The organism is Calothrix sp. NIES-2098, assembly GCF_963875125.1.
GTDB lineage: Bacteria > Cyanobacteriota > Cyanobacteriia > Cyanobacteriales > Nostocaceae > Aulosira.
Genome location: NZ_CAWNKJ010000001.1, coordinates 8,326,656 through 8,441,998, shown reverse-complemented (window position 1 = coordinate 8,441,998; position 115,343 = coordinate 8,326,656). Strand labels below are relative to the sequence as shown.

The window sequence follows — 115,343 nt, the reverse complement described above, 5'->3', positions numbered from 1 at the left end:
GTCCCTACCATAGTCTCTGGTAGAATCCCTGCCATAATCTCTATTCGAGTCCCTACCATAGTCTCTGGTAGAATCCCTGCCATAGTCTCGATTCGAGTCTCTGCCATAGTCTCTGGTAGAATCCCTGCCATAGTCTCGATTCGAGTCTCTGCCATAGGAATCTCGATCCCAGTATGAATCTTTGGGATAATCGCGTTCTCGTTCTTTGTCGCCACCGGTGAAGATGTCGCGAATCGTACCAAATAAGTCGTCGTCTTCGTCCTCAGCATAATACTGACGAACTTCCCGGTTTAGCTCATACAAAGCATCTTGCAGGTCGGCGTAAGCTTGGTCAATGCCGCGATCGTCATCATCCTTTAAAGCATCCTTGAGTTCCCGACAGATGTTGTCAATACGCTGACGGCGAGTGCGGGCGAACTGCATCCCAAACTCTAAAGCTACTTCTCTAAGTTGTCGTTCGGCTTGGCCAATCAACCCTTCAGCACGAGTCCGCTTTTCTACTCTTTCTTTGCGTTCGCGATCGATATCAGCATATTTTTGCGCATCCTGAATCATTCGGTTTACTTCTGACTCACTCAAAGTAGAAGCGCCTTGGATGGTGATACTTTGCTCTCTACCAGTGGTTCTATCTAAGGCTGTCACCTGTAAAATGCCGTTAGCATCAATATCAAATGACACCTGAATTTGGGGAATTCCTCGCGGTGCGGGGGGAATACCATACAGCTTGAAACGTCCTAAAGACTTGTTATTAGCTGCCATTTCCCGTTCGCCCTGAACTACGTGAATTTCCACAGTATTCTGGTTATTTTCTGAAGTGGAGAAAATGTCAGAACGGCGTACTGGAATGGTGGTATTGCGGGGAATCAGTTTTTTCATGACGCCGCCGATAGTTTCCAAACCTACAGATAGGGGCGTTACATCCAAAAGCAGCACATCTTTGAGTTCGCCTGCCAGAATTCCAGCTTGAATTGCTGCACCTACTGCTACGACTTCATCGGGGTTAACGTTTTCATTGGGTTCTATACCAATTAAGTCACGCACTAACTGCTTAACCATTGGAATGCGAGTAGAACCGCCTACTAACACCACTTCTTCAATATCTGTGGGCGAGAGGCCAGAATCTTTCAAGGCGCGTTTGACTGGTGTCCGCAAACGTCCTACCAAATCACCACATAAATCCTCAAATTGGGAACGAGTGATGCGAGTTTCCAGATGTTTGGGGCCATCCTCAGTCGCGGTGATGAAGGGCAAGTTAATATCGGTAACGCTGACAGCAGAAAGTTCGATTTTGGCTTTTTCCGCAGCTTCCATCAGACGTTGTAAAGCTTGGCGATCGCGTCTTAAGTCTACACCTTCTGCTTCTAAAAATTGCTCTGCTAACCAATCGACAATTTTTCTGTCAAAATCATTACCACCAAGCTGAGTATCTCCACTAGTAGCTTTAACTTCAAAAACTCCATCACCAACTTCTAGAATCGACACGTCAAAGGTGCCACCACCTAAATCGAATACTAAAATAGTTTCCGTACTACCACGATCCAATCCGTAAGCTAAAGAAGCGGCGGTAGGTTCATTAAGAATCCGCAACACATCTAAACCAGCAATTCTGCCAGCATCACGAGTGGCTTGTCGCTGAGAATCATTAAAATAAGCAGGAACCGTAATCACTGCCCCAGTTACTGTTTCACCCAAGTAAGTGCTGGCGTCATCTGCCAATTTCTTCAGCACCATTGCCGAAATTTCTTCGGCGGCGAATTCCTTATTCAAGCGGGGACAGGCAATCTTTATATTACCGACTTCGTCTTTGCGGATCGTATAAGGTACGCGCTTCGATTCTGGATTTAGCTCGCTATACCTGCGTCCAATAAAGCGTTTCACCGCGAAAAAAGTATTTTGGGGATTCAGCACTGTTTGTCGCCGTGCCATTTGTCCCACTACTCTTTCGCCTTCTTTACTAAAGCCAACAACGGAGGGGGTTGTGCGCATTCCTTCTGCATTGGCAATCACCACCGGCTTGCCACCCTCCATCACGGCGACTACTGAGTTGGTTGTACCCAAGTCGATGCCGACTACCTTGCCCATGCGTTACTCTTCTCCTAAATGTGTCTTACTATTACTATATTTATTATGATTGGGCGAGACTGCCTCTAGCTTTTTGCTCTGGGATGAAAACCCGTCAAAGGTATAATAGTCATTATTAGGGTAGGTTTTAGCTCAAGAAGCTAGTTGCAAGACTAGGATAACATTGACGATGGTTGGTGTGTCCAAACACCCTCAAACCTTGTTATCTAAGCTATTTACTTAAAGCATCTTTGAGTTGGGAAATGCACTTTCATCATACTGGCTCTGTGTTTCCCTTTTTCTGCAAACTTTGATACTGCGACTATAATTTAAATAATTGAATTTAAAAGAACGATTACAAAATTACCTAACAGAAATAGCGCGAGAACGCGATCCCTATATGGCCACAGCTGGACATTTTTTTGTCCAAGAATATATTCGTCAGCAATTCGCCCAATGGGGAAGTGTGGAAATCCACACCTTTGAAGTCGGGAGCAAAATCTGCCAGAATCTCATACTAAATTTACCTGCTCAAGCAAAACAGCAAAAGCGAAATTTACCACCAATTTTAATTGCTGCTCACTATGATGGTGTACCGGGAACAGTAGCAGCTGATGATAATGCTACAGGTGTGGCAGTTTTATTGGAATTAGCTAGGAAGTTTGCAGCCCAACCAGCTAGATATCCTTTAAGGCTGGTGGCGTTTGATATGGAGGAATATGGCTTATTGGGTAGTGCTGACTATGCAGCTTTATTACGCCAGCAACAGCAACCGCTACGCTTGATGTTGTCTTTAGAAATGCTAGGTTATAAAGATTCTACGCCTGGTAGCCAGAGTTATCCACCCCCTCTAGAGCGTTTTTATCCAAATCGCGGAGATTTTATTGGTTTAATCGGGAATCTGCGCACAATACCTGACTTAATTAGTATGAGTCGGAGTATTCGCAAAGTTGGTGTAGCTAGTCAATGGCTACCCGTACCGAATCGGGGTTTAATTATACCGCAAACTCGACTAAGCGATCATGCACCATTTTGGGATGCAGGCTATCCCGCAATCATGGTGACAGATACATCCTTCTTACGCAACCCGCATTATCACAAGCCCAGCGATACTATTGCTAGCTTAGATTTAGATTTTCTCACAGGCGTATGTGAAGGCTTAGAAGTTGCGATTAGGCAATTATGAAAAATCGCTCATTTACTAACATTCAAATCTTCAGCATTAGTTAAATCATCGCGACGCGATGTCTCCGACGGGCTACGCCTACGCACATTTGGAGTTAGGCTAATTAAATCGTCAATATTGCGCTTCATTGTTTGGCAAATATTATCTAAAGGTAAGTCATTGGCATCATACCCAAAAGGGTTTTCTATTTCTAAACCAATCGCCTCAATTCCAAATAAAGTAAAACTAACTAAAGCAGTAATTAAACCAGTCCACCACTCAAGACTATCTACCATTTGAAAAGGTAGTAAGAGACAATACAGTAATAAGAGTTGCTTGAGATGAATAGCATAAGCCAACGGCATCGGTGTTCTTAAAATTCGCTCACAAATACCTAAGTTATCTACCAGATTATTCAACAACTCTTGCATAGATATCAACTGATAGCTATTTAAGCAATTGCGGTTATATTGCCGTTGTAAATAATCTCCAATCCAAAAAGCTACTTCAATCGGAGGATTATTCATAATCTTTAATTCAAGATACATAGACGACGGCATTAATTCTTTTAATTCATGATTTACAGACTCGCCCCGTAAATGTAATTTAGTAGCTACCGCAAAAGCTACTAAGAGATTCAAAGCTGTAATTTTATCTTTTCTGTCCTCTGGGGAAATTTCATCGACACTTACCCATATTTGTCGCGCCAGATTCCGGACAGTATTGACTATAGAACCCCAACTTTTTCTTCCTTCCCAAAAACGCTCGTATGCTGTATTTGTCCGAAAAACTAGTAATAAACCTAAAACAATACTAGGAATTACACTGCCTAAAATCGGTTGAGAAACAGGAAATTTAAAGTAGTGAAGTATCGAAACAATAGTACCAAATATTCCACACCATAGTACATTTTTAGCAATTGCTTTGAGAACCGAACCTTTAAGCTGTAACACTATTGGAACCCGTTGTTCTTTGTCAGCTGTCATGCAATTTTCCTAGATAACCAATAAGGTGTGCGAATGATATTTTAAAAATAATAACTCTAGGTGTAGCACAGTTGACAACAATGATTCTATAGGATGACACCTACAGCTAGAACTTTTTAATATTTTTTTGGCGATACATCTCTACTAATTCCCCTCTGCTAGAGGATGTTGCTCATAAAATACAACAACCGACGTAAATTAACTACAATCTCTCGCTTTAATCATAGTGTTTCTACTTATAGCAGCTTTTATGTCTCTCGACTGATAAATTAGCCTGCCGCAGTCAACATAATAAGCAGGTATAAATCAGCAGCAAGGACAAATCATGACTGAAGAGTTAAACAAAGGCAACAAAGTGAAGTGGAATACAGCCCAAGGTGAAACCACGGGCGAGGTTGAAAAAAAATTGACTTCGCCTACAGATGTTAAAGGCCATCATGTCGCCGCCTCAAAAGATAACCCCCAATACTTAGTCAAAAGCGACAAAACAGGGAAAGAAGCCGCGCATAAACCTGAGGCTTTAGAGAATATTGAGGAGTAGTTTGACTTTATGAGTAAAGATGTCAAATCAGTAATAGATGAGTTTTATTCCTCAGTCAACATGACACCCAAGGAACTAGAATCTTGGTTGAAGACAGAAGAATCTCAATCGGTAGGACAAAAAAAGAACAATGATGAGTCAATCGGACATAAATCCGGTAAACGCCTCATCGAAATTTTGAATAACAAAAAAGATGACTACACTGATGATGATTTATCGCACATGAAAAAAGTCGTCAGCTATATCCATCGTCACTCAGCGCAGCAGCCAGAAGGTGATGTGGAAAATACGCGCTGGCGTTATTCATTAATGAATTGGGGATACGATCCTTTAAAAGTCACAAGTTAACACTGAGGAGTTATTGTAACTCCTCACTCATAGCTAGAGTTCAGCCAAACCAGTGAGATGGTTCTAAACCAGGCTGAACTTTTTCACAGAGATGATGGCTAATCCAATCGGACTTTTCTTGGAAGATAGAGTAAATACCTTGATGAATCAAATTTTGTACGTGGAGTTGTTGTTCTAAAGGACTACGAGGTAGCTTGTAGTTGAGCAAGCACTCTTTTTCTGCTTCAGCAGCGGAGAACCCTTCAGACATCGTATAGAAAAGGCAAGGAATACGGCTAAGGACAAAAGCAATTAACTCTTGGCGCAAGTCAGGAATTGCAAATGCTTGTTGATAAGGATGGTATGGATATGTATCCAATACGCTTTCAATTTCGCCTAAAACTGATTGTTGTGTTAAATTAACTACCGTTTTCATAACTTTCATCTCCTTTGTTATCCAGTCAATAAGTTGTACAGGAACAAATTTTCTAGGTGCTAATCTTCTCAAGAAAACTCGCTAGAAGTAATTTGCATTAAGAGATGGTCAAACCCTGAATCAAAAATTTTATCTCGGTACGTTTATTAAATATCTATCTTCTGTCTAATTAGTAGTTAGAACTTATACTCAAACATAGTATAAATTCTAGGAGCAGCACTCAATAGGATGAGAAAGTACCGATGTTTTATCTCTCTAATGCTAATTATTCCAAAACTTTCAATGTAGTATCAGTAAACTACACAAAACGCAGCATAAGTTTTTGGGGATCAATTCTTTTAGTAAATCAATAGAATTAATTCTTGTTAAATATTAACTAAGCTTAACCGTGTTGTGTCCTTTACATTACTTATTAAAAGTAATAACACTTCTTACCCAAGTATTTTGATTCTGAAACTATGCAGTCTAAACAAATTATTGTTTTGTACATTCATTTAGCAAATTCCTAAAATAGTAATTTACTATACTGAAAAACCAGTCTATTCATAGATAAATTCATTCGGGGAAAAAGTTGAAAAAGTTAACATTATATTGAAGTGCATACCGCAGCTGATTGTTAATTACAACAGCAACAGCTACGTCCGAGAAAAAACTCACATTCCAACGAGAGTTACGCTATTTTTATACTTTCTTAAAATAAAATTTATCAAACTGGCTATTACAAACTTTTGTAACAGGTTACTTTAAAACATAAATGAGTGACTACATAGCAATAAAACCTATTGTTTGAAATTGCGAAATTGCTGAAGCTGATGCGCACCTAGATCAAATGTTCTGATGTTAAGGCTGTCCAGAGTCAAGAGGAACTAAAGCTGTAGTCTTAGCGTAGCGATTCGGTTGCCCACATGGTAGCAACAGGCGTTGTGACCCTAAACTTTTGAAAACCTAAGCGGTAAATATACTCATTTAAATGCGTCACAGCTTATTAGTAAAGATGTGCCGTTGATAAAGTTAATAAAGTAAGCGATCGCCTACTTCATTGCGAGTATTATTAATACGAATTTGAAACAGAATGCGACAGATAGATTCACATCAAGCTAGAATTTGAAATTCCTAATCTAAAATTTAAAATACTATAAGTTATTTAATATAGAGAATTGTCTACACACTTAGCTAAATAGGCAGACTCATCATAAAAGTTGTTCCCTTACCAGGTATTGATAAGCAATTGATTTGCCCGTTGTGTTTATCAACAATAATCTGGTAGCTGATAGCTAATCCTAGCCCGGTTCCCTTGCCTACAGGTTTAGTGGTGAAAGATGGCTCAAAAATTCGAGCTTGCACCTCTGGAATCATTCCAGGGCCGTTATCTTCGATGCAAATGGTGACAGTATCTTGGCTAGGCTCAACCGATGTAACGATCGTGATGGTATTGGGGTCAGCAGCAATCTCTTGATAACACTGGTTGCGATCGCAGTCATCAAATGCATCAATAGCATTAGCGATGATATTCATAAAGACTTGATTGAGTTGTCCGGGATAGCAAGCAATCGGGGGTAATTCACCATATTTTGTGACAACTTGAATTTTAGGGCGATCGCCATTACCTTTGAGCCGATGTTTCAACAGCATTAAGGTGCTATTTATTCCTTCGTGAATTTGATACTCCACCTTCGATGACATATCAGAGCGAGCAAAGGTTCTCAGCGATAAGCTGATTTCTTTGAGGCGCTCAATTCCTTGAGCCATTGATGCCAACAATTTGGGTAAATCTTCAGTCAGATAGTCTAAATCGATTTCTTCAACTAGCTCTGCGATGTCCGCATCTGGATGTGGTAGCTTTTGTTGATACATGTGTACTAGGCGCAACAAATCGTTGACATATTGCTCAATATGAGAGCGATTACCGCCAATAAAACCAACCGGATTATTAATCTCATGTCCAATACCTGCAACCAGTTGTCCTAAGGTGGACATTTTTTCACTTTGGATGAGTTGTAGTTGGGTTTGTTTTAACTGTTGTAGAGATTGACTTAATTCGGCTGTGCGTTCTTGCACTCGTTGTTCTAATGTCTTTGTGAGATGGGAAATTTTCAGATGTAACTTTAATCGAGCAATTACTTCTTCTTGTTGAAAAGGTTTGGTAATGTAATCAACGGCACCAATTTCCAGTCCCTTTACCTTATCTGTAGCATCAGATAAAGCAGTCATAAAAATGACTGGAGTATTTTGTGTTACTGGATTAGCCTTCAGTCGGCGACAAGTTTCAAATCCATCCAGACCAGGCATCATCACATCTAGGAGAATCAGATCGGGATGAGCGTATTCGGTTTGTTCGATTGCGGACTCCCCATCTGTAGCCATGAGTGCTTTCCAGCCACACCCTTGAATCGCTTCTGATAGCACTTTGAGATTGTTGGGGTTGTCATCTACCAAAAGGATGTGCATTGGCTTCAAAAGAGAATTGGTCATCATTGAGGTAACTCCGTTGTGACAAAAGATTTAAGGAATTTACGGATTTTTGCAGTTTGGAAGTTGGCAGTAAGTTTACTCAACTCAGTTGCAAAGGGAGTTAGCTGGCTGTCTTGCTGAATTAGCTCTCCTATAATTCCCTCAATCGCCGGAATATCTCCCATCATTGCTAGATGATAGAGTTGCTGTAAAACATCCTGTGATGGTAAAACCAATTCAGCATCTGCTTTCTGCTCAGGTTGGGAAAATGACTTCTCTGATGTAGATTGAGCATAAATCCACTCAACTTTGAGCAGCGATCTCAATGCATTGAAGAGTTCATCAATTTGCAGGGGTTTGGGTACAAATGCTGTTGCGCCTGCTTGTAAACTCCGCTGGCGATTTTCCTCAAATACATTAGCACTAGAGACAATAATTGGAATATTACGGGTTTGGGGATTTTCTTGTAAATGAATCATTAGCTCAAACCCATCCATATTAGGCATAGCTAGATCGAGCAAAATTACATCCGGGTGATGTTCATTGGCCAGCTGTAATCCATGTTTGCTGTCGGTTGTTTCCAAGGTTCGACAGCCACTTCCTTGGAGTAAAGTAGTCAACATCGAACAGTGCTTGTCATCATCATCAACAATCAGAATTAGAGGCTTACTACCTTGAATGCCGATGATTTTCCGATCGCTTAAGGCGATTGTCTCTGTTTGCCAATCGTGGGTTGTTGGTATTGCTACTGTCAAATCCAGCCAAAACAGACTACCTTCACCTAGATGGCTTTGTACTTGAATTTGGCTTTCCATCAATGCGGCAATTCTTTGACTGATTGCTAATCCCAAGCCAGTACCTTCAGATTTTCGTCCGGCTTCACCTACTTGCTCAAAGGCCAAAAAGATTTTTTCTAGTTGGTCTGGTGACATGCCAATACCTGTATCTTCAATTTGAAAGCGAAGCTTCTGATGTGTTATTTGTGGTAAATCTCGATCGATGACATCTACTGTGAAGGTGACGCTACCGTTATCTGTGAATTTGATCGCGTTACCTAGTAAATTAATCAAAACTTGCCGTAGCCGCTTTTCATCTACTTGAATGACAGCTGGTAAGCGATCGCCCATCGACACATTAAATGCAATTCCTTTCTGCTCAGCTCGAATACTACAAATCTCGGTGACACTATGTAAAAACGTGGGCAGATGTACATTAGTTGCCACCAGTTCTAATTTACGAGCTTCAATTTTTGAAAGATCGAGAATGTCATTGATCAGCATCAGCAGGTGTTTCCCACAATCGTAAATAATGCTGACTCCTTCTAGGTCTTTCTTTGTCAAGTTTGGCGATGTTTCTAGTACCTGCGCAAAACCCAGGATGCCATTAAGTGGCGTGCGTAACTCATGGCTCATATTTGCCAGAAACTCGCTCTTTGCTTGGTTCGCAGCATCAGCCGCTTGCTTTGCTTCTAACAGTTCGCGAGTTCTTTCTTCAACTTTGAACTCCAGAGTTTTGGAATAATCTAATAGTTGCGCGTTGGCAATTTCTAATTGTTGATTCGCTTCTTCTAACTTCCTCTGTTTATAAGCATTTGTTGTGGCAATTACGCTGCTAACGAATGCAGCTAAAGCGGGTGTGACTGGAATGAGAACACCATGTAAAAACATCCCGTAGCCACCGCCAATGAATCCCCCACTAATGCCTAGAGTTGCCCAAAGAATTTTACCACCGGGAATTCGTCGCCCGGTTCGCGCACTAGCTAAGTACCAACTACCAGCAGAACCGATAAAAGACCATAAAATAACCCAGAATGACAAAGAAACTTGAGAAACGCCATATAGGCTTGTTTGTCCTGTTTTCGCCCCTCGCACCAATTGCAGAGCAATATTGGCATGGATAACAACGCCGGGTGTAGGCTTTTGGGCAGAAATTAAGGAAGAACTGAAAGGCGTGCTAAAGAAGTCATTGGTACTAGTAGCTGTAGAACCAATAAACACCATGCGATCGCGCATGAAGTTGGCTGGAATTCTCCCAGCTAAAACATCACGCATTGTAACTGTGCGAAATGCCGCTTCTGAACCATGCCAATTTAGTAGAATTTGATAGCCACCTAAATCAGCATCGGCATAGCCTGCTTCTCGATCGCTTAGTGGGACGTAAATTGCTTTGCCCAATTGAAACTTTTGCTGTTTGGGGTCAATGCTTTCTAGAGTAATCTTTTCCGCTTCGAGGTACTTGAGCGCCACAAGGGTTGCTAATCCTGCTTTTAGCGTGCCTTGTTCTTTGGCATCAACCGCTGTCAAAAGGGCACGACGCACAAAGCGATCGCCATCCAACACCAAATCTGCTAATCCGACTCGATCGAGTTTCTTCAATTCTGGTGGCGGATTCACGCGTTCCCCAGTGATTTTCTCAACACCAATTAAATTGGGAGTGCTGCGAAAGATTTTAGCAAGTTCCTCATGGCCGCTTCCTTCTGGTAAATCTCGGTACAGATCCAAGCCGATAGCTCTGGGCTGCTGCGCTCGAATTTTATCTAGTAATTTTGCTAATGCCCAATCTGGAACTGGCCATTTACGCACCGATTGAATATCTTGTTCGTCAATTGTGACAATTACAATTTCATCAGCGATGGTTTCGAGCGATCGCTGACGAACCCATTCATCACGAATTTTCCATTCAACTAAATTGAAAAATCCCAATGATTGCCCGGCAATGACAGTCAAAGCAACACTGGGAGTAATAATTAAAATGCTACGAGTGCGTTGGATAAAAGTCTTAAATCTGCGCCACATATTTGCGCCAAATAGGAGTTGAAGGCTAAGTAGAAGGGAAGGCAAAGGCAGGCAAGGAAGTGTGGGGAGTGTGGGGAGTGTGGGGAGTTGTCTTCCCTATTTCCTCATCTTCCCCCCATATCTTCCTCATGCCCCATTCCCAAATTGCTATTAGTTTGCAGAAGCTAATAACGGAGCTGTGACAATCTCTTTCAAGCTAACTGAGGAGAGAAGTTCTTCCCATTGCTTGGTAAGAGTCACATTGTTAGGATGGGTAGTATGTAAAGCTGCAAGTGTTGCCACGCAGTCATACCAGACGCCATTTTTACCAAAAGCCGCCGCCCGCTTCAAAGCATCTTCTTGTTGCATTGCTGCTGCCAGTTCGGCAGTAGGCTGGATGCGCTGAATCCAACCATCAACGTAAGGCGTACTGGGGCTGAGTTGTCCGTCAACTTTGACAGCTAGAAACCATTGGTAGTTTTTGCCAACTGCTAAAGCAGGTGCATCAGTCGGTAATTTAACTGCAATCACTCCAGCTTTCCCTGCGATCGGAATCGTCATTTGATGCTGGGTATTGCCAGCTTCATCCTTGAGGCTGAATACAGCTTCTTCCGCATTAGAAGCAGGGAGATATACCAAAATTGTGGGACGTTCAGACACAGTTGTGCCATAGAAGCTTTGAGGTAAGAGTGCAATTAGAGCTGCGGGGCCTCCTGCTGCTACAGTTGAAGGATTTAAGTAGTAAGTACCAACACGAGAAGCTCCCCCACTAGCCTGTTGAGGAGCTTCTTTCCCAGAAGCAGGTGTAAAGAGATCGCCTCTAGAAGCGCCTCCCGATGCTTGTTGAGGCGTACCTTTGCCAGCGCTAGGTGTAAAGAGGTTGCCTCTGGAAGCACCGCCTGTTGCTTGTTGGGGCGTACCTTTGCCAGCGCTAGGTGTAAAGAGATTGCCTCTAGAAGCCCCTCCGGTGGCTTGTCTCGGAGCCTCTTTTCCAGAAGCAGGTGTAAAGAGATTGCCTCTAGAAGCTCCGCCAGTGGCTTGTCTCGGAGCACCTTTGCCAGCACTAGGTGTAAATAGACTACCGCGAGAAGCTCCTCCGGTTGCTTGACTGGGAGCGCCTTTACCAGAAGCAGGGATAAAGAAACTACCACGAGAAGCTCCCCCAGTCGCTTGGCTAGGAGCACCATTATTGATTGGAGGGGTAAATGTCACAGCATAGGCACTGTTCCATGTACTGCTAGTAAGCAAAGCGATGACGCTTAATGTACTGGCTAAATATCGACGTTTCACAAGCTTGCACCTCATGTACAAAGTAACAAAAAATACTATTATTCTGATTGTGGGAAGAAACTTGTAAAATCGGTTTCTACAAAAGTCAAAGGTTTAAATACCTACTAGCAATATAAACGAACTTTGACTATTTAACCGTAAAAAATATGCGTAAATTACTGGTTTATTATCCAGTATATTTACGTATCAAAGCCAATTGCCAACCAAAACAAAGGCAGACCAAAAGAAAGGATCGTGGAAATCAGTTTGACGAATCAGGTTGATTTGAGCTTGGCGCAGTGCTTCGGCTTTGGTCATTTTGGGCTTTCGTAATTGCTCGTAGAAGCGCGTCATCAGCATCTCGGCTGCTTTATCTTTAACAGGCCAAAGAGTAGCAATAGTTGAGCGAGCGCCAGATTTGACAGCCAAGCCAGCTAGTCCCAGAACAGCGCGATCGTCGCCAGCTGCGGTATCGCAAGCGCTAAGTACTAGCAACTCGATCGCTTTTGATGAATCGCCAGTACGATTTTTTAGGAGTTCGGACAATTCTTTGACATTAACTTGTCCATCCCATGTAAGTAAGAAGGTATCTTCGAGGCGGGAACTAAACTGTCCGTGAGTTGCTAGGTGAACAACATCAGCACTGCTAAATTTCACGCTATTGGCAAGAGCTTGATTGGTGAATTGCTGGTTGAGCAACATCGAAGATGGCACTGCCTTGGAGATTTGCTTAACTTCTGATTCCACAGCCGGCAAAGCACTAAAGCCATTACGAGATTCGCTGATACCGCCAACGATCGCATCAATGCGGTTTTTCTGAAGCGATCGCGCAGTCATCAATTGCATTCCTGGCGAAAGGGCTACTGCATACTTCTCAATCAGATATTGCTTACCGTCATATAAAGCTGCTATGGGAATATTACGTAAGCGACCATCTAACACGAATACTAGTGTTTTGCTGTCTTGGAAGGCTCGATCGATCTCCGCCGGGCGAATTAGCCAACTATAAACTTCTTCGGATAAGCGATCGCGCTCTTTGGAATCTGAGACAGGATTCAAGCTCACTAATAATTTATCTAGAGTTTGTTCGATGTCGGCTTGCGATTTTTGTGTCACATAGTAACGCAACGGTTGTCCGGTTTTGGAGAGGATGACTGCCAGGCGATCGCTCAAGATAATCGGATAGACAACAGTTGCATTCGGGTCAACTTGGTCAATCTGCTGCGCCCGATCTAAACAAGCTTCTCTAAAAAAGTTATCGAGTTCTGCAACTTGCAGTGCTTCAATTAAATCGCGAGCTTCCATCAGTGCATCCTGGCTGGGTTGTCCATCTAAAAGTAAACTGACAAGTTCGCGGTAAACAGGCTCCACACTTTCACGGAAGGAGAACTGCACATCAGGGTTGACAGCAACCAAATCCCCTCGCAGAGACTTTAAAGCTTTGACTGCTTCAGTATAGGCACTAATTGCTTGGGGGCGATCGCTTTGTTGCTTGTACAACTGTCCCACCTGCCAAGCAGATTGAGCAATAATATCGTCAGCTTGGAGTTGACGCGCAATGTTCAGGGATTTTTGAGTTAATTCCTGTGCTTGCGATAACTGCTGTGTACGACGATAGAGTTTTCCCCACTGATGCAGTGCATAAGCTTCTGCTTGAGCGTCTTGGATTTGCTGTGCAGACTTGACTGTGCTTGCCATCAGTTGTGCCAAATCTTTCAGCGGTAAGATTTGATCGGGATTAGACAGCCGATTTACACTCGCAACAAAATTAATAGCTGCATAGAGGGAAGTGTGGCTAGGGGGTAGTTCTGTCAGTTGTTGTAGTAGTTGCGGTGCGAGTGGAGTAGCCAACTCAAGTTTGTCATAATCGAGCAAAAGTTTGAAATGCCCTAAACTTGCTTGTAAACGATCGCCGGGATTTGTCGCTACCTGTTCTGCCTGTTCAAAATAATCTAATGCCGCCTGTGGATCTTGCAAGTCAACAGCGGTTTTTCCTAGGTTCAACAGGATGGAACTTAAATGAGGTGTGGTTTCGAGTTTGCGCGCGATCGCTAAACATTGCTCTAACACTTGTTGACTTCTACCAGAATCGCCGATCGTTTGCAAAGCTAAACCGAGCGATCGCAACCCACTAACTTTAACTTCCGAATCTGGCATTGCTCCTAACTTTTGAGTTAGCGCCTCTAATTGCTGTTTAGAACGACGGTAAAATCCCAAACTTTGTAAAGCTTGTGCAGAGTTGATTTGACTACCCAAGCTGCCCAATTGGTCGCCTGCTTGTTCGTAATATTTTTGCGCTTGTTGCCAACTTTCCAGGGCAATTTCGGCTTTACCAGTATGCAGTTGTAAATTCCCTCGTGTATTCAGCACTTGTGCCCAGAGAATTGCGTCGGCAGGCGGTGCCATTGTTTGCAATAGTTTGACACTTTGTTCAATAGATTGGCTAGCTGCTTCCCATTGATTAAGTTCTTGTTGCGCTAATGAAAGGTAACTCAAACTGAGGGCTTCGTTGGTGCGATCGCCTTGGCTATGGTAGTTTTGTACTGCCGTTTGCCAAATTGTCACTGCTTCGGCAAAGCGTCCCGAACGGTAGAGGTTTCGCCCCTGTTCTAACCAATTGGTAGGCTGAGTGGATGCTGATACATTCAGAGTAGAAGTTGTCGGTAATTGTACAGATGCTCTAGCAGGTGTAATCGTCACTGCCAAACACAAACTTAAAATACTCAGACTGATATATAGCCAACGACGGTTTTTGATTTGAAAATTCATAGTTAGTTACTGATAGTCTAAAAGTTTGTTTAGTAAAACAATTGTGTAGAAGCGGAGTGGTTTTTTGTGCAGAAATTGCCTGTTAAGTTTGACTTTCTCAAGGAATTAACTCCTAGCAAGTGCTGCACAAGTTAAATGCCGGTGTATCTTTCTGGCAAATTATGGTGCAACTAATTCAACTCGAATGAGGCTGAACCGCCAGTGAGAGTAAAAAACTGCCCGAAGCTGTAAGATAAATTACTGCCTAAGATACTGCCATTAGCGATCGTGAAGCTATTGCCATTCTGATAAACAGTAGTATTGAGGCTGTCATCTGAGGTAATCTGAACATTAACATAGCCGTGGTCAGGAATCATGATTCCGACTGGCAGCAGTATAGAACCTACGCATATTCGATTTACCAAACCTAAACCAACAGAATATAGCCTCATTGCTTGGTCTTGGTTTATACCTATTTAATATTCCCTAAATCCTATTGTTTCTAACACCAGTGACAAGGTTTTTATTTGAGGGCTGGAGTCATGATGCTTGTTTGGTATTTAAATATTTGAATTTTTAGGCAAATCAACTCTTGGAACCGCAGCACAAGTTAATGGTGGCTGGATATGTGCTGGATATTGTGCCGCAACTAGCTCAATTTTGCCTTGGGCGTTGCGATGCCAAGAAGTAGCAGAGACAAGAACCTGTGGTGTTGTAGGTGTTTGGGCATTCACATTGCTAGTTTGGCGGTATGCAGATATGTCGCGGGTATCAGACCAAGTGCGATCGCTCCCTACTTCTCTTGTCGGATTTTGTGGCACACCACCTCGTCCTGTCGACACAAAACTACTACCATTATTGGCAGAACAACCTGTCGCTATTTGTTGGGATTGATCGGTGACATTTACTGGTAATTCAACTAAACCAGAATTAGGATCGATACCAATATTATTAATTTCCACTGCACCATTGACATTAAATGCGGAACTAGCTGTAATATCATTGGTCAAATCTGCTCTAGGAGTTAGAGTATTGCGGTATTCTAGACCGATAATACCTTGAGTAGTGATGTTAATATTACCACCACGACCTTGAACCGCATTGGCGATAATGTCGCTGTTTTCTAAACCTACAATTATAGGCGAGGTAATTGACAAGTTACCACCATTACCTGTGCCCGCAGATGTAGCAGAAATAACGCTATCGTGACGCATCAACAGATAATCTTGTAAGTTTAATCTGACATTTCCCCCGTTACCAGAGGCGGTGGATGCAGTGATGTTGCCTTGTTGGTCTAGAACAATTGAGTTAGCATTTATCTGTAAATCTCCAGCTTTACCAGTTCCATCATTTTTGACGCTCACGGCTCCTCCATCGTTCAGGCGTAACAATGGTGTATTGATTGTTAAAGAACCTGAATTGCCAGTAGGCATCGGAGGGAGTTGAAAGATAGCTTGAGTAACAGGATCGGTCATCTCGGCGTTGGAAAAAATGCGTGCGGGTAATTCAGTGACACGACCTTCGGTAAAGCGATCTACAATATCGATGGATTCAGAAGCGTTGACTACCACGCTACCAGCCGAACCACTTGCTACAGTCGTAGAACCTAAAGACCCCCCCTTTTGGATTGTTAATCGAGCAGTATTGATAACTGCGCTATTTGCATTACCAGATCCCTGAGTGAAGGTAGCAAGACTACTGCCAGGATCTGTAATTTCCACTAGATCGGCGGCATTCACTTGGATTGCTCCACTCTGTCCAGAACTGACAGCTACAGAAATAACATTACCATCATCGAGAAGCTTGAGACCCCCAGTGGATACTGTGATGTTCCCTGCATCACCGCTATTTAATGAAAATGTGGCGATCGCAGTATAAATGGCTGGATTGGCACGGTTAAAGCCACCGATCTCGGTTCTACCGCCCACATTGGTGATAATGTTTCCACCTGCTGTTTGAGTCCGAGTTCTAGTCACAATTCTTCCGCCATCTTGGAGGAAGAGGTTGGTGGCCGAGATTGCTATATCTCCTACCTGACCTGTACCAAAATTGTTACTTTGGATCAAACTTCCCAATTGACCGTTGGCTGTATTTCCTGTCAGAGTTAAGGAACCTGTGGCATTAGCTGTAATTCCTCCAGAGGATTGTGTTCCTAGGTTTTGGAGCAAAGCAGCAGAACCCTCAGTCAAACTAATGTTTTGTCCTTGTAATAGGATTGAGCCATTGCTGCCAGTGGCATTCAGCAGTGATTGTTGCGCCAGATGAATATCATTAAATTGTTGCACGTTGGAATAATCACCAATCCAGCCTGTTGGAGTAGGTTTAAGTCCAACTTGTCCATTGCTGACACTGCCCACTTCTAAATGCCCACTACCCTTGGTGGAAGCAACCCCACCGGAAAAGTTCACTCCAGCGCCAATCAACGCCAATGTTTGATTTGTTCCAGCTTGTAATCCGGGTGGGCTTTTGCTGGCATTAGCTGTACCAAAGCCAGTACTGTCTGTCAATAGGTTTCCCAGTCCGCGCACGGTAATGGTTCCTGAATTTTGACCCATCTGCAAGCCGATAGGTACACTCATAGTTAGTAAAGGAGTACTATTAGCATTTACTGCACTAAACTCTGCACCATCGCTAAATTTAATACTATTTGCTGTCGTACCTAGAAATGAACCACCTATATTTAAACTGGCATTTTCTCCAAAAATAATCCCACTAGGATTTAACAAAAATAAATTGGCGCTACCATTGGCTTTGATTAAACCATCAATGTTGGAAACACTACCACCAGTCACTCGACTAAAAATATTCTGTATCTCTGAAGCGTTGTTGAAGAATGCAGAGCCTTTGTTGGGAATGGAAAATTGGCTGAAGCTGTGGAATAGATTGTTCCCGACACGATTCCCGTCAGTGATAGTGAAGTTACTATCAGTTTGGGAAACAGTAGTGTTGAGAGTCCCGTCAGGAATGACTTGAGCGCGAACAGAGTTGTTGTAAATAGCACATGTTAATATTCCAGCAATTAAACAAAACCAAGCAAAAGTTACTTTCATCATCCTATATTCATTGGCTTCACAGTATATATTGTTCCCAAGTTAGTATTTTTGGTAACATTGTTAGCTTTTGGGAACAGCAGCACAAGTTAAGGATGGTTGTACCTGAGTAGTAGATTTATCGGCGACTAATTCGATTTTTCCTTGGGAATTACGATACCAATTTGTTGCTTGTGTCAGAGTCTCTGGAACTTGGGGTATTTTTACTGTAACTACGTTATCTTGACGATATGCAGAGAGATCGCGAATATCAGACCAAGTCCGATCGCTCCCTACTTCTCTTGTCGGATTTTGCCGCACACCACCTCGTCCTGTTGCCACAAAAGTACTATCAGTATTTGTTGAACAACCTGTGGCGATTTGTTGGGATGGATCTGTGATATTTGCTGGTAACTCTATCAACCCGGAATTTGGATCGACACCAAAGTTATTAATTTGCACCATGCCACTAACACCAAATTGGGAACTAGCTGTAATGTCGCTTTCTGGGGTGAGTTGGTCACGGAATTCTAGTCCAAATAAACCCTGAGTTTGAATGTTAATATTACCACCAGCTCCTTGAATAGCATTAGCAGTAATATCGCTGTTTTCTAAACCAATAATCATCGGTGCATTAATGCTGATATTCCCGCCTGTGGCTGTATCTGCGGCATTGGTATCAATTCTACTGCCATGACGCATCAATAGAACATCAGTTTTAAGAGTAATATTACCGCGATCGCCTGCGGAAACTTCCGCCAGCAAACTCCCTCCTTGTGCCAACTTGATTTGGTTGGCACTGACGAATAAGTTACCTGAATTACCACCACCTGTATTACTGACGGAAATTTGCCCACGATCCAGAACGTTGAGTTGATCTACTATTAGACTCACTGAACCAGCATCAGAGGTTGTAGTAGAAGCTGCCGTAATGGTACTTGGGAGAATGCGACCATTCACTAAGGTTTGGGAATTACCCTCTACCGTAACCTTATTAACTTGCAAGCTGACATTTCCTGCCGCAGCGTTGCCATCTGTGGAGGAGGTAATTTGTCCACCATTGAAGACGCGCAAATTATTTGCATTCAGGTTAATATTGCCCCCTTGTCCTGTGGAATTCTCCCCTACCGCTACGGTGATACCGCTAGGAGAATGGGTAAAAAGATCAACTATGGCATCACTGACTTGCACATCAGTAGCATGGATGGTGATATTTCCTGCTAGGCCTCTACCCGCAAGCGTAGCATCCGAATTTCCGGCAATCTGACTGGAGATAGTTCCACCGTTAGCGAGAGTGAGTTTTCCCGTGTTAATCGTAACATTGCCCCCTTGACCCTCAGCCAAGTTATGAATTGTACTAATGATTGCACTGTTATAATTGGCTGGAGTTGTGCCGCGAATATCCAGGCTCTGAGTTGCAGTCACGGAGATGTCTCCTGCCTTTCCCGTCGTAAATATGGGCGGGAAAATGCCTAATAAATCAGTGGTGATGTGTCCCCCATCTAGCAACCGTACCCGTTCAGCCTCTATCGTAATTGCGCCACTTTCATTTTGTTGCCCTCCCAACACTGCTGTTGTAATGAAACTTGCTACGTTAACTCCTGTAAGTGGATTGATATATGGGGTATAACCACTGATTTCTACATCGGCAGCATGAACCGTAATGTCGCCTGTTTTGGCATTGTTGATGGGAGCAAAGGTAAAAAAATTAATGCCAAAGTTGACGGAGTTTACCCATCCTCCATTGGCAATGTGTAATCGTGGAGTATCAATCGTAATATCTCCGGCAATCGCCCCGTTGCCTGTCACGGTGGTTGTTAAGCCCGGAGACATATAATTATCGGGATGAGAGACACCCAACAAATCCACAAATTCTGTGGTTTGGACGTTAATGCCCTGTCCTTGACCATTTGCACCAGTAGACGATTCTATATTTGAACCATCTTGCAAGGTTAATCCTCGCCCCCGGATGTTAATTGCGCCCCCCGTAGCTCCACTAGTGTTTATATAAGAAGACTGTTGCAACGTGATAGTGCCCCAAGTGGGCGAGGGGGATGAACTCGCCAATTGCCAGTTGCCAGAGGTGGGGATACTCACCGTACCATTTTGCATTGCCCACAGTTCTACATGACCATCCGGCGCAGAAATGTTGGCACTATTGATATCAACTTGCCCGCCAATCAGAGCCAACGTTTGATTCGGTGCTATCGACAATGTTGGCATCCGAAACAGAAAATTGTTGGCAGGGGCACCTTGTACTGCGATGCCTGCGGCTGGCTGCACCAACGCACCTGCGGTTGTCCCCATTTGCAATCCGATCGGCACACTCATTGTCAATGATGGCAGTGCTGCTGGATCGGTGGCACTAAATTCTGTCCCATCAGCAAACTTAATGCTATTTGCGGTTGTTCCCACAAATGAACCACCGATATTCAGGCTGGCATTTGACCCGAATACAATACCATTGGGATTCATTAAAAATAAACTGACTGGGTTATTACTATTCAGGGTACGAATCAACCCATCAATATTAGATACATTACTACCTGTAACTCGACTAAATATAGTTGTAATATTTGGCGTGTTTGTTAAATCAAAAGTTGCGCTACCACCTGTCGGCACAGAGAAATTACTGAAGCTATGAAATAAATTATTTCCTTTATTAATACCATTGAGAATTGTAAAATCATTACCGTTGGAGTTGACAGTAGTGTGAGTCGTGCTATCAGATGTAACTTGAGCTAGGGCTGATGACACAATCCCCAAAGTCAACAAACTGGTTGTGAATGCTGTTAGAAATAACTGAAACGAAAGGCTTTTTCCTTTGTGAATTGTTCTCATCACTAACCTCGTTGTGAACTACTTAAAGTTACAGTTCCCAAAAAGGTATGATTGACAACATTATTTAACTTATTGTAACAGCAACACCAGTTAATGCTGGTTGCAAATGAGTTGGAGAGTTATCTATAATCAGTTCAATTTTGCCTTGGGCGTTACGATGCCAAGAAGTAGCAGAGACAAGAACTTGTGGTGTTGTGGGTGTTTGGGTTTGTATTTGTTGTGTTTGATGGAATGGAGAAATATCGTGAGTATCAGACCAAGGGCGATCGCTCCTTATACACATAATGAATCTCTAATTTTTTCCCCCTGCACCCTACCCCCCTGCTGCCTATGTGTATCAATATTTAAAGTGAAACGGTATGACTTCTTGTGTGGGATTTTGCGGCACACCACCTCATACCGTCATAGTTATAATCCTATTACTTTTCTTGCAATCTTGCTTTTGCTGCTGCTCGTACAACTCGATTTGCATCTTTCAAGAAAATTTGGATAATTTCTATTGATGCTTGAGGATTTTTGACCATGAGATAACGTTCATACCAAGGAAATAAATATAATGTTTTTAATTTTGGAGCTAAATATTCGATAGGTACCGGGAAATTTTGGAGAATAGCCAAACGAAATGGTATGGAATCGAGTCTGTGCAAATTTGGTTCTAGATACTGAACTAGATATTTACTGGCAATTTCAGGAGAAATTTGAATTAATTTTTTGACTGCTACTACAAAAACTTTATGTTTTTTACTGTTACTGTGACGTTGATAACGGTTATATTGATATTTTTTAGCCAATATTTCTAGTATCTGAATTGCAGTATTGATGTTGTTAGCAACAGCTAGCCTCACAGACTGATTTTTGTCTTTTGCTAATCTTTCTAGGCAATTTCTACTTTTGGTAGAAGAACTGTATGCTTCTATAATACTAGGGTTTTGTGCAACAGCTTCGCGAATTAGTACAGATTTATCCTTTGCTAGTTTAGTTAATTTTTCAAGTGGAGTATGCTCACAGCTAGCTGCGTTATATTGAATCAAAAAGGTGCTTTTAATGTCATTATTTGCGAATCTTTCTTGGTATTTGCTTAATGCAGATTGGCGAACTTCTGATTTTATATCGTACAATAATTTTTCTATAAATTCTAATGATATATTGGGATTTTGAAGCAAAAGCAAGCGCAGTCTATAGTCTTTGAATTTGTTGTTGGCTATTTTGTGGCAAATTTCATCAGATATATTAGGATGAGAAGCTACTGCTGCATATACATCTATGCTACGAATATCCAAAAGTTCTAGTAATAATTCTGATGGTAGATCGGGATGACAAACTACTTGTTGACAAATATTATGTACTGCTTTCCAATAAATATCATTTGGTGTGACTTTAATCAGGTTTAATAATTGAGGGATTGGTGTAATTGCACTTGCTGCTAGGTTGTATTGTTCTGGACTAAATGGTTCTTTTATCTCAATTCTGTTATAGCCATATGAGGCACTAAAAAGCCTTAGTCCTAAGTAAATGTAATGAGATTCGTTCTGAGGAAACTGTAACTGTAATTGCGATCGCAATTCTTGTGGAATAGCAAAATTCAAAGCAATATTTTTAAGTATACGAATATCTTTATCTTCGGAAAGAAGTAATAAAATCTCTAATGGGGTATAAGAATTTTTAGCCACATTAGCACGGACATATATATTGCGATCGCGCGATAATATCTCCAGACATTCCTGCGGTGTTTGGCTATTTAACGCCACTGCTTGACGAACTAAAATACTTTTATCTCCAGTTAGATGTTTGAGTATGTGCAGATCGCTACGAGGATGGCTAGCAACAGATACTCGTATTCTCCAGTCAGGCGATCGCGCTAATTTTTCCAAATCGCTTAATTCTAAATTAGGATGTTTTGCAACTATTGCTCGAATAAATGACCATTTACTCGCACAAAGTTCTCGTAACTTTTCTACTTCTGTATGAGGATGAGTTGCTAAAAATCGTTCTTGAAAAAAATGATTCACTATTGACCGTGGTAGACGAGGATTCCTCATGACAGTTTCCCGTACTACCCTACTATTACGATTAGCAAGTTCAATTAAACATTCAATCGGAGTGTTTGGATTTTTAGCCACCTCAAGAAGAGTGGAAATCTTAGTTTTTAAAGTTAGCAATTCCCGTAAATATTCTGGTGGAGCATTGCTAAACTTAGCGATAGTCTCTCGCAAATATTCTGAAGTTTTAGCAAATTGCAACTTAGGGCCAATTCCCAATTGCCAAAAGGTGAATTGATAATATTGCTCTTTAGGAGAGTTAGAAAAATCACATCCTAATTCTCCAGGTTGAGAACATCCAGATTCAAGAATATTAAGAATATATTGTAATTTATTATCTGCATATTCTTGCCAATCTGACTGCATTTCTCCTGCAATATTTATATGCAGTTCTATCAATTCACGAATAAAAGCATTGCAATATTCATTTTCTGCAACTAATTGCAGCACTTGCTTACTTGCTTGAGGATTTTGAACAATTGCCAATAAATAATCATGACATCCAGAAGTCGCAAACCTTCTTAACCAATCTTCAGGAGTATCTTCACACGCTAAAATAATCTGTATAACCGAATATGGAATTAGAGTGTGAAATTCAGGATTTTCTAACTGTAATAAAGGTAAAATGGGATTTTCAAGAAACTCCTGTGGAAATTCTCCTGCAAGTTGAAATAATACATCTATTGGCGCATTAGGATTTCCCGCTACAGCTTGACGAACCTGTAGATCTTCATGTCCGGCTAATTCTGTTAACAATTCCGGTGTAGTATGGATATCTTTTGCAGCTGCAATTGCTAATTCATTATTCACTGGCATCAATCATAATTTTATTTGTTACTTTGGACGTTAGTGCTAATAAATTAATTCGCTCGCTGTTGAGAAATAGCTGCACAGGTAAGGAGCGATCGCACCCTCGTAGAAGAGTTATCTGCAACAAGCTCAATCTTACCTTGGGCATTGCGATGCCAAGAAGTAGCTGGTGCAAGAACCTGTGGTATTGTTGGTGTTTGCGCTTGTAAAGCTTGTGTTTTGTGGAATGCGTTCAGATCGCGGACATCAGACCAAGTGCGATCGCTGCCCACTTCCTGGGTGGGATTTTGTGGTACACCACCTCGTCCTGTAGCTACAAATCGACTGCCTTGACTAGCCGCACAGCCTGTAGCAATTTGCTGTGATGGATCGGTGACATTTGCTGGTAATTCGACTAAACCAGAATTGGGGTCAACTCCAATGTTATTGATTTGTACCGTACCATTAACGTTGAATTGGGAACTTGCAGTAATATCATTGGTCGGGTCTATGCGAGGTGTGAGGGTATTACGAAACTCTAGACCGATTATTCCTTGAGTAGTAATGTTGATATTGCCACCACGACCTTCAAAAGCGTTAGCGATAATATCGCTGTTTTCTAACCCAATGGCGATCGGTACGTTAATTGACACATTACCACCATTACCTTTACCTGCGGCGGTGGCCGAAATAAGGCTATTGTGACGCATCAGCAGATAATCTTGTATGTTTAATTTGACATCTCCCCCATTCCCAGAAGCAGTTGATGCGTTGATGATACCTTGGTTGCTGAGAAAAATTGCATTGGCATTAATCTGCAAATCTCCTGCACTGTTCGGTCCATCATTTCTGACAGTGACCAATCCTCCGTCTGTGACTTTTAACAAAGGGGTTTTGATGGTAAGAGAACCTGCTTTACCGCTAGGAATGGCAGGAAGTCTAAGGATAGCTTGAGTAACTGGATCGACAATTTCGGCACTTGAAGCAATACGGGCAGGAAGAATCGAACCATCATCTTTACCTCTAACTTCTACAGATTTGGAAGCATTGACTATCACGTTACCTGCTACACCTGATGCAACGGTGCTAGAACCCAGCAGTCCACTATCTCGAATTACTAGTCTAGATGTGTTGATGAAGGAGCTACCAGAATCACCTGTATTACTAGCCGATGAAATTACTGAACTAGATAATGCTGTAAAGGGGTTATTGCCAGCAATTTCAAGTAAATCTGCGATATTAAATTGTAAAATTCCAGCCTGGCCGGAACCTGCGGATATAGTACTAATACTGCCACTATCGAGAATTCTGAGGTCATTAGCTGAGACGTTAATATCACCGGCTTTACCAGAATTCAATGTGATGGAGGTGATGGAAGTTGAAACGATGGGATTGGTGGGGACAAATCCATCAACTACGATCGCACCTGTAATATTGGCTGTAATATTGCCACCATTTATGGGTGTAAATGTCCAGTTATGGATGTTTGCTCCATCTTTGAGGGATAATTGCGCAGCAGCAAGGTTGATATCTCCAGTTGGTGTGATACCTAAGTTGTCGATTTGGATAAAACTGCTTAATTTGCCATCGGATGTATTTCGTGTGAGACTAACAGTTTCAGTAGCTTTGACTGTAATTCCCTTGGCGGGTTGTTGTATCCCAACGTTTTGCAGTAAAGCACCAGAACCTTCCGTGAAGCTAATATTTCGTCCTTGCAATTGGATTGAACCACCGCTACCACTGGCATCTAACAAAGATTGTTTTGCAAAATTAATGTCGTTGAATTGACTGACTGCGGAATAGTCTCCAACTAGTCCAGTTGAAGTTAAGTTGAGCTTGACTAAGCCATCACTAATACTACCTATTTCTAGGTGTCCACCTCCATTTGTAGTCACAACACCACTAGAGAAATTTACACCTTTAGCAATCAATCCCAAGGTATTGCCTGCCTGAATTTGTAATCCGATGGGATTTTGGCTGCGATCGGCGGGGGCAAAAAATCCGGTGGTAATGAGATGTCCAGTTCCTTGTACGGTAATTGTTCCCGAATTCTGCCCCATCTGCAACCCAATAGGTACACTCATGGTTAACAATGGTGTTGTTGCGGAGTTTGCTGCACTAAACTCGACTCCATCTTGAAACTTGATACTATTCGCCGTCGTTGCCACAAAGGAACCACTAATATCTAACTTGGCATTTTGTCCCAAGATAATCCCGTTAGGATTCATTAAAAACAAACTGACCGCATTATTGGGATTATTATTAATGGTTTGAATTAATCCATCAATCTGAGAAACGTTTCCACCCGTAACTCGACTAAAGATAGTTGTAATGTTGGGTGTGTTAACTAAATCAAAGATTGCAGAACCTTTATTTGGGATAGAGAAATTACTGAAGCTGTGAAATAAATTGTTACCTTTTGTAGTACCATTAATAATTATAAAATTATTGCCATTGGGATTAACGAAGGTCTTGGTTGTGCCATCTGATATTATCTGAGCCATTACTGATGGGGACATTCCAGCAGCTACAACACCACAGACTAGACCCAAGCACACAAAAGTTATCTTCATACCATAATATTTAGACAAGTATATATTTATGCTTCGCTGAATTATTTGTTGACTAGTACTTCCAAGCAACTTGACGAAAATTAATTTTTGGTCATGGCAGCACAGGTTAAGGATGGTTGCATCTGATTAGAAGATTTAGCCGCAACTAATTCCACTTTTCCTTGGGCATTTCTTCGCCAGGATGTCGCTTGGACAAGGGTTTCTGGAGATGGGAGGATTTTGGCTTGTACTAGCTGAGTTTGACGAAATGCGGAGATGTCGCGGGTATCAGACCAAGTGCGATCGCTCGTTACTTGTTGGTTAGGATTTTGCGGTACACCACCCCGTCCTGTAGCTACAAACCGACTCCCTTGACTAGCCGCACAGCCTGTAGCAATTTGTTGTGATGGATCGGTGACATTTGCTGGCAGTTCAATTAAGCCAGAATTTGGATCGACACCAATAGTATTAATATTTACTGTACCGTTGACCCCAAATTTAGAACTCGCAGTGATATCGTTTTCTGAGGTGAGGCGATCGCGGTATTGTAAGCCGAATATGCCTTGGGTAGTAATGTTAATGTTTCCGCCGTTACCTTCGACTGCATTGGCGACGATATCGCTGTTTTCCCAGCCGACGATAACGGGAGAGTTAATAGTAATGTTACCGCCATTACCAATCCCGCCTGCATTCGTCACTATTGAACTACCACGACGCATCAGCAAATCATTTGTCTGGACAAAAATGTTACCACCTTCACCCTGAGCAGTTGCAGCAGTCAGGCTACCACCGTTATCCAACCGGATTGAACCTGCATTAATTTCTAGTTTTCCCGCATCACCAATACCTTGATGGTCAACACCAACAATTGCTCCATCTGTAATTTCCAAGTGTGGGCTATTGAGGACGAGTTTGCCCGTATTACCTGTGATCGCATCTGGTAATCCAAATAGTTGCCGAATCGGTGGTGCGAGCAACTCTGCTCTAGCACCGATGCGGCTGGGAAGACCAGAAATGCTACCTACGCCACTGACTTCAACAGTATCGGAAGCATTGATTACCAAATCCCCACCGTTGCCGCTATTGACGGTAGAGGCTACTATGCCTCCACCATCTCGCAACCTGAGTTTGGGAGTGTTAATAGTTAATTGACCCGCGTTCGCTTGGCTGAACGTGCCTACAACTATGACGCTATCAGCCAAGTTTTTTGAATTTTCACCGCTGATTTCGATGGAGTCAGAAGCATTAATTGTGGTGTTACCTCCTAGACCATCTGCCCAAGGAGAATTACCAATGACAGCACCATCTAAAATTTGCATTTTGTTGGTGATAACTCGAATATCACCACTTTTCCCAGAACTTCTGCTGATTGTGTTAATTGAACTGGCAAATCCGCTAATTGGTGATAGTCCCACAACCTGAAGCAAATCCCCAATTTCTACAGAGATATTACTTCCTGCGCCTGCACCAAAATTCATGCCATGCAGAGATCCCCCATCTTGGAGGAATAGTTGTGAAGCAGAAACGACAATATTACCTGCTCCCGCATCGCCAAAGTTATCAGCACGCAACAGACTTTGTGGAAATCCATCTGTGCCCAATCCCCGGAGTGTTAACGATCCACTAGCATTAACGCTAATATCGCCTGAATTGCCACCTCCTTGGTGAATTAATAAGGCAGCAGAACCATCATTTAAACTAATATTCCGACCTTGGAAGTGAATCGAACCCCCAGGAGTACCACTAGCATCGGCTAGGGATTGATGCGAAAGCTGAATATTACCAAATTGCTGAAGATTACTATAGTCAAAACTCCAAATAGGAGAGGAGATGTTGAGATTAACTGTTCCGTTGCTGGCGCTACCAAGTTCAATATGTCCAGAGGGTGTAGTTAATACTCCACCATCTAAAGCAATTTCTCCGCCAACTAATGCCAAGGTATTGCCGTTATTAACGCTTAATCCCAGAGGATTGTTGCTGCGATCTGGAGAAGAGACTAGAGGGTTGATAAAGAAATTCAAACGATGTCCGGTGTTCTGGACGGTAATCGCACCAGGATTACTTCCCATTTGCAAACCGATGGGTACATTCATTGTTAATAGAGGTTGGTTCGTCAAATTCGTAGCGCTAAACTCCGTTCCATCGGCAAACTTAACGCTATTAGCTGTCGTCCCCACAAACGAACCACCAATATTCAGGCTGGCATTGGAGCCAAATACGATGCCGTTGGGATTGAGTAAGAATAGACTCACAGGATTGCTGCTATTGATTGTTTGAATCAAGCCATCAATATTGGAAATGCTACCCCCAGTGACTCGGCTGAAAATCTTGGAAATGTTGGGTGTATTGAGTAAATCAAATGTGGCTGAACCACCTGTGGGAACGGAAAACTGCCCAAAGCTGTGAAACAGATTGCTGCCTGCGGCACTACCATTAGTAATCATGAAGCGATCGCCATTTTGAGAGACTGTGGTATTCAGGCTGCCATCTGAAGTTATCTGAGCATAGACACAGCTACTCCCAAAGAATATTGCCCCTAATGGCAGTATTAAACCTGTGAATAATTGATTAACTAAACCCAACTGAATAGAGAAATATCGCATAACACCGTAATTTCTTATACTTGTATTTTTTTAGATGATATTGCTGGACATGATATGAAATGTTTGAATTCCAGGGCATATTAACTCTTCGGAATCGCAGCACAAGTTAACTGCGACTGCACTTGTCTGGGAGATGGGGTTGCAACTAACTCGACTTTGCCGTCAGCGTTGCGATGCCAAGAAGTAGCTTGGATGAGATCCTCTGCCGATGTGGGTGTTTGAGTAATTACCTCACTCGTTTTTTTGTATTCAGAGATATCGCGGACATCAGACCAAGTGCGATCGCTCGTTACCTGTTGCGTGGGATTTTGCGGTAAACCACCCCGTCCTGTGGCAACAAATCGGCTGCCTTGCCTAGCCGCACAGCCTGTAGCAATTTTTTGAGATGGATCTGTGACATTTGCTGGCAGTTCAACTAAACCAGAGTTCGGATCGATACCGATGGTATTGACTTGAACTGTGCCACTTAAGCCAAATTGGGAACTGGCGGTGATATCATTTTCGGGGGTCAGTTGGTCGCGATACTCCAGTCCGAGGATGCTTTGAGTGGTGATTTGGATGTTACCACCCCGTCCTTGTACAGCGTTGGCAATAATATCACTGTTTTCCAGCCCTACAATCACGGGTGCGGCGATCGTAATATCGCCACCATTGCCACTACCACCTGCTTCTGCACTGACAAAACTGCCTTGACGCATTAGCAATATGTCCCGCAGTTGCAGGTTGATGTTGCCGCCTTCTCCCGCTTTTGTAGACGCTGAAATGTTTGCTGTATTGTGAAGTTTGAGGGTATTGGCATTAATGCGCAGAGTGCCAGCTGTACCAGAGCCAAGATTTTGGACAAAAACTGTTGCACCATCAGTAATGTTAAAAATTGGCGTATTAATGGTGGTGTCACCTGCATTAGCTTTGGAAATGTTACTAAAAAAACCAACAGGACGAACGGCTGTACCAATGTAGCTGGGATTTTGAGCATCTTTGACACCACTCACATCAATTGATTCAGACGCATTGATGGTAAGCGAACCTGCATTTCCTAAAACTATGCTAGAAGCAGACACTCTCCCGCCACCTTGCACTGACAGCGTGCGGGTATCGATGTTCAAATTCCCAGCATTACCAGACCCGAATGTGGCAGTAGAAATTAAACTAAAATAATTACCGCTGGGAGATCCCGCAGTCGTCACCTGAATCGTATCTGCCTTGATATTGAGATCGCCGCCCTTGCCAGAATTATAGGGTCTTGCTGCTATATTGGCTCCAGCCAAAACAGACAGATTTTGAGTGGAGATGGCAATATTTCCACCCTGTCCACCCGCATAAGAAGCGGCTAAGATTTGGCTTACCGATCGAAAAGGGGAAGGATCGCCCAACGCAAAACCATTGACCCGCATATCATCAGTATTGATTACAATATTGCCAGCTGATGCTTTGCTAAAAGTACGGTTGAAGATATAGCCACCGCGATCGATATTCAATTGTGGAGTGGTAATTAAAACATTTCCTGCCGCACCGGAGGATGTAGTTTCATTCACTAAACTGCTGGAACTCTTAAAATCAGGGGACTTGCCGATAATATCCAAAAAATCTGTAGCATTGATTACAATATCGCCAGCAGTTTGATTACTGCGATTTTGTACTAATATCAGGGAACCATCTTGGATGCTGACTTGTTTGCCCTGAATTTGGATAGCTCCGCCACTTTTTTCGCTGAGATCGCGTGTAGATGCTAAAGCTCGTTGGGTAATTTGAATATCGCCAAAACTTGAAGTATTGGGATAACTCAGCATAAATCCTTGAGGAATGGAATTGAGAACAACGTTTCCGCTAGTAATGCTACCGAGTTCTATTTGTCCTCCTGGTGCGGAGAGTAAGCCTCCATCCAACGCCACATTTCCACCCACTAATGCTAGGGTTTTTTCAGGTTGCACCTGTAGTCCTCTTGTACCGAGATTTAGTCCAGAAACCTGAAGTGCGTCGCCCAGTTGTGCATTATGCCCAGATCCTTGAACAGTAATGGCTCCGGGATTGCTGCCAAATTGCAAGCCAGTAGGGACGCTAATAGTCAATAAGGGAGGCGATACAGTATCGGTGGCACTAAACTTCAAGCCATCTGCAAATACTACGCTGTTAGCACTTGTAGCAACAAACGAGCCGCCAATATTAAGACTGGCATTAGGCCCAAACAAAATCCCCGCAGGATTAAGTAGGAACAAATTGGCGCTACCATTGGCGCGGATTAGCCCATCGATATTGGATACACTACCTCCTGTGACACGGGCGAAGATATTTTGGACATCGATTGGATTGTCGAAGAGGGCAGAACCACCTGTAGGTATTGAGAACTGACTGAAACTATGGAATAGATTATTCCCTCGCAGATTACCGTTGATGATAGTAAAGTTATCGCCACTTTGAGAGACAGTGGTGTTGAGGGTGTTGTCGGATGTTACTTGGGCGTTGCTGACACTCCAGCAGAGGAGAGTAGCACTCAAAGGTATGCTAATTCTCAAAATGCTATTTACCAAAACCAGCCGCATAGAGGTTGTTTTCATTGTTTAGTTTGTCCTTGATACCTACACATTTCAATTTGCTGAAATGCCAGAGCAATCGCCTGTTTTAAAACGGTGAATACTGCACTGAGAAGTACAAACCATTTTCTTGAAGCGATCGCTTTTCCCCCTCTACTGATGTCAGCGGTATACCCCAATCCAAACGGGCTGAAAAGTTATTGCCCTGTTTCCATAGCAGTCCTAATCCCGTACCTACCAACGTACTTGGTGAGGGATTGTCGCCTTTGGTATTCCAACCTTTACCCACATCGATAAAGGGTGTCAGTTGCAGCACTCCTCCCAGCTTGGGCGCACGTAAAATCGGCAACCGAAATTCTGCGGAAAACAACATCCCATTGTCTGTAAGTAATGTGTCTTGGCGATAGCCTCGTACACTTACCTGTCCGCCCAGACCGAATTGTTCTAAAGGCACTAGAGAATCTGCTGCTAGTTGTAAATCGCCTCTAGCTAAAAACAAAGTATCTGGTGCTAACTGTCGCACCCATTGCGCTTGTCCCCGCCAAGCGAAAAAGCGGCTATCCGGGCCATCTTGACTCACATTCGCATCGAACCAATCTACACCCAAGCTAAATTGCGATCGCACTGCAAACACGTGCCGATTGCTGCGCTGGGTATACTCCTGAAAGAAGCGGAGGGCAGAAATATTGGTTCTGCCTTGGGCATCTGCACCAGGCGAAAGTCGAAACGGGCCAATGTTATCAATGCCCAACTCTGTTTGACTTTCTTGGCGCGAGAACGACAACCCGACAGTTAAATCCTGAGTAGGTCTTTGCAGCAATGGTTGGCGATAGCCAAATTCGTAAGATGTCGTATTTGATTGAATATCCAAGACGCTGAATGGTTCTTCAATCACGTTGTTCCAACCCTGGTTAAAACCAAACCAAAGAGTGCCGTTGTGAGGATTAATTGGTAGTGCGTAATTGAGATTGATTGTATTACTACCATCGGTATTGGCGTATCCGACGCTCAGGGTGTCACCAAAACCAAGTAAATTGGCTTGTTGGAGATCTATTCCCCGACGGAAACTGCCAACACTAGGCGATCGCCCGTTATCGAGGCTAGCTGTGAGTGAAAATGTGTCGGCTTCTTGCACCTCGACTTGCAATATATTGGTTCCCGGACTTACACCCATCTGCAATTCCGCTGAGAGATTTTGAATTCGCGGATCGAGGCGTAGCAGTTGGAGTTTTTCCATTAGGCGTGGGATATTCAAGGGTTTTCCCGCCCCAAGTTGGATGCGATCGCGAATGTATTGACTGCGCAATCGTCTATTACCGCTGATTTTGATTTCTTGCAGACTACCCTCGATGACCTGAATTTTAATCGTGCCAGCTTCTACTGTCTGCGGTGTAATCAATGCCCCTGTAGTGACATAGCCTTTATCAGTGTAAAGCTTCGTAATCGCATCTTTGATTTGCAGTAATTCTGCAAATGTCAGTTCTTTGCCAACGAAGGGATTGGTAATTGCAGCAAACTGTTCTGGTTTGAAGACTGTACTGCCAACAACTTCAATGCGATCGACCCGAAATTTAGCATGAGAGTCGTCCTGTCCGGGAATTGACGGATCTGGTAGTGTTGGCGGCGGAAGTAATTGATTGTTTTCTGGTGGCTTGGGCAACACATCCGCAGGTAAGGGAGTAGTCGGAACCTCTTCTATCCTTCCAGGCGGTAAAGTTTGAGGATTTGGAGTTTGGGCAATAGCATCCTGATAGTTACTCAGTACTGCGGCTAAAACAAAGCCGAATGTGAGAGGTTTCAGATCGAAGCGAAATTTGAGAGGCCTATTCAATGTCGGCGTAGATCTGACGGTAATCATGTTTTATCCTTTTTGTCACTCCCAGACAAAGATAATTTGTAAGTTCAGGCAGTTGGCATAAAGCTTTTGGTCAGTCAATTGCAGCACCCTCCGATCGCAGATAACTGTGTCCGTCAGATGTTTAATCAAAAATAACCAGTAAAATTCCCCTGTGCTCCTTACGGTAATTGAGCTAAAGATAGAGAAACTACCATGAAGCGACAACTAAATGGATACAGGCTAATGATATTTTTTAGACTTTTATTATAAGTGCTAATTCTGAGGATAATCTGAAGATTTATTTTTTAAATGCCCAAATAGCTTGCTTTATAAGGCTATATGGTGAGAGATATTCATTGGCTTTTTATTTGTTTTGTGCCTATATTTACGCAAATATATAAGTAAATAAAAAACTGACCCAAGAAAGATTTGAGCAATACCGATCAAAATGAGCGATCGCTTTTGACCGCAACTAAGCAATTGATGCCGATAATTTATGAATATGGCAAGAATGGTTAAATATTCTCAGCTAAATTCACAACTGCTAACTGCAACTACAGTTCATACCCTCAGACCTGATTTAACATAGTCAAGCGCTGGATAATACAGATAAATTTGCGGATAAAATTCCCATCTTGCAACAAACGTTACTAAATGACTGCTGAAAGCTAATAGTAGAATAGGGTACAGAAAGCAGCACGGAAGGGAGGAAGGGAAATTGGATGAACTGAGGGCGGCTCTAGAGCTAGCAACTGAAGAAGAATTGCAAGACTTAACGGCAATTCTGTTTAGTCGTAAGTTCAATCCCTTAGACTACGTTCACACACCTGAACCGATCGAAGTCCAAAGCCAAGACCGCAAAGCTTGGTTAGATACACTAGAGGATCGTTTTCGCTTTTTGGCAGCAGATGGAATGACTGTATTGCGAGGACGTACCAGCCAGGTAACTTACCGACAAGCATTAATTCAAGTATGTAAGTATTTAAAAATACCTTATTCTATCCAACTGGCAACAGTTGATTTAGAAGCAGAAGTATTTTTGCATCTATTAGGGCATGTGTGGAAAAAATTGCCGGAAACGGAAAAGCAAAAACTAACTGTACAGGTGCAGCGTCACCTGATCAAATCAGAAGCTAAAGAACCATTACCACTTTTATTGCAGCGTGACCCCCTAGGATTAATTTTTAAAGGTGGTAGTGCTTTGGCTGTCACTTCTGTGATCAAACCGCTGGTGCTGAAACAAATTGCCCGCCAATTTGCTGCCCACTTTGCTACTTATCAAGTAGCGAAACAAGCTGCTATTCAAGGAACCGCAGCTACGACAACACAGTTTCAAAGCTATGTAGCGCTGCAAATGGCACGGCGGGGGATGACTGTCAATGCAGCCCGTTATGGGGCAGTGCGTAGTGTCTTTGCCTTTCTGGGGCCAGTCATGTGGGCTTGGTTCTTTGCAGATTTGGGATGGAGGGCGATCGCCACTAACTATGGTCGGATTATTCCTACTATCTTTGCCTTAGCGCAAATTCGTCTTACCCGTAGTGAATGTTGGGAGCTAGCTTGAAACAGGCTGTTTATCATTCTAATCCAGCCTTACAACTACCTTGGAATTTGACTCAAGTGGGACTTATTCTCTTCCCATTGAGTCCCTTTTTGGGGGCTGTATTGATAGTTTTGGCATCCTTAATTACTTTGGTGCGCCAATGGAGTAAAGTTATCCGCCGTCCGATAAATTGGGGATTTGCTCTTCTGAGTGTATTGCTAATTATTACTGCTGGGTTTGCCTATGAAAAAACCCCAGCTTTCGTTGGGTTATTTAATTTTATACCTTACTTTATCGTTTTTGCCGGACTGAGTGCGCTGATTCAAAAAACCGCCCAATTGCGTCAAATAGCTTGGATTTTGAGCGTTGCTTCCGTGCCCATAACGATTCTGGGCTTGGGGCAGTTCTTTTTAGGCTGGAGTCTGAATTTAACGTTCTTATGGGTTGTCTTAGAGTGGACGATCGCACCTGGAGGACAACCCCCAGGTCGGATGTCATCAATATTAATGCACGCTAATACTTTAGCTGCTTATCTGGTGATAATTTTTACTCTAGGTATCGGGTTGGGTCTTGAGCAATGGCAGTTAATAAAGAATAAAATTCAACCTTCACAAGTTCCGTTAATATTTCTGATTGTTACGGGAATCCTCAATTTCATTGGCTTAATTTTTACTAACTCGCGCAATGGTTGGGCGATCGCAATTTTTGTCTGTTTAGCTTATGCACTATACCAAGGTTGGCGCATCCTTGTTGGTGGCGTTGCTAGCATCGTTACTTGTATTTTATTAGCAGCTTTTGCTCCCTCTGCGATCGCCCAATTTTTTCGCCGTTTCGTTCCGGCTTTCTTTTGGGCGCGGTTAAACGATGATATGTATCCCGATCGGCCTGTTGCTTTAATGCGCAAAACTCAGTGGGAATTTGCTTGGTCTTTAACTCAACAACATCCTTGGACTGGTTGGGGTTTACGCAATTTCTCTAAATTATACAAAGCTAAAATGCAGATTTCCCTAGGTCATCCCCATAACTTATTTTTGATGCTATCTTCGGAGACAGGCCTGCCAAGCACTCTATTATTTTGTGGTTTAATCGGTTGGATATTAATTATATCTATTCAACTGCTAAATTCTAAATATTTACATCAAGAAGATAGATTAATATTTTTCAGTTATCTAGTAGTCTTATTTGGCTGGTTACTATTCAATACAGTTGATGTTACCCTCTACGATTTCCGGCTCAATACGCTTTCATGGTTAATGTTATCTGCTGTTTGTGGATTAGTTTATCGCTATGACCAAGAACAGAGATTGAAACATCAATAAAATTAACTTTGCAGAAAATTTCGAGTATTAAGCTATCAAGTAATGATATTTATACTCCCGATTCCTGAAGACCGTTAGACTGTTTAACAGCAAAAATTTCCATGATTAAAGATATCAAACTACAGATGAATAAAGATAAATATCGGCGTTCATCTTTGGTTCTTTATTAGATTTTACTAGCAGTCTAATATTTAGGCAAATTAGCTGAATGATATTAATGTATAGATAACATCCTATTTTCAGTGTATACACCGGAGTCATTTAGGATTTGCAGTTAATAAAATTACTATATTCACGTCTGTGAGTGTGGCTAATTCAAGTTAGTCACTGTTGCTGATTGTTGGGAAGGTGTACGGATAACCCTTATGGGGGTTTTCCTGCATGATAGGCATCTCTTGTAGATGCCTTTTTTTTGTCTTTTTTGTTACTAGCGATCGCGAAAACTTAGCTGCTTCCTGACAGAGTTAATGGGAAAAATCATTAACAGTCACAGCTTCTGATTCTATGGTATTACTTTGATTGTTTATATCATAGGTAACTACTGCTTTAACTCGATCGTGTACTGCATAGCCACTTTTGTTAGCCAACTTTATAGCAATCTCAGAATTTTCTAGAGGTTTTAACTCAATTTCTTTATACTGAGACTGAAAATTTTGTAATTTGCCATCTAAGAGATTGCAGATTTCAACTTTACGAATTTTGACAATGACAGTATTGAGTTGAGGATTTTCCAAGTAGATAAAGACAGAAGCAAAGCCTATATTCCGTTGTGGAGCATCAGGAATACCCAAAGTTGGTAAATTTTCTTGTCTAGCAATTAAGGTTACTTTTTTAATCAAACTATTGTTATTTGTCATACTTGGTCTATTTTTTGGTACAGAATTAGTTTGACTTTGAACAGAGATAGAAGGAATAGCACAAGCGTTAGTTGACCCTGCTATAAGCAGTAAAGAAATAAAAGCGGTCAAAGATATTTTCATCATATTTATTAGAAAACGATCGATAAAAAAATTCGGTAAGGATGAAATTAACCATCCCCACCGGAAATTAGAGGAAATATCATTCCTTACTCAGAGTTAAGCATTTGACCAAGCAAAAATTGTCTTGAGATTGAGTAATTGATCCCATGTCAACTCAGCATGTTGATATCCCCAAGGATTTCTGACTTTAAATGTTCCATTTGTGGCATTGTAAGCAGTAACAGTATAGGCATGACTATTAACTACGCCGTAATTAGCACCATAAACAAAGCCAGCAGTTAATACTTTATTGGAATTAACTAAATCAATTAGCTGAGTCTTGGTCATGTTAGTCACTATTTGCTTAGTAGCATCCAAGCCAGTTACTTGACTAGTCACATAATCCATCCAACCACCTTCAATAGAACTGTAAGCATTCCTGGTATACTCAGGACGACTCCAACCTAACTCACCCAATTGAGCGTAGGCTTTTTCTGCTAAGGCTACCCATAGTTCATTACCAGAATTATTGTAGGAACTACCTGGACTAGCGTAGATTAACTGTCCGTAAGCATTAGTGGGTAAATATCGATCGACTGTGACATAGTTAGCTACACCCTTATTAAAGAAACGAACAGTGAAGGTATTATCACCATTGTCAATAAACATATTTTGGATGTAGTTGGGCTTTTCCTGTGCTATGGAAGATAGGGTAGCCAGATAATAACAATCTCCTAAATAACCTTGCTTAATATCATCTGCGCTAATTCCGTTTTGGAATAAAGAGCCACTAATTGCTTGATAGGTGGTAGTGCTGGATGCTGTGGGGCGATCGCTTCCTAGGAACCATTTTCCAATCAATTTTTCCATCTGTGCAGCACTACTACCAACAGATAGGTTTCCTAGTGTCACCTGCGTTGTGCTACCTCCAGTCCACCATTGATTTGCCGTATTCCCATTCACTACATTGTTTGAGAGAACACTAACATAATCTTGCATAGTAAAGCGACTTGCATTACTAACAATGGTGCGAAGATCCACTAATTCAATAGCATCAATTATGCTAAAGTCTTCAGCATCTCTGAACAGGGAAATCATATCATTTCTACTTAAATTCCCGTCTTGTGCTAAAGAGCGAGTTAAACCGATCAATCCTGTGTCTTTCAGATTGATACTATACCAGTCATTACCTTGCACTTGAATAGCTTGAGCAAACAGATTATTGGTTTCATTGCTTTCCGCTATAGAGTTACCATAATCAGCTTGCAACAACAGATAGTAATTACCTACCGGAATGCTATTAGCGATGGTGAATGATACTGATTCCGAACTCACACCACCCGCAGCAATGTTGGTGACGGAATCCCAGTTCAAAAACAAATCGTCACTACTGAGTGTGGCATCTTTGGAAAAATAGAAACCGCTGTAGCTAGAACTTGCACTCGCATTTCCTTGGTTTTTGACTTGATAGTTGAGTTGAATGGTGCTACCAACTGTAGCGCTAGTTGGTGCAGAGACGTTTTGAATGATTAAGTCTGGTTTTGGTGTAGTTAGAGTAATCGTACTGGCAACAATATTATTGTTTTCATTGCTTTCAGCGACATAACCATAACCATCGGCTTGAGATAGCAGATAGTAATTACCAGCCAACGTACCATTAGCGATGGTGAATGATACTGATTCCGAACTCACACCACCTGTCACAATGCTGGTGACGTAATCCGAGTTCAAAAACGCATCATCACTACTGAGTGTGGCATCTTTAGAGAGATAGAATTTGCTGTAGCTATAGCCTGCACTCGCATTCCCTTGGTTTTTGACTTGATAGTTGAGTTGGATAGTATTGCCAACTATGGCGCTAGTTGGTGCAGAGACGTTTTGAATAATTAAGTCGGGTGCGGGTGTAGTTAGAGTAATCGCACTGGCAACAATATTATTGTTTTCATTGCTTTCAGCGACATAACCATAACCATCGGCTTGAGATAGCAGATAGTAATTGCCAGCCGCCGTACCATTAGCAATGGTGAATGATACTGATTCCAAACTTAGACCACCCGCAGCAATTCCATTCACGTAATCCGAGTTCAAAAACGCATCATCATTACTGAGTGTGGCATCTTTGGAGAGATAGAACTTGCTGTAGCTATAACCTGCACTCGCATTCCCTTGATTCCTGAGTTGATAGTTGAGTTGGATAGTATTGCCAACTGTGGCGCTAGTGGGTGCAGAGACGTTTTGAATGATTAAGTCAGGTGCGGGTGTGGTTAGAGTAATGGCACTGGCAACAATATTATTGGTTTCATTGCTTTCAGCGACATAACCATAACCATCGGCTTGAGATAGCAGATAGTAATTGCCAGCCGCAGTACCACTAGCAATGGTCAATATCACAGATTCTGAACTCACACCACCTGCCACAATGCTGGTGACGGAATCCAAGTTCAAAAACGCATCATCACTACTGAGTGTGGCATCTTTAGAAAGATAGAATTTGCTGTAGCTAGAACCGGCATTTGCATTCCCTTGATTCTTAACTTGATAGTTGAGTTGGATAGTACTGCCAACTGTGGCGCTAGTTGGTGCAGAAACATTTTGAATGGTTAAGTCTGGTTTTGGTGTAGTTAGAGTAATCGCACTGGCAACAATATTATTGGCTTTAGTGCTTTCAACCACTAAATAATAGCCATCAGCTTGAGATAGCAGATAGTAATTACCAGCAGCTGTATTGCTATCAATCGTCAATGCAACTGATTCCGAACTCACACCCCCAGATGCAATGCCATTGACATAATCCCAGTTTAAAGCCGCATCATCACTACTGAGTGTGGCATCTTTAGAGAGATAGAATTTGCTGTAGCTATAGCCTGCACTCGCATTCCCTTGGTTTTTGACTTGATAGTTGAGTTGGATAGTACTGCCAACTATGGCGCTAGTGGGTGCAGAGACGTTTTGAATAATTAAGTCGGGTGCAAGTGTGGTTAGAGTAATCGCACTGGCAACAATATTATTGGCTTTAGTGCTCTCAGCCACTAAATAATAGCCATCAGCTTGAGAAAGCAAATAGTAATTACCAGCAGCCGTATTGCTATCAATCGTCAATGCAACTGATTCCGAACTCACACCCCCAGATGCAATGCCATTGACATAATCCCAGTTTAAAGCCGCATCATCACTACTGAGTGTGGCATCTTTGGAGAGATAAAACTTGCTGTAGCTATAGCCTGCACTTGCATTCCCTTGATTCTTGAGTTGATAGTTGAGTTGGATAGTACTACCAACTATGGCGCTAGTGGGTGCAGAAACGTTTTGAATGATTAAGTCGGGTGCGGGTGTGGTTAGAGTAATGGCACTCGCAACAATATTATTGGTTTCATTGCTTTCAGCGACATAACCATAACCATCGGCTTGTGATAGCAGATAGTAATTACCAGCCGCAGTACCACTAGCAATGGTCAATATCACTGATTCTGAACTCACACCACCTGCCACAATGCTGGTGACGGAATCCAAGTTCAAAAACGCATCATCACTACTGAGTGTGGCATCTTTAGAAAGATAGAATTTGCTGTAGCTAGAACCGGCATTTGCATTTCCTTGATTCTTAACTTGATAGTTGAGTTGAAGGGCGCTACCAATGGTGGCGCTAGTTGGTGCAGAGACGTTTTGAATGATTAAGTCGGGTGCGGGTGTGGTTAGAGTAATAGCACTGGCAACAATATTATTGGTTTCATTGCTTTCAGCGACATAACCATAACCATCGGCTTGTGATAGCAGATAGTAATTACCAGCCGCAGTACCACTAGCAATGGTCAATATCACAGATTCTGAACTCACACCACCTGCCACAATGCTGGTGACGGAATCCGAGTTCAACAACGCATCATCACTGCTGAGTGTGGCATCTTTAGAAAGATAGAATTTGCTGTAGCTAGAACCGGCATTTGCATTTCCTTGATTCTTAACTTGATAGTTGAGTTGAAGGGCGCTACCAATGGTGGCGCTAGTTGGTGCAGAGACGTTTTGAATGATTAAATCTGGTTTACTAGCTACGGAAGAAAGTGAAGTGACTGAACCAACACCCGCGCCATAAATATCGCGGATGCCATTAATGTCATCTTGGTAAAGGAAGGAAGTACCTAAACCCGAATAGCGCGCGCCATAATACGGATTCATTATGGCGTTAGTGCTAGAATCATGCCCAAGACCTAACGCATGACCGATTTCATGTACTGCTACATATAGTAGATCGATACCTTCAGATGGGTTTGTTTTCCAGGTTTCGCCACTGTCAAAGTGGAGGTCGCCTGCTAAACCTGTACCAGTGGGATAATAAGCATGGGCTAAAACTCTACCGCTACCATCAATATTGTGATAGCCAAAACGGAGTTGAGGAGCATTTTCTGCGGCATAATCGTTATCTGATGGAGCCGGGCCACTATCAACAACTTCCTTAAAATTTAGTGGGGCGTATTTTGCCCAAATTCCCAGAGCTTCTTCAATCGATCCTTTGATTTGTATAGAAGTCAGACCACCTTTGAAAGTGCCATCTAAAAGATTACTATAACTATAAGTAATATTTACTCCTGAACCTTTGCCTCCGGGCTGCGACCATTTATAACCACTATTGGCTGATTCAAGTACGGGTTCATTGGCTTTGTAACCAGGAGCATAGATAGCATCGGCAGCATAGCTATTGTGATTTACGTCTAACCCATAGCCATTAGCTGTGCTGTATAAATTGATATTGTAATTATTTACTGAAAGACTATCTGCGTTGATGGGATTATTTTCTACAGAAAACATAGATGACTTTACTCACAGTTAGGTATTTTGGCACCAAGCATCTGATAACCCTTGTATTTTCAAGGGTTTGGCGGTCAAATATTTGCTACTGGGAAAATTGTTCTGAAAAATACTGATGCTTATATACTACACAAACTATCTGTAAGTTACGGTAAAAATCGTGCGAATTTTTACTCGACCATATTAATATACTTAAGTACTAAGTAGTTAAAGTAATACATAATTATCTGCGAAAAGCTTTTGTCAATTAAAAAAATTGAGACTTTGGCGAGCGCAATTTAAGCCAGTTAAGCAGGGAAGCTGCCTGTTAGGGTGTAAGCACTAGGTAGAATGGTTTTGTCTGTAATTAAAAAATCATGCCTCAGTAGCCAACCTTATGCTCACAACAGCTGACTTCCTTCAATACACCCAATGGTCAGGTATTGCCACGCTGGTATTTGCCGCTTTAACAGTCCTGGCTTTTTTTCTTAAATGGGGCATCCGCTTTCGGCTGGTGGGTACGACTGGCTTTATGTTGGTGCTTACGGGTGGTTTATTTGCACTTTCCATAGTACCTTTGAGTCGCACTGTGATTCCGGGTGCAGTGCGGTACACTCTCGTTTATGACAATGGTTCGACACAAACAGTAATTGCTACCTCACCGCAGATTACCCCTTCAGAATTAGAAGCTACTTTACGTCAAGCAGCTAGCAATCTTTATTCTTATGGACGCTTAGGTTCCCGTAATGATAACGATCTAACGATTCGTGCGCGTACTCTGATTCACCCAGAACCAGGGACTTCTGTGCCACTATACTTGGGTCAGATCAAGCGCACCTTAACTCAGCGCGAAGATCCGGAGATGGCAGTGGAAATATATCCTGAAAAATTCGCGCAATTACCAAAACCTACTGCTTAGGAGGCAAGGGGGTCAGGGGGGATGAGGGAGAAACAACTAATAACTTTTGACTGTTGACCCTTGATCCTTGACTCTACCCTTTCTACTTTTCTCTCTATTTAACCTCTATGTATTGTTTACATCATTAAATTAAATTTTTATTACTAGCTCTGAGAATAAATATTTGTTTTGTGGGATGAGATTTTTACCAAGTTGATACTGCCTCATTTACTAAGTATATTCTAGGAAGCAAAATCTGGTTTATCTGTTACCAGTAAAACAAGGATTTTTTTGTATTTCAGTATACAATAAATATTTTTTTTAGATTAAGATATAAATTTAGCGATTCCACTAATGAGAACGAGTTAATCAGCCTGTTGGTAATCGGTAATAGTGGCAGGAAAAATCATTGGTTCTTCCTTAGCCTTTAACCCACACGACCAAAGCCTTTTCCTAAGTATCTGGGAGTGGTATTGTTAATTAGTTATATGATTATTCAAAACTTTGGTAGTTCGGAACTTTAGGCTAATGGGCGCTAGAGAGTTAAGCGATTTTTTCAGACCAATCTATCGGTTTGTCAAAGGCTGCGTGATTTTCACTTGACTATTTAACAGAATTTTTATTTGCATTGTTAATTTGATTAAGAAATATCAAGGTTTTGGCAAACTAGTTATTATATGCCCAATCAATCTTCCACTCAAACCTTGTCTACTCAAACATCTAATTCATTCTTGACGCTGACGATCGCGCCAGCAAAAGTAATTCGTGGTTCCAGTATCTTACAATCGGCAGCAGCAGAGATTGCTAGTTTGGGAAGTCGCCCCTTAATTGTGGCAGGCGATCGCACTCTTGCTATTACCCAAGAGAGTTTACAACCATTTTTAGAACAACAACATTTACATATCGCCCAAGCTTCTTATGGTGCAGATTGCTGTGAAGCCAGCCTGAAATCTTTACGCAAGGCAGCCAAAGAACATAAAGCCGATTTAATTATCGGTGTAGGTGGCGGTAAAGCCCTAGATACAGCTAAGTTAGTCGCCCATCAGTTGCAATTGCCAGTGGTGACAATTCCCACCTCAGCCGCTACCTGTGCAGCTTGGTCTGCCCTGTCTAATGTGTATTCTGAAGCAGGGGCGTTTCTTTATGATGTGGCATTATCACGCTGCCCCGATTTACTCATACTTGATTACGACTTGATTCAAACTGCGCCACAGCATACTTTAGTAGCAGGTATTGGCGACGCGATCGCTAAATGGTATGAAGCTTCGGTAAGTAGCGGCCACTCACAACAAACTTTAATTATTGGTGCCGTTCAACAAGCACGAGTTTTACGCGATATTTTATTGCAAAAATCAGCCACCGCCCTCAACGAACCAGGTAGTGAAATTTGGCGAGAAGTCGTAGACGCCACAGTTTTAATGGCTGGAGTAGTTGGCGGGATCGGAGGCGCGCAGTGTCGTACCGTTGCCGCCCACGCCGTGCATAATGGTTTAACTCATATTGCCGGACATGGCAGTATTCACGGTGAAAAAGTTGCCTATGGAATTTTAGTGCAACTGCGTTTAGAAGAGATGGTACAAGGCAATCAGCTAGCAGCAGCAGCACGGCAACAATTGTTGAAATTCTATGCAGAGATTGGATTGCCACAAAAATTAACTGATTTGGGATTGGGAAAAATTACCTTAGCTGAACTGCAAACAGCAGCGGAAGTAGCGCTAGTTCCAACTTCAGATATCCATCGACTACCGTTTAAAGTGGCGCTGGAACAGTTAATGGCGGCGATGGTTTCTACCACTGCACCAGTAGATAGTCGAGACACGGTAAATCGCGTCTCAGTCATGGGAGTAAGTGACGAGGTTGAGGAATGAGTTTGGATTGGATTGTCCCAGCAGAACGTATACAGAAACTACCACCTTATGTATTTGCCCGTCTCGATGAACTCAAGGCCAAGGCAAGAGAACAAGGGCTGGATTTGATTGATTTGGGGATGGGAAACCCTGATGGCGCAACACCACAACCGGTGGTAGAAGCGGCAATACAAGCCTTGCAAAATCCGGCAAATCATGGTTATCCGCCCTTTGAAGGGACTGCTAGTTTCCGCCGCGCCATCACTAATTGGTATAATCGCCGCTACGGTGTCACCCTCGATCCGGATAGCGAAGCCTTACCGTTAATGGGTTCTAAAGAAGGATTAGCCCATTTAGCGATCGCCTACATTAACCCTGGCGATCTAGTTCTGATACCCTCTCCTGCTTATCCCGTCCATTTTCGCGGCCCGGTAATTGCTGGCGGACAAGTTTACAGCTTGATTCTCAAACCAGAGAACGACTGGTTAATAGATTTAGCCGCGATTCCCGACGAGGTTGCCGAAAAAGCCAAAATTCTCTACTTCAACTATCCCAGCAATCCAACAGCTGCCACTGCTCCTCGCGAATTCTTTGAAGAAATCGTCGCCTTTGCCCGCAAATATGAAATTCTGTTAGTGCATGACTTGTGTTATGCCGAGTTAGCTTTTGATGGTTATCAACCAACTAGCTTATTAGAAATTCCCGGTGCCAAAGAAATTGGTGTAGAGTTTCACACCTTATCTAAAACCTACAATATGGCTGGTTGGCGTGTGGGGTTTGTGGTGGGGAACCGCCATGTCATTCAAGGTTTACGCACCCTGAAAACTAACTTGGACTATGGCATTTTTGCTGCCTTGCAAACCGCAGCCGAAACTGCATTGCAACTGCCAGATGTCTATTTGCATGAAGTCCAACAGCGCTACCGAACTCGCCGCGATTTCCTAATTGAAGGGTTAGGAAAGTTGGGTTGGGATATTCCCAAAACTAAGGCAACAATGTATCTCTGGGTGAAATGTCCTACGGGCGTTGGTTCTACAGATTTTGCCCTTGATGTCTTGCAACAAACTGGTGTTGTAGTAACTCCCGGTAATGCTTTTGGTGTTGCAGGCGAAGGCTATGTCAGGATTAGTTTAATTGCCGATTGCGATCGCTTGAGTGAAGTTTTGCACAGGTTTAAACAAGCTGGAATTCATTACTCATAGCTAATTTTATAGCTGATGGGAAAGACGCGATCGCATCTTTCCCATTTTGTAGTCCGCAATAATGTTTATTTCTTAAAATATCTCAAGTTATAACGGTCTTGATATTGGGCAATATAATCCACATTTCGCTGTTCTAATGATGTTAGTAATTTATTAGGAAATTTTTTTGGCGAATATATAGGCTGATACCAAGGTTGATTATTAAAGTAATCTTGTAAGCCAGGAGTATCAAACTGACGACCATGAATAGCAAATATCCAATTTCGCATGATATCTAATTCATAACCATCTTTACCTGCTAAATCTTCATCTGTTACAAGTCGTTGAGACAGCCAAGAATAATTGTTGGCGGTGGGATTTTCAGATGGTGTTGTGTATGTATTTGTAGAATTTGAAAATGTCGGAGTGACGCTGGCTTGAGGTATAGAAGTCTCTTGTTGTATGGGAGACGGTGAACTAACTGGAGTTTCGGGAATTTGGGACGTTGTAGGTGACGATGTTTCTGTAGGTGTTGGAGTTGTTTGTGCTATCGGTTGCGAAGGTTTTAAAACTTGACTAATAATTACAGACGCACCAATTAATCCGCCTGCTATTAAGCTACCGATGACAAAACCGTTGCGATTAGTATTTTGATTAATAGGTGGAGGAGTTACAGGAATAGTAGGCGGTGATGGTATAGATACCACAGGCGATTGATTGACGAATGGTTGCGTCGGCGGAATGGGATTTACTAGATTTGCTATGCTCTGCAAAGCATCCAGCATGGCTCTAGCTGTAGGATAGCGATCGCGTGGATGATAAGCGATCGCGCTATCAAGTATATCTGCCATCATCGGACTAATATGACTAGCATATTGTCGCCACATAATCTCAGCTGTCTGCGGATCTGTTTCTATTTGCTGAGGTTGTCTTCCAGTCAGCAAATAAATTGCTGTCATTCCCAAACTATATAGATCGCTAGAATAAACTGGTCTACCTGCGGCTTGTTCGCTGGGCATAAATCCCGGTGTCCCAATCACAATCGAGCTGGTAGGATTACCCTGAGAATTCATCACCGTTCCCATAGATTCGCGTACTGCACCAAAATCAATCAGTACGGGTTTGCCGTCACGATGCCGCAAAATGATGTTATCTGGTTTAATATCGCGGTGAACAATATACTTACCGTGGACGTATTCTAGAACAGGTAATAAATTGACTAATAATTCTTGGACAGCAATTTCGCTAAATAACCCTTGTTGCAGTTTCACTGTTAAGGTATCGCCTTCAACCCACTCTTGAACCAGATAAAATTGCCCGTCTGCTTCAAAGTAAGCGTACAAAGCCGGAATTTGGTCGCTTCCACCGCCGAGTGTTTCTAAAATTGCCGCTTCCCGTTCAAATCTGTCTTTTACCAACTGGTAAATCTGGGGATTGTTTTGAATCGGCCTTAACTGTTTAACCACACAACGGCGCTTCGAGGGCATATAGCTATCCTCTGCTAGAAAGGTTTCACCAAACCCACCAGCACCCAATGTGCGAATAACTTGATAGCGATCGTTCAACAGGTTCATTCTTAATTTATGATTCGTAATACCCTGCGGGTAGGCACACTTCGTGCGTCTACGTAATTCGTAATAGGACGTAGGGTGTGTTATGCCGTAGGCTAACGCACCTATAATATTCGATGGTACTTTACTATACAGCAATAACAAACTCAATCTGGTTGAAATCAACAATCTTCATCACCCGAATTTTATTGAGTGTGTAAACGCTTAATTCTGGCTAGAAACAGGACATACACTAGCAGCAAGGCGAGATGTTGGTGTAGCTTGAGGTGCATTAGCAACCAAAGCTATTTCACCATTAGCAGTTTTGACCATACCTTGCGCTTCGATCATCTCCGGAGTTGCATCGTTACTTACGGGCACTACGTAATCTATCAATGTAGCTGTTTGCTCCTCCAAAGTCGCTAGAGGTAGATGAATGCTTGTACCCATCATGAATTCCAGAGGGCTAGGTGGTAAACTACCGCGTCCGGTAACGATAAATTTGCCTAAAGGTTTGGCATTGGGGCTTCTGGGACAGATTTGGGCAATTTGCTGGCTAGCATCAATCAGTTCGGTAGGTAGTTCGATTAGTCCTTGTGTCGGTTGAACTTCTGGTTGTGTAATGGCGATTTGTCCTTGTACGCCTAATTCAGAACTCGCAGTAATATCATTTGTTTGTTCTGATGGTTTGGGACGCGCTTCAATACCGAAAATACTCTGAGTACGAATGTTAATATTGCCACCTACACCAGAGAAGGCATTAGCTGTGATGTCGCTATTTTCGTTAGGTGCAGCAACGATGAATGTTGAGTTGATATTGATGTTACCCCCATCGCCACCTTTTTGCTCGGTACCAGCGTTAGTAGAGATTTGAGCGCCACGACGCAGTAAGAGTAAATCGCTATTGACGTTGATGCTACCACCATTACCTGAAACAGATTCGGCTTTGAGTGTACCTTGGTTATCTAAAGTAATTTTGGGTGAGTTGACAATCATATCTCCAGCAGTACCCGTTGTGCTTTCGGAGTTAACATACAACCCACTATTAAAGTTAGAACTCTTACCAGAAATTGTGACAAAATCAGCAGCATTAACTGCGATCTTACCAGCATTCCCCTGCCCCAAAGTTGAGGCTGCAAGTTGACCGCCATCTCGTAATGATAAGGAACCAGAATCAATAATAATGTCACCTCCATTACCGACTGTTCCTTTATCCACCGTACTGAAAATCCCACTAGCAAAAGTGTTTCTTGCTCCAGCAATATCAACAGCACCACTCACTTTGACGTTAACATTGCCAGCATCTCCCCTGCCGGCTGGTAAATCTCCTAATGCACTTAGAGTAACAGTTAGTATTTGAGCCGCATCAGTAACTGATAGGCTGGCGGCATTAATGTCGATGTTACCACCGTTACCTACACCTCCGGCGTCTACGGTGCTGAGGATATAAGCACCACCAGTCAGGGAAACCGCATCTTTGATTTGCAGTGTGACATTTCCGGCATTTCCCTGCCCCAAAGTTGAGGCTGAAAGTTGACCGCGATCGCTTAATGTTAAGGAAGCAGCATCAATAAAAATGTTACCTCCCTTGCCAACTGTTCCTGTGTTGATGTAGCTGACAATTCCACTTACAATATCGTCTTTCTGGCCAGCAATATCCACACCGCCAGTCACTTTCACATTCACATTGCCAGCCTCGCCTCTTCCTGGTGGTTGACCGCGATATGCTTGATTAATAATAGTTAGGATCTGGGAACCCTCAGCAATCGACAAGCTTGCAGCATTAATGTCGATTGTGCCACCCTTTCCCACACCTCCAGCTTCTACTGTGCTGAGGATGTCAGCACTACCAGTCAGGGAAACCGCATCTTTGACATTCACAATCACATTCCCCGCAATTCCTTCGCCATAAGTTGAGGCTTCCAGTTGGCCGCCATCTCGCATTAATAAGGAAGCCGCATCAATAAAAATGTTACCTCCCTTACCTACTGTTCCCGTTTCCAACGCACTGAAAATTCCACTAGCAGAACCGTCTTTCTCTCCAGCAATCTCCACAGCGCCAGTTACTTTTACATTCACATTGCCAGCATTTCCTTGAGCTGCGGGTAAGGTATCAGATGGTTTTCTTGTAATGGTTAGTACTTGAGTGCTATCAGTAATTGATAAGCTGGCTGCATTGATGTCGATATTGCCACCGTTACCCACACCTCCTGCTTCCACTGTACTGAGGATGTTGGAATCAGCAAGGAAAATTCCATCTTTTACACGTAGCCTTACATTCCCCGCATTCCCCTGTCCGCTAGTTGTGGCTTGAAGAAAAGCGCCATCTCTTAGAGAAAAGGAACCAGCATCAATGGTAATGTTACCGCCATTGCCTACTGTTCCTACATCCGCATCACTGAAAATCCCACTGCCAAAACCGCCTACCCTGCCAGCAATATCAACATTGCCAGTCACTTTCACATTTACATTGCCAGCATCTCCTATTCCTGCTGGTCGGGTAGCAGTTGCACCACGAGTTATTGTTAAAAGTTGGGAGCCATTAGTCAGAGATAAGGTTGCTGCATTAACGTCGATGTTGCCACCTTTACCTACACCTCCTGCTTCCACTGTACTAAAGACGTTAGCACCAGCTAGGGAAATCGCATTTTTTGCACGCAGCGTCACATTCCCTGCATTCCCCTGTCCCAAAGTTACGGCAGCCATTTGAGCAAAATCGCTGAGTAATATGTCACCAGAATCAATCGTAATATTACCCGCATTTCCCTGCCCCAGAGTCAAGGTAGTAAGTTGAGCGCGATCGCTGAGTGAAAAAGAAGCAGAATTAATGGTAATGTTACCCCCACTACCTTGTGCGCCTCGTCTGACTAAGTTGAAAATTCCGCTTCCAGCATCGGCAATTTTGATTTCTCCTGTAGCATTGAGAGTAATATCTCCTGCAACAGTTTCTGGTGTACCTAAATTAATCCCAATTCCCGCAGAAAACCCACTCGATCCTAAAATCTCTAAATTACGAGCATTGATGGCAATATCGCCACCACCAGCAGCTTGTACAAACACCAATGATTGATTGGTAAGCGATACATCTGCACGAGCCACATTTTCTGGAAATTGCAAGCTGAGATTGTCGCCGTCAAACAGAAGATTGACATTTCCGGGTTCTGCCAATCCTCCTAACTCAACTCTCCCACCAAAAGCATTTAATTCTCCAGCATCAATGGTGACATTACCACCGACTAGTAATAAACTCTTACCATCAGCAACTCTTAAACCAAAAGCATCAAAACCTACTGGATCTATCCCTGCTGGTGCAACAGAATTACTTTGAATTGCGGCATTTTGACTAACCCGATTAAACAACAACGCTGAAGGATTTACTGTCAACAATGGCGGTGCTTGGGGATTTGTCGCACTAAAAACTCCCTGATTTCCAAACTGCACACCGTTTGCTGTCGTTCCCACAAATGAACCACGCACATCTAAACTGGCATTTTGACCAAACACAATGCCATTGGGATTGATTAAAAATAAATTTGCATTTCCATTGACACCCAAAGTTCCTAAAATATTCGAGCTATTCCCACCAGTCACCCGTGTCAAAATATTCTGTATACCTGAGGGATTGTCAAAATATACACGTTGTCTATTATTAATATTAAACTCAGTAAAACTATGAAAAAGATTGCCGCCACGTTGAGCGCCACCATTAATTAAATCTGCATTTGCACCATTAATTAAAATATTTGGTGTAATTTTAGAAGCCTCTACACCAAGGGTTTGATCGGGAGTAATTTGAGCCTCAACTGGTGTATTGGCAAGTAGCAAAAGTGAAGGTATAAAAAATTTTTGAAATAAACTGTCGATCTTAGGCATCACAATTAAATGAAGAGATGGTAGATACGCCATCTATGAATTACATATATCACTATTTCTGGTTGGGCTAAACATATGCAACAGATCAAAAATAAAAGTCAGATATCTGTATGTGAAAAAATACACCCCACAGCTAACTGTAGAGTGTATTTCTCATTAATTATTTCCGAACAATTAGCTAACTAACAGCAGATAGCTGCTTTTGAAAGAAAGCTTCCAAAACTCTTTCTGCTATTTGACGACTAGTTAAACCGAGTGCTGCCTTAGATTCATCTGGTGTCGCGTGATCGACTAAGATATCTGGCACACCGATGCGCTTGACTGGAACGACAACATCGGCATCAAGTAAAGCTTCGGCTACCGCAGAACCAAAGCCACCCATGACGCAGCCTTCTTCTAAGGTGACGACGCGCCCAATTTTCTTAGCTAAAGGTAAAATCAATTCCGTATCTAAAGGTTTAGCGAATCGCGCATTGATGACAGTGGCTTGAATTCCATGTTCGCTGAGAATTTCCGCAGCTTGCATACTTGGGTAGACCATCGTACCGTAGCCGACTATTAACACATCATCGCCAGTGCGGAGAATTTCACCTTTGCCGATTTCTAAAGGTTCCCAGCCTTCTTCCATCAGCGGTACACCATGACCGTTACCACGAGGGAAGCGCATAGCGATCGCGCCTTTGGTATAGTTAACGCCAGTAACGATCATGCGTTGGAGTTCGGCTTCGTCTTTAGGTGCCATCAACACCATATTCGGAATACAACGCAGATAGGCGATGTCATACATACCTTGATGGGTAGGGCCATCAGCACCCACAATTCCTGCCCTATCTAAGCAGAAGAATACAGGTAGGTTTTGAATGCAGACATCGTGAACGATCTGGTCGTAAGCACGTTGTAGGAAGGTAGAGTAGATAGCGGCGACGGGACGCATACCTTCACTAGCAAGTCCAGCTGCTAGAGTGACAGCGTGCTGTTCGGCAATACCGACATCTATATATTGATTGGGCAGTTTTGCTTGTAGTTTATCTAAGCCTGTCCCTGTAGCCATCGCCGCAGTAATCCCAATAATTTTGGGATTTTGTTCGGCAAGTTTAACTAAAGTGTGAGCAAAGACTTTAGCATAAGCTGGGGGTTTAGGCTTGCTAGAAGGAATAGCTTTGCCAGTTGTGAGATTAAAGGGATTTTGGGCGTGGTAGCCTACTTGATCTTGTTCGGCAAGTTCATAACCTTTGCCTTTGACTGTTGCTACGTGTACTAAAACTGGCCCTGGTATTTGATGTGCTTGTTGGAAGGTAGCAATTAATTCTTCTAAATTATGCCCATCTACTGGCCCGATGTAGGTAAAGCCCAATTCTTCAAAAACCGCACCAACTTTGGGAACAGCTAAACGCTTCATCCCTTCCTTGATGCGTCCGAGTTCGGGAGATAGAGATTCGCCAACAAAGGGAATATGCTTAAATTGTTCCTCAAAATTATCTTTAATGAACTGTACGGGTGGGCTGAGGCGCATTTTGTTGAGATAGCGGGGAATTGCGCCTACGTTCGGCGAGATGGACATCTCGTTGTCGTTGAGAACAACCAACAGGTTAGTTTTGGGCAAGTGTCCTGCATGGTTAATAGCTTCTAAAGCCATACCGCCCGTTAAAGCACCATCACCAATGACAGCAACGGCTTTAAATTTTTCCCCTTTCATATCGCGGGCTAAAGCCATACCCAAAGCTGCGGAAATACTGGTGGAAGCGTGTCCGGCACCAAAGTGATCGAATTTGCTTTCACACCGCTTGAGATAACCAGCAATTCCGTCTTTTTGCCTGAGGGTGTGGAAGTTGCTGTAGCGACCTGTAATTAGTTTATGGGGATAAGCTTGGTGTCCTACATCCCAAATAACTTTATCCCGATCTAAGTCCAGTGTCTGGTAAAGCCCTAAAGTTAACTCTACAACACCCAAACCTGGCCCCAGGTGTCCCCCAGTTGCTGCTACCGTTTGTAGGTGCTTATCTCTGATTTGACGGGCAATTTGTTGCAGCTGCCGAATCGATAAACCGTGCAACTGATTGGGATGGGTGATTTCGCTCAGATGCATATTATAGGGTTTTCCTCTCTAATCTCTACTTCTGAATATTCTCTGATTTTCCCACGGTAATGTTGCTTACAGAACTTTAGTTGAAGTAAGTTGTACTTTTACAGGGAAATTGAGTCATTTGGTATGTTTAACTACTGATTTTTGCATTAATGAATAAGTCAACTCTTTTCCCAAGAGAATTTGGTTTGACTTACCTCTATTAATGTAACAAAATGTAATAAAAATATTTTAAAAAATTGGCAATATATTGAGATTTTATTTCTGAGTCCATCGTAAAATTACAAGTTTAATTATTTTCTATCTAGACTTGGTAACAATTAGTAAAAAATAGATTAGTTTTCCTCCTCTTCATGTATAAGAGCTAAAAGAAATTTTTATATAAAAAAGACATTTTTAACATTAATTAAATGTAGAGACCGTGCGGGAAGGTCTCTACAGGAGTTTAGGTAAAACATCACGTAAATTCGGTCGATGTTCATATCCAGTTTGATTCTCGAAATCAGTTCTATGGTGATTGTGGGCTATCTGGAACTTTGGGAACTTCTGGTGTATCTGGTTGTTTTTGTTGTCGTTGCAAATATTTACTCAACACATCAGCCATATCACCACGAGTCATGGGACGTAATGGAAAGATATTTCCTTGAGCATCTGTATTAATAAAGCCTTCGGAAATTACTGTGGCGATCGCTTGTCTAGCCCAAGATGGAATCGAAGTTGCATCGGGATGGGAAGCGAGAATTTCCTTGACAGTTTCTTCAGGAAACTGAAACACACCATAAGCTTGGGCAAAAATTGCCAAGGCTTCTGCTTTTGTCACCTTTTGGTTCGGGAAAAACAAATTACCCCGATAACCTTTCATGATATCGGTCTTTAAAGCTATTTGAATATCATTAAATGCCCAATGAGAAGAGGGTACATCTGGAATTGCTAAATTTTCTTTGCTTACAGCTTGGCGTTTATCCAATCGAAATACTTTCACCATAATTGCAGCTAATTCTGCTCGATTAATTAGTCTTTCTGGATAAAAATTCCCATCGGTAGAATTTGTCATCCATTTGGCATTAACTACTTGTTGAATTGCTTCAGATTGCTGGCTAGAAGCTGCTTCTGCCACTTGTAACAGATGAATTGCTGGTAAATTTTGTAGCAAAACTACTAGGGATAAAGTACCAATAAACTGACGCATAATTATAACCGATTGCAGCCACAAACGCGATAAAAAAACAACGTCACCGTTGTTAAATCTACTATCTCATGACGAATTTACACTTAACAATGTTGCTATATTGCCATTGGTCATTTGTCAACGGTCATATAGTTGTCCTCCTTGTTTCCCCTGTCTTCCTGGTCCTTCTTGCCCTCGTTATCCCACCTTAACGCGGCAAGTAAAGCGCAAAATGTATGTAACTTTGGGTTATGTTCATTCTAGATAAGTTTTATGGAGCATTTTTGGGAATGACCGTAGCAGCAGACCCCGTGAAGTTGATGAAGCAAGAAGTTGGTAAAGCCGCCGCCGCTTTAGTCAAATCAGGTTCGATTGTCGGGTTGGGTACGGGTTCAACCACGGCGTACACAATTCAGTTTCTCGGAGAACGCCTCCAGTCTGGTGAACTCAAAGATATTGTAGGTGTTCCTACTTCATTTCAATCAGAAGTTTTAGCAAAGCAATACGGCGTTCCTCTCACTACCTTAGACGCTATTGACCACATTGATATTGCCATTGATGGGGCTGATGAGGTCGATCCCCAGAAGAATTTGATTAAAGGCGGTGGTGCAGCCCACACTCGCGAGAAAGTTGTTGATTACTTGGCAAATCAGTTCATCGTTGTAGTAGATAGCGGGAAGTTAGTAGACCGTTTGGGTTCTAGTTTTGCTGTACCTGTGGAAGTCATACCAATGGCCATTACTCCTGTGACTGATGCCATTAAAAAACTTGGTGGTAAACCAGAACTCCGTATGGGTGTAAAAAAGGCTGGCCCAGTGATCACCGACCAAGGTAACTTCGTTTTAGATGTGAGATTTGACTCTATTGACGACCCCGTAAACCTAGAAAAAACACTGAATAACATTCCTGGTGTTTTAGAAAATGGTATTTTCGTCAACTGCGTCGATTTAGTTTTAGTTGGCGAAGTTAAAGACGGTCAACCTGTTGTTAGGCAATTTTAGATGAACGGCTAGGAATTGGGGATGAGGGAAGGAAGGCAAGGAATAACCAATACCTCATTCCCCAATCTCAAAAATTCTCTACTAATAACTGTGTACCGTTATTCTTCCACGCTTTGACGAATTGAGCTTGCACGAGTTTAGCATCGTTATCTTTGCCCAGCGCTTGCAAACTGGCTTGCAAACCAAATAAAGAACGCCCATTCAAAGGATATTTTTGCAAATCTGCACGAAATACTTTTTCTGCGGCTGCGTAATCTCCCTTGGCTAACAGCACGCCACCTAATGCTTCCCTTGTGGGTATGTACCAATCTGGTGGTTCCATGTAGTTGAGGGCGTCTTCTTTTGCTACTGCTGTTTCTAGTAATTTAATCGCAGAATCATAGTCCTGCTTGGCTTTGGCAATTTTGCCGTCTAACAAATTGCTGGCAATATCTAAGATACTGCTAGCAGGACTCATACCAATTGTTGCATTAGCCGGAATGGTGTTTTGGGCGTTTAGCAGGGCAGCGCGATCGCTTGCGGCATCTTCAATGTTACCTTTGGCAGCATTAGCCATACCATGCGCAAAATACCATAGTGCTTTAGTAGTAACTAATTTATCGTCGGGCACAGTAGATTTAAGTATATTATCCCAGTCGCTAAAGCGCGTCTGAATCAGGAGTTTAGTACCGAGATAGCCTTCAATCATTGGTACTTCAGAGGCAAAAGGAGTGGCATTTGTAACTAATTTATCTGCTGCTTGGATAGCCTCTTGATACTTACCTGCCATAGCTGCGGCTACAGCTAAGAAATGTACGTTGTGGCTATAGTACATTAACGGGTAAAAACCCTGCACGTGATTTTTTTGGATATAAGCTTCATCTTGAGCGATCGCTAGCGCATTTGAACGCATTGCTCCTGTATAATCTCCCACACGAAAATAAATATGGGAAGGCATATGTACCAGATGTCCAGCTGCTGGTACTAAAGTTTCTAGCCGCTTGGCACTTTCTAGGGCGCGTTCTGGAGTTAGGGAGGCTTCTACTGCATGAATATAGTAGTGGTTGGCTCCCGGATGGTTCGGTTCGCTTTTGAGTACTGATTCTAAAACAGCTAAAATCTCTTCAGTATCTTCCCCTGGTTTGCCATCTTTAGTCCAGAGTTGCCAAGGGTGCAAATCCATTAAGCTTTCGGCGTATAGCGTTTTGGCATCTAAGTCTTGGGGATAACGCTTGACTAAATCTGCCATTGCGTTTTTATAATCAACGGCTAGCTTGTACAAATAGGCGTGGGAGTTGTTAGAGTAACGCTTTGCTAGAGCGTTAATGTAGTCTTGTTCCTGTTGAGATGCGTGTTTAGATAAAGCCACAGCTTGCTGAATTGCTGCATAGGCTGCTTGTTCGCGATCGCTATCTACATCCAGGTTAATATTAGGGCCAAGAGCTAAAGCAATACCCCAATATGCCATAGCTAATTGTGGATCGAGTTCCGCCGCATATTTAAAAGAACGCGCCGCTTCATCGTGGTTAAAGGCGTAAATCAAATTTAACCCTTGATCGAAAAACTTTTGCGCTTGTGGATTTTGGGTAGAAACTGGATGGTGATGCGTTCCCAGTCCAGATATTAAAGTATAAGGCTGTTGTATTTGAGCTAGAGCGTTGCCCGGAAAAACTAAGCTGAATATAAGTAGCCAAATTACAAATAAGTATTTCATTGTTCAAATTCCTAGCTAGTTTTTAAGCTTTTTTCTTATCTGCTTCTAAATGCCACAATTTCTCTAATGTGGCTACTTTATGGCGTAGTACAGTAGCACGATATTTCTTATAAGCATTAAATGCTACAAATAAGAGGAGATGAATAATAATGATATCAAACCAAATAAAAGTATTAATATATACAGAGTCTTTAGTAGATTGTGCGAGGTGAACAGAGTCATTGATTAAGTAATTGTGATAGTTTTCTGGCATAAGTACCCCCTGAAATTGAAAAATCGGCTTTATTTAAGAGACTTCATAGGGAATCTTATAGTTTTCTGATTTGAGTCGCTAGATTTTAAGCTGATTTTATGTAAATCTTTTTGAAGAAACTATTGGATAGAAACTCTTACAGATTGCAGCTAAAGTATTGTGTTGACAGTCACTCCACCCAGAAGTGAAGTTTTGGGCTAATAGCCTCAGTCCACTTAAGTTGAGTGAAATATACAGATAGATTTTTCGTAGAGTTTTACATTGCTAAACCCTTACCCACTACGGAAACATTCCCAAGATTTAAGAAATACGAACTTATTGTCTCCAGAAAAATCAGATAATTTCAGAATTTAAGAAAGTAGACGCTGTTTAAATTGGGAGGCTTGGACAGGATCGGGAATTTCTGCTGCTAACTTTTTTATTAATTCGGCGCGAGAAATTGTTTGGGAAGATTTGACAGTTTTTTGAACTATAAAAGTAGCCATTGGACCAATCAATTCTGCTAAATCTAGCTGACATTGACGTATAAAAGTTTCAGAGATAGCTTCATCGTTTGTACGCTGAGAACTAATAAGTAAATTCTCTGATGTTAATTTAACTTGAGGTTTACTCAAAGATTCGCTTTTGTGAAAGCTTGGTTGCTGCTTAAGAGGAGTTTGTTTAGCAGGCGCAAGCTGGACGGATAATTTATCTATCAATTCCTGATAAGTGAAAGCTGATATTGCTTTTTTAGGGTCGGTAATTTCTAATGCTACTGTTTTTATAAGTTGCAGCGGAGAAATTGCAGGAGACGATTGCAACACTTTCTGCACTAGGAAAAAAGCTATTGGCCCGATTAATTCAGCCAAATTATGCCCAAATTTACTAATAAAGTCATTATCAATTATTATATCTGAATTGCTATGTGTTTCGAGAATTGTTTCTTGAGAGGGAAAGGTGGCTTTTTCGTCCAGTTCAAAGCTTTGGCGATTAGTCTTTGCCAGTGGAGTTGGATCGAGTAAATCTAAATTAGAATCTTCTGCTTTCGTCTCTGCAACTGGACTTGAATCGAGTACATTTAAACTAGAATCTTCTGCTGTTGTCTCTGCCAGAGGAAGAGTCTCAAGTAATTTTAAATTAAAATTTGGCTCTGTCGCCTCTGCTAATGGAAGTTTTTCAAGTAATTTTAAATTAAAATCTCGTGCTGCATTATTCTGCATTAAAGTTGTGTCAATTAATTTTAAATTAAACGTTATTGCAGAAATTTCTTCGAGTGGCGTTATATCGTCATTTCCTAAATTAAAATCTATTGCAGAATTCTCTTCAGGCGCAATCGGGTCAGCGTTTTCTGAACTGAATTCTGTAGTTGAAGTGTTTTCAAGTATAGTGATATCTGAATTTGAAAAGCTAAATCCTGTTGCTAAAGTCTCGTCAGGGAAAACTGTATCAGTATTTTCTAAATCAAATTCTCTGACAGCAGTATTTGTAGGTGGAATTGTACCAGTATTTTCTAAACTACTATCTTCTTCTGGTGTGGCTTGCTCCCAAGTTTCTTGCTTTTCCAAGGGTAAATTAACAATGATGCGACAGCCATATCCAGGTTCTGTTTCAATCTTAAAATTACCTTTTAAGGCTAACACCCGTTCTTGCATCCCTTGGAGTCCAAACCCAGCTTTTTTTTGCGACAGTTGGAATCCTTTGCCGTTGTCTTTGATAATCAGGCATAAATTATCGGAGGTATGATAGAGATTGATGTCAACTTTTGTAGCCCTTGCATATTTACAGATATTTGTCAATGATTCTTGAATAATTCTGTAAAGAGTTTTGACTACCTCGGTAGACAAAGACGCAGGTAAGTTAATTTTGGTAGAAGGTAAGATCCCTGTAACTTGATGAAAATTTTGTACTAAAGAATCGATCAGAACTGTTAACGACTGCTCTAGAGGCACAATCTCTCGCATATTGCTGACAGATTGGCGAACTTCTTGAATTGCGATCGCACCTAGACGTTGGGCTTCTGCTAAAAACTTTTCCGCTAGCGTGGGGTCGAGACTCCAAAGCTTGTGAGCAGTTTGCAACTGAATATTCAGAGATGTCAGGGCATTTCCTAAGGAATCATGGATATCGCGAGCAATGCGTTTCCGTTCTTGCATTGCTGCCAAATCTTCAATTTGAAGGATGTGTTGCAGCATTTGCTCGCGGGCTATTGATAGATCTATGTGATTCTCACCTACCACGGTATTCACCCACTGCAATATAAAATGGTGACAAGCTACATAATTGCATCACTTCCAACAGATCGTTTTCCTGATTTTTGCGATTATATTATTTATTGATTGTTGCTGAATGCAATGATTAGTAGCTTAATACTATTATTAAACAACGCTTTAAGTATAGCGATGTAAATATTTGTTACTTAATTAGGCATAGTGTTAATTGACGTGTTTAATTTATGTCCGACTCAAGTACTTGCTAGATGCGATCGCTGCATAGAGAAGTTGACAACTTGCGATTGTCTCAATCAACAAGTCAGCAAGACAGCCTTATTTTCCAGTAATTATCGCTTCAATGTATATTAACCATGCGTCTAGCAGCTTGTGAACGGTTAATATACGCCTGAAACGCAACTATATCTTTTAGATAATTCAATAGATAGTCTTGCAACTCATCAAAGTCTATTGTTTCATCATTAGTGGTTGTCATATTTTTATCCCCCGATAAACGAGTCAACCCCTCTTTGGAGGAAATTAAAATTAATAATCTCAAGGATGAATTTGCTGGCTCTGAATTAATTTTGTTTCACTTTTTTATCTCCATAAATTAATAATGGCAGTATCTTTCTGTTTGTCGGTCAAATTAGAAACACGCTCAAGACTTACGCAACTGACAGATATATAACTGGTTGAGAGATTCAAACGTTAAAATTGAACTTGAACTCTTGACAACCTCAGCAACAAACCTCTCTTCTCTATAACTTCATACTGCTTAGAGCTTACCGAAGCATATTGGTTAATAACAGTCCAATTTCTGCTCAATTTTTATTCAATTTTTGTTCGGAATTATCTGAAAGTGTATTTGAAACCATGCGATCGCTCAATTCATGAGTATTTTTTATTTGCAGCCTATCAGACTAACTATTTATTCAATAGTCGTAGCCTATCACACTAAAACTTCTAGAAACATTGAGTTAGGCTTGCTTTAATGCACTTCAAAAAACTGAAATTTACAAGGTAAGCTTGTGTCTGATATTGCACTATATAGATATCTCCCTCGCCTTCCTGAAACCGCACTCCAAGAATTTACAGAATGGTGCGTTTTAGAGCAGGCGAAAACAGCAGGAATTGATTTTGCTCCAGATACAAGTAAGTTAAATAACTTACCACCACAAGACTACATTCCCAAACTGATTGACCAGTTTATGAAAGTCAAACCAGACCCAATTAAAGCAGGTTTAGTAGCTGCGATCGCGGGTAAAGAAGCAGATAAACACGCTTTATCTGGCGTAGCGGCTTTAGTTGATTTTGTCTCACTTTATGTTAAGTACTTAATTCCTAAAGATGGTAGTACTTCAGAAAAAGCAGATGCTTTATTACTAGAAGCCGCACAAAAACAGTGTGAGAAACTAATTCAAATTGCCAAAAAACATGGTGTAGAGTTTTAGTTTATAAGTAATACTAGCTCTAGTTTGTAAAAAGTTAGATACCCGATTTCTTTAAGAAGTCGGGCAACTTGATAACTATATTTAAATTTCAAGTGTACAAAATTTGTTCAAAAATTAAGTAATATTTCTATATAATACTGATACTTAAGTTGGTTAAAATATCATTATCATGTAATTATTAGTACTGAATGTATGGTTAGTATTTATAGCATACCTATTGATTGTACATTAGGAGTTGCTCGTCACTATTACCTCAGCCAGGATGGCGATTTTAATAACTCTGTTGGCTGGGGGCCTAGTGGAGTTGAATGGAAAGGAACAATTAAATTAACAGAAGAAGAGCTAAAACGTGTTCATGAATACACTAATGTATTTGGTGAGTACAATATACATTCTAATAACTGTGAAATGTTTGCTTGGTACATCAAGATTGGCAAACAATATTCGGGTCAGACTGAAGAAATTATAGTAACAAAATTTGGTGCTGCTTTAGTATCCCTAGTTCAGCCAGTCCATACTGTTCGTAGCATAAAATATTTGGAAATTGAAAAGGCTATTGTAGATAATTTTCAGGCAAACTTAGATAAGGTAAAACAGGCTAAACTTCTTGAAGAGCAAGCTGCGCGAGATGATTTTTGGTCACGTCGCGATGCTGGGTTATTATAACGAATTAATCAACAAATGCTAACTATTATTGGTTGTGGTAATCTCAATCGCAGTGATGATGCTGTAGGTGTAATTGTTGCCCAACGCCTACAACAATATCTAGCCCAAAATCCCCATCCCAATGTGCGAGTGTATGACTGTGGAACCGCAGGGATGGAAGTAATGTTTCAAGCTAGAGGTAGTAAACAATTAATTATTATTGATGCAAGTTCGACTGGTTCAGAGCCAGGTGCAGTTTTTAAGGTTCCAGGTAAAGAATTGGAAGCTTTACCGGAACCTAGTTATAACTTGCATGATTTTCGCTGGGATAATGCTTTAGCCGCTGGACGGAAAATCTTTCAAAATGACTTTCCCGAAGAGGTGACAGTTTACCTCATTGAAGCAGCAAATCTTGATTTAGGATTGGAGTTAAGTCCTGCGGTTAAACATTCTGCCGATCTGGTTTTTGAAGAGGTAGCTGCAACTATCAGACAGAATAATGAGTAATTCGTAATCAGAAAATTTCTCTACCCAGCTAAGTCACGATAAACAGCAAGTTCATCTACTCTCATTTCAAAAGGTATACCTTGGCTTTCTGGGGGACAGACGCGGATTTTGGCGCTGCTGACAATGGGGTTGAGTATTGTCGCCATTGGGACAATTTTTTGTAAGACGCGCCAGTTGGTAACAGGATCGGGACATTCGATAACTAGCACCATTACACTGGAGTGGGTGGTGAAATACCAACGACAGCTAGATAACAGACTTTGGATAGTGCGATCGCAGGCTTCATAAAAGTACCTGCTAATAGAATATTCTAGTTGCTGACGCAGGATAATATCTGCTGAAGTCAGTTGCATTGGATGCGAATCATCTTCTGGAGAGTAAATTTCTTTAGCCATCTTCTTTTTTTCCTCACTTATACGCCAATTGCCATTGCATAGAGAACATCTTTATTAGTTTGTAAGAATTCTTGAGTTTCATCATCATAGAAAGCACCAATTGCACTACAATGGATGCCCCAAAAATTGCTAACAAGATACACTCTTTGCCCTAAAAAGCCAGCTATTTGCATAGCCGTTTGATAATTTATATAGTCGGACACAAAAAATAAAGTTACAGCGCTGTCTTTTGCAATTGCTTGATTAATGCACAAGTAACCTGTTTTTTCGCTAAAATTGCCCGCCTTAATTAGATGCTTTCCCTTATATAAACCTGGAGTTATTCCCCTAACTTGATGAATAACGGAGTAAATTTCTATCTCCTCAAAATTCTCTGTTGGTATCGGCTGCGCAAGATGTTGCAATATCCGCCAATAATTTTCTTGAGAAATGGACTGTTTATAAAAACGTCTACTTGAGCGCCTCATCCAAACAGTCTGGAAAAATTTATCCTTGTCAAAGTTAAACTGGGGATGGAGTAATTTTTGTTGGCGACTTTTCTGGAGCGATGTTTTTTGATAGCCTGATTCTACAAATTCATTGGCTTCAAAATAATCAGTGCCACAGACAAAAGGGACTTGCAACCTTAAATGTCTGATTTTCTTTTCTTGCACTTCTCCAGAAATCGCACAAGCCGTAATAAACTCTTTATTCTCAAACCCTAAAGCTGCATTGAGAGCGAGTTTATCAAAATCAAAAATAAGTTGTATCTCTTGGTCGTGAATATAGGCTGAAGCAGCAATTGCACCTAAATGGTGTCCGCTATCTAGCCAACAATATCTCAAGCTCCTGTCTTTGTATTTCCAGCTAGACCTATAATAAACACAACTAATTAAAAAAATGAATCCATTTATACTTTTGCCCGGTATAATATAGCTCTCTAAGCCATCATCAATTAATTCATAAATCAGAGTTAGACAATTATTCTCAACTTCTAAATGATATATCCCGTTGACTATTCCCTCGATATCGCGAATCTGTACATAAACTTCTGTCGGATACAACGCGCCCGCAGATGGATTTACACGCAGTTTCTGCAAACCATCCTTATACATCTTTTCCAGAGTTATAGTACTGGTTAAGCTGATAAATGAGTGAACGGGATTATTGAGATTTAATTTCACTCTTCTATAAAACTTTGGATAAACTTTAAATACAGATGGTTGAGTTGACGCATCCACATAATTTGGATCGATCTGTACCGATAAGTAAGAATGCTTTGTTGCTTGATGATAATCTAGCTCTGATAGCTTACTTGGAGGCATTTTTGAGTATCCTTAAGACTTCTATATTGCTAGCAAAATCTATAGCTTTAAAATCGTCTAAGTTTTTTAAATTTATGTTAGGATGATGTTGTAACAACAATTTAACTACTTCTGTCTTTCCCGCTGATGCTGCATACATCAAAACAGTAGCCCCGTTATCATTTTGGTTATCAATATTGATGTTGGCAGCAAGCAACAAATTCATTAAATCGAAGTAGTTGCCAAAACAAGCAAACCAGAGAGCATTATTACCATCATTGTTTCTGATATTGATATCTGCGCCTAAAGCAATTAGTTCTTTAACTACCGCGTAAATTCCTTCTCTAGTAGCTTTCATCAAAGCCGTATCGCCATTCTCACCAGGCTGATTTAAGTCATCGAGATTGTAACCTTTATCGCGCAACCATTGGCTTGTGGTTTTGCTGAGATTTTGCTGATTTCTTGAACTCATAAACATCCTGTCTATGGATAGATCTGTAAACAAATAATCAACATACCAATCCCTATCATTTGTAGTTTCTTACAAATGACAAAGGATAACCCTAAAGAAAAATTCCCAATCCAAACAAGATGACTATAGCAATTCTTAGAAAAGGTAATGGTGGGCATTACCCACCATGTTACAGAAATGCTATGAGACCCATTAAACTATGAGGAATGTATGGTAACTGTTAAACAAGAACAATTAACAGCAAATACTTCCTATTCACGAACCATCACCGATTGGTAAAGCACCAATTTAGTCAGTATGCAATAGTTGCATTATCCAACCTGGTATCTATCCAGACTACCTAAGTTTTTCAACTTTTATCTCAGGAGAGAAAGCTAACAAGAGATAGAGAATTAGCAGGCTACTGAGTTATGCGATGAGAAAATTGATGCTTTAAACAGTACATCTTACAAGACAAATCGATTAACCTACAGACACATATTCTCGACCTTCAGAGAATAACTGTCTTGCAGTTTTTTCTGGTTTAGGTGCGCCATAGTAACCAGCTTCAGCTTCCAGTTCATCTACTAAATCCCAAGCTTCGTCGGCTCGTTTAGAATCCGCACCATAATTAGCAGTAATTGAGCGAGCATTGGAGATAGCTTTGTGAAGTTCTTTCTGCACAAATTTTAATTTTGGTTTTTCTACAAAGTCCCCCTTGGTGATAATATCTGTGACAGAAATAATGCCCAGCAATTCACCTTGGATTACAGGCGCACGCCATACACCAGTATTAGCAAATAACCGCGCCACATATTCTACATCAAGGTCGGGATTGACCACAACGCAGGGTTTGCTCATAATTTCATAAACATGCATCCGTTCAGGATCTTTGCCATAAGCAACAACCTTGGACACAATATCAGTTTCGGTGACAATACCGTAAGCATCACCACTGTGACGAGGTTCTACAATCAACGCCCGTAATTCTTTGAGCCGCATTAATTTGACTGCTTCTGCTACACTAGCGGAACCGCGAATAGTAGCTACATCTTGAGTCATAATCTGTTTAGCTCTCATAATTCTGGCTCCTTAAATTTGTTTTGCAAGTAAGGGAATTGATTCTAAACTGCTGCAATTCTTCCCAAACTGCATTTTATTGATGCGACTTATTCAAATTCAAATTTAATTATTAGAAAATGACTTCGCCGCATGAAAAAGTGGTTACGGAAATTAGACATTCCGTTGAAGAAAGATAAATCTATTTCACAACTTAAATACTCTGGTTATTTGGAGACAGAAGACTTACGCATATTCCCCTCTTCCTTCTCTTGAAGATCTTAGATATTCTGCCTCATTTTTAAACTCAACCAGCATTAAGTTAGGAATGTCTGAGTTAAGTCTGTAATCGCTTTTGCTGAAGTCTGGTTGACTGGCAACAATTTAGCTTACCTATATAGTATCACTATCATAAGTTTCAATTATGAATGATTTATAAAGATCCCCAGATATTTCATCGGTAAAAAGTGTAAAAAAGGCTAAAAAAGTTGTAATTTTTACTTTTTATTTTCTGACAATAGGCTAATAACTAACCGCCATAACAACAGTATTGGAGCAATGAGGAATAAATTGCTCAATTGTCAATACATATAACGATTAAAATTGGATATTATCTTGGATTAAGTAAAAATAACGATTGACTATTAGACAATCATTATTTACGCGATATTTTAGTTTTTTCTTAAGATTAACAATTAACGTTCAATGCTAATGCATGGAGATTTCATGCTCATCTACTGGCAAAACGAACAGTAGGTAATAACCAAAAGATAGAAATAAATAGATTGTTTCATCTATCTTGTTATATAGCTAACTTAGATTCTTAAAAAAGAATAAAAGATTGATATACATAATATAAATATTTGCTAATGTTTTACGTACAAATAACTAAGAAGGTATGCAAAAATGGAAATTAGCGCTCGTAATTCTTTGAAAGCTACTGTGAAAAAAGTTGTTGCTGGCTCTGTAAATAGTGAAGTCACATTAGAAATAGCTCCTGGTGTAGAAGTAGTAGCAATAATTACAAAATCATCAGCAGATAAACTGGGATTATCAGAAGGTAAGCAAGCTTACGCTGTTATCAAAGCTTCAGACGTGTTAGTTGCTGTTGATTAATTCTAACTGTCAGATATCAATAAACATTTGCTGATTTAGATGCAAAGACTCCACCTTTTTACAAGTGGAGTTTTTTATTATGTCTTTTTTTAATATAGTGATGAGTTATGGCGATCGCAACACAGTATTATGAAATCTGAGAGCGCAATCTTACAAGCTGAATACGATATTTATACTGCTATTTGTCAAGAAAGAAATTTATTTCTGTTTCATCGCCCCGATACAGTCTTCAGTGACTACACGGCTGACGATCCATTTCACAAATATCACAGCGATCGCCCACGCTTCTCTGGTGCATTTAAGTATGAGTGTTTAAGATGCAAGGGTATGATTGAAGATTATGAAGCGAAAAATACGCATGAGTGGCGTTTAGAGAAGCGATTTCAAGTTGAAAATGGATATCGCTTTGTCTCAGAACTTGAACCTCACGAATCTCAAAAAGCTCGTGGAATTTTTACCTTATCGCGAGTTGGGTTTAGCGAATCATGCGATTATGGGCTGGTTCACATTGCTTACTCTGCTTGTGGATACTACTTGCTGTTTCACTTCAATGGATCTGTTTGGCAACGGCTAGCGTATTTTATGTCCTACGTTGTATGAATTGAGCAAATTAACTCACCCTAACTGTATAGAAATTTTGGTGCGTTATCTGATGACTAACGCACCTGATAACTAAATTAAGCAGTCCGGAAACGTGCTAACTCTTTACCAGTTTTGGCGTCGTGGGCGTGAACTGTACACACCAAACAAGAGTCAAACGATCGCGCAACGTGACCTACTTCCACAGGATCGCTAGAATCGTAAATTGGTGTCCCAATTAAAGCTTCTTCAATCGGGCCGCGTACACCTTCACCATCGCGAGGGCCGACGTTCCATGTAGTAGGCGCAATTACTTGGTAGTTCTTAATCTTACCGCCTTCTATTTCTACCCAATGGCACAAAGAACCTCTTGCAGCTTCGGTTGCACCCCAACCTCTACCATCTTTTTCTTTGGGTTTGATATACCAGGGGTCGTTTAATTTGAACTCGCGCAAGCAATGTTCGGCTTGTCTATACAATTTCACAAGTTCGTGGACGCGCGCCAACTGACGCACATGGATACTAGGGCCACCCATCTGCTTGAACACGTCTAGAATAAACCCATCCTGATGTTGCCAAGACTCGCCATGCTTACCACCTGCGACCAATTGACGCGCTAAAGCACCAACTTCTAAACGCCCAAAGTCTTGGTGACGTACTGAAGTAGCCCAAGAATAGGCATTATCGAAGTCTTTTGTATTTTTCTGGATCGGATTAGTGACGCGATCGAAGGGGTGAACGTCTGCGGTTCCTTCGTCATACCACGAGTGAGTTGTATTCTCGCGGGCAAAGGTATGATCCAGCAATGTGTGGGTGTCGGTGAAGCTGTCGTACACTCCACTTTTCATAATTGTGGCAGCATTTCGCCCTTCAATCGTGGGATTTTGATATTTGTCTTCGTGAGGTAAATATCCCCAAGTCCCATATTTACCAGTACCAGCGCCATATCGATCGAGACCAATATCTAGACCCATGCGCCAATATAAACCCAAGTCGGATTCCCGATGCTTGCGGTCTTCGTCTAGCCAATCCATGAAATCATCATAAGTCTGGATTTGTTCGTAGCGTTCTAGGGAACAACCCAACCATACTGGTTCTAACCAGTTGGTGCGGAAGTATTCTAAAAGAGACCAAGCGCGGGTAATATCGGTGAGGGTAGGGGCGCACATGACACCACCAGGAACCATATAACTAGAATGAGGCCATTGACCACCTAAGAGGGCATAAATTTCTACCGGTTTGGCAGCAATTGTCACCCCTAGTTCGTAAGAGGTTCCTGTAAAGGCAGCGAAGCGTCTCGTAGCTTCTTCATAAAAACGGCTATTGCGATACTTTCTATGAGTTAAGTCAATAGCAAATAAAGCATAAAAGTAGCGAGGTATGCTTTGAATTGTTTCAACAATTTGACCTAAATTTCTCGCCAAAATCGCATTACGTGGAACTTCTGTTCCCCATGCTGTATCTAACGCCCAAGATGCACAAGTCAGGTGAGAACCACCGCAGATACCGCAAATACGAGGTGTGGCAATTAATCCGGCTTGGGGGTCTTTACCACGCAGGATGATTTCAAATCCTCGGAAGAGTTCGGCATGTGTCCAAGCGTTGACGACATACCCATCTTCAATTTCCACTCGTACATCTAAATCGCCCTCGACTCTACCAACTGGCGAGATGTCTAATGTTTTAATTGTCATTTGTCATTTGTCCTTTGTCATTGGTCAAGAGTCAAGAGTCAAGGGTCAAGGGTCAAGAGTCAAGTTTAATTACTCTGGACTTTTGACTTTGGACTCTTGACTAGATTGTGAAAAAGTCTTCTTCTGCCCAATCTGGTGCGATATCTTTGGCAACCATTGTGAGGACAGCGTAGTCTTTGGGTTTGACTCCAGGCGGTAAGTCTTTCGGAACTCCCATAACTGTTTGAGTTTTGAAGACTGTTCCTGGCTTGAGGTCGTAGAAGGGAAATTCTGGTTCGGTGCAACCTAAACAGGGCATACCAGCGCGGGTTTTGGAGGAAACGCGGTTCCACAAGATGCGGTTGCAAGAGGAATGGGTCATAGGGCCGCGACAACCTAGGTCGTAGAATAGGCAGCCTTTACGTTGACCAAATTCGGCGGTTGAGGCTTTGTAAGCAAAGTGGACGTTACGGGTACAACCTGTTTGGGTGTAGGTGTTGAAGAAGGTTTGCGGACGATGGAATTCATCAAGGGCAATGTCGCCGATGCGTCCAGTGGCGATCGCAACTAAAATTTGACTAATCCAGTCTGGATGGGCTGGACATCCGGGAATGTTAATTACAGGTAATCCAGATTTAGTGCGAAAGTCTTTACCTAAAAATCCGCCTTCTTTACGCTTGAGAAATTGCAAACCCTGAGACTGGCTGGGGTTGGGTGACATCGCGGGAATTCCTCCCCATGTCGCACAGTCTCCTACAGCCACAATAAAACTCGCAGCTTGCGAGAGGTCTGTTAACCAGTCTTTCATTGGGCGATCGGCAAAGCGGTTCCATTCCCCTGTGCCGTTGGGGGCGTTAACAACAGTACCTTCAAATACCAATATATCTAGGGGAATTTTGCCAGAAATGCAATCTCGTAGTAGTTGTTGTAAGTTATCGCCCAGTTCCAACCCTAAGGATGGATGCCAAAGCACTTTGATGCCAAAATCGCTAATCAAATCGCATACTGTCGGTTCTTCGGCGTTCAGGAAAGAGATAGTGTTACCCGAACAAGCACCACCTTGTAGCCATAGTACGTTAGTCATCGGCTAGGTATTTTTTTACTAGTTATGATGCATGATTCAGATGATAAGGATTGTAGCGATATCACCTGTTTTCTAATCTAGATCTTTAAAATTAAGATATTTTTTTAATTTATTTCTTTTAGTTAAATAAAAATTAATAATTGCGAAAAATTTTAATAGATGCCAATTTTAACAAAAAGGTTATAGCTATGACTGATTTTATGAAAAAAGTATGGATAATATATAATCTCTTGTCAGATTTTTAGCTCAATTAATCTTGAAAATTTTTCCTAAAGTATTGCAGTGTAATAACTTTGGCAGTAAAAACTAAATAGTTATTAGTACTTAAATGTTTTATGGCGATACAAAATTATTATTCATATTTGCTGACATTAATGTCGTTAATGCATATAATATATTTAATATTTTAAATTAAATATTCCCTATTTGTTAGCAGTTGATACAAAATACTTTAACCAACACTTAAGGTATTTAAAACTGTTGTTAATATTGGCAATTTCCCTCTAGAAATTTGCCAATAAATTGTTTTATAGTTTAAAAGCTTGATTAATTCAATTCCAGGATAGTTCCCTAAACTACTGGTGAAAGTACCTGGAAATTTTGGTTTCCCTTTTTCATGCCCACTCTAGGTTGACTAACCTCCCTGTATTGGATTTGAAAGCAGCGGGTGTTGTCAGGTTTAAGTAGTGAGGAGGAGAAAGAGACGGGGTGATATTGGGGAAAATCGGGGAGTTTCGCTTAAGAAATTCAGAATCTGCGTAAATCGGCTGAGTATGTATATCCCTTGATGAGACAGATATTTGTGTCTTCATCTGTCGTGGCGTTGAAAAATTCCATTCCCCAAACGGCCAGATTACGGTAGTTATGACCCCTAGCATGACAGATTCAGCAGTGACGGAGGCCATTGCAGCCATTGCATCGGAGTCAGCAACTACAGAAGAAAAAATCCAGATGCTGATCGAGGTAGCACTAGGTTTTCAAAAAAAGCCCCAAACTGTTAAAGACTTGCGGAATGCAGTTTCTTTGTATTACCGGGCCTATGAAATGTGCGGTGAGGACTATCCCTTACTCAAAGCCAAAGCTCAGGTGGGGATGGCTGGGACGTTACAAGAGATTCCGGATGTAGGGACGCAACTGCTGCTGCAAGCGAAAGCTGGCTATGAAGAAGCATTGCCAATTTTACAACAGTTAGCTTCGCCAACAGAAGTGGCAGAGGCACAGATGAATTTGGGGTTGGTGTTGCAATTGTTAGTACCTTTCAATTTAGCGCGGACAACAGATAGCATCAAAGCTTATCACGAGGCTTTGCGGGTGTTTACCTGGCAAGATTATCCCCAAGAATATGCCATCTTATACAACAATATTGCGATCGCCTACCTTTCCATGCCCCTAGCATCGGAACGAGAATATTTGTGTCAGGGATTAGCAATACAGACTTTTGAAGTCGCACTCAAGCATATTCAGCTGCACGACCATCCCAAAGAATATGCGATGTTGCAAAACAATTTGGGTAACGCTTTGCAGTATTTAGTGAGTGACCATCCTCTAGAGAATAACTTAAGAGCGATCGCAGCTTATGACGAAGCTTTAAAAGTTCGTAATCCCAAAGATACACCTCTCGAATACGCTAACACAATTTCTAATAAAGCCAACGCCCTATGCAACCTAGTTGACAATTCTCAAAACCCAGAAGTTGGTATATTGCAAAATCTCTTACAAGCACGCGCCTACTATCAAGAGGCTTGGGAAATATTCACTCAACATCAACAACAAGAAAAAGCACAAGTAGTAGCCCAAGCAATGCAAGCAATTGTTACATAAATAACAAATTACAAAAAGTAAATAGTTATTGCTTAACAGTTAGTAGTTATTAGCTTGTGTAGTGTGTACTCATGAGTAATTAACGAATTTCTACTGAAAGGAAGCTTAGGAATGAGAGAGGTATTAGCAAGTCTTTCCAGTAACTTAGCATCTGGAGAACTTAACATTACCGCAGAGTTACTATGTGTATTATTAGCAACTATCTTATCAATGATTGGTGGTGCTATTGGTGGAATGTTATTAGCTGGGAAAGATATAGGTTATCAGTTTTCAGCTATTTTAGGTGGATTATTTGGCCCTGCGGGTGTAATTCCCGCCATTGTTTTAGGACTAGTTGTCTTGAATTATTTAACTAATTTTTAGGAGGCATAATGTTTGAAATTGGATTGTTAACCGCTAAGTTATTTTTTAAAGGAAAGTTACTGCGCGATCCCATAGATTTTTTCCGTCAAATAGCAATTGGTATTGGCGTAGGTTTACTAATATTAGTCTCACTTGCAGAAACCGCAATACCTTTTTGGATACCAGTCGTCATATCTAGCTTGGTTACTGGTGCAGTTATGCCATTTCTACTTAAAGATTTCAAAATGAAATGAGTTTTAAATTGTCGTTTGTCATTTGTCCTTGGTCATTTGCATAGTTAATTTAAACTCTTGACTTTGGACTATTGACCCTTGACTCTTGACTTTGGACTATTGACCCTTGACTCTTGATAAATGACTAACCTTGAAGAATTGGTGCAAGAAATCAACCGCTTTGAAGCAATTGTATCTGAGTGGGATGAAAGTCAAAGATGCGTAGTTGTAGGGTTAAAAAGAGCAATTGAAGCTTTACATAAAACAGCCTTGAAGCGTTTAATTCAAAACCTCAAGGAAGAATCTATGTCAGCTTTGCGTCATGCTGTAGCTGACGAAGTTGTCTATGCAGTATTGCTATATCACGAATTGGTCAAACCACCAAAACCACCTTTAGAACAACGTATTCAAATAGCCCTTGATGAAGTTCGTCCAAGCTTACAAAGCCATAATGGAGATATAGAATTAGTAGCAATTAAACTTCCAGATACAGTAGAAGTCAGATTAATAGGAACTTGCAGTAATTGCCCAGCTTCTACTTTGACTTTATCGCAAGGAGTCGAACAGGCTATTAAATCTCATTGTCCAGAAATTACAAAAGTTATTGCTGTGAATAGTGGGGCTAAGGTTGAGAGTTCTAAGTCTAATTTAACAAGTCCATTTTCATCTCAAAGAGGCTCTACCTGGGTAAGGGTCACAACTTTTGATAAAATTCCTGAATCTGGTATTTTAGCAGTAAGAGTTGCAGGTAATTCTTTTATTTTATATCGGCAAGGTATTAATATTAGATGTTACCAAAATGCTTGCTCTCATCTAGGATCTACTTTAGATAAAGGTAAAGTGGAAAATGGGATTATTACTTGCCCTGCTCATAGTTTTCAGTATAGGTTAGAGACAGGTGAATGTTTAACGGTTCCTGATGTTTCGCTTCAGTCATATCCGTTAAAAATTAGAGAAGATAAAGTTTTTGTTCAATTGTAACGATCAAAATATCTTATAGCTTTCAAGCCGTTACGAATTTTTTTCAAGCAAAAACCCCGGCGTTTCTGGCGGGGGTTTATGGCTGTTGGTACTTTCTCAGCAGAAAATTTTGCCCCAGAATATAGGGGACGAACTAAAAGTTCAACCTATCAATATACAACTTCAAAATTGCCAATACGCAGCAATGTAGATGTTTTTAAGCTGTGCGGAAACGTGCTAATTCTTCACCTGTTTTGCGATCGTGGGCGTGAACGGTACACACCAGGCAAGAGTCAAACGAACGGGCGACATGACCAACTTCTACAGGATCGGTGGGGTCATAAATTGGTGTCCCGACTAAGGCTTCTTCAATCGGGCCGCGTATTCCTTGACTGTCGCGAGGGCCTACATTCCATGTGGTCGGGGCCACAACTTGGTAATTCTTAATTTTACCGCCCTCCAATTCTACCCAATGGCACAGGGCACCTCTGGCGGCTTCGGTTGCACCCCAACCTCTGCCATCTTTTTCTTGGGGTTTGATATACCAAGGATCGTTTAAGCGAAATTCGCGTAAGCAGTGTTCGGCTTGGCGGTACAACTTCACTAGTTCGTGCATTCGTCCCAGTTGGCGCAGATGAATGCTAGCACCGCCCATTGCTTTGAACATACTCAGGATAAATCCGTCATAGTGCTGCCAAGACTCTCCATGTTTGCCACCTGCAACCATTTGCCGTGCAAAGGGGCCGGTTTCTAAGCGTCCGTATTCTATGTGACTGACCGCAGTTGCCCAAGAATAGGCGTTGTTGAAATCTTTTGTATTTTTTGGGCTTGGTTGAGTTGTGCGGTCAAAAGGATGAATATTCTCTGTCCCTTCGTCATACCAAGAGTGAATGGTATTCTCGCGGGCAAAGGTATGTTCCATTAAAGTGTGGGTGTCAGAGAAGCTGTCATACACTCCACTTTTCATGATGGTGGCAGCATTTCGCCCTTCAATCGTGGGTTTTTGATATTTATCCTCGTGGGGTAAATATCCCCAAGTCATATATTTACCAACACCAGCACCGTATTTATCTAGACCAATATCTAAGCCCATGCGCCAGTAAAAACCCAAGTCAGAATTGGCATGATTGGGGCTTTCATCTATCCACGCCATAAAGTCATCATAAGTCTTGATTTGCTCGTAGCGTTCTAGAGAACAACCTAACCATACTGGTTCTATCCAGTTAGTGCGGAAGTATTCTAAAATTGACCAAGCACGGGTAACGTCTGTTAGCGTGGGGGCGCACATGACACCACCAGGAACCATGTAACTAGAGTGGGGCCATTGGCCGCCTAAGAGGGCGTAAATTTGTACAGGGCTACCAGAAATAGTGACGCCAATTTCATAAGATTTGCCAGTAAAGGCGGCAAAGCGTCTCGTGGCTTCTTCATAAAAAGGACTGTTTTGGTACTTTTTATTGGTCAAGTCGATCGCATATAGACCATAAAAGTAACGAGGGATACTTTGTAGTGATTCAACGATTTGGCCTAAATTCCTAGCCAAAATCGCATTACGCGGGACTTCTGTTCCCCATGCTGTATCTAATGCCCAGGATGCACAAGAAAGGTGAGAAGCACCACAAATTCCACAAATACGAGGTGTGACGATTAATCCGGCTTGGGGGTCTTTACCGCGTAAGATGACTTCAAATCCCCGGAAGAGTTCGGCTTGTGTCCAGGCGTTGACTACATAGCCATCTTCAATTTCTACGCGGACATCTAAATCGCCTTCTACTCTACCAACTGGTGAGATGTCTAATGTTTGGGTTGTCATTTGTCAAAAGTTGAGGATCAAGGGTCAAGAGTCAAGTATTATGACTTTGGGCTTTCGACTAAACAGTAAAAATGTCTTCTTCTGTCCAGTTGGGTGCTGCATTTTTTGCCGCAACTGTGAGTAAGGCATAGTCTTTTGCTTTGATACCTGGAGGTAGTTCTTTAGGAGTTCCCATCAATGTTTGGGTTTTGAAGACTGTTCCGGGTTTAAGATCAAAGAAGGGGAATTCTGGTTCGGTACAACCTAAACAAGGCATTCCGGCGCGGGTTTTGGAAGAGACACGGTTCCACAAGATGCGGTTACAAGACGAATGTGTCATCGGGCCGCGACAACCTAGGTCATAGAATAAGCAGCCTCTACGCTGACCAAATTCGGCCGCAGTGGCTTTGTAGGCAAAGTGGATGTTACGGGTACAGCCTGTTTGGGTAAAACTCTTGAAGAAGGTTTGGGGACGGTGTAGTTCATCAAGTGTGATGTCGCCGATACGTCCGGTGGCGATCGCAACTAAAATTTGAGTAATCCAATCAGGATGGGCTGGACATCCGGGAATATTAATTACGGGTAATCCTGATTTGCTGCGGAAATCTTTGCCTAAAAACCCACCTTCTTGACGTTTGAGAAATTGTAGCCCTTGGGATTGGGTAGGGTTAGGTGCTGTCGCGGGAATTCCTCCCCAAGTAGCACAGTCTCCGACAGCAACGACAAAGTTCGCCGCTTTAGAGAGGTCACTTAACCATTCTTTCATCGGGCGATCGGCAAAACGATTCCATTCACCTGTACCGTTGGGGGCGTTAACAACCGTACCTTCAAATACAAGGATATCTAGAGGAATATTTCCGAGAATACAATCCCGCAGTAGTTGTTGCAAATTGCTACCCAGTTCCATCCCTAAAGATGGATGCCAAAGTAAGTTAATGCCAAAGTCGCTAATTAGATCGCACACTGTCGGTTCTTGTGCATTCAAAAATGACATGGTGTTTCCCGAACAAGCACCACCTTGCAGCCATAGTACGTTAGCCATCAGATATGTTTTAGTATTGTCGTTTTTGTCTGTATTTGATAAAAAGGCTAGTGCCGCTAGGCGAAATTCAAAAGCCAAGAATAATTTTCGCGATCGCTGGACTGATTGAGTTTTACTAAATACGGTTTGACATCAAATTTTTAATGCCAAAATAGAGTTTTTTCTATGTCTATTAACAAAAGCATGAGTGCTATTGATAGGACAAGATTTTTCTTCGTCTTGAGAACTAAATAGTTCTGCTTTCACTGAAAAGAGAAAAGCATCATGTATGTGGAAACCGGATTTAGAGACTCACCTATTTATCAATATTAATTTTTGAATATCAGGGATTTTACGCTGTAATTGTAGTTAAATTCATAAAACTTAACAAGTTTTCGTAGCCAAAATCTTTTTTGAAAGTTGAATTAAATAATATAGATGCAAAAATTACATAATAGCAATGTGCTTTCCGTTATAGAATAATTATTTATTGTAATAAATAGTGCCACAATTATATTCTTTGATAATTATATATATAACGGAATTTGTAATAAATGCTATATCCATGAAGTGTTGCACAAGGTATAAGTTAATTCAAGGATTTACTGTTTAAATTTATTGATTGCATCAAAAATTACAAGATATAAGCTAATATCAATTTAATAGCATCATGTAGCTTAAATAGCAGCATTATAAAAGATATTAATCAATAATTAAATTGTGTATATTTTGGTTAAAATCAGCTTGATAAGGCTAGAATTTCAGCCGTAAATTCCTGTAAAGTAAAAACAAATTTCGCTGATTTAATCAATTGCGGCTAACCTGAAGTTGCACTAGTAGGTGGGGATTCAGAAAAATCCTCTGCCTGAGACTGTGCTAGCCTGCTTGAGTCGAAAATACTTGCAACTATGTCTACATTAATCCTTTCATAATTGTTCAGATGACTCCTAGTATTACAGATTCAACAGTAAAAGCCGCGATCGCAGCTATTGCATCGGAATCAGCAACAACCCAAGAGAAAATCGAGATGCTGATTGAGTTGGCACAGGGTTTACAGAAAAAACCCAAAACTGCTCAAGATTTATGGAGTGCAGTAGCACTATATAAACGGGCTAATGAAATGTGCGGTGACGATTATCCCCTGATGAAAGCCCGCGCTAAAGTGGGTATGGCTGGGGCTTTGAGGTCAATTCCTGAGGAAGGATCGGAGTTACTGCTAGAAGCGAAAACAGCTTATACAGAAGCATTACCGATTCTGCAACAATTGGCTTCTAAAGAAGAAGTAGCAGAAGTACAGATGAATTTGGGGTTAGTATTGCAGTCTTTAGTACCCTTCAATTTAGCCCAAATAGCAGATAGCATCAAAGCTTATCAAGAAGCGTTGCGAGTATTTACGGCGGAGAATTACCCACAAGAATATGCAATTTTACACAACAATATTGCGATCGCATATCTCTCAATATCTGCGGGGATGGAACAAAAACAGTTGTGTGAAGGTTTAGCCGTACAGACATTTGAGTCAGCACTACAGCAAATTAATCTCATTGAAAACCCCAGAGAATATGCAATGTTGCAAAATAATTTGGGGAACGCTTTACAATACTTACAAAGTACCCATCCTGTAGAGAATAATTTAAAAGCGATCGCCGCTTACAAAGAAGCATTAAAAGTTCGCAATCCCAAAGATACGCCCTTAGAATACGCCAACACAATTTCTAACAAAGCTAACGCCCTCTTCAACTTACCTGACGATCCTGAAAAGCCAGAAGCAGGGAATCCACAAAATCTTTTAAAAGCAAGGGCTTACTATCAAGAAGCTTGGGAAATATTTACGCAGCATCAACATTTAGAACAAGCGCAAGTTGTAGCCCAAGCACTGCAAGAGGTACAAACAGAGATCCAAATGAATAACGAACAACTTCAGGGGCAAAACTGATGACAGATTTAATTACAAGTTTAGCAGTTGGTGAAATTAATTTGGTGACAGGATTAGTGTGGTTCTTACTAGCTATAGTCTTGTCTATGGTTGGTGGTGCGATTGGCGGAATTCTATTAGGTGGTAAAGTTTTCGGCTATGAATACTCCGCCATTTTAGGAAGTTTATTTGGCCCTACAGGCGTAATTCCAGCCATAGTAATAGGGTTAGTTGTCCTAAATTTACTAACAAATTAAATAGGAAGAATTATGTTCAAGATAGGCTGGTTTTCCGCCAAATTATTTTTGCAAGGTAAACTACTGCGCGATCCTGCATATTTTGCTACACAAACTGCAATTGGTGCGACTATTGGGTTATTGCTGTTAGTAGCACTAACATTATTGAAATTGCCATTGTGGCTACCAATAACATTATCCAGTTTAGTCACAGGTGCAGCTATGCCATTTCTACTGCAAGACTTAAAAATGAAGTGAATATTTGTCATTGGTCATTGGACTATTGACTCTTAACTAAGAACTAATGCCTAATCTGGAAGAATTAGTAAAAGAAATTAGCCGCTTTGAAGCAATTATTGCTGACTGGGATGAAAGCCAACGCGGTGTAGCAGTCGGATTAAAAAGGGCGATTGAGGATTTGCATCAAGAAGCATTAACGCGGTTAATCAAAAGTGTGAAGCAAGAATCTCTACCTGCTTTACATAATGCCGTGAAAGATGAAGTGGTGTATGGCGTCCTACTTTATCACGGATTGATCAAACCACCACAGCCACCATTACTACAGCGCATTCAAGCAGCCTTAGATGAAGTGCGCCCAGGTTTAAAAAGCCATCAGGGTGATGTGGAATTAGTAGCATTTAAACCACCAGATACAGTCGAAGTCAGGTTAATCGGAAGTTGTAGCAATTGTCCGGCTTCAGCTTTGACTTTATCTCAAGGCATTGAACAAGCTATTAAAGCACATTGCCCCGAAATTACCACAATTATTGCTGTGAATAATCGCTCTGTTGTGAATCATAGCGAAGTTGCGATCGCAGATTGAAATAAATAAACTATTTCTCATTCAAAATTGCAACTGCCGATACACACAGATCCACATCAATAGCTTTGAATAATAATTAGCATCCCTCAGCATCCTTCAGCGGTAAATGCATAAATCTATCAAGTTTAATTCCACACCTCAATTACCGCCAGAACTAACAGAAATTGCCCCAAATTTACCATTTTCGCTTCACGGTGCAGAGGTAATTTTAGGTGATATTCTGCAACCGGGACAATTAGCCATACCATTAGCACCTAGCCCCACAACTCTGTTTGGCCCTCGTGGCGCTTGTTTATTATCAGAAACAGGGCCGTTGTGGGTATCCGATACAGGACATCATCGATTATTAGGATGGCGAAATTTACCAACAACAGATAGTCAAAGTGCTGATTGGATAATTGGACAACCAGACTTTTACCATGAAGGACAAAATGCTAAAGGTACGCCCGGAAAAGCAACTCTTAGCGTACCAACAGGAATTTGTGCTTGTGGAGAAGGATTAGCTGTTGCAGATGCTTGGAATCATCGGGTATTAATTTGGAAAAAAGTACCAGAAGATAGTAATGTTCCCGCAGATTTGGTGTTAGGACAAGCGAATTTTACCAATAACGAACCAAATCGAGGTAGTCAAGCAGCCGCAGCAAATACAATGCATTGGCCTTATGGAATTTTATATCACCAAGGGCGTCTATTTGTAGCTGATACAGGCAATCGTCGGGTGCTAATTTGGCAACAATTACCAATAGAAAATGGTCAACCTGCCGACTTAGTATTGGGACAATCAGATATGATATCGCGTAATGAAAATGGCGGCGGTTCTCCCACGGCTGCGAGTATGCGATGGGGTCACGATATTACCTTTTGGGGAGACAATTTAGTTGTTGCTGATGCAGGCAATAATCGTGTGATGATTTGGCAAGGAATGCCAATAGAAAATAATGCCGCTTGTGCAGTAGTATTGGGACAAAAAAGCTTTGATGCTGTGGAAATAAATCAAGGCGTTTATTTTCCCAGTGCGAGTAGTTTGAGTATGCCTTATGGTGTAGATGTTGCAGGCGATTGGTTGGTAGTTGCAGATACAGCAAATTCTCGCTTGCTAGGATGGAAGAAACCAGGGTCAATTCTATCACTGCAAGGTGTGGCAGCAGATGCAGTTACAGGACAAACAAATTTTAAAAATAAAGGTGAAAATCGTGATTTTGGGCTACCAACACGAGACAGTTTAAATTGGTGTTACGGTATCAAAATTTGTGGCAAAACTGCGGTAATAGCTGACTCTGGAAACAACCGAATTTTGCTGTGGCAATTTAATTATGGCGACTGAAGAAATCAGAGTTCGCGGTACAGTTCAGGGAGTAGGATTTCGTCCAACTGTTTATCGCCTGGCAAAAGCCTGCGGTTTGCGGGGAGATGTTTGTAATGATGGGCAAGGTGTGTTAATTCGAGTAGCTGGTAGCGAAGCAGCTATAGAAGAATTTGTCTCTACATTACAGCAAGAATGCCCACCTCTAGCCAAAATTCAGGAAATTATCAGAACGCCTTGTGTAAATGAATTTAAATTTGAGGATTTTGCGATCGCCAGTAGCGTCAGTAGTAAAGTAAAAACAGAAATCTCCCCTGATGCTGCTACTTGTCCCCAATGTCAACAAGAAATTTTTGACCCTTTTAGCCGCTTTTACCGTTATCCCTTCACCAACTGTACCCATTGCGGCCCTCGATTGAGTATTATTCGCGCCATTCCCTATGACAGATGCAATACCAGTATGTCTGCATTTGTCATGTGTCCCGAATGCGAGAAGGACTACCACGATGTTGAAAATCGCCGCTTCCACGCCCAACCTATAGCTTGCCATATCTGCGGTGCTAAAGCTTGGTTAGAACGTGCTGATGGTAAATCTGTCACCGCCTCCATGTTCTCGATGATGGATGATGTTGATGCGGTCTGTACCCTATTGCAAAAAGGCGAGATTGTCGCCATTAAAGGGTTAGGCGGTATCCATTTAGCTTGTGATGCAACTGTGGAAGCTGCTGTAAAAAAACTGCGTCAGCGTAAAAGGCGCTATCACAAACCCTTAGCTTTAATGGCAAGGGATATAGAAATTATTGCTCAATATTGCACCATCAACGCCAAAGAAAGAGAATTATTAACAAGTCCAGCCGCACCTATTGTTTTGTTGCAGAAGAAGGGGCTAGGGACTAGTAAGCATTCTATCGCACCATCTGTAGCACCAGGGCAAAATAGCCTCGGTTTTATGCTACCTTATACCCCTCTACACCACCTAATTCTCAAGCGGATGAATCGCCCGATTGTGTTAACAAGCGGCAATTTATCTGATGAACCGCAATGTATTGATAATGATGAAGCACGGGATAAATTAGGAAAAATAGCTGATTATTTTCTGTTACATAATCGAGATATTGTTAATCGCGTAGATGATTCAGTCGTGCGGGTTGTTGGCGATAAAATTCAAACAATTCGCCGCGCCAGAGGATATGCACCCGCACCAATTAACTTACCACCTGGATTTGATAATATACCGCCAATTTTAGCAATGGGTAGTGAGTTAAAAAATACCTTTTGCTTATTACGAGAAGGAGAAGCAATTCTCTCGCAACATTTAGGGGATTTAGAAAATGCTGAGGCTTTTAATGCTTATCAAGATACTTTAAATTTGTACTTAAATTTATTTGAGCATCAACCACAAGCGATCGCTATCGATCAACATCCAGAATATCTCTCCAGCAAACTTGGTCAAGAACTAGCAGCCGCCAACCAAATCAAAATTTATCCTATCCAACATCATCACGCGCATATTGCCGCTTGCATGGCAGAAAATGGTATTCCTCTCAATTCTCCAGCTGTTTTAGGTATTGCCTTAGATGGCTTAGGTTATGGCGAAGACGGTACATTTTGGGGAGGAGAATTTCTTTTAGCAGATTACCGTCAATTTCAGCGACTGGCAACATTTAAACCAGTGGCAATGATCGGGGGAGAACAAGCAATTTATCAGCCTTGGCGTAATACTTATGCCCACCTCATAGCAGCAGACAGTTGGCAAAATTTAACACAAAAGTATGGAAATTTAGAAATATTAAAATTTTTAGAGCAAAAACCGCTAAAGTTACTCAATCAGCTTATAGAAAAAAATATTAACTCGCCCCTAGCGTCCTCAGCAGGAAGATTATTTGATGCTGTAGCTGCTGCAATTGGGATTTTTCCAGAAGAATGTAGCTATGAAGGACAAGCTGCGATCGCAATGGAAGCCCTAGTAGATATCGATAGCTTAAATAATGATAAAGAAAAGCAGAAATATCCTTTTAAATTTACCTTTTTCGATAGTATTTATTGTATAGACCCTAGCCCCATGTGGCCAGCCTTGCTTACAGACTTACAACAGCAAACATCACCAGCAACGATCGCTGCAAAATTTCATATAAGTTTAGCCAAAGCAATTGTCGAGATGGTCAAACATCTCTCTCAAGAACATCTCATTAACCATGTTGTTTTAACAGGAGGCGTATTTCAAAATTGTATTTTGTTGGAACAAGTTATTAAAGAATTACAAGCATTAGAAATCAACGTATTAACTCACAGTTTAGTTCCCCCAAACGATGGCGGCATATCCTTAGGACAAGCTGTTATTACAGCCGCTGGATTAATAGATTGATTCTCTTTCATAAGCTAACACACAATCATAATTATTTTCATATCTCTCTGCATTCTCTGTGTTTCTGTGGTTCTTCCCTCCTCAAAAAGGAAAATAACAATGTGTTTAGGAATTCCCGGTCAAATTGTCGAAATAACAGACATTAATCATAAACTAGCCATCGTCAACGTTGGTGGGGTCAAACGACAAGTAAACATTTCCTGCATCGTTGACGAACAACATCCCCCAGAAGCTTGTATTGGTGATTGGGTATTAGTTCATGTTGGTTTCGCCATGAATCGCCTTAACGAACAAGAAGCAGCAGAAACATTAAATCTATTAGAAGAAATAGCAGCAAATATCTAAAAAATCTTCTCTCTTTTCTCTTCCTTCGTGCGCTTCGCGTCTTCGCGGTTCGTTTAAAAAATTCCTTCTCAAACGCTAACCCAACTCTCCCTCACACACTTATGAAATACGTTGACGAATTCCGCGAACCGGAAAAAGCTGAAGGCTTGCGCCGTGAAATTACCAAATTAAGCCAACAGCTAGAAAAACCAATCAAAATTATGGAAGTATGCGGTGGACATACCCATTCCATATTTAAATATGGAATCGAAGAAATTCTGCCCAATAACATCGAATTAATTCACGGCCCTGGCTGTCCAGTCTGCGTCATGCCAAAAGGTAGATTAGATGATGCGATCGCTATCTGCCAAAATCATAACGTTATCTTCACCACCTTTGGCGATGCCATGCGCGTTCCTGGTTCCAAAACCAGCTTGCTGCAAGCCAAAGCGCAAGGTGCAGATATCCGCATGGTTTACTCACCCCTAGATAGCTTGCAAATCGCCAAAGACAACCCCGACAAAGAAATTGTCTTTTTCGCCCTAGGCTTTGAAACTACAGCCCCCAGTACCGCCTTCACCATTCTCCAAGCAGCAGCCGAAAACATTTCCAACTTTAGTATGTTTTGCAATCACGTCCTCGTGATTCCCGCCCTACAAGCATTACTAGATAACCCCGACTTACAACTAGATGGATTTGTCGGCCCCGGTCATGTCAGCATGGTAATTGGTACTGACCCTTATCAATTTATTGCGCAACAATATCATAAGCCAATTGTTGTTTCTGGATTTGAACCCTTAGACATTCTCCAATCAATTTGGATGCTGTTACAGCAGCTATTAGAAAATCGTTGTGAAGTTGAAAATCAATATAATCGCATAGTCCAACCAGCCGGAAATCAAATCGCATTAGCAGCCATCAACCAAGTTTTTACAGCGCGAGAAAAATTTGAATGGCGCGGCTTAGGTGATATACCTTATTCAGGCTTACAAATTCGTTCAGAATACGCCCAATTTGACGCTGAACAAAAATTTACCATTCCTAACCGTAAAGTTGCCGACCATAAAGCTTGTCAATGTGGAGAAATCCTTAAAGGAGTGATGAAACCTTGGCAATGCAAAGTATTCGGTACAGCTTGCACGCCAGAAACACCCATTGGCACCTGTATGGTATCTTCCGAAGGGGCTTGTGCTGCCTATTATAAATATGGCAGACTCTCTACACTTGCCAAGAAAACAATGCCAGAAAAACCAAAGCTAGAATTATCTCAAGAACCTCTGCCATCCTGTAGTACATCTTTGGTATAGCTAATCTCAACCAAATATTTGAGGAAAAATTTTATGCCATTTGTCACAGTTAAAATTGCCAGAGGACACTCCATTGAAAAAAAGCGGCGATTAGTAGAAGCCATTACTAACGCCCTTGTTGCAGCTTTAGATACCAAACCAGAATGGATAACCATTCATATTGATGAATTTGAACGAGAAAGTTGGGCTGTAAATGGTGAATTGCTTTGTGATAGACATCGTGGTAGACACGATGAATCAGGTAGATAAATTGAGGGCACGACAATGTTGTGCCCTTATCGATGACATCTAAAAAAATAGAGGGGAATTTCAATGAATACTAACAATCATCAACGTCAGATGTGGCTACTTGGTTTAATAGCCATTAATATATTTGCTTCAATTTTGCACTACGTCGATCGCTATACAGAACCGTCTTGGTTTACGCCTCAAATTACAGATTCTCTGTGGTTAATTATGACACCTTTGAGTCTAGCTGGATATTATCAATATATTAAAAAATCATTTTCATCTGCATATTTATGCCTGTATACATACATCATCATGAGTCAGATTACTTTAGGACACTACATTATTACTCCTTTGTGGCATTTGTCTATGAAGATGAATACATTGATTTTATTTGAGTTTGTTACTGCAATTCCTTTATTACTTTTCTTAGCTTGGTCACAACTATTACTCAAAGAAGGTAGAGAAGCTACACAATAAGATTATTTTTATTTCTCCCCTACTCCCTTGCCTCTTCTTCCCTCTGCCTTATATTAAAGCAATTTAAACATGGACTTATCCCCAACAACATCAACACAAAATTCGTTATTTCAAAAGCTAGAAAAAATCCGCCGTCGCCCCAATAAAGTGCGGGATACTCATATTACCCTCGCACATGGTAGTGGTGGTAAAGCCATGCGCGATTTAATTGACGATATCTTTGTCAAAAGTTTTGATAATCCCATTCTCTCCCAATTAGAAGACCAAGCTAGTTTTAATTTAGCGAGTCTCATGCAACAGGGAGACAGACTGGCTTTTACCACAGATTCCTATGTTGTAGACCCTTTATTTTTTCCTGGTGGCGATATTGGAGAATTAGCCATTAATGGCACAGTTAACGATTTAGCAGTCAGTGGTGCTAAACCTTTATATCTCACCTGTAGCGTGATTTTAGAAGAAGGTTTAGCTGTAGAAACTTTACGCCGTGTAGCTGCTAGTATGCAATCTGCTGCTAGTAAAGCAGGTATTCAAATTGTGACTGGTGACACAAAAGTTGTTCATCGAGGTGCAGCCGATAAACTATTTATTAATACTGCTGGTATTGGCGTAATTCCTAGTGGAGTTGATATTTCTGCCCATAAAATTCAACCAGGGGATGCAGTAATTGTTAACGGCGAATTAGGCAATCATGGTACAGCAATTTTAATTGCCCGTGGCGAATTAGCATTAGATACTGATATTAAAAGCGATTGCCAACCATTAAATAGCTTGGTGGAAAATATCATCAATGTTTGCCCCCAAGTTCATGCTATGCGCGATGCAACACGCGGCGGTTTAGCCACAGTCCTAAATGAATTTGCCCTCAGTTCTAATGTCGGAATTCGCCTTTACGAAGAATCGATTCCAGTGCGTGAAGAAGTTAAAGGTGTTTGCGAAATTCTGGGTTTAGATCCCTTATATTTAGCAAATGAAGGTAAATTAGTAGTAGTAGTACCAGGCAAAGATGCTGAGGCTGTTTTATCAGCGATGAAATCCCACCCAGCAGGCAAAGATGCTGAGATTATTGGTGAAGTAATCGCTTCACCTCCAGGGGTAGTTTTGTTAAAAACAATTTTTAATGCTGAAAGAATTGTTGATATGCTAGTGGGCGATCAACTACCACGAATTTGTTGATATTTAATAGATATTTTGTATGCACGAACTAGGAATTACACAAAATATTGTAGCAATTGTCAGCGAAAATGCTAAAGGCAACAAAGTTAGCCGAGTTTTATTAGAGATTGGTAAACTTTCAGCTATTATGCCTGATGCTATCCGGTTTTGTTTTGATATTTGTACTCAAGGTACAGTTTTAGAAGGGGCAAAATTAGAAATCCTAGAAATTCCCGGCTTGGCAGAATGTCGCCAATGTGGCGCAAAAATTTCTTTAGAAAAGCCCTTTGGTATTTGTGAGTGTGGTAGCGTGCAATTGAATTTAATAACGGGTGAAGAATTAAAAATTAAAGAAATAGAAATAGAGGAAGTATGTGTGTAACTTGCGGCTGTTCTGACGATGGAGAAAGCAAAGTAACTAATCTGACAACAGGTGAAGTTAATCATCACCATGACGAGACTCACACCCACACTTTGCCTGATGGTACTGTAATTACTCATGCTCATAGCCATAACGAGCATTCAGAAGCATCGCAAATCCATGCCAAAATGCATGGCACAACAATATCCTTAGAGCAAGATATCTTAGCAAAAAATAATCTTTTGGCGGCTCAAAATCGCGGCTGGTTTAAAGGTCGAAATATCCTGGCTTTAAATTTAATGAGTTCCCCTGGTGCAGGTAAGACAACTCTTTTAACTCGCACTATTAATGATTTAAAAGAAAAATTATCTATCAGTGTAATTGAAGGCGACCAAGAAACAACTAATGATGCTCAAAAAATTAAAGAAACAGGCTGTAAAGTTGTGCAAATTAACACGGGTACAGGCTGTCATTTAGATGCATCAATGATCGAGAAAGGTTTACAACAACTCAACCCACCATTGGACTCAGTGGTAATGATTGAGAATGTGGGTAACTTGGTTTGTCCTGCTTTATTCGATCTGGGAGAACAAGCAAAAGTAGTAATTCTCTCAGTTACAGAGGGAGAAGATAAGCCAATCAAATATCCGCATATGTTCCGCGCTAGTCAGGTAATGATTCTCACAAAAATCGATCTGCTGCCTTACGTGCAATTTGACGTGCAAAAATGCATAGAATATGCACAACAGGTAAATTCGGAAATGCAAATTTTTCAAGTTTCTGCCACTACAGGTGCAGGTTTAGAAAATTGGTATGAATGGTTATCGGCAAAGGTAGCCAGTTTCAGCAATTCACAATTCGCCCATTCACACTGAAGCCACAGATCAACCGTGAAGACATGCGATCGCAGCAGACTGGGAAGAAGTTGAATTTGGTAGAATGCCCCTTACTCTAGGTTTTTTTGCACTAGAGTACGGAAAAGCCCATCTTCAAGATGTATTCACCATTAAGCTTAATTTCCCCAAAACCTGAATCTGCAAAGAGCATGTACAACAACAGCCAGTTTCCTTTTTCCTCCCCAGGTTCACATCCTAACTCACTATCAATCGGGCGCGGACAGTACTTCACCTATGCCGTACCGAGTGGTTGGCGCGTGGCCGAGGACGGACAATTTGCTGTTGTTCTAATTTCCCCAGATAATGCTGCTTTGACGATTATGGTAGGAAACTCTGGACTACCAGTAAACTACAATCCCTGGCAGTTTGTCTACGAGAAGCTTTTGGCAATGCAGCCCTACGATCTGCGGATGAGTCAACCCCGCCAAGCTCAACCGATTGCTGGATGCACGGTTGCTTATGAGTTTGACTACACATACATTGTCAATGGCATCCCTTGCCGAGGCTTGGCAAAGTGTAGCATAGCATACAGCTACAACATCTGTACAATGGTGATAACTAGTGCCGCATCACATCAATCACAGTGGGGTAATTATGCTTCGTGGCTACCACAGGTCGCAGAGCAAGTAACAGCAACAAATGGTGGGGCGTTCGGAGTCCGGGGAATAATGGCGCAGAACCTAGAAATCTCCCAGTCTGAAGGGGAACGGTTGAGAGAATACCGTGAATGGTCTGAGCGTACTTGGCAAGAGGTGAACCGTCAAAGAAGTGAATCTATAGATCGGCAAAACTTCCAATTCCGCGAGAACCTGGGTAATGTGACAACTTGGTCAAATCCCTATGGATATGCCAATGTCGAGCTACCAACGACTTACACCTACTATTGGATAAATCGGCAGGGTCAGATTTATGGTACAAATAACCCAACTGAGAATCCAAATGTTGGCTCAACTCAAGATTGGGCGAGAATGAATCGCTATCAACCCTAAAGCTCTTCGGCATTGGGCATGGGGCATTGGTAAAGGTTATCTCCACCGACTTATTTATGTGGCAAAGCAAAGGCGAGGACGAGGAGAAATATATCCCCACGTCCCCGCATCCCCGTGTCACTTTGTCCTATTAAATCCAATCTCGATAAGCGGAGATTTCATTTACGCTTATCTCAAACGGCCCGCCTTTACCAAATGGCGGATAAACGCGGATTTTGGCGTTAGTGGTAAACCGTTCTATTCTGTTACCGAGTTGGGGAATATTGCTGACTATATGCCAGTAAGAGACAATATCAGGGCAGTCAATAATCAGCATTAAGGTAGTAGCATTACTTGTGAGATACCATTGGCATTGAGCTAATAATGTTTGCGTAATGCGATCGCAGGCTTGATAAAAGCATCTGCCAATCGCTTGTTCCATTTCCAGATGCAACATTCCATCCATTTTTGAGACTTCATTTGGCGGTAAATCATCTGGTGGAAGCAAGGGTAATTTAGACATAATTCCGCACCTCTTGGTTATAGCGCGTCAAACTCTCCAGGTTTTTTTGCAAGTCGTAAGATGAGGGTTTGATTGCCAGCGTGCCTATATTTAATTCATCCTGAAATAATTGGATTTTGTCTCGACAGGTTTTGACATCACCAATAATTGAGTTTTCCAGCAAATAGTCTTCATCAAAACAAATATTGGTGCGATCGAATGGTTTATGTCCGCTAGAACTTTTCTGCATGACTACAGCTGCATTTGCTGTCATTTTCTGGCTGAATTTGCGGATGAAAGGCAACGCTTCACTTACTGCTTCGTCGTATGTCCTGGCAACATGAAAGAAACGAGCTAGTATTAGGTCTTCCGAACCGCTAGAATTTAAGGCACGGTATTTAGCAACAGTATTGCGCAATCTTTGCAGAGAAAACGGCGGCCCCCCCATTAAACCAAAGGAATGTTTGGCGGCAAACCCTATACCGTCATCATCTCCAGTGGCTACATATACCGGAATCTGTCGTTGCAAAGGTTTTGGGTAAACTGTTAGGCGATCGCATTGATAAAATTGCCCGTTAAATGATACATCTGTTTCATATAAAAGCTTCTGAATCAATGCCATTGCCTCTAGCATCTGGGCACGAGATTCACCCATCGATATCGCAAAATGCTTGTTCTGTTCGGGAAATGGCCCGCCTTTGGCAATCCCAAATAACAATCTGCCATTGCACAAATTATCTAAAGTGGCAATGTCCTCAGCTACCCGAATCGGGTTGTGAAACGGTAGTAACACCGCAGCTGTGCCGAGTTGAATTGTGGAAGTCAAAGCTGCTAAGTGCCCGATCAACACCAACATCGACGGGCTAAGATTGGATTCACTAAAATGATGCTCGCTCACCCAAGCTTCTTCAAAGCCTAAGCTTTCCGCCTGTTTTACCAATGCAACTTGTTCTAAGATGGCACGGCGGGCATCCTGATGATGATTATCGTAATTGCAGAAAAGTCCTGTTTTCATTGTTTGCTGACAATTGCTATTTTAAGATGCAGCAACCCAATGTAACTCTAACCATAAGCGCGGATTGTTCTGCTTTAACTTCGACATCGGATCGCGTAATAATCGCCCAGCATTCATACAAACTACTTGAATCAGTCCCATATTATCTGCTATTTCCCTGAGTACGTCTTTGTGGGCTTGTACATGGGGAATCATTTCTTCAGAGCAATAAATCCCTATATACTGCAAACGTCTAGCAGGTCTTCCCCAAAAACAGGTAATGACCTTCACATAACAATTTTCAAGTAATTCTCCAACGCTTGGATAATAGTGATTGACTACTCTTGTGAATTCTTTGGCTAGGATGTCTTCGGCAATCATAGCAATTGATATTTCTGTAGCGTTCATCACTATATCAATATAACACAAATTGTCAGTTAAATATGACATTAACCTCTACTTCTTTAGTAAGAAATATTAAATATTCACCTTAATTAAATATATATAAAAAGGAGTGATATTTTATTTGATATCACTCCCAACCTGCTAAATATTTAAAATTTTGCAATAAAGTCGAAAGTCAAAATTACCAAGCTGTATAAAAGAGAAATACAAACATATTTCCAGATATGTTAGAACATCCAAGCAACAATTTTTATTTCTAAATCTTGACTGTTGACCCTTGACTACTATCTAGCATTACGCTCCGACACTAAAACTTCTGCGACCAGCTGTGGTAAATCAACCAGGTCAACATATCCATCTGAACCCCGGATGGGTGAGATAAATGTATAATCTGGGTCGCAGGCTCCGGTATCATAAACTTGGATAAACCAGCGATCGGGAAATCCTGCAACTCCCAGTTCTACTATGTACCAACTCTCACCAATCAGACGAGAATTGACAACTGTAAACCACTCTCTATCGTGTTCTGAAACATTCCATTCTACTATGAGAAATTCTAACGCTATTTGTCCAGCGTCAGTTGCAGTCAATAACATTGCTACTCCTTAGTTGAAACTTCTGATTCAGAGTTGGCAGCTTCAGTTTCAGGATACAACCCCAGTTGCTTCGCTAATTCGCGTCCAATAAAAAATAAGAATTGGGCACTTTCTTGATTACCTTCATGGGCAAATACAGTTGCTACTTTTAGCACTGCATATACAAAATCAGCATCAATTAATTCTGGATTTGCTTCTAAAACTTCTGGTTCTTGACCGTTAGGACATCTCAGAAGTTGATCGATTAAATCAAAATATTGGAGTTGGCGTTCTTCTGTCATGGTGCCTTTATTGATTTAGGATGAATTTGCAACTGTTTACTGCTCGATACTTTCCTGCCATAGCCTTTCTAGCATTTCAACTTGTTCTCGAAAAATAGCATTACGATAAGCAATATATTTGTCGTAACCAATAATTCCTAACCCAACGCAAATAGGGGTTATTAAGAAAAACCATTCTAGGATGGTTGCCAGTTGATATTGCTCTACAGCAGTCAAATTTCGTGTTTTTAGATGAGATTTAGAGGTGCTAATGCTTGTCTGATTGTGTGAATAGGTTAGACTCTCACCTTGGGGAGCTAAAAAGTCATTGGCTCTACTATTATTGTTCACTGCACAAGTTAAATTCTGTGCTTTTACTAACTCTATATGGCGTCCCCAAACCATGCTAAATACTAATATTGCTGGAGATAGCACAGCTAAGGTCACTACACAGACTACGAGAACATTCAAAAGCTTGACTTTCATCTTGCTTCTCCCTTCCTAGGTAGTATGCACCCAGTAAGACAATGAATTTTGTTATTTAATTACAAAAATAAAACTGATAGGCAAAAAGTTATCAGTTAACAGTTATCAATTTTCAGTAAGTTTATGCTGAACTAACTATTAAAAGAGGATAGTTTAATACAAACATTAATCATATTCCAGTTTTAAATTAGTATTCAGTAATACTGAAATAGTCTATGCTTGAGCTCAGAACTGACGCACTCAGACCCTAAAATATAGTTTCTTCAGTTAACAATTAGGGAGTTAAGAAGTCCCCCCTTCATCTCCAGACTGTTGCCTGGTAATGTTGGGGGGTAGAGGGGAATCTCTGCGTAAATCCTATATGTTTTATATCAGTCGCTTTTCTCAATAGCTGTTTACCTGAGTTGGATCATATTTATTAAAGTTATTAGATTTGCACTCAAAACTGGAAACATATATCTGATAAGTAATACAAAAATTATTGGGGGTATAGGTACTAGTGTTTTTGGGGCGATGTCCTAGTATTTATGATTTAGGGTTCGGGTCTTTCTGCACTCAACCTCAAAGTCTGACTGACTCCTAATAAATGATGCTGATAGATGAGTTTTTTATTGGCTAAAACTTGTACTCAACAAATATATTCAAGCCTCAAGATATATAAATTAAGTAGAAAATTCAATTAAATTTAGTCAAATTGATAATTTGTTCTAGATAAACTAAAAATTTTTGAGATTGTATTTAAAGTAATTACTGTTTAAGACTCATTTGATATGATGAGAGTTTTAATATTAAAACGAACTGCCAAGACCGCCAAGTAAGAGAAGAGTAATTATTTAGTAAAATTTTATAGTTAGTTGGTATAAAGAGTTCCGATTTTGTGGTTTAGTAAGAGTACATACTTTATGCACTCACTGATACTCAAATATTAATTAAATGTATACAAGCTTACTGTTATAAGTAAAAAATACTTGATGTTCGGATTTAGAATTTTAGGAGTTAATTAATGCGGATTGCTAAAGATGTAACAGAACTTATTGGACGAACTCCTTTAGTTGAACTCAATAAGATTCCTCAAGCAGAGGGCGCATTAGCAAAGATAGTTGTGAAACTGGAAGGGATGAACCCAGCGGCTTCAGTGAAAGACCGTATTGGAGTAAGTATGGTACTCTCGGCAGAAGCTGAGGGTTTGATTGAGCCAGGAAAAACTACTTTAGTAGAGCCAACTTCTGGTAATACAGGAATTGCTTTAGCAATGGTAGCAGCCGCCCGTGGCTATCGCCTGATTTTAACAATGCCAGAAACCATGAGTAATGAAAGACGGGCGATGCTCCGAGCTTATGGTGCGACTTTAGAGTTAACACCAGGGCCAGAAGGAATGCGGGGAGCAATTCGTAAAGCCGAAGAAATTGTGGCTAAGACTCCCAACGCATATATGCTGCAACAATTCCGCAACCCAGCTAATCCCCAGATTCACCGGGAAACCACTGCTGAAGAAATTTGGGCTGATACGGATGGGGAAGTGGATATTGTAATTGCAGGGGTAGGTACTGGTGGGACAATTACAGGTATTGCGGAAGTAATTAAACAACGTAAGCCAAGTTTTCAGGCGATCGCAGTTGAACCGAGCAATAGTCCTGTATTATCGGGTGGGGAAGCAGGTCCGCATAAAATTCAAGGTATTGGCGCTGGCTTTGTTCCTGATGTGCTGCGTCTGGAATTAGTTGATGAAGTAATTCGAGTCAGCGATGAACAGGCGATGGTATTTGGGCGACGGTTAGCAAAAGAAGAAGGTTTATTATCTGGGATATCTTCTGGTGCGGCGTTGTGTGCTGCATTGCAAGTAGCTAAACGTCCGGAGAATGCAGGAAAACTCATCGTGATGATTCAGCCTTCCTTTGGCGAACGCTATCTCAGCACCTTGATGTTCCAAGATTTGACTTTGGAACCTACTACTGTTGTGCGTTAGTGACAGGTGGGTAGGGGCACGGCACCAGTAAAATTATTGTATGCACCGAAAGATTGTGGATGCCGTGCCCCTACAAAGAATTTATACTCGTTCAACAACTTTTATTCACTCACCACCGTTGCTGTACCCTTTGGTGCGGTGTCAACAATTGCCAAAATTTTAGGAAGCAGCACTTGTATATCTGCTAATCGATTTGACGGTACTTGCAACACCACAACAGCTAAATCTAGAACTGCCAAATTTTGCTGAAACGGCAGATTCCGATCTACTGTAATAAATACATCAAATTCAATTTCAGCTAAACGCAAGAGTTCTGCATCTTTAATGCCAGCCCAACCCATCTGTGGTACGGTTTTTACACTGTGTCCAGATAACTGCCTTGCCAGCCTTCGGTCAATACACTCGTCAATTAAAATATTCACACTACGCAACCAGCTTCAGAATTTGCGCTTGTGCGGCTTCTAGAAAAGCAATCACCTGTTCTCGCTTAACTGTGGGAAATCCCTCTAGGAAATCATCAATGGACTCTCCCGCCTTCAAATAATCCAGCAGGGTTTGCACAGGAACTCGCGTTCCGGCAAAGACTGGCGTACCACTCATCACATCTGGTGATGCGGTAATGATTGCTGACTGGCTCATTCTCCCCCTTATAAAAGCATTGCTAGGCCGTCTTATTCTAATTTACCCAGATATATTTCCTGTCAATGCGTAAGTTCTACCTTTATCTCCTCTTTCTCCATTTCCTTTATCTGTAAGCTTTCTGGCTTTTGTTCGCCGTAGAACTCACGTCAGGTAAAAAAATTTAGATCGTTCCGCTTCGCTGTACTCTAAAAGGAAAAAAGAACAAGCGTAAAGGGGAAAAAGGACTAAAGCATAAAGGGCTACCGAAGAATCCTCCCAACGGCACACACAACACGAAAACCAATAACGTCGTTGTGGAAGTCGCGGTAAGGACTGCTGCGATACGCAGAACGGCAGTCAGTAGGCTCGTCGATCCAGGAACCGCCCCGCAGCATGGCTCTTCCTAGTTTTTGATAAAGTTGATTATTGTCATTAAACCACGCACTACCATCTGTTGGCGCTCCTTGATAGCTGCTATGCCGAGTATCTTGACACCACTCCCAAACGTTCCCGTGCACATCGTATAATCCAAAGCCATTGGTTGGAAAACTTCCTACTTCTGTTGTTTCTCGACGTTTTTTGCCCTTTGGCTCTAAAGCATAAGTATAATTTCCATTGTAATTGGCTAACTTAGTTGTAATTGTCTCCCCGAAGTGAAATGGTGTCGTTGTTCCTGCTCGACAGGCATATTCCCATTCTGCTTCACTTGGTAGGCGATATTCCTTGTTTGTATGTTTTGAAAGGCGATCGCAAAACTCAACCGCATCGTACCAAGACACTTGCTCTACTGGTCGGTTGTCTCCTTTAAAATAAGATGGGTCTGCTTCCAAATCACGGCTAACTTTGGGTAGTGCTGCGACTCTTCTCCATTGCGCTTGGGTAACAGGATATTTACCCATGAAGAATGATTCAACTGTTACTTGATGCTGAGGTTTTTCAGAATCAGTTCCTTCCTCTAATGGTGAACCCATGAGAAATGTTCCACTGGGAATCGCAACCATTTCTAACATGACACCATTGCCTAGGTCTTCAGTAAAATATTGAGATTGACGTTGTTCTCGTTTAACTTCCTCACCTTTAGCATTTACTGCCACCACATCAAATTTAAATACTTTTAGTTGAGGAGTGACTGACCTCTCTCCCCTTGAAGAAGTAAAAGGCTCAGGATTTCTCGGAGGTGCAGAAGACTGTCCCTGGCGTTGGAAAATTCTGATCCATGCTTTCTTTACATCGGGATCTGACCCCCTAGCAGCCACATTTACCCGCATCCATAATTGTTCAGCTAATTCCCAATCTCCTTTAACTTCAGCTTCATAAGCATCTAGTTTCAGTTGGTTAATATCATTTAGCGTCGCATAGTCGGGTAACAAAATTAGGTGTAGCTTTGTAGCAGGTTCAGCTATAACATAGGGATTTTGCAGAGTTTTCTGATGCTCCCGATTGATTGCGGGTACTCTTGCTTTTAAATATCTATCCAATCTTTCTACTGTGGCGCAGTTTCCTTCACCAGCTATCCTCAACCCTTCTAACAAAGCTTGGGTGAATGAGCCATGTTGTAACTGCTCAATTTCATAAGATTTTTGACTGGGACTGCAAGAGTAAAAGGTGACTACTCCCTGATGTTCTTCACCAATACCCACTCCCCGCCTGCTGCCTTCATCGCGGCAAGCATCTAAAAATAACACTACATTATCTGCCCCACTGCGGCGCAATCTTTGGGTGACATAATCAACAGGGATTGCTGTATGTTCTACATCGCCTGGATCGCTATCTATGAGCATAAGATAATCGCGATCGCCTTCTCGACAACCATGACCAGCAAAGAAAAACCAGAGATTATCCCCTGGTTCTAGTAGTGGCTTTTCAAAGTTTGCTCTTAAGAACCGCCGCAAGTTACCGTAAGTTGCCTGAGTGGGAATTGGTGGATTGGTTGGGATTGGGGGAGAATCTTCAGTGAAGAGGAAAACTTCATTAAATTTGGCTTCTTGTTTAAACCAATCGCGCATAGCTTCGGCATCTAGTTTGGCGTAATTTAGGTGCTGAAGGTTGTTGTACTGATTAATGCCGATCGCGATCGCCCAATTTTTAGCCATTCTGCGTTGCTATGCTCGTCTTGTTGCCAGTTTAGGTGTTACTACTGAATAATAGTAATGCAATAGCGCTGGAAGCTTGGGTAAAAGCTAGTTAAATCAAGAATAATTTAAATAATTAAATTTATGTCAGCAGAAAATTCCACACCAGAAGCTATCTGGATTATTACCGAAGAAGTGGCTGAAACCTCAAACACAACCACCGAAACAGTCACAGATGTAACCAGAAGCATTGGAGCCAGAAGCAGTGAAGATATAGGCCCATTACTCGGCGGAGTTAAAACTAAAGAAGAAATAGTTGTTACTCAAAAAAAAGGCGAACTAGTAATTACTAGACGCAAAGTAGAGGTAACTAAAATCAAGCAAGAAATGAAGGGATTTCTGCAAGCCATGCGGGAAATGCTTGATGAAGCGGAAGAACCCAATTCTAAAATGCAGTTGGATGAGGTAGAACTTTCAGTAGAAATCAATGGTGAAGGACAAATTAGTTTGTTTGGGGTTGGTGGTGGTAAAGCCGGAGGTAAAGGAGCGATGACTTTTAAATTTAAGCGGAAATAATTGGTAGTTGAGTATGGCTAGGAATTGGGCGATTGTTGTGGGGATTAATCACTATGAAAATCTGCGATCGCTAAACTTTGCCAAGCGAGATGCTACTGTCATGGCGACTTGGTTTCAACAAGAAGCCAGATTTGAGCAAGTTTTCTTATTTACTGATAATTCTCCCCCAATTCCCACCAATCCGCCAATTCCTACTCAACCTACCTTTGGTCATTTGCGGCGATTTTTACGCGCACAGTTTGAGAATGCGTTATTAAAGCCAGAAGATAATTTATGGTTTTTCTTTGCAGGTCATGGCAATCGCTATCAAGATAGAGATTATTTAATGTTCTCAGATAGTGACCCAGGGGATATAGAACATACTGCGATTTCTGTTGATTATATCACCCAAAGATTGCGGCGTAGTGGTGCTGATAATGTAGTATTATTTTTAGATGCTTGCCGCGATGAAAGTAGTCGTTCTGGATTGGGAATTGGTGAGCAAAGACATCAGGGAGTGATTACATTTTATTCCTGCACAGCTAACCAAAAATCTTGGGAAATAGATGAATTACAACATGGTGCTTTTACATATTCATTATTAGAAGGATTGCGACTACAAGGTGAGGCTAATTGTGCAACAGTAGAGCGTTTAGCACAATATTTAACTTATCAAGTTCCTACTGTGAATAGTCGCTATGGCAAGGCTGCACAAAATCCTTACTGGCAAGCAGAACCGCCTTATAAAATGTATTTTATTTTATTAGAGCAAACTGCTACACTGAGAGATGTAGAGCCATTAAAGTATCAAGCCTCTCAAGCTGAAAACAGAGGTGATTTGTCATTAGCAAAACAATTATGGGTGAGAGTTTTAGCTGTATCCCGTGGTGATTGGGAGGCAATTGAAGCGATTGAAAGGATTGCGCTGCGACAGCGAGGAGATTTTGCACCAACAGTTACAAATTCTGAAGTGACTTCCTCAAGCGGAGGTAGATCAGCAAGTGCTGAACTGTTGGCTCAAAAGCAAGAAGAACATCGGCAGAATTTAGTTCGTTATCGGCAAGCTTTCTCGGAGGCAATTGAGCGAGAATTTCCCCTCAATCAACCAACTCGTAATAAATTAAAGCAGTTGCAACAATCTCTGCAACTCAAAGAAGAAGAAGTATTGAAAATTAAACAACCAATTGTTGCCCAGAAGGAAGCAGAATATCGGCAACAGCAAGAGAGAATTAGACAGCAACAAGAAGCAGAAAAACAACGACAGCAAGAAGAAGCAATAGGACTAAAGCAGCAGGAAGCAGAAAAAAAACGGCAGCGAGAGGAAGCCGAATATCGCCAAAAATTGCAGCAGTATGAGCAGGCATTAATTAAAACAATTAATGCCGGAAATTCCCTTGATAGTTATGTTATACGGCTGAGGTTAATGCTACTTCGACAGACTTTAAGACTTAAACAAGCGGACATCACTGCAATTGAAACAAGAGTTATAGCAAGCTATCCTCAACGCACTCCATCGAATTCACCACAAATAACCCGACAAAAGTTTTTAAAATGGACTGGCTTAGGAGGATTATTTTTAGTAACAGCAGTGGTAGGTATTGAAATTTTTAAAGCTCAATTACCAGTAAAGAAACAATGCCCAAAAACACCTGTTACAAAACTATTTCCTGAAAACGTTAAACAAATTGCACTGAGTGAGCAAACACTAGTAGAAACAGGAATAGTTAGTCAAAGTAAATCTTTAGGATATACTTTTGAAGTGAAAGCTGGCAAGAGCCTGATACGTATCACAAATCCCAACGTTTGTATTTGGATTTATACACCAGAAAATGAGTTACTGAATAAAACTATGTTACCTGTCACTGGCAGATACACAATTCAAGTTTCTGCTCTCAAAGAAATTACTAAATTTCAGTTGGAAATTAGCTTACTCAATTAAATATAAAACAGGTTATTCAGGACTTATTATGCTAAATCTCATTTGCAATAAATATGAAACCATTGCTACACAATTAAAACGGACATTATTTAATAACATTTAATCCCTTTGGTACAGATCTGGGTTTGTTATCTATATTTTTCAAGCAAGTTTTGATGTTTAACTCATAACTCCCGGTTCGCCCATTTTTTTTGAAGTTGGAGAAATTGGTAAATAACCCAGAAATACGCGCTCGCTATTACGAACACCACCCGCCATTTCATATTCGCGGCTGTCTTTGCCATACTTAATAGCAACCACAGTCAGCATTTTTTCACAAAGCTGACTTAATTGTTTTTCTAGTTCTTCAATTTTATCTTTAGAAGAATCAACCACAGACAAATCCGTCATGAGGGAGACCGCTACTGTCACGAGGAAAACCACTTCCGTCATGAGGAAGACCGCTTTCGCCATGAGGAAAACCGCTTCCGTGATGAGGAAGACCGCTTCTGTTTGTTTAGGAGTGGCTAGATACTTGCTCTTTTCTGGTTATGGGACAATAAATACAGTTCAGTTAGGCTGATACCATTTCACTAAAAAAATGATAAAGATAATTAAGGAAGAAATATGAGCAGAAGTTTATGGCAGGAGTCACCAAAGTAAAAATAAAGGAGTCAGCCGAGGAATTACATGAGCTGCTAAGAAAACAAAAAACAGCATTAGGTAAAGAACGGATTCAAGCGTTGTATTTACTGAAGATAAAGCAGGTAAAGACAATACAAGATTTAGCAGTGGTATTGGGCAGAGGAAGCGCGACGGTACAAAGGTGGTTAAAAGTTTATGCAGAGTCAGGAATCACTAGTCTCGTATCAAGAAAAAAAGGTTCAGGGCGACCACCAATTATTAACACAGATGTTCGAGAGCAGCTTTCAAAGGAACTGGAAGACCCCCAGGGATTTAAAAGTTATGAAGAAATCCGAACATGGTTAAAAGCGGTAGAGGGTGTAGAAGCTTCATACAAAGTAGTACATGATACAGTGCGTTATCAAATGAAAGCGAAGCTAAAGGTGCCGCGTGCAGTAGGCATTAAACACCAACCAGAAGCGGAAGAAGAGTTTAAAAAAAACTCCCACAATACCTAGACGTAATTCAGAAATATGTCATATCACCAATAGATAGACAAAGAAAAATTAGGTATTGGTGTGAGGATGAAAGCCGCGTAGGACTGAAAACAGAAGCAGGAAGATTAATTACTACAAAAGGTACTAAGCCTATTGGCATCATGCAATGGAAGCGAGAAAATTTTTATTTATATGGATTGGTAGAACCATTAACTGGTGAGAATTTTATTTGGGAATTCTCTCATTTAAATGCAGCTTGTTTTCAGATTTTTCTAGAAAAATTCTCGGCTAATTATGCCCAAGATATACATATTATTCAGTTAGACAATGGTGCTTTTCATTTTAGTCAACATCTTCAGATACCAGAAAATATAATTTTGTTATTTCAACCCCCACATACACCGCAAGTTAATCCAATTGAGCGATTGTGGGAGGAAGTTAAAAGATATTTGGCGTGGGAAAGTTTTGGAGCGTTGGATGAATTAAGACAATTTATCTGGAAGCGTTTGGAGAAATTAAACACATCAACCATTGCTTCTATTACAGGTTGGGACTTTATTCTTGATGCTTTATTTGAATCAAATTTTTCGTGAATTGGTATGAGATGCAATATTTCGTAAGGGCACGGCATTCACAATCTTTTGATGTATACAGTAATTTTATCGGTGCCGTGCCCCTACAGTATTTTTGTATAGTCGCTATTTCTAATGCTTACAGCTACCTTGTTGATGGTGCTGTTCGTGACCGTGACCGTTACAGCCGCCTTCACGATGGTGGTGTTCATGATGACCACCGTGCGCGCAGCCTTGTAAATCTTTGCCCATCAAGTTTGCAGCCATTTCGCGGAAAGATTCATCTACAGGTTGTAAGCCAATCCAAGCGTCAATTTTGTCTACTTCAAATCCTACCTCGCGGCGATCACCTACTTGAATTAACGGACGGCGAATTAATAGCGGATCTTGCAACATTAGCGATAAAGCGGTGTTTGCATCCAGTTTTTCAGGAACTACCTCACCAGATTTTACCCTAGGCGAACTCTGATTAAACCATTCGGCTACGGGGCGATCGCCAAAAAATGACCGCAATCTTTCCGCTGTCCAAGGTTCTGCGAGTAAGTTATGTGGTACTACTTCATGACCTGCGGCTGTTAGTAAAACTTTTTGTCTCGTACCACCTTTACAGCCTGGTTTTTCATAAAAAATTACTCTAGCCATTGTGCTTTAGCCTCCTCGATCAAAATATAAAAAAATACCTTTTTTTCCCTAACTTCTGCCTTTCCAAAAGCCTAAAACTTTTTAGCGAGATGAGTCAGCGGATCGAACTCAAATCTTTCTTTGGGATCGGTTTCCCCATAAATGTTAAAAGTCACAGTCGGTCGATCGCCTACTGCTTGAACGCAATGAATTGCATCAGGAGTAAAACTAATAATATCTCCTGGTAATAGGTCAACTTCTCCCGTTGCTTCAATTTTATCTTGAGCATCGGGGCTAGGATTTCGCCGCCAAAAAGTATTCTTTTCTTGACCTTTTAAAACTGCAACAATTCCCCAAGTTCCATGATTATGAATTGTCGATAATGTCCCCGGGGCAAATGTGACTGTTTGCACAGTCAAAGGAAAACCCAATTCATCATACATCAGTAAAACAGATGTTCCAGTTTTAGGTGAAGGTTCTAAATATTGACTGCGTACCCAGTAAGAATTAACAATCAAACGCCTAACCAACATTCTTAATTCTGGTAGGCGGCTGGATTCATCAGCAACATCATTGAGAACATCTTCCACTTCAGTCAAAAAGCGATAAACGCGATAATTCTCGCGTAATAAATCCCATGCTCTCGCAGATTTACACAGTTGTAACTTGCCATCACCAGTTACAAGCCAATCCCTACCTTGCATAAATTTTAAACCATAAATCGAAAAGAGTTTAGCGGCAGAACTGGGGCTGGCAGATTAATAGGAGTAATAATCGGTGCAGGTTGAATAGGTAGGTTAGGAGCAGGAATAAAAGTAGGAGGATTAATGGCAGACAGGGAAATGAAATTATTGGATGAAAAAAGACTCATGATTTTTGACCAAATAATTATTACTTGTTAATCCTCTTCTTCAGGTGGACGAGTGAGGATATCCAGCAGAATTCCCGCGCCAAAATCATTATTCTCGTCTATCTCTTTGACTCTACTACTAATTATTTTAGCCTGCTCGATATCTCCTAGCTTGGCTAATACTAATCCAGCAGCAGCATAAGCATTCAAATATAACCTGATTTGTGAGTCTTCTTTCCGACTGACTAAAATCGGCTTGAGTTGCTCCCAATCATCAGGAAATTTTTCGGCTTCTTTAATTTTATCTAATAATTGGTTTGTTGTTTGCAAAGCTAATAAATAATTATTTTTGTAATAAAAATATCTATATGCTGCTACGAAAACCTCTGTATATTCGCCAGTTTTAGCTATAGCTTGTTGCATATATTTCTCAGATTCTGATGTGTTTTCCCAAGTCTCGGCAGCTAACATCAACAGCTTTTTGATATCTTCTGGAACTTGGAACCATGAGAATTTGTTGGTATCAACTTGCATAATAAGTAACCACGCAACATCAAAGACAGTCATTGCGAGCGAAGCGAAGCAATCGCAAAGCCTGGGATTGCTTCATTTCGCTTCGCTACATTCGCAATGACATTGTGTAATAAATAACTAATTCCCCCATTCTTCAGTCATTTAAAACAAAGTGAGAATGTACACCAACGTGAAGAGAATAATCCAGATGATGTCTACAAAGTGCCAGTAAATTTCTGCCATTTCAATGCCAGTATGTTTGGTAGCAGAATAATGGCCGGGACGACGCGATCGCCATAACACACCTAAAATTAATAACAGTCCCACAAATACGTGCAAACCGTGGAAGCCTGTCATCAAATAAAAGCAGTTGGCGAAGATGTTGGTAGTCAAACCGTATCCTAATGTGGCGTACTCGTAAACCTGACCACCTAAGAATATTGCGCCCATGATTGCGGTGATAATATACCAAAACCGCATACCCTTGACGTTATTCTTTTTAATCGCCTTATCGCCAAAGTGAATGACGAAACTACTAGACACCAGGATAATGGTGTTAATCGTCGGCAAAAATAACTCTACCTCAGTTCCCTCCGGTGGCCAAACTTCTGTACCACCTCTCAAGTACAAGTAAGTGGCAAAGAATCCGCCAAACATTAGGGATTCCGAAATCAGGAAGGTCAACAACCCCCAGACTCGTAAATCTGGATGATGTTCTTGGTGATGTTCGCTCGTTGTTGTCGCTATGGTCATATTGTTTAAGTAGCCCTAATGAACTGCGTACACCGGGATATAGAAGGAACTAAGGGCTGGAAACCTTGTCATTAGCTACATTTTTGTCACATTCAAACTATCGTGCTGATATTTATCTCGCCCAGAACTGAAGTTCCGGGCTAATAGCGCAAGTCCACTCAAGTGGACTGAAATATGCTACTTAGTCTACTTCAGTAGACTTTAACTATTAGCCTTGGAATTGATTCCAAGGCGAGATGGCAACGAAGCGGCAGATTTGAGCAATGATAAAGGCTAGGGGCTAGTATTTTTAAGCAAGAAAATCTCTCTTCGCTATCCCCTAATCCTTAGTCCCTCTTTCTTACTAAGCACTAACTTCTGGCGTTCCCACCGACACATGATCGTGACCGTAGTCGTAAGGGCCGTGAGTGACAACAGGTAATTCTTCCCAGTTTTCAATCGCTGGTGGCGAACTGGTTGTCCATTCTAAAGTCAAAGCTTCCCAAGGGTTATCACCAGCCAAAGGCCCTTTCATCCAGCTTTGGATAATGTTGATAGTGAAGGGAACAACTGAAAGTCCCAAGATGATTGAACCAATGGTACAAATCTGGTTAAGATCGAGAAACTGGGGATCGTACATTGCCACTCGGCGGGGCATTCCTTGCAAACCTAATTCGTGCATGGGTAGGAATGTCAGGTTTGTACCAACCAAGGTGAGTCCAAAGTGAATCCGTCCCCAAGTTTCATTCAGCATCCGTCCGGTCATTTTGGGGAACCAGTGATAAATCCCGGCGTAAATCCCAAATACAGAACCGCCAAATAGAACATAGTGGAAGTGTGCGACTACATAATATGTGTCGTGAACGTGGACATCAAAGGGGGCTGTACCCATTGTCACGCCGCTTAAGCCACCCATGACAAACATGGACAATAAGCCGATCGCAAACAGCATGGCAGTAGTAAAGCGAATCTTACCACCCCACAATGTCGCCACCCAACCGAAAATCTTCACGCCAGTAGGAACGGCAACGATTAAGGTAGAGATGGTGAAGAACATCCGCATCCAACCGGGTGTACCACTGGTAAACATGTGGTGTACCCAAACGAACAACCCAACAACGCAGATTGCTAAACTAGAATAAGCGATCGCTTTATATCCGAAAATTGGCTTACGGCTGTGAACGGGGATGACTTCGGACATAATGCCGAAGATGGGCAGAATCATTAAATATACTGCCGGGTGAGAATAGAACCAGAACAAGTGTTGATAAAGGACAACATTACCGCCTGCATCTGGTTTAAAGAAGGAAGTACCAAAGTTGAGGTCAAACAATAACAGTACCAAACCAGCCGCTAACACAGGTGTAGAGAGAAGTGCTAGCACGGAAGTTGCTAAAATTGCCCAGCAGAATAAAGGTAGTTGATCCCATTTCATGCTGGGAACCTTCATCATCAGGATGGTGATGACAAAGTTCAGCGAACCCAAAATTGAGGAAGTTCCCACCAACACGATCGCCAAAATCCACATACTTTGGGCGATGGGTGCTGTGACTAAACTTAAAGGTGGGTAAGCTGTCCAACCAGATTGAGAACCGCCAAAGATAAAACTAGCTAGCAGTAATAAACCTGCTGGTGGGTTTAACCAAAAGGCGATCGCATTCAGCTTGGGGAAAGCCATATCTCTAGCACCAACCATCAACGGTACTAGGAAGTTGCCAAATCCCCCAATCGCACTGGGAACGATCCACAAAAAGATCATGATCGTCCCGTGGTTAGTCATGAAAGCGTTGTAGAGATTGGGGTCGAGGAAATCTGCTTCCGGTGTTGACAATTCAACTCGGATACCCATCGCCATCAAGCCACCGATGAGATAGAACACGAATGCTGTCACCAGGTATTGAATCCCAATTACCTTGTGATCGACATTAAACGTGAAATAGTCTTGCCATTTCCACGCTTTTGGGTGCGCAGTGTGACTAACCACCAAAGATTGAGGCTTATTCTTATCTGGTGGCGTATTTCGAGGAAATTCTACTTTTGTCATATTTTTTACCGCTATGCGGAGTCCAGGGTCAAAAGTCCAAAGTCCAGAGTTATGAATTTTGACTCTTGACTCTTGACTCTTGACTAATGACTCTTAACCATTGACTCTAGAGTTGCTGCACTCACTCCCATCTCGTGGACATGGGGAGCAAGAAACTCTGATGTTGATAAATCGGCTGGGTTAACCGCGATCGCTTGATGCAAATCTTGCTTTTGCGCAACTTGATTTTCTGTCAGCCAGCTTTCAAACTCTTCTGGTGTGTGAACAACTACTTGCGATCGCATGGAACCGTGATAACCACCGCACAATTCAGCGCAAACTACAGGATATGTACCTGGTTTAGTGGCGACAAACCGCAATTGGGTAGCGATACCGGGAATTGCATCTTGCTTCAAGCGGAAGTTCGGCACCCAGAATGAGTGAATTACATCTTGTGCTGAAAGATTGAGTTGCACATCAGCACCAACCGGAACGTGCAATTCTCCAGAACTTACGCCACTTTCGGGATAGTTAAATATCCAGGCGTACTGCATCCCTTGGACATCCACAACCAAATCGGCGGCTTTGTCTTGAGTTGTAGAAGTCGCACCAATCCCAATTTTCGGTGCAACTTTTGCTTCCCCTGGATTATCCAGAGTTGCAGCCATAGCACTTCCACTCACGTGCGCAGCATGAGCCGCACCATGAGGATGTCCGGCTGGTTCCAAACCGCCCATTCTGTTAAAAACATCTACGCTGTAAATGCCTAAACAGAGGACAATCAGTGATGGAATCGCCGTCCAAAAAATTTCTAGGGGAACATTACCTTCAACTGGTAAGCCATCGGAATTATCTCCCCGACGGCGACGGTACTTAACTAGAAAAATTACTATTGTTCCTTCTACTACCAAAAATAGAGCGATCGCAATGGTAAACATGATGTTAAAAAATCCATCTACCATCGGCGCTTGTAGCGATGCTTGCTCTGGTAATAGACTGTGATGTTGACCAATCCAAATGCTGATCGCCGTAACTAATACACCAGCAACCAAAGTCCAAAGTGAAACAGGAATTTGTTCCATACATACCACCTGCTCTGTAAAACGCCGTCAAAGGGAATTAATTGGGCATTGGGCATCCGGCATGGGGCATTGAGCTGGGTATTTATTATTAGTTTCTCCTCTGCTCCCTGCTCCCTGCTTCCCTGCTTCTTCCCCAAGTTCCTTCATCTACAAAGCAGCGTTTTTGTTTTCTCTTCCTCTTTTTCTAACTTACCCCTATAAAAATTGGGGGAATTTTCCAGATCTTTTCACATCTTTTCCCCCAAAATATTTAAAAGTATTTCATTGTTTTGATGGCAAATTAGCCCGTAAATTTCACGAAAACCTAGCTGAAGAAGGTGCTTATAGCCTTAATATTGATTTAGCTATGTTAGCAGCAAGTATGAATTTGTTAATAGATAACACTTTAAAATTTACGCATTTGTTTACTACGAACCTTTTGCTGATTTCAAGTAAACATCTAGTGCAGCAAAGCAAAAATAACTACATAGTTCAACAAGGTTAAAAAGCTTACCTTTCAAACTTTTTGACCCTTCTGCCTTCTGCCTTTTAACATTCCCCTCTAATTACCTTGCTTTTGAATCCTCCTACCTAGAACCAGGCAATATTACTAATGCCAAACAATCTTAATTGTCTAATGCGCCGTGAGTGTAGCAATTCTTAGGACAAATCCGCGAACAAGCTTCACAACCAATACAGTTGTCTGGATTAGCAACTACCATTACCTTGCGCTCAATTTCTTCATCATCCTCATCTTCAACAAATTCACCTTCTTCATTGAGAGCTTTTAGATCCAGCACATTATAACCGCATACTTTCATGCATCTGCCACAGCCGATACATTTATCCTTATCAATTGCTTGGGCAAATTTGGGAGTCCAAGTCTTACCTCCAAAGGTCAATCCTGTTAGTTGTGCCATGATAAATCCTCGGCAATTCTGCCTAAAAATATGTTGGTGCTTTGATCGTTATCCTAACCTAATCTTAATAGTTTATTTGTGCTATTAAAGCAGCATTTATCTATAATCAAAATTTTCTGACTTTTTATCGAATTTACTTGTTTATTGATTGACTTTAGTAATTGAAAGGTTTTGCCAATAATTATTATAAAATCTTGTTGAGGTCATGCCTGCTTAACATGGCTTGCTGCTTTTTCTGCGATAATCAGACATTCTCAATATTTGCAGCGATAACTGCAACTGCTAGCAGTAAAAATCAATTGCATAAATATTACCTGAGTATAAAAAGATGGTTTTATACAATTGATGCTCTTGTCAAATCAATATTTTTTTGCTTGCTCATAAAACTTGAGAAAAACTCCGCATACCTTTGCTTTTAAAAATAAAACATTTAGTATGTTGCCTGAGTATTCTTTCTACCCTCTTACTTCAGTTAACTCTTGATACAAATACAAAAGAAGCAAATGTTATTTCTGCACATTATGTCAAGTTAAGAATGCAGAATATAGTTAATTGAAAAACTGTAATACTTATGGCAGAATATAAACTAATGTAAAATATTAAAAGTATTAATAAACAAGTTGAATACTATTAATCATAAGGGTTGGTGTTCGCTAAAAACACTTTGGCTAAGGTTTTAAGGTCTCAAATAACTATTATTTAATTTTGGATAAATAAAGTTGCTAAAAAATCTCCCTAGGCTCATTGTGAACAAATTTATCAATATGGTTATGAAATCTATAGTTAATAAAGAAGTAATTATGAGGCTCAGGTGAACAGCCTTCAGTAGCTTCCAAGTGGATGTAATGTCCGAGTATGAATATGGGCAATGTCTCAAACAAGAAAAATTTTTCTTGTTAGCAAAATCAATTGGTAGCGAGTCTTAATTCTCATGAACAAAGAGGACACATCCAGGGGAGACTTGAGCCAAACATCTCAACGAGTATAGTTGGAGTGCATTATGCCGTATACCATTCCTAACAACAGTTGCGTTGGATGTGATAATTGCCGTCCCCAATGTCCGACGGGTGCAATTAAAATCGAAAACAACGAATATTGGATCGATCCTTGTCTTTGTAACAATTGCGAAGGTTATTATCCCGAACCGCAATGTGTAATCGCCTGTCCCACAAATTCACCAATTCCGTGGCAAGCGAAAAAGGGGAGATGTAAAGTAGAACCGAGAGATGCTACCAGTCCAGATTTGTTTTCTAACGGGAAAAATAACCCTTTTGCTTCAGCGATTGTGATTTGGGAAGCTTGCAACGTCCTAGCACAGCGCACATCTCTCAATTGGGAAATTGATGAAGCTGGGTATTTATCTTATAGCAGACAAGTTAATCAGGGTAGAGGTGCGATCGCATTTCACATCCAAGATCCATTCAACGTCAGCACTCGAACAACAGATATTGAAGCAATTGAAGCCCTAGATATTCGAGCCGCTTGCATCCATTTAATTTTTGCAGCTTATGCAACTGCCTTAGAGCAACCTTGGGAGCAAGAATTTTCCATTGACGAACGCCAACTAGAGAAATATTTAGGGTTAGAAAAACGCAAAGACCTGAGCAAAAATGCCAAACTAACTTTAATGAAAAACATCGTGCAACAAGCTTGCTCGTTAATAATTTCCATTGATTGGCCGCAACAAGGCCGAGTCAAAGGATTCTCAGTAGCAGGAACCCGCTTGTGGCACTTAGTAGACATCGAGCATTACTTTCAAGAAGACGACCGCGGATGCAAATATTTAGTGGGGCTAACTTTTAAAATTAGAGCCGGAATTTGGGCGCAGCATTTCTTAAATAAACAAGCTTGCAAAGAGCGCACCGCATTCTATCAATATGGCATTCTCCCAAAAACACTGTTAACTACTATTATGAGTATTTGGCAGCAACATGAAGGCGCAGCCAGACTCATGCTGTGGTTGCTGTTTAAAACTAAAATGGGCAGAGAGCAACGCATTACAGTTCCTACCTTACTGCGTGTTGCTTACGGTGAAGAAAAAGTCACCTTAGCCTCTAGACAAAGAGAAGAACGCAAACGCTTGCTGCGGACATTTGAAAGCGATCTAGAAATACTGAATCATTATGGAATTAAACCTATATTTGACCCAGTTACCTATCCGGTAGAAATTCAACCATTGTGGGCAAAGTTAATCGATTTACCAGAAGATCCAGAAGCAGCCTTAGAATTTTGGATGAATGATGGCGGTGGCGAAACCCGACTAACAGATACAGGCCCCCGTGGTAAGTGGAATCTGCTGATGAATGCCCGAATTTTATCTTTTGATTTGCCAACAGAATGGGAGTACCAAAACTCAGACTCAGACAAAAAGCCACGGCGTAACGTTAACCGCAATCGCAGAAAGCCTAAAACCACAGGCGATTTGCTAGGCGAACAGATTTTAGAAGCGCGAAAAAATCTCAACCTGTCTCAAAGAGAATTGGCAAAGTTGACAGGTAAAAGCCAAAGCTGGATTCGCGATATTGAAAACGGGCGTTTAAAAGCCAAGCTAGAAGACCAAGCACTCTTGCGCAAAGTACTGAATATGGCTTAACTGATTAGTGCGGTCTTGCTGTTACGGCATAACATCGCGTTGTTATATTAATGCATCGGTCTGTTATGGCATAACATCGCGCTGTTATATTAATACGTCGCTCTGTTATGGCATAACATTGCGCTGTTATATTAATACGTCGCTCTGTTATGGCATAACATCGCACTGTTATATTAATGCATTGGTCTGCAATTGAATTGCATCGACCTGCAATGCTTAGACGCGGAGCGGCTTGTCGTAGACATCGCATTTACTTGCAAAAATTAAACTCGCCCTTTCTTTAACCTTATGCTACTTTCAATAGCTACACTAATCTTCAACATAAAATGTTTTGTTAGAACTGAGTAAGGCAAGAGAAACCAACAGTAACAGCTTTCATCTCCTCTAATTACAGACAAGCAGAGCCGCAGATTACGTGACAGACACTGCGTGAGACAAAAATTATCAATACAACTAATAGACTTATCTGAAAATATTTATAACAGTAACAAAGTATTTCACTTTGGCTTCAGCCACAATTATCTATAAAAATTCGTTGCACAAAATTTTTATGAGCCAAGAATTTAACGAAATAAATTGGAGAGTGCATCCAGAACAAGAAGTTTTGCTTCAAGAATATCGAGATAAATGGAAAAAGATTGTACTGTCCACTGAACCAATCGATCGTCAACAAGCAATAGACGCAGTAAAAAATGCTTATCAATATACTGCTATCAGTCAAAAAGAACCAAAAATTATTTTTTTTGATAGCTATTATATGGCATTGAAAGCTATTTTTGTTGAACTGCGAGAGCAGCTAGGAAAAGAACTCAGCATAGATTTATTACACCAACTTGGCTGCGATGAACTATATTACGCAGAAAGAAACACCATACATTACTGGCAGTTAATATTGCAGTTAGAAAGCGAACTAGGCACTCGTTTTCGACCACAGCATACTATCAACTCTTATGATATTCACCCTATCCAACCTGAATTATGGGCAAATTTTGCTGGCTACCTTGACTTTTGCCATTCTGTAGAAAACCATCCTCTTTTTCAAGAAGAAGTAGTAATATTTTTGTCACTAATAAAATCTAGTGGTTGGATTTTTGCATTTGAAAATATTTGTATTATATGCGAACGACCCTGCAAAATATCTTTTGATAATCAGATGCGCCTTCATGCAGAAGGAGAACCTGCAATCCAGTTTATTGATGGATATAGCCTCTACTCGTATTACGGTGTAACTTTACCCGAAAAATATAGCAAGCTACATCCAAATAATTGGCAATCTGAATGGCTGTTAGAAGAAAAAAATGCCGAATTGAGAAGAGTACTAATTCAGGGTATTGGTTACGCTCGTATCATGCAAGAATTGGATGCAATTGAGATTAATTCTTATCAAGAATATTCATTATTAGAAGTTTTAAACAATATAGATTTGGAACCAATTTATTTATTAGAAATGACTTGCCCTAGTACTGGGAATATTCATGTTTTGCGTGTACCACCTAAAATCAAATCAGCAAGAGAAGCAATTCGGTGGGTTAATTGGGGTATCGATCCAGAAGATTTTGCTATACAAACATAAATGAGAGTACAATATAGCAGAAAATTGTGCAGTATTTTGCAATACTTTCAACCTGCAAAGTCGGCTCAAACGTGAGACAAAAATTATCAATGCAACAAATTGATTTTGTAAAACTATTTGTAATTGCGGTCATGAAGTGCGATCGCTTTGACTAGTTAGCAAATTAATACAACTTGAAAAGTACCAATATGTCTGAAATGCCGGTAAGCGTAATCATCCCTATATTTACCGCCATAAGCGATCGCCAATGGGAAAAGTTCCAAGAATTAGAAGCAAATTTTGTATTACAACACGGTGTAGAAGTTTGGCAGGAAGTCTTTAATTTCCGTATCAAACCAGCATTAGACAAAGAATCCGATCGGTGGCTGCTGATCCAGTGGTGTGGACAAGGAATTCACTGGGTGAAAAATGTTAGCTAAGTGCGATCGCAGATTGGACGCTGTAAACAATGAATTTTCATCAGTTATCGCAGTGCGATCGCACCAGTAGCTCTTGCGTTCTTCTTTCTTTGCGCCTCTGCGCCTACCCTGCGGGAAGCCGCTTCGCGTCTATGCGTGAGACAAAAATCATCCTTGTACCAAATCGACTATCTAACAAGAACTCTCAAATCCTACCGATAACTACCAACTTCAACCTTCCTCTGACCCACCACTTCCGGCGCACCAACTTGTAAACTCAAATCCTCATAACGCGTAGTTAAAAACGGCTGACCGCAACCTATCCGATAAAAAGGACTTTCCGCAGGAATTTCCAACTGCGAACTAACTAAACCCAAACGAGATGCAAATTGTGCGGGAAATATCACCAAATCTCCACCAATTGCGCTAAAACTAGACGCGCCTAACTTTTGTCGCCAAGCCAAACCTTGTTGTCCATAATCGAGAGTACACAACTTGCGATTTCCCTGACGCACAGTAACTCGTTGTCCCTTCCAATCAAAATCAGCTAATTCCTTTGGTAGTCCCCAAATTTCTCGACCACCAGCCATTGAATCTACATGGTCTACATAAATGTGAGACACCCAGCCACCAAATTTACCTTGATAACCCACAACAGCAGGGACAACAATTAACTCGCTGTACTCTAGTTCTGAACCTGACCCATAATAAGATAAATACACACTCGCCACAGTTTTACCAGGCCAGACAGAGATAATATCTAACTCTAAAGGAACTAAGGGTCGCACTCGGTCAACATTCACCAAATGCAGAGTTTGGATAGCGTGACCTTGCAGTTTCCAAGGTGCTTGTGGGTAAGACATAGCAAGAATTCAAAATTCAAAATTTATTCCTTATACCAATTCAAATAATGTTTGCGACACATCAATAATATTCGAGAGTCACGGCAGTGCCGTGCCCCTACAATCTGTCGCATTCTTTTTTCAAATGGGTATTATTTAATTGTTAGCAATTCATCAAATAAAAAAAATCCCCATCTAGGCTAATGCTTGGATGGGTAATAGGGAGTAAGGATGCGATGTCTAAGACGGGTTATATCATTCATGTACGGCTAAATAACCGTCATTGCGACCATAAGAAAGCAATTCCAAAAACTCTGTGATTGCGTCGTTTCACTGCGTTCCACTCGCAATGACATATTCATGATAATTTGCTGAACATCATATTAAATCTACGCATCCTCAACCAGAAAAATTACTTGTAATATTGATGCAATTGGCTTCTCTGGTTAAGAGCTACTGTCTACTGAAATTAAAAAATTGCTGCTACCGCTTTGCCTGTTCTCCATTTGATGGCAACAATGGCCAGACTTTGATTGTACGATCCTTACTAGCGCTAACAACGCTTTTGCCATTAGGGTTGAAGGCAACAGCCCAAATTCTATTGGTATGTCCAGTTAAGCTGCGGATTTCCCTTCTCTCAGATACACTCCACAGTCTTACAGTCCCATCCCAACCACCACTAGCAACGGTTTTACCATCGGGGCTGAAGGCTACCGACCAAACTCTGGTTTTATCTGCTTTGAAGGTAGCGATTTCTGTTCCTGTAGCCAAGTTCCACAATTTGATCGTGCCATCCCAACCACCACTAGCAAGGGTTTTACCATCGGGACTAATAGTTACAGCATTCACTACACCCAAATGACCTGCCAAGGTGCGCGTAACTTTTCCAGTAGAAATGTCCCACAGTTTGATATTCTTATCAAATTGATTGCTACTAGCAAGAGTATTGCCATCCGAGCTAAAGGCTAAGGAATTAAAAATATCGCACTCTCCTTTGAGGGTGCGGATGACTTCTCCAGTAGAAGAGTTCCAAAGTTTGATGGTCTGATCCCAACTACTACTTGCAAGAGTACTGCCATCCGCGCTAAAAGCTATAGACTGAACCGAGAGCGAATGTCCTTTGAGGGTACGTATTTCCTCTCCCGTAGTCAGATTCCACAATTTGATGGTTTTATCTAAACTACCACTGGCAAGAGTCATACCATCAGGGCTAAAAGCTAAAGTATTAATCCAATTGCTATGTCCCTGGAGGGTACGGAGTTCCTGTCCGGTAGTCAAATTCCACAGTTTAATCGTGTTGTCTGTACTGACACTAGCAAGGGTATTGCCATCCGGGCTAATAGCTACAGCCCTAACTGAGCCAGAATGCCCCGTGAGAGTTAAAACATCGGATACTAGTCGATTGGGAGAATATGTTTCACCTGTTTCACCAGTTGCGGCTAAGGGAAATTGCGAAGACCAAACGCCCCCAAATCCTAACGCCAGGAAAAATGTGGCTGTTAAGACTCTAATTTTTGAGTTTAAGAGATTTACAGACATCGCATATCCCCCACTAGCATCGCCCGAATGCTGCAAGCATTTTAGATACAATTACTGACTATAGTAATTAAAGTAAAATTATACTTCCTTTATAAAGTTTTCTAACTAGTTACATCCCAAATCTTAATAGTGTTGTCCTCACTACCGCTGATTAGGGTTTTACCATCAGGGCTAAAGCTGAGGGTTGTTATGGTATTGGTATGTCCAGTTAAGGTAAAAAATTCTTCTCCTGTAGATAAATTCCATAATTTAATTGTGCGATCGCGACTTCCACTAGCAAGTGTCTGACCATCTGGACTAATAGCCAACGATGTAACCGTGGTGTCATGACCGATGAGTGTCCGTATTTCTTGACCTGTAGCTAAATTCCACAATTTAATTGTGCGATCGCGGTTGGCACTGGCAAGAATTTTACCATCGGGACTGATAGCTAGCGAAGTAATCGTTTTGCCATCTCCTTTTAAGGTGCGAATTGCGTATCCCTTAGCTAAATTCCACAATTTAATAGTTTTATCAAAACTCCCGCTAGCCAGAATTTTACCATCTGGGCTAATAGCCATTGACCGCACCCAGAATTCATGACCAACCAAAGTACGGAGATGTTCTCCTGTTTCTAAATTCCAAACTTTAATAGTGTTATCATCGCTACCGCTAGCCAGGATTTTACCATTTGGGCTAATGACTAGGGCATGAATTGAATCTGAATGTCCGATTAAGGTGTGAATTACTTTACCTGTAGCCAAATTCCACACTTTAATAGTGTTATCATCGCTACCACTTACAAGAGTTTTACCATTCGGGCTGATAGCAACGACATTCACTCTCTGGGAATGACCGTTCAGGGTGAAGATTTCTTTTCCTGTGGCTAGATTCCATAATTTGATTGTGCGATCGCTGTTGCTAGCGAACAATCTACCATCAGGACTAATAGCAACAGACAAAATCCCATTTTCATTTCCTGGGAGAGTATTAGCTAAGGAAATCTTCCCCAAAGTCGTTTTTGCTGGCTGACCCAAAACTGCTTCACTGTTACGCGAGCGATTATGTTGTTGATTGAAGCGAGCAGATAAACTGGTTTGTAAGCGGTGAAACTGTTGATACCAAGAGTCTCCAAATCCAAATAACAACATAGCAGCAGCGATCGCGATCGGGAATCGCAAAAAATTTGATTTTTTGGGTAAATTTTGTGTCTGAGTCTTGGCAGTTTTACCAGAAAATTTAACTGATGGTAAACGTCGCAGTGGTTGTTTTTGTGACAAATCTTTGAGTACTTCATCCACTGATTGATAGCGGTTGCGGATATCTTTTTGTAACAGCTTATCGAGTACCCGATCTAATTCCGCATCCAGTGGTTTACGCAAATATTGTCGCCAATTTGTCACCCAAGAATATCCATGTTCTGTCCACAATTGAAAGGGAGAAATTCCCGTTAACAGATGAAAGCAGGTAGTTCCCAAGCCAAATAAATCGCTCGCTGGATAAGCTTTACCATCTCGAATCTGTTCAATTGGAGAGTAACCATGAG

General features: G+C 41.3%; 94 protein-coding genes and 1 pseudogene (2 of these 95 cut by a window edge). 41 read left to right on the top strand and 54 right to left on the bottom strand.

Annotated elements, in window-relative coordinates; translation table 11 throughout:
- Positions 1-2,082, bottom strand: partial view of a molecular chaperone DnaK gene (gene dnaK / locus AACU33_RS35485; protein ID WP_096594922.1) — the 5' portion only. Its footprint begins 171 nt before the window's first position; the window shows 2,082 of its 2,253 coding nt (coding positions 1-2,082); the start codon lies at positions 2,080-2,082; its stop codon lies beyond the left edge, outside the window.
- 316 nt (positions 2,083-2,398) lie between these two features.
- Here dnaK and AACU33_RS35480 point away from each other — a divergent pair, with 316 nt between their 5' ends.
- The gene (locus tag AACU33_RS35480; RefSeq protein ID WP_096594921.1) at positions 2,399-3,247 is read left to right on the top strand and encodes a M28 family peptidase; all 849 of its coding nucleotides are present in this window, start codon (positions 2,399-2,401) and stop codon (positions 3,245-3,247) included.
- Between the two features lie 8 nt (positions 3,248-3,255).
- Here the strand turns inward: AACU33_RS35480 and AACU33_RS35475 are convergent, their stop codons facing one another.
- Positions 3,256-4,212 (bottom strand): bestrophin family protein, encoded by a 957-nt coding sequence (locus AACU33_RS35475; RefSeq protein ID WP_096594920.1) that lies wholly within the window; start codon positions 4,210-4,212, stop codon positions 3,256-3,258.
- Between the two features lie 325 nt (positions 4,213-4,537).
- Between AACU33_RS35475 and AACU33_RS35470 the strand changes: the two genes are divergently transcribed.
- Positions 4,538-4,753, top strand: coding sequence for a hypervirulence associated TUDOR domain-containing protein (locus tag AACU33_RS35470; protein ID WP_096594919.1), 216 nt, complete (start codon positions 4,538-4,540; stop codon positions 4,751-4,753).
- A gap of 9 nt (positions 4,754-4,762) precedes the next feature.
- Positions 4,763-5,101 carry a DUF3140 domain-containing protein gene (locus tag AACU33_RS35465; RefSeq protein ID WP_096594918.1) on the top strand — a complete coding sequence of 113 codons (339 nt, stop codon included), beginning with the start codon at positions 4,763-4,765 and terminating at the stop codon, positions 5,099-5,101.
- 40 nt (positions 5,102-5,141) lie between these two features.
- On the opposite strand, the gene AACU33_RS35460 is transcribed toward AACU33_RS35465, so the two are convergent.
- The 14 genes from AACU33_RS35460 to AACU33_RS35395 all read right to left on the bottom strand — a co-directional run bounded on the left by AACU33_RS35460 (position 5,142) and on the right by AACU33_RS35395 (position 33,000).
- Positions 5,142-5,516, bottom strand: coding sequence for a hypothetical protein (locus AACU33_RS35460; RefSeq protein WP_096594917.1), 375 nt, complete (start codon positions 5,514-5,516; stop codon positions 5,142-5,144).
- Between the two features lie 1,173 nt (positions 5,517-6,689).
- Positions 6,690-7,991 (bottom strand): hybrid sensor histidine kinase/response regulator, encoded by a 1,302-nt coding sequence (locus tag AACU33_RS35455; RefSeq protein ID WP_096594916.1) that lies wholly within the window; start codon positions 7,989-7,991, stop codon positions 6,690-6,692.
- On the bottom strand, positions 7,988-10,762 hold the full coding sequence (locus AACU33_RS35450; RefSeq protein ID WP_096594915.1) for a CHASE2 domain-containing protein: 2,775 nt from the start codon (positions 10,760-10,762) through the stop codon (positions 7,988-7,990). The genes AACU33_RS35455 and AACU33_RS35450 overlap by 4 nt, the downstream gene beginning before the upstream one ends.
- 150 nt (positions 10,763-10,912) lie before the next feature.
- Entirely contained in the window at positions 10,913-12,031 is a 1,119-nt protein-coding gene (locus AACU33_RS35445; protein ID WP_096594914.1) for a DUF928 domain-containing protein, read from the bottom strand.
- Between the two features lie 186 nt (positions 12,032-12,217).
- Positions 12,218-14,779, bottom strand: coding sequence for a CHAT domain-containing protein (locus AACU33_RS35440; RefSeq protein WP_096594913.1), 2,562 nt, complete (start codon positions 14,777-14,779; stop codon positions 12,218-12,220).
- A gap of 170 nt (positions 14,780-14,949) precedes the next feature.
- On the bottom strand, positions 14,950-15,210 hold the full coding sequence (locus AACU33_RS35435; protein WP_339376462.1) for a hypothetical protein: 261 nt from the start codon (positions 15,208-15,210) through the stop codon (positions 14,950-14,952).
- A 108-nt stretch (positions 15,211-15,318) separates the two neighbouring features.
- Complete coding sequence (locus AACU33_RS35430; RefSeq protein WP_339376461.1) at positions 15,319-17,811, bottom strand: S-layer family protein; 2,493 nt, start codon at positions 17,809-17,811, stop codon at positions 15,319-15,321.
- A 60-nt stretch (positions 17,812-17,871) separates the two neighbouring features.
- Positions 17,872-20,628, bottom strand: a complete 2,757-nt coding sequence (locus AACU33_RS35425) for a two-partner secretion domain-containing protein (RefSeq protein ID WP_096594910.1) — start codon at positions 20,626-20,628, stop codon at positions 17,872-17,874.
- A 64-nt stretch (positions 20,629-20,692) separates the two neighbouring features.
- Positions 20,693-20,911 carry a hypothetical protein gene (locus AACU33_RS35420; protein WP_096594909.1) on the bottom strand — a complete coding sequence of 73 codons (219 nt, stop codon included), beginning with the start codon at positions 20,909-20,911 and terminating at the stop codon, positions 20,693-20,695.
- Between the two features lie 136 nt (positions 20,912-21,047).
- Entirely contained in the window at positions 21,048-23,483 is a 2,436-nt protein-coding gene (locus tag AACU33_RS35415; RefSeq protein WP_096594908.1) for a hypothetical protein, read from the bottom strand.
- A 44-nt stretch (positions 23,484-23,527) separates the two neighbouring features.
- On the bottom strand, positions 23,528-26,029 hold the full coding sequence (locus tag AACU33_RS35410; RefSeq protein ID WP_096594907.1) for a beta strand repeat-containing protein: 2,502 nt from the start codon (positions 26,027-26,029) through the stop codon (positions 23,528-23,530).
- Between the two features lie 80 nt (positions 26,030-26,109).
- Positions 26,110-28,611, bottom strand: a complete 2,502-nt coding sequence (locus AACU33_RS35405; RefSeq protein ID WP_096594906.1) for a beta strand repeat-containing protein — start codon at positions 28,609-28,611, stop codon at positions 26,110-26,112.
- 80 nt (positions 28,612-28,691) lie between these two features.
- Positions 28,692-31,166, bottom strand: coding sequence for an S-layer family protein (locus tag AACU33_RS35400; protein ID WP_339376460.1), 2,475 nt, complete (start codon positions 31,164-31,166; stop codon positions 28,692-28,694).
- A 64-nt stretch (positions 31,167-31,230) separates the two neighbouring features.
- Positions 31,231-33,000, bottom strand: coding sequence for a ShlB/FhaC/HecB family hemolysin secretion/activation protein (locus tag AACU33_RS35395; protein ID WP_096594904.1), 1,770 nt, complete (start codon positions 32,998-33,000; stop codon positions 31,231-31,233).
- A gap of 697 nt (positions 33,001-33,697) precedes the next feature.
- Between AACU33_RS35395 and AACU33_RS35390 the strand changes: the two genes are divergently transcribed.
- Both AACU33_RS35390 and AACU33_RS35385 read left to right on the top strand, forming a co-directional pair.
- Positions 33,698-34,540, top strand: coding sequence for a YaaW family protein (locus AACU33_RS35390; protein ID WP_096594903.1), 843 nt, complete (start codon positions 33,698-33,700; stop codon positions 34,538-34,540).
- Positions 34,522-35,838 (top strand): O-antigen ligase family protein, encoded by a 1,317-nt coding sequence (locus AACU33_RS35385; RefSeq protein WP_096594902.1) that lies wholly within the window; start codon positions 34,522-34,524, stop codon positions 35,836-35,838. Before AACU33_RS35390 ends, AACU33_RS35385 begins: the two co-directional genes overlap by 19 nt.
- Positions 35,839-36,302: 464 nt before the next feature.
- Here AACU33_RS35385 and AACU33_RS35380 read toward each other — a convergent pair whose 3' ends face one another.
- Together AACU33_RS35380 and AACU33_RS35375 are read right to left on the bottom strand one after the other, a co-directional pair.
- Positions 36,303-36,695, bottom strand: coding sequence for a hypothetical protein (locus AACU33_RS35380; protein WP_339376459.1), 393 nt, complete (start codon positions 36,693-36,695; stop codon positions 36,303-36,305).
- A 219-nt stretch (positions 36,696-36,914) separates the two neighbouring features.
- On the bottom strand, positions 36,915-41,600 hold the full coding sequence (locus AACU33_RS35375) for a CARDB domain-containing protein (protein WP_096594900.1): 4,686 nt from the start codon (positions 41,598-41,600) through the stop codon (positions 36,915-36,917).
- A gap of 376 nt (positions 41,601-41,976) precedes the next feature.
- Here AACU33_RS35375 and AACU33_RS35370 point away from each other — a divergent pair, with 376 nt between their 5' ends.
- The 3 genes from AACU33_RS35370 (at position 41,977) to AACU33_RS35360 (ending at position 45,526) form a co-directional block, all read left to right on the top strand.
- Positions 41,977-42,498, top strand: a complete 522-nt coding sequence (locus AACU33_RS35370) for a Ycf51 family protein (RefSeq protein WP_096594899.1) — start codon at positions 41,977-41,979, stop codon at positions 42,496-42,498.
- Between the two features lie 656 nt (positions 42,499-43,154).
- A complete protein-coding gene (locus tag AACU33_RS35365; RefSeq protein WP_096594898.1) occupies positions 43,155-44,345 on the top strand; it encodes an iron-containing alcohol dehydrogenase family protein in 1,191 nt (396 codons plus the stop codon).
- A complete protein-coding gene (locus AACU33_RS35360; RefSeq protein WP_096594897.1) occupies positions 44,342-45,526 on the top strand; it encodes an aspartate aminotransferase in 1,185 nt (394 codons plus the stop codon). Before AACU33_RS35365 ends, AACU33_RS35360 begins: the two co-directional genes overlap by 4 nt.
- Before the next feature lie 65 nt (positions 45,527-45,591).
- Here AACU33_RS35360 and AACU33_RS35355 read toward each other — a convergent pair whose 3' ends face one another.
- From AACU33_RS35355 to AACU33_RS35340, 4 genes are all read right to left on the bottom strand, one after another.
- Complete coding sequence (locus tag AACU33_RS35355; RefSeq protein WP_096594896.1) at positions 45,592-47,079, bottom strand: protein kinase domain-containing protein; 1,488 nt, start codon at positions 47,077-47,079, stop codon at positions 45,592-45,594.
- A 201-nt stretch (positions 47,080-47,280) separates the two neighbouring features.
- A complete protein-coding gene (locus AACU33_RS35350) occupies positions 47,281-50,928 on the bottom strand; it encodes a two-partner secretion domain-containing protein (protein WP_096595500.1) in 3,648 nt (1,215 codons plus the stop codon).
- A gap of 178 nt (positions 50,929-51,106) precedes the next feature.
- Positions 51,107-53,014, bottom strand: a complete 1,908-nt coding sequence (dxs, locus tag AACU33_RS35345; RefSeq protein ID WP_096594895.1) for a 1-deoxy-D-xylulose-5-phosphate synthase — start codon at positions 53,012-53,014, stop codon at positions 51,107-51,109.
- A gap of 505 nt (positions 53,015-53,519) precedes the next feature.
- Complete coding sequence (locus tag AACU33_RS35340; RefSeq protein ID WP_096594894.1) at positions 53,520-54,200, bottom strand: S-layer homology domain-containing protein; 681 nt, start codon at positions 54,198-54,200, stop codon at positions 53,520-53,522.
- A gap of 269 nt (positions 54,201-54,469) precedes the next feature.
- On the opposite strand from AACU33_RS35340, the gene rpiA reads away from it, so the two are divergent.
- On the top strand, positions 54,470-55,180 hold the full coding sequence (gene rpiA, locus AACU33_RS35335) for a ribose-5-phosphate isomerase RpiA (protein WP_096595499.1): 711 nt from the start codon (positions 54,470-54,472) through the stop codon (positions 55,178-55,180).
- A 67-nt stretch (positions 55,181-55,247) separates the two neighbouring features.
- Here the strand turns inward: rpiA and AACU33_RS35330 are convergent, their stop codons facing one another.
- The 3 genes from AACU33_RS35330 to AACU33_RS35320 form a co-directional block, all read right to left on the bottom strand.
- Positions 55,248-56,873, bottom strand: coding sequence for a tetratricopeptide repeat protein (locus AACU33_RS35330; protein WP_096594893.1), 1,626 nt, complete (start codon positions 56,871-56,873; stop codon positions 55,248-55,250).
- A 22-nt stretch (positions 56,874-56,895) separates the two neighbouring features.
- Positions 56,896-57,126: a hypothetical protein gene (locus AACU33_RS35325; protein ID WP_096594892.1), complete on the bottom strand. Its 231-nt coding sequence runs from the start codon at positions 57,124-57,126 to the stop codon at positions 56,896-56,898.
- Between the two features lie 350 nt (positions 57,127-57,476).
- Positions 57,477-59,351: a sensor histidine kinase gene (locus AACU33_RS35320; protein WP_339376458.1), complete on the bottom strand. Its 1,875-nt coding sequence runs from the start codon at positions 59,349-59,351 to the stop codon at positions 57,477-57,479.
- A 992-nt stretch (positions 59,352-60,343) separates the two neighbouring features.
- Between AACU33_RS35320 and AACU33_RS35315 the strand changes: the two genes are divergently transcribed.
- The 3 genes from AACU33_RS35315 to AACU33_RS35305 all read left to right on the top strand — a co-directional run bounded on the left by AACU33_RS35315 (position 60,344) and on the right by AACU33_RS35305 (position 61,918).
- On the top strand, positions 60,344-60,766 hold the full coding sequence (locus AACU33_RS35315) for a hypothetical protein (RefSeq protein WP_096594890.1): 423 nt from the start codon (positions 60,344-60,346) through the stop codon (positions 60,764-60,766).
- 192 nt (positions 60,767-60,958) lie between these two features.
- Positions 60,959-61,432 carry an NC domain-containing protein gene (locus AACU33_RS35310; RefSeq protein WP_096594889.1) on the top strand — a complete coding sequence of 158 codons (474 nt, stop codon included), beginning with the start codon at positions 60,959-60,961 and terminating at the stop codon, positions 61,430-61,432.
- Between the two features lie 15 nt (positions 61,433-61,447).
- Positions 61,448-61,918 carry a hydrogenase maturation protease gene (locus tag AACU33_RS35305; protein ID WP_096594888.1) on the top strand — a complete coding sequence of 157 codons (471 nt, stop codon included), beginning with the start codon at positions 61,448-61,450 and terminating at the stop codon, positions 61,916-61,918.
- Between the two features lie 20 nt (positions 61,919-61,938).
- On the opposite strand, the gene AACU33_RS35300 is transcribed toward AACU33_RS35305, so the two are convergent.
- The 4 genes from AACU33_RS35300 to AACU33_RS35285 all read right to left on the bottom strand — a co-directional run bounded on the left by AACU33_RS35300 (position 61,939) and on the right by AACU33_RS35285 (position 65,127).
- Positions 61,939-62,313 carry a hypothetical protein gene (locus tag AACU33_RS35300; protein ID WP_096594887.1) on the bottom strand — a complete coding sequence of 125 codons (375 nt, stop codon included), beginning with the start codon at positions 62,311-62,313 and terminating at the stop codon, positions 61,939-61,941.
- A gap of 17 nt (positions 62,314-62,330) precedes the next feature.
- A complete protein-coding gene (locus AACU33_RS35295) occupies positions 62,331-63,617 on the bottom strand; it encodes a nitroreductase family protein (protein ID WP_096594886.1) in 1,287 nt (428 codons plus the stop codon).
- The gene (locus AACU33_RS35290) at positions 63,604-64,068 is read right to left on the bottom strand and encodes an ankyrin repeat domain-containing protein (protein WP_096594885.1); all 465 of its coding nucleotides are present in this window, start codon (positions 64,066-64,068) and stop codon (positions 63,604-63,606) included. Before AACU33_RS35290 ends, AACU33_RS35295 begins: the two co-directional genes overlap by 14 nt.
- Before the next feature lie 462 nt (positions 64,069-64,530).
- Complete coding sequence (locus AACU33_RS35285; protein ID WP_339376457.1) at positions 64,531-65,127, bottom strand: CBS domain-containing protein; 597 nt, start codon at positions 65,125-65,127, stop codon at positions 64,531-64,533.
- An 885-nt stretch (positions 65,128-66,012) separates the two neighbouring features.
- Between AACU33_RS35285 and AACU33_RS35280 the strand changes: the two genes are divergently transcribed.
- Together AACU33_RS35280 and AACU33_RS35275 are read left to right on the top strand one after the other, a co-directional pair.
- Positions 66,013-66,222 carry a TOBE domain-containing protein gene (locus AACU33_RS35280; RefSeq protein ID WP_096594884.1) on the top strand — a complete coding sequence of 70 codons (210 nt, stop codon included), beginning with the start codon at positions 66,013-66,015 and terminating at the stop codon, positions 66,220-66,222.
- A gap of 129 nt (positions 66,223-66,351) precedes the next feature.
- Entirely contained in the window at positions 66,352-66,822 is a 471-nt protein-coding gene (locus tag AACU33_RS35275; RefSeq protein WP_096594883.1) for a hypothetical protein, read from the top strand.
- 77 nt (positions 66,823-66,899) lie between these two features.
- Here the strand turns inward: AACU33_RS35275 and AACU33_RS35270 are convergent, their stop codons facing one another.
- Positions 66,900-68,495: a nickel-dependent hydrogenase large subunit gene (locus AACU33_RS35270; protein WP_096594882.1), complete on the bottom strand. Its 1,596-nt coding sequence runs from the start codon at positions 68,493-68,495 to the stop codon at positions 66,900-66,902.
- A 100-nt stretch (positions 68,496-68,595) separates the two neighbouring features.
- A complete protein-coding gene (locus AACU33_RS35265) occupies positions 68,596-69,558 on the bottom strand; it encodes a hydrogenase small subunit (RefSeq protein ID WP_096594881.1) in 963 nt (320 codons plus the stop codon).
- Positions 69,559-70,422: 864 nt separating this feature from the next.
- Here AACU33_RS35265 and AACU33_RS35260 point away from each other — a divergent pair.
- The 4 genes from AACU33_RS35260 (at position 70,423) to AACU33_RS35245 (ending at position 72,935) form a co-directional block, all read left to right on the top strand.
- Positions 70,423-71,379, top strand: a complete 957-nt coding sequence (locus AACU33_RS35260; RefSeq protein ID WP_096594880.1) for a hypothetical protein — start codon at positions 70,423-70,425, stop codon at positions 71,377-71,379.
- 111 nt (positions 71,380-71,490) lie between these two features.
- Complete coding sequence (locus AACU33_RS35255; protein WP_096594879.1) at positions 71,491-71,742, top strand: hypothetical protein; 252 nt, start codon at positions 71,491-71,493, stop codon at positions 71,740-71,742.
- Between the two features lie 8 nt (positions 71,743-71,750).
- Complete coding sequence (locus tag AACU33_RS35250; RefSeq protein ID WP_096594878.1) at positions 71,751-71,975, top strand: hypothetical protein; 225 nt, start codon at positions 71,751-71,753, stop codon at positions 71,973-71,975.
- Positions 71,976-72,095: 120 nt separating this feature from the next.
- Positions 72,096-72,935 (top strand): NifU family protein, encoded by an 840-nt coding sequence (locus AACU33_RS35245; RefSeq protein ID WP_096594877.1) that lies wholly within the window; start codon positions 72,096-72,098, stop codon positions 72,933-72,935.
- Positions 72,936-73,131: 196 nt separating this feature from the next.
- Here AACU33_RS35245 and AACU33_RS35240 read toward each other — a convergent pair whose 3' ends face one another.
- A complete protein-coding gene (locus tag AACU33_RS35240) occupies positions 73,132-74,727 on the bottom strand; it encodes a nickel-dependent hydrogenase large subunit (RefSeq protein WP_096594876.1) in 1,596 nt (531 codons plus the stop codon).
- A gap of 58 nt (positions 74,728-74,785) precedes the next feature.
- Positions 74,786-75,748, bottom strand: a complete 963-nt coding sequence (locus tag AACU33_RS35235; protein WP_096595497.1) for a hydrogenase small subunit — start codon at positions 75,746-75,748, stop codon at positions 74,786-74,788.
- Positions 75,749-76,667: 919 nt separating this feature from the next.
- Between AACU33_RS35235 and AACU33_RS35230 the strand changes: the two genes are divergently transcribed.
- The 14 genes from AACU33_RS35230 to AACU33_RS35165 all read left to right on the top strand — a co-directional run bounded on the left by AACU33_RS35230 (position 76,668) and on the right by AACU33_RS35165 (position 88,106).
- Positions 76,668-77,663 (top strand): hypothetical protein, encoded by a 996-nt coding sequence (locus tag AACU33_RS35230; RefSeq protein WP_096594875.1) that lies wholly within the window; start codon positions 76,668-76,670, stop codon positions 77,661-77,663.
- Positions 77,663-77,899, top strand: a complete 237-nt coding sequence (locus AACU33_RS35225) for a hypothetical protein (RefSeq protein ID WP_096594874.1) — start codon at positions 77,663-77,665, stop codon at positions 77,897-77,899. The genes AACU33_RS35230 and AACU33_RS35225 overlap by 1 nt, the downstream gene beginning before the upstream one ends.
- Before the next feature lie 12 nt (positions 77,900-77,911).
- Positions 77,912-78,136 (top strand): hypothetical protein, encoded by a 225-nt coding sequence (locus AACU33_RS35220; RefSeq protein WP_096594873.1) that lies wholly within the window; start codon positions 77,912-77,914, stop codon positions 78,134-78,136.
- A gap of 46 nt (positions 78,137-78,182) precedes the next feature.
- Positions 78,183-78,701 (top strand): NifU family protein, encoded by a 519-nt coding sequence (locus AACU33_RS35215; RefSeq protein ID WP_096594872.1) that lies wholly within the window; start codon positions 78,183-78,185, stop codon positions 78,699-78,701.
- 106 nt (positions 78,702-78,807) lie between these two features.
- The gene (locus tag AACU33_RS35210) at positions 78,808-80,025 is read left to right on the top strand and encodes a hypothetical protein (RefSeq protein WP_096594871.1); all 1,218 of its coding nucleotides are present in this window, start codon (positions 78,808-78,810) and stop codon (positions 80,023-80,025) included.
- On the top strand, positions 80,015-82,369 hold the full coding sequence (gene hypF, locus AACU33_RS35205; protein ID WP_096594870.1) for a carbamoyltransferase HypF: 2,355 nt from the start codon (positions 80,015-80,017) through the stop codon (positions 82,367-82,369). Before AACU33_RS35210 ends, hypF begins: the two co-directional genes overlap by 11 nt.
- Before the next feature lie 99 nt (positions 82,370-82,468).
- Positions 82,469-82,714 carry a HypC/HybG/HupF family hydrogenase formation chaperone gene (locus AACU33_RS35200; RefSeq protein ID WP_096594869.1) on the top strand — a complete coding sequence of 82 codons (246 nt, stop codon included), beginning with the start codon at positions 82,469-82,471 and terminating at the stop codon, positions 82,712-82,714.
- 101 nt (positions 82,715-82,815) lie between these two features.
- Positions 82,816-84,000 carry a hydrogenase formation protein HypD gene (gene hypD / locus AACU33_RS35195; RefSeq protein WP_096594868.1) on the top strand — a complete coding sequence of 395 codons (1,185 nt, stop codon included), beginning with the start codon at positions 82,816-82,818 and terminating at the stop codon, positions 83,998-84,000.
- Between the two features lie 33 nt (positions 84,001-84,033).
- Complete coding sequence (locus tag AACU33_RS35190) at positions 84,034-84,249, top strand: tautomerase family protein (RefSeq protein ID WP_096594867.1); 216 nt, start codon at positions 84,034-84,036, stop codon at positions 84,247-84,249.
- 63 nt (positions 84,250-84,312) lie between these two features.
- Positions 84,313-84,708, top strand: a complete 396-nt coding sequence (locus AACU33_RS35185) for a hypothetical protein (protein ID WP_096594866.1) — start codon at positions 84,313-84,315, stop codon at positions 84,706-84,708.
- A gap of 69 nt (positions 84,709-84,777) precedes the next feature.
- A complete protein-coding gene (hypE, locus tag AACU33_RS35180) occupies positions 84,778-85,881 on the top strand; it encodes a hydrogenase expression/formation protein HypE (RefSeq protein ID WP_096594865.1) in 1,104 nt (367 codons plus the stop codon).
- A gap of 19 nt (positions 85,882-85,900) precedes the next feature.
- Positions 85,901-86,242, top strand: a complete 342-nt coding sequence (gene hypA / locus AACU33_RS35175) for a hydrogenase maturation nickel metallochaperone HypA (protein ID WP_096594864.1) — start codon at positions 85,901-85,903, stop codon at positions 86,240-86,242.
- The gene (gene hypB / locus AACU33_RS35170) at positions 86,233-87,096 is read left to right on the top strand and encodes a hydrogenase nickel incorporation protein HypB (RefSeq protein WP_096594863.1); all 864 of its coding nucleotides are present in this window, start codon (positions 86,233-86,235) and stop codon (positions 87,094-87,096) included. Before hypA ends, hypB begins: the two co-directional genes overlap by 10 nt.
- Before the next feature lie 170 nt (positions 87,097-87,266).
- Complete coding sequence (locus AACU33_RS35165) at positions 87,267-88,106, top strand: hypothetical protein (RefSeq protein ID WP_096595496.1); 840 nt, start codon at positions 87,267-87,269, stop codon at positions 88,104-88,106.
- A gap of 130 nt (positions 88,107-88,236) precedes the next feature.
- Here AACU33_RS35165 and AACU33_RS35160 read toward each other — a convergent pair whose 3' ends face one another.
- From AACU33_RS35160 to AACU33_RS35135, 6 genes are all read right to left on the bottom strand, one after another.
- Entirely contained in the window at positions 88,237-88,608 is a 372-nt protein-coding gene (locus AACU33_RS35160; protein WP_096594862.1) for a hypothetical protein, read from the bottom strand.
- On the bottom strand, positions 88,601-89,602 hold the full coding sequence (locus AACU33_RS35155; RefSeq protein ID WP_096594861.1) for an LLM class flavin-dependent oxidoreductase: 1,002 nt from the start codon (positions 89,600-89,602) through the stop codon (positions 88,601-88,603). Before AACU33_RS35155 ends, AACU33_RS35160 begins: the two co-directional genes overlap by 8 nt.
- Before the next feature lie 21 nt (positions 89,603-89,623).
- Positions 89,624-89,989: a hypothetical protein gene (locus tag AACU33_RS35150; RefSeq protein ID WP_096595495.1), complete on the bottom strand. Its 366-nt coding sequence runs from the start codon at positions 89,987-89,989 to the stop codon at positions 89,624-89,626.
- Between the two features lie 281 nt (positions 89,990-90,270).
- A complete protein-coding gene (locus tag AACU33_RS35145) occupies positions 90,271-90,582 on the bottom strand; it encodes a hypothetical protein (RefSeq protein WP_096594860.1) in 312 nt (103 codons plus the stop codon).
- Positions 90,583-90,584: 2 nt separating this feature from the next.
- Entirely contained in the window at positions 90,585-90,863 is a 279-nt protein-coding gene (locus AACU33_RS35140) for a hypothetical protein (RefSeq protein ID WP_096594859.1), read from the bottom strand.
- Positions 90,864-90,899: 36 nt separating this feature from the next.
- On the bottom strand, positions 90,900-91,328 hold the full coding sequence (locus AACU33_RS35135) for a hypothetical protein (protein WP_096594858.1): 429 nt from the start codon (positions 91,326-91,328) through the stop codon (positions 90,900-90,902).
- 1,003 nt (positions 91,329-92,331) lie between these two features.
- On the opposite strand from AACU33_RS35135, the gene cysK reads away from it, so the two are divergent.
- Positions 92,332-93,294 carry a cysteine synthase A gene (gene cysK / locus AACU33_RS35130; protein ID WP_096594857.1) on the top strand — a complete coding sequence of 321 codons (963 nt, stop codon included), beginning with the start codon at positions 92,332-92,334 and terminating at the stop codon, positions 93,292-93,294.
- A 101-nt stretch (positions 93,295-93,395) separates the two neighbouring features.
- Here cysK and AACU33_RS35125 read toward each other — a convergent pair whose 3' ends face one another.
- From AACU33_RS35125 to AACU33_RS35115, 3 genes are all read right to left on the bottom strand, one after another.
- Entirely contained in the window at positions 93,396-93,716 is a 321-nt protein-coding gene (locus tag AACU33_RS35125) for a DUF5615 family PIN-like protein (protein WP_096594856.1), read from the bottom strand.
- Position 93,717: 1 nt separating this feature from the next.
- A complete protein-coding gene (locus AACU33_RS35120; protein ID WP_096594855.1) occupies positions 93,718-93,933 on the bottom strand; it encodes a DUF433 domain-containing protein in 216 nt (71 codons plus the stop codon).
- Positions 93,934-94,175: 242 nt separating this feature from the next.
- Positions 94,176-96,008, bottom strand: a complete 1,833-nt coding sequence (locus tag AACU33_RS35115) for an SUMF1/EgtB/PvdO family nonheme iron enzyme (protein WP_096594854.1) — start codon at positions 96,006-96,008, stop codon at positions 94,176-94,178.
- Between the two features lie 123 nt (positions 96,009-96,131).
- Between AACU33_RS35115 and AACU33_RS35110 the strand changes: the two genes are divergently transcribed.
- Both AACU33_RS35110 and AACU33_RS35105 read left to right on the top strand, forming a co-directional pair.
- The gene (locus AACU33_RS35110; protein WP_096594853.1) at positions 96,132-96,563 is read left to right on the top strand and encodes a Pepco domain-containing protein; all 432 of its coding nucleotides are present in this window, start codon (positions 96,132-96,134) and stop codon (positions 96,561-96,563) included.
- A 13-nt stretch (positions 96,564-96,576) separates the two neighbouring features.
- Positions 96,577-98,481 carry a caspase family protein gene (locus AACU33_RS35105; RefSeq protein WP_096594852.1) on the top strand — a complete coding sequence of 635 codons (1,905 nt, stop codon included), beginning with the start codon at positions 96,577-96,579 and terminating at the stop codon, positions 98,479-98,481.
- Positions 98,482-98,640: 159 nt separating this feature from the next.
- On the opposite strand, the pseudogene AACU33_RS35100 reads toward AACU33_RS35105, so the two are convergent.
- Positions 98,641-98,868: pseudogene (locus tag AACU33_RS35100) on the bottom strand (hypothetical protein); the annotation flags it as partial.
- Between the two features lie 233 nt (positions 98,869-99,101).
- On the opposite strand from AACU33_RS35100, the gene AACU33_RS35095 reads away from it, so the two are divergent.
- Both AACU33_RS35095 and AACU33_RS35090 read left to right on the top strand, forming a co-directional pair.
- Positions 99,102-99,602, top strand: coding sequence for a helix-turn-helix domain-containing protein (locus AACU33_RS35095; protein WP_096588144.1), 501 nt, complete (start codon positions 99,102-99,104; stop codon positions 99,600-99,602).
- A 5-nt stretch (positions 99,603-99,607) separates the two neighbouring features.
- Positions 99,608-100,174, top strand: coding sequence for an IS630 family transposase (locus AACU33_RS35090; protein ID WP_096588143.1), 567 nt, complete (start codon positions 99,608-99,610; stop codon positions 100,172-100,174).
- Positions 100,175-100,285: 111 nt separating this feature from the next.
- Here the strand turns inward: AACU33_RS35090 and AACU33_RS35085 are convergent, their stop codons facing one another.
- The 7 genes from AACU33_RS35085 to AACU33_RS35055 form a co-directional block, all read right to left on the bottom strand.
- The gene (locus AACU33_RS35085; RefSeq protein WP_096594850.1) at positions 100,286-100,795 is read right to left on the bottom strand and encodes an ArsC/Spx/MgsR family protein; all 510 of its coding nucleotides are present in this window, start codon (positions 100,793-100,795) and stop codon (positions 100,286-100,288) included.
- 71 nt (positions 100,796-100,866) lie between these two features.
- On the bottom strand, positions 100,867-101,478 hold the full coding sequence (locus tag AACU33_RS35080; protein WP_096594849.1) for a cysteine dioxygenase family protein: 612 nt from the start codon (positions 101,476-101,478) through the stop codon (positions 100,867-100,869).
- Between the two features lie 5 nt (positions 101,479-101,483).
- Complete coding sequence (locus tag AACU33_RS35075; RefSeq protein WP_339376456.1) at positions 101,484-101,645, bottom strand: hypothetical protein; 162 nt, start codon at positions 101,643-101,645, stop codon at positions 101,484-101,486.
- 27 nt (positions 101,646-101,672) lie between these two features.
- Entirely contained in the window at positions 101,673-102,158 is a 486-nt protein-coding gene (locus tag AACU33_RS35070; RefSeq protein WP_096595494.1) for a hypothetical protein, read from the bottom strand.
- 141 nt (positions 102,159-102,299) lie between these two features.
- Complete coding sequence (locus AACU33_RS35065; protein ID WP_096594848.1) at positions 102,300-102,890, bottom strand: cytochrome c oxidase subunit 3; 591 nt, start codon at positions 102,888-102,890, stop codon at positions 102,300-102,302.
- Positions 102,891-103,233: 343 nt separating this feature from the next.
- Positions 103,234-104,913, bottom strand: a complete 1,680-nt coding sequence (ctaD, locus tag AACU33_RS35060) for a cytochrome c oxidase subunit I (RefSeq protein WP_096594847.1) — start codon at positions 104,911-104,913, stop codon at positions 103,234-103,236.
- 83 nt (positions 104,914-104,996) lie between these two features.
- Positions 104,997-105,974 carry a cytochrome c oxidase subunit II gene (locus AACU33_RS35055; RefSeq protein WP_096594846.1) on the bottom strand — a complete coding sequence of 326 codons (978 nt, stop codon included), beginning with the start codon at positions 105,972-105,974 and terminating at the stop codon, positions 104,997-104,999.
- A gap of 163 nt (positions 105,975-106,137) precedes the next feature.
- Between AACU33_RS35055 and AACU33_RS35050 the strand changes: the two genes are divergently transcribed.
- On the top strand, positions 106,138-106,458 hold the full coding sequence (locus tag AACU33_RS35050; protein WP_096594845.1) for a hypothetical protein: 321 nt from the start codon (positions 106,138-106,140) through the stop codon (positions 106,456-106,458).
- Positions 106,459-106,579: 121 nt separating this feature from the next.
- On the opposite strand, the gene fdxB is transcribed toward AACU33_RS35050, so the two are convergent.
- Positions 106,580-106,873, bottom strand: coding sequence for a ferredoxin III, nif-specific (gene fdxB, locus AACU33_RS35045; RefSeq protein WP_096594844.1), 294 nt, complete (start codon positions 106,871-106,873; stop codon positions 106,580-106,582).
- 1,000 nt (positions 106,874-107,873) lie between these two features.
- On the opposite strand from fdxB, the gene AACU33_RS35040 reads away from it, so the two are divergent.
- From AACU33_RS35040 to AACU33_RS35030, 3 genes are all read left to right on the top strand, one after another.
- Positions 107,874-109,466, top strand: coding sequence for a helix-turn-helix domain-containing protein (locus tag AACU33_RS35040; protein ID WP_096594843.1), 1,593 nt, complete (start codon positions 107,874-107,876; stop codon positions 109,464-109,466).
- Positions 109,467-110,016: 550 nt separating this feature from the next.
- A complete protein-coding gene (locus AACU33_RS35035; protein WP_339376455.1) occupies positions 110,017-111,039 on the top strand; it encodes a DUF6745 domain-containing protein in 1,023 nt (340 codons plus the stop codon).
- 188 nt (positions 111,040-111,227) lie between these two features.
- Complete coding sequence (locus AACU33_RS35030) at positions 111,228-111,458, top strand: hypothetical protein (protein WP_096594842.1); 231 nt, start codon at positions 111,228-111,230, stop codon at positions 111,456-111,458.
- 191 nt (positions 111,459-111,649) lie between these two features.
- Here the strand turns inward: AACU33_RS35030 and AACU33_RS35025 are convergent, their stop codons facing one another.
- The 3 genes from AACU33_RS35025 to AACU33_RS35015 form a co-directional block, all read right to left on the bottom strand.
- A complete protein-coding gene (locus AACU33_RS35025; protein ID WP_096594841.1) occupies positions 111,650-112,300 on the bottom strand; it encodes an acetoacetate decarboxylase family protein in 651 nt (216 codons plus the stop codon).
- Positions 112,301-112,762: 462 nt separating this feature from the next.
- Complete coding sequence (locus AACU33_RS35020) at positions 112,763-113,818, bottom strand: WD40 repeat domain-containing protein (protein WP_096594840.1); 1,056 nt, start codon at positions 113,816-113,818, stop codon at positions 112,763-112,765.
- 101 nt (positions 113,819-113,919) lie between these two features.
- On the bottom strand, positions 113,920-115,343 hold the 3' portion of the coding sequence (locus AACU33_RS35015; RefSeq protein ID WP_096594839.1) for a protein kinase domain-containing protein. Its footprint extends 613 nt past the window's final position; 1,424 of the gene's 2,037 nt are visible here — the last part of the coding sequence; its start codon lies off the right edge, out of view; the stop codon is at positions 113,920-113,922.

Bases quoted from the DNA above. Each gene is read 5' to 3' on its own strand.
- AACU33_RS35460 (WP_096594917.1), bottom strand. From the start codon at position 5,516: ATGAAAACGGTAGTTAATTTAACACAACAATCAGTTTTAGGCGAAATT.
- AACU33_RS35160 (WP_096594862.1), bottom strand. From the start codon at position 88,608: ATGTCTAAATTACCCTTGCTTCCACCAGATGATTTACCGCCAAATGAA.
- AACU33_RS35235 (WP_096595497.1), bottom strand. From the start codon at position 75,748: ATGGCTAACGTACTATGGCTGCAAGGTGGTGCTTGTTCGGGAAACACC.
- AACU33_RS35145 (WP_096594860.1), bottom strand. From the start codon at position 90,582: ATGTTATTGACTGCAACTGACGCTGGACAAATAGCGTTAGAATTTCTC.
- AACU33_RS35405 (WP_096594906.1), bottom strand. From the start codon at position 28,611: ATGCGATATTTCTCTATTCAGTTGGGTTTAGTTAATCAATTATTCACA.
- AACU33_RS35155 (WP_096594861.1), bottom strand. From the start codon at position 89,602: ATGAAAACAGGACTTTTCTGCAATTACGATAATCATCATCAGGATGCC.
- AACU33_RS35230 (WP_096594875.1), top strand. From the start codon at position 76,668: ATGACTCCTAGTATTACAGATTCAACAGTAAAAGCCGCGATCGCAGCT.
- AACU33_RS35020 (WP_096594840.1), bottom strand. From the start codon at position 113,818: ATGTCTGTAAATCTCTTAAACTCAAAAATTAGAGTCTTAACAGCCACA.
- hypD (WP_096594868.1), top strand. From the start codon at position 82,816: ATGAAATACGTTGACGAATTCCGCGAACCGGAAAAAGCTGAAGGCTTG.
- AACU33_RS35465 (WP_096594918.1), top strand. From the start codon at position 4,763: ATGAGTAAAGATGTCAAATCAGTAATAGATGAGTTTTATTCCTCAGTC.
- AACU33_RS35400 (WP_339376460.1), bottom strand. From the start codon at position 31,166: ATGAAAACAACCTCTATGCGGCTGGTTTTGGTAAATAGCATTTTGAGA.
- AACU33_RS35285 (WP_339376457.1), bottom strand. From the start codon at position 65,127: ATGAGAGCTAAACAGATTATGACTCAAGATGTAGCTACTATTCGCGGT.
- AACU33_RS35385 (WP_096594902.1), top strand. From the start codon at position 34,522: ATGTTGGGAGCTAGCTTGAAACAGGCTGTTTATCATTCTAATCCAGCC.
- AACU33_RS35300 (WP_096594887.1), bottom strand. From the start codon at position 62,313: ATGGCTAAAGAAATTTACTCTCCAGAAGATGATTCGCATCCAATGCAA.
- AACU33_RS35040 (WP_096594843.1), top strand. From the start codon at position 107,874: ATGCCGTATACCATTCCTAACAACAGTTGCGTTGGATGTGATAATTGC.
- AACU33_RS35185 (WP_096594866.1), top strand. From the start codon at position 84,313: ATGAATACTAACAATCATCAACGTCAGATGTGGCTACTTGGTTTAATA.
- AACU33_RS35240 (WP_096594876.1), bottom strand. From the start codon at position 74,727: ATGACAACCCAAACATTAGACATCTCACCAGTTGGTAGAGTAGAAGGC.
- AACU33_RS35275 (WP_096594883.1), top strand. From the start codon at position 66,352: ATGAAATCTGAGAGCGCAATCTTACAAGCTGAATACGATATTTATACT.
- AACU33_RS35210 (WP_096594871.1), top strand. From the start codon at position 78,808: ATGCATAAATCTATCAAGTTTAATTCCACACCTCAATTACCGCCAGAA.
- AACU33_RS35430 (WP_339376461.1), bottom strand. From the start codon at position 17,811: ATGATGAAAGTAACTTTTGCTTGGTTTTGTTTAATTGCTGGAATATTA.
- AACU33_RS35415 (WP_096594908.1), bottom strand. From the start codon at position 23,483: ATGCCAGTGAATAATGAATTAGCAATTGCAGCTGCAAAAGATATCCAT.
- AACU33_RS35295 (WP_096594886.1), bottom strand. From the start codon at position 63,617: ATGCCTCCAAGTAAGCTATCAGAGCTAGATTATCATCAAGCAACAAAG.
- AACU33_RS35245 (WP_096594877.1), top strand. From the start codon at position 72,096: ATGACTAACCTTGAAGAATTGGTGCAAGAAATCAACCGCTTTGAAGCA.
- AACU33_RS35440 (WP_096594913.1), bottom strand. From the start codon at position 14,779: ATGAATTTTCAAATCAAAAACCGTCGTTGGCTATATATCAGTCTGAGT.
- AACU33_RS35410 (WP_096594907.1), bottom strand. From the start codon at position 26,029: ATGAAGATAACTTTTGTGTGCTTGGGTCTAGTCTGTGGTGTTGTAGCT.
- hypA (WP_096594864.1), top strand. From the start codon at position 85,901: ATGCACGAACTAGGAATTACACAAAATATTGTAGCAATTGTCAGCGAA.
- AACU33_RS35070 (WP_096595494.1), bottom strand. From the start codon at position 102,158: ATGCAAGTTGATACCAACAAATTCTCATGGTTCCAAGTTCCAGAAGAT.
- AACU33_RS35330 (WP_096594893.1), bottom strand. From the start codon at position 56,873: ATGAAATACTTATTTGTAATTTGGCTACTTATATTCAGCTTAGTTTTT.
- AACU33_RS35215 (WP_096594872.1), top strand. From the start codon at position 78,183: ATGCCTAATCTGGAAGAATTAGTAAAAGAAATTAGCCGCTTTGAAGCA.
- AACU33_RS35065 (WP_096594848.1), bottom strand. From the start codon at position 102,890: ATGACCATAGCGACAACAACGAGCGAACATCACCAAGAACATCATCCA.
- AACU33_RS35095 (WP_096588144.1), top strand. From the start codon at position 99,102: ATGGCAGGAGTCACCAAAGTAAAAATAAAGGAGTCAGCCGAGGAATTA.
- AACU33_RS35120 (WP_096594855.1), bottom strand. From the start codon at position 93,933: ATGAGCCAGTCAGCAATCATTACCGCATCACCAGATGTGATGAGTGGT.
- AACU33_RS35035 (WP_339376455.1), top strand. From the start codon at position 110,017: ATGAGCCAAGAATTTAACGAAATAAATTGGAGAGTGCATCCAGAACAA.
- AACU33_RS35085 (WP_096594850.1), bottom strand. From the start codon at position 100,795: ATGGCTAGAGTAATTTTTTATGAAAAACCAGGCTGTAAAGGTGGTACG.
- AACU33_RS35395 (WP_096594904.1), bottom strand. From the start codon at position 33,000: ATGATTACCGTCAGATCTACGCCGACATTGAATAGGCCTCTCAAATTT.
- ctaD (WP_096594847.1), bottom strand. From the start codon at position 104,913: ATGACAAAAGTAGAATTTCCTCGAAATACGCCACCAGATAAGAATAAG.
- AACU33_RS35200 (WP_096594869.1), top strand. From the start codon at position 82,469: ATGTGTTTAGGAATTCCCGGTCAAATTGTCGAAATAACAGACATTAAT.
- AACU33_RS35225 (WP_096594874.1), top strand. From the start codon at position 77,663: ATGACAGATTTAATTACAAGTTTAGCAGTTGGTGAAATTAATTTGGTG.
- hypE (WP_096594865.1), top strand. From the start codon at position 84,778: ATGGACTTATCCCCAACAACATCAACACAAAATTCGTTATTTCAAAAG.
- AACU33_RS35470 (WP_096594919.1), top strand. From the start codon at position 4,538: ATGACTGAAGAGTTAAACAAAGGCAACAAAGTGAAGTGGAATACAGCC.
- AACU33_RS35115 (WP_096594854.1), bottom strand. From the start codon at position 96,008: ATGGCTAAAAATTGGGCGATCGCGATCGGCATTAATCAGTACAACAAC.
- AACU33_RS35025 (WP_096594841.1), bottom strand. From the start codon at position 112,300: ATGTCTTACCCACAAGCACCTTGGAAACTGCAAGGTCACGCTATCCAA.
- AACU33_RS35055 (WP_096594846.1), bottom strand. From the start codon at position 105,974: ATGGAACAAATTCCTGTTTCACTTTGGACTTTGGTTGCTGGTGTATTA.
- AACU33_RS35340 (WP_096594894.1), bottom strand. From the start codon at position 54,200: ATGCGTCAGTTTATTGGTACTTTATCCCTAGTAGTTTTGCTACAAAAT.
- fdxB (WP_096594844.1), bottom strand. From the start codon at position 106,873: ATGGCACAACTAACAGGATTGACCTTTGGAGGTAAGACTTGGACTCCC.
- AACU33_RS35325 (WP_096594892.1), bottom strand. From the start codon at position 57,126: ATGCCAGAAAACTATCACAATTACTTAATCAATGACTCTGTTCACCTC.
- AACU33_RS35475 (WP_096594920.1), bottom strand. From the start codon at position 4,212: ATGACAGCTGACAAAGAACAACGGGTTCCAATAGTGTTACAGCTTAAA.
- AACU33_RS35420 (WP_096594909.1), bottom strand. From the start codon at position 20,911: ATGTGTATAAGGAGCGATCGCCCTTGGTCTGATACTCACGATATTTCT.
- AACU33_RS35270 (WP_096594882.1), bottom strand. From the start codon at position 68,495: ATGACAATTAAAACATTAGACATCTCGCCAGTTGGTAGAGTCGAGGGC.
- AACU33_RS35355 (WP_096594896.1), bottom strand. From the start codon at position 47,079: ATGAACCTGTTGAACGATCGCTATCAAGTTATTCGCACATTGGGTGCT.
- AACU33_RS35080 (WP_096594849.1), bottom strand. From the start codon at position 101,478: ATGCAAGGTAGGGATTGGCTTGTAACTGGTGATGGCAAGTTACAACTG.
- AACU33_RS35360 (WP_096594897.1), top strand. From the start codon at position 44,342: ATGAGTTTGGATTGGATTGTCCCAGCAGAACGTATACAGAAACTACCA.
- AACU33_RS35140 (WP_096594859.1), bottom strand. From the start codon at position 90,863: ATGACAGAAGAACGCCAACTCCAATATTTTGATTTAATCGATCAACTT.
- AACU33_RS35135 (WP_096594858.1), bottom strand. From the start codon at position 91,328: ATGAAAGTCAAGCTTTTGAATGTTCTCGTAGTCTGTGTAGTGACCTTA.
- AACU33_RS35425 (WP_096594910.1), bottom strand. From the start codon at position 20,628: ATGAGAACAATTCACAAAGGAAAAAGCCTTTCGTTTCAGTTATTTCTA.
- AACU33_RS35220 (WP_096594873.1), top strand. From the start codon at position 77,912: ATGTTCAAGATAGGCTGGTTTTCCGCCAAATTATTTTTGCAAGGTAAA.
- AACU33_RS35350 (WP_096595500.1), bottom strand. From the start codon at position 50,928: ATGCCTAAGATCGACAGTTTATTTCAAAAATTTTTTATACCTTCACTT.
- AACU33_RS35265 (WP_096594881.1), bottom strand. From the start codon at position 69,558: ATGACTAACGTACTATGGCTACAAGGTGGTGCTTGTTCGGGTAACACT.
- dxs (WP_096594895.1), bottom strand. From the start codon at position 53,014: ATGCATCTGAGCGAAATCACCCATCCCAATCAGTTGCACGGTTTATCG.
- AACU33_RS35370 (WP_096594899.1), top strand. From the start codon at position 41,977: ATGCTCACAACAGCTGACTTCCTTCAATACACCCAATGGTCAGGTATT.
- AACU33_RS35150 (WP_096595495.1), bottom strand. From the start codon at position 89,989: ATGAACGCTACAGAAATATCAATTGCTATGATTGCCGAAGACATCCTA.
- hypF (WP_096594870.1), top strand. From the start codon at position 80,015: ATGGCGACTGAAGAAATCAGAGTTCGCGGTACAGTTCAGGGAGTAGGA.
- AACU33_RS35190 (WP_096594867.1), top strand. From the start codon at position 84,034: ATGCCATTTGTCACAGTTAAAATTGCCAGAGGACACTCCATTGAAAAA.
- AACU33_RS35110 (WP_096594853.1), top strand. From the start codon at position 96,132: ATGTCAGCAGAAAATTCCACACCAGAAGCTATCTGGATTATTACCGAA.
- AACU33_RS35365 (WP_096594898.1), top strand. From the start codon at position 43,155: ATGCCCAATCAATCTTCCACTCAAACCTTGTCTACTCAAACATCTAAT.
- AACU33_RS35105 (WP_096594852.1), top strand. From the start codon at position 96,577: ATGGCTAGGAATTGGGCGATTGTTGTGGGGATTAATCACTATGAAAAT.
- AACU33_RS35260 (WP_096594880.1), top strand. From the start codon at position 70,423: ATGACCCCTAGCATGACAGATTCAGCAGTGACGGAGGCCATTGCAGCC.
- cysK (WP_096594857.1), top strand. From the start codon at position 92,332: ATGCGGATTGCTAAAGATGTAACAGAACTTATTGGACGAACTCCTTTA.
- AACU33_RS35280 (WP_096594884.1), top strand. From the start codon at position 66,013: ATGGAAATTAGCGCTCGTAATTCTTTGAAAGCTACTGTGAAAAAAGTT.
- hypB (WP_096594863.1), top strand. From the start codon at position 86,233: ATGTGTGTAACTTGCGGCTGTTCTGACGATGGAGAAAGCAAAGTAACT.
- AACU33_RS35375 (WP_096594900.1), bottom strand. From the start codon at position 41,600: ATGTTTTCTGTAGAAAATAATCCCATCAACGCAGATAGTCTTTCAGTA.
- AACU33_RS35305 (WP_096594888.1), top strand. From the start codon at position 61,448: ATGCTAACTATTATTGGTTGTGGTAATCTCAATCGCAGTGATGATGCT.
- AACU33_RS35450 (WP_096594915.1), bottom strand. From the start codon at position 10,762: ATGTGGCGCAGATTTAAGACTTTTATCCAACGCACTCGTAGCATTTTA.
- AACU33_RS35455 (WP_096594916.1), bottom strand. From the start codon at position 7,991: ATGATGACCAATTCTCTTTTGAAGCCAATGCACATCCTTTTGGTAGAT.
- AACU33_RS35165 (WP_096595496.1), top strand. From the start codon at position 87,267: ATGTACAACAACAGCCAGTTTCCTTTTTCCTCCCCAGGTTCACATCCT.
- AACU33_RS35310 (WP_096594889.1), top strand. From the start codon at position 60,959: ATGGTTAGTATTTATAGCATACCTATTGATTGTACATTAGGAGTTGCT.
- AACU33_RS35075 (WP_339376456.1), bottom strand. From the start codon at position 101,645: ATGAGTCTTTTTTCATCCAATAATTTCATTTCCCTGTCTGCCATTAAT.
- rpiA (WP_096595499.1), top strand. From the start codon at position 54,470: ATGACCGTAGCAGCAGACCCCGTGAAGTTGATGAAGCAAGAAGTTGGT.
- AACU33_RS35435 (WP_339376462.1), bottom strand. From the start codon at position 15,210: ATGAGGCTATATTCTGTTGGTTTAGGTTTGGTAAATCGAATATGCGTA.
- AACU33_RS35290 (WP_096594885.1), bottom strand. From the start codon at position 64,068: ATGAGTTCAAGAAATCAGCAAAATCTCAGCAAAACCACAAGCCAATGG.
- AACU33_RS35380 (WP_339376459.1), bottom strand. From the start codon at position 36,695: ATGACAAATAACAATAGTTTGATTAAAAAAGTAACCTTAATTGCTAGA.
- AACU33_RS35250 (WP_096594878.1), top strand. From the start codon at position 71,751: ATGTTTGAAATTGGATTGTTAACCGCTAAGTTATTTTTTAAAGGAAAG.
- AACU33_RS35030 (WP_096594842.1), top strand. From the start codon at position 111,228: ATGTCTGAAATGCCGGTAAGCGTAATCATCCCTATATTTACCGCCATA.
- AACU33_RS35255 (WP_096594879.1), top strand. From the start codon at position 71,491: ATGAGAGAGGTATTAGCAAGTCTTTCCAGTAACTTAGCATCTGGAGAA.